The organism is Pseudomonas sp. R-28-1W-6 (genome assembly GCF_009799925.1).
Lineage (GTDB): Bacteria > Pseudomonadota > Gammaproteobacteria > Pseudomonadales > Pseudomonadaceae > Aquipseudomonas.
Map to the genome: position 1 here is coordinate 55,654 of NZ_WELK01000001.1, position 110,921 is coordinate 166,574.

General features: G+C 67.8%; 104 protein-coding genes and 1 other RNA gene (2 of these 105 only partly in view). 48 read left to right on the plus strand and 57 right to left on the minus strand.

The genetic code is table 11. The features are described 5' to 3' along the window. Nucleotides 1-1,978 carry the 5' portion of a transketolase gene (gene tkt / locus F3I62_RS00260; RefSeq protein WP_160487697.1) on the minus strand. 23 nt of this gene lie to the left of the window's left edge, so the window shows 1,978 of its 2,001 coding nt (coding positions 1-1,978); its start codon is at nucleotides 1,976-1,978; its stop codon lies beyond the left edge, outside the window. A gap of 190 nt (nucleotides 1,979-2,168) precedes the next feature. Between tkt and F3I62_RS00265 the strand changes: the two genes are divergently transcribed. Both F3I62_RS00265 and metK read left to right on the plus strand, forming a co-directional pair. Continuing rightward, on the plus strand, nucleotides 2,169-3,176 hold the full coding sequence (locus F3I62_RS00265) for a metalloregulator ArsR/SmtB family transcription factor (protein ID WP_160487698.1): 1,008 nt from the start codon (nucleotides 2,169-2,171) through the stop codon (nucleotides 3,174-3,176). Nucleotides 3,177-3,185: 9 nt separating this feature from the next. Next, a complete protein-coding gene (gene metK, locus F3I62_RS00270) occupies nucleotides 3,186-4,376 on the plus strand; it encodes a methionine adenosyltransferase (RefSeq protein WP_160078050.1) in 1,191 nt (396 codons plus the stop codon). A 144-nt stretch (nucleotides 4,377-4,520) separates the two neighbouring features. Here metK and F3I62_RS00275 read toward each other — a convergent pair whose 3' ends face one another. Together F3I62_RS00275 and ompR are read right to left on the minus strand one after the other, a co-directional pair. Then, complete coding sequence (locus F3I62_RS00275; RefSeq protein WP_160487699.1) at nucleotides 4,521-5,834, minus strand: ATP-binding protein; 1,314 nt, start codon at nucleotides 5,832-5,834, stop codon at nucleotides 4,521-4,523. Between the two features lie 151 nt (nucleotides 5,835-5,985). Further along, complete coding sequence (gene ompR, locus F3I62_RS00280) at nucleotides 5,986-6,717, minus strand: two-component system response regulator OmpR (RefSeq protein ID WP_160487700.1); 732 nt, start codon at nucleotides 6,715-6,717, stop codon at nucleotides 5,986-5,988. A 182-nt stretch (nucleotides 6,718-6,899) separates the two neighbouring features. Here ompR and F3I62_RS00285 point away from each other — a divergent pair, with 182 nt between their 5' ends. From F3I62_RS00285 to rmf, 4 genes are all read left to right on the plus strand, one after another. Further along, nucleotides 6,900-9,233, plus strand: a complete 2,334-nt coding sequence (locus tag F3I62_RS00285) for a Tex family protein (protein WP_160487701.1) — start codon at nucleotides 6,900-6,902, stop codon at nucleotides 9,231-9,233. A gap of 3 nt (nucleotides 9,234-9,236) precedes the next feature. Beyond that, nucleotides 9,237-9,617, plus strand: a complete 381-nt coding sequence (locus tag F3I62_RS00290; RefSeq protein WP_160487702.1) for a PaaI family thioesterase — start codon at nucleotides 9,237-9,239, stop codon at nucleotides 9,615-9,617. A 167-nt stretch (nucleotides 9,618-9,784) separates the two neighbouring features. Beyond that, nucleotides 9,785-11,371 carry a glutamate--cysteine ligase gene (gene gshA, locus F3I62_RS00295; RefSeq protein ID WP_160487703.1) on the plus strand — a complete coding sequence of 529 codons (1,587 nt, stop codon included), beginning with the start codon at nucleotides 9,785-9,787 and terminating at the stop codon, nucleotides 11,369-11,371. A gap of 145 nt (nucleotides 11,372-11,516) precedes the next feature. Continuing rightward, on the plus strand, nucleotides 11,517-11,726 hold the full coding sequence (rmf, locus tag F3I62_RS00300) for a ribosome modulation factor (protein WP_160487704.1): 210 nt from the start codon (nucleotides 11,517-11,519) through the stop codon (nucleotides 11,724-11,726). A 64-nt stretch (nucleotides 11,727-11,790) separates the two neighbouring features. Here the strand turns inward: rmf and argA are convergent, their stop codons facing one another. Beyond that, nucleotides 11,791-13,089 carry an amino-acid N-acetyltransferase gene (argA, locus tag F3I62_RS00305; RefSeq protein WP_160487705.1) on the minus strand — a complete coding sequence of 433 codons (1,299 nt, stop codon included), beginning with the start codon at nucleotides 13,087-13,089 and terminating at the stop codon, nucleotides 11,791-11,793. A 109-nt stretch (nucleotides 13,090-13,198) separates the two neighbouring features. After that, a complete protein-coding gene (gene argE / locus F3I62_RS00310) occupies nucleotides 13,199-14,347 on the minus strand; it encodes an acetylornithine deacetylase (RefSeq protein WP_160487706.1) in 1,149 nt (382 codons plus the stop codon). Nucleotides 14,348-14,495: 148 nt separating this feature from the next. Here argE and F3I62_RS00315 point away from each other — a divergent pair, with 148 nt between their 5' ends. From F3I62_RS00315 to F3I62_RS00325, 3 genes are all read left to right on the plus strand, one after another. Continuing rightward, a complete protein-coding gene (locus F3I62_RS00315; RefSeq protein ID WP_160487707.1) occupies nucleotides 14,496-15,968 on the plus strand; it encodes an inorganic phosphate transporter in 1,473 nt (490 codons plus the stop codon). A gap of 81 nt (nucleotides 15,969-16,049) precedes the next feature. Then, nucleotides 16,050-17,414, plus strand: a complete 1,365-nt coding sequence (locus F3I62_RS00320) for an inorganic triphosphatase (RefSeq protein ID WP_160487708.1) — start codon at nucleotides 16,050-16,052, stop codon at nucleotides 17,412-17,414. A gap of 36 nt (nucleotides 17,415-17,450) precedes the next feature. Beyond that, nucleotides 17,451-19,235, plus strand: coding sequence for a GspE/PulE family protein (locus tag F3I62_RS00325; RefSeq protein WP_160487709.1), 1,785 nt, complete (start codon nucleotides 17,451-17,453; stop codon nucleotides 19,233-19,235). 12 nt (nucleotides 19,236-19,247) lie between these two features. On the opposite strand, the gene F3I62_RS00330 is transcribed toward F3I62_RS00325, so the two are convergent. Then, nucleotides 19,248-19,964, minus strand: coding sequence for a murein L,D-transpeptidase catalytic domain family protein (locus F3I62_RS00330; RefSeq protein WP_160487710.1), 717 nt, complete (start codon nucleotides 19,962-19,964; stop codon nucleotides 19,248-19,250). Between the two features lie 168 nt (nucleotides 19,965-20,132). Between F3I62_RS00330 and F3I62_RS00335 the strand changes: the two genes are divergently transcribed. The 4 genes from F3I62_RS00335 to F3I62_RS00350 all read left to right on the plus strand — a co-directional run bounded on the left by F3I62_RS00335 (nucleotide 20,133) and on the right by F3I62_RS00350 (nucleotide 24,390). Continuing rightward, nucleotides 20,133-21,650, plus strand: coding sequence for a murein L,D-transpeptidase (locus F3I62_RS00335; protein WP_256667575.1), 1,518 nt, complete (start codon nucleotides 20,133-20,135; stop codon nucleotides 21,648-21,650). 65 nt (nucleotides 21,651-21,715) lie between these two features. Continuing rightward, nucleotides 21,716-22,651 (plus strand): SPFH domain-containing protein, encoded by a 936-nt coding sequence (locus F3I62_RS00340; protein WP_160487711.1) that lies wholly within the window; start codon nucleotides 21,716-21,718, stop codon nucleotides 22,649-22,651. Beyond that, the gene (locus F3I62_RS00345; protein ID WP_160487712.1) at nucleotides 22,648-23,103 is read left to right on the plus strand and encodes an NfeD family protein; all 456 of its coding nucleotides are present in this window, start codon (nucleotides 22,648-22,650) and stop codon (nucleotides 23,101-23,103) included. Before F3I62_RS00340 ends, F3I62_RS00345 begins: the two co-directional genes overlap by 4 nt. Nucleotides 23,104-23,115: 12 nt before the next feature. Further along, nucleotides 23,116-24,390, plus strand: a complete 1,275-nt coding sequence (locus F3I62_RS00350; protein WP_160487713.1) for an alpha/beta fold hydrolase — start codon at nucleotides 23,116-23,118, stop codon at nucleotides 24,388-24,390. A gap of 47 nt (nucleotides 24,391-24,437) precedes the next feature. On the opposite strand, the gene F3I62_RS00355 is transcribed toward F3I62_RS00350, so the two are convergent. From F3I62_RS00355 to F3I62_RS00410, 12 genes are all read right to left on the minus strand, one after another. Then, the gene (locus F3I62_RS00355; RefSeq protein WP_160487714.1) at nucleotides 24,438-25,343 is read right to left on the minus strand and encodes an amino acid ABC transporter substrate-binding protein; all 906 of its coding nucleotides are present in this window, start codon (nucleotides 25,341-25,343) and stop codon (nucleotides 24,438-24,440) included. A gap of 35 nt (nucleotides 25,344-25,378) precedes the next feature. Then, entirely contained in the window at nucleotides 25,379-26,719 is a 1,341-nt protein-coding gene (gene potE / locus F3I62_RS00360) for a putrescine-ornithine antiporter (protein ID WP_160487715.1), read from the minus strand. Nucleotides 26,720-27,082: 363 nt separating this feature from the next. After that, nucleotides 27,083-29,959: an aminomethyl-transferring glycine dehydrogenase gene (gene gcvP / locus F3I62_RS00365; protein ID WP_160487716.1), complete on the minus strand. Its 2,877-nt coding sequence runs from the start codon at nucleotides 29,957-29,959 to the stop codon at nucleotides 27,083-27,085. A 270-nt stretch (nucleotides 29,960-30,229) separates the two neighbouring features. After that, nucleotides 30,230-30,619: a glycine cleavage system protein GcvH gene (gene gcvH / locus F3I62_RS00370; RefSeq protein WP_160487717.1), complete on the minus strand. Its 390-nt coding sequence runs from the start codon at nucleotides 30,617-30,619 to the stop codon at nucleotides 30,230-30,232. A gap of 52 nt (nucleotides 30,620-30,671) precedes the next feature. After that, nucleotides 30,672-31,754 carry a glycine cleavage system aminomethyltransferase GcvT gene (gene gcvT, locus F3I62_RS00375; RefSeq protein ID WP_160487718.1) on the minus strand — a complete coding sequence of 361 codons (1,083 nt, stop codon included), beginning with the start codon at nucleotides 31,752-31,754 and terminating at the stop codon, nucleotides 30,672-30,674. Nucleotides 31,755-31,938: 184 nt separating this feature from the next. Next, entirely contained in the window at nucleotides 31,939-33,558 is a 1,620-nt protein-coding gene (locus tag F3I62_RS00380; protein ID WP_160487719.1) for an iron ABC transporter permease, read from the minus strand. A 192-nt stretch (nucleotides 33,559-33,750) separates the two neighbouring features. Then, entirely contained in the window at nucleotides 33,751-34,752 is a 1,002-nt protein-coding gene (locus F3I62_RS00385) for an extracellular solute-binding protein (RefSeq protein WP_160487720.1), read from the minus strand. A 115-nt stretch (nucleotides 34,753-34,867) separates the two neighbouring features. Beyond that, nucleotides 34,868-36,085, minus strand: coding sequence for a 2-octaprenyl-3-methyl-6-methoxy-1,4-benzoquinol hydroxylase (locus F3I62_RS00390; RefSeq protein WP_160487721.1), 1,218 nt, complete (start codon nucleotides 36,083-36,085; stop codon nucleotides 34,868-34,870). Nucleotides 36,086-36,217: 132 nt separating this feature from the next. Further along, entirely contained in the window at nucleotides 36,218-36,700 is a 483-nt protein-coding gene (locus F3I62_RS00395) for a DUF4442 domain-containing protein (RefSeq protein ID WP_160487722.1), read from the minus strand. Between the two features lie 7 nt (nucleotides 36,701-36,707). Then, on the minus strand, nucleotides 36,708-37,892 hold the full coding sequence (gene ubiH, locus F3I62_RS00400; RefSeq protein WP_160487723.1) for a 2-octaprenyl-6-methoxyphenyl hydroxylase: 1,185 nt from the start codon (nucleotides 37,890-37,892) through the stop codon (nucleotides 36,708-36,710). 182 nt (nucleotides 37,893-38,074) lie between these two features. Next, entirely contained in the window at nucleotides 38,075-39,409 is a 1,335-nt protein-coding gene (gene pepP, locus F3I62_RS00405; protein ID WP_160487724.1) for a Xaa-Pro aminopeptidase, read from the minus strand. 14 nt (nucleotides 39,410-39,423) lie between these two features. Continuing rightward, the gene (locus F3I62_RS00410) at nucleotides 39,424-39,981 is read right to left on the minus strand and encodes a YecA family protein (protein WP_160487725.1); all 558 of its coding nucleotides are present in this window, start codon (nucleotides 39,979-39,981) and stop codon (nucleotides 39,424-39,426) included. Nucleotides 39,982-40,171: 190 nt separating this feature from the next. Here F3I62_RS00410 and F3I62_RS00415 point away from each other — a divergent pair, with 190 nt between their 5' ends. The 4 genes from F3I62_RS00415 to F3I62_RS00430 all read left to right on the plus strand — a co-directional run bounded on the left by F3I62_RS00415 (nucleotide 40,172) and on the right by F3I62_RS00430 (nucleotide 41,511). Then, complete coding sequence (locus tag F3I62_RS00415) at nucleotides 40,172-40,381, plus strand: TIGR02449 family protein (RefSeq protein ID WP_160487726.1); 210 nt, start codon at nucleotides 40,172-40,174, stop codon at nucleotides 40,379-40,381. Then, a complete protein-coding gene (locus F3I62_RS00420) occupies nucleotides 40,378-40,692 on the plus strand; it encodes a cell division protein ZapA (RefSeq protein ID WP_160077990.1) in 315 nt (104 codons plus the stop codon). The genes F3I62_RS00415 and F3I62_RS00420 overlap by 4 nt, the downstream gene beginning before the upstream one ends. A 33-nt stretch (nucleotides 40,693-40,725) precedes the next feature. Then, a non-coding RNA gene (gene ssrS / locus F3I62_RS00425) (6S RNA) lies at nucleotides 40,726-40,904 on the plus strand. Between the two features lie 7 nt (nucleotides 40,905-40,911). Further along, complete coding sequence (locus tag F3I62_RS00430; protein ID WP_160487727.1) at nucleotides 40,912-41,511, plus strand: 5-formyltetrahydrofolate cyclo-ligase; 600 nt, start codon at nucleotides 40,912-40,914, stop codon at nucleotides 41,509-41,511. A 54-nt stretch (nucleotides 41,512-41,565) separates the two neighbouring features. Here the strand turns inward: F3I62_RS00430 and F3I62_RS20260 are convergent, their stop codons facing one another. Further along, nucleotides 41,566-41,697, minus strand: coding sequence for a hypothetical protein (locus F3I62_RS20260; RefSeq protein WP_256667576.1), 132 nt, complete (start codon nucleotides 41,695-41,697; stop codon nucleotides 41,566-41,568). A 201-nt stretch (nucleotides 41,698-41,898) separates the two neighbouring features. Here F3I62_RS20260 and F3I62_RS00435 point away from each other — a divergent pair, with 201 nt between their 5' ends. The 5 genes from F3I62_RS00435 to F3I62_RS00455 all read left to right on the plus strand — a co-directional run bounded on the left by F3I62_RS00435 (nucleotide 41,899) and on the right by F3I62_RS00455 (nucleotide 49,296). Beyond that, nucleotides 41,899-42,348: an EVE domain-containing protein gene (locus F3I62_RS00435; protein ID WP_160487728.1), complete on the plus strand. Its 450-nt coding sequence runs from the start codon at nucleotides 41,899-41,901 to the stop codon at nucleotides 42,346-42,348. A gap of 50 nt (nucleotides 42,349-42,398) precedes the next feature. After that, nucleotides 42,399-44,264, plus strand: a complete 1,866-nt coding sequence (locus F3I62_RS00440; protein WP_160487729.1) for a diguanylate cyclase domain-containing protein — start codon at nucleotides 42,399-42,401, stop codon at nucleotides 44,262-44,264. A gap of 106 nt (nucleotides 44,265-44,370) precedes the next feature. Beyond that, a complete protein-coding gene (locus F3I62_RS00445; RefSeq protein WP_160487730.1) occupies nucleotides 44,371-45,441 on the plus strand; it encodes an HlyD family secretion protein in 1,071 nt (356 codons plus the stop codon). Then, complete coding sequence (rbbA, locus tag F3I62_RS00450) at nucleotides 45,438-48,170, plus strand: ribosome-associated ATPase/putative transporter RbbA (RefSeq protein ID WP_160487731.1); 2,733 nt, start codon at nucleotides 45,438-45,440, stop codon at nucleotides 48,168-48,170. The genes F3I62_RS00445 and rbbA overlap by 4 nt, the downstream gene beginning before the upstream one ends. 1 nt (nucleotide 48,171) lies before the next feature. Next, complete coding sequence (locus F3I62_RS00455) at nucleotides 48,172-49,296, plus strand: ABC transporter permease (RefSeq protein ID WP_160487732.1); 1,125 nt, start codon at nucleotides 48,172-48,174, stop codon at nucleotides 49,294-49,296. A 95-nt stretch (nucleotides 49,297-49,391) separates the two neighbouring features. Here F3I62_RS00455 and F3I62_RS00460 read toward each other — a convergent pair whose 3' ends face one another. After that, on the minus strand, nucleotides 49,392-49,808 hold the full coding sequence (locus tag F3I62_RS00460) for a flagellar basal body-associated protein FliL (RefSeq protein ID WP_160077976.1): 417 nt from the start codon (nucleotides 49,806-49,808) through the stop codon (nucleotides 49,392-49,394). 160 nt (nucleotides 49,809-49,968) lie between these two features. Here F3I62_RS00460 and F3I62_RS00465 point away from each other — a divergent pair, with 160 nt between their 5' ends. Further along, the gene (locus F3I62_RS00465; protein ID WP_160487733.1) at nucleotides 49,969-50,946 is read left to right on the plus strand and encodes an NADPH:quinone oxidoreductase family protein; all 978 of its coding nucleotides are present in this window, start codon (nucleotides 49,969-49,971) and stop codon (nucleotides 50,944-50,946) included. 60 nt (nucleotides 50,947-51,006) lie between these two features. On the opposite strand, the gene F3I62_RS00470 is transcribed toward F3I62_RS00465, so the two are convergent. The 4 genes from F3I62_RS00470 to trxA form a co-directional block, all read right to left on the minus strand. Beyond that, entirely contained in the window at nucleotides 51,007-51,978 is a 972-nt protein-coding gene (locus tag F3I62_RS00470; protein WP_160487734.1) for a CDP-6-deoxy-delta-3,4-glucoseen reductase, read from the minus strand. Next, complete coding sequence (gene ubiD, locus F3I62_RS00475; protein WP_160487735.1) at nucleotides 51,978-53,444, minus strand: 4-hydroxy-3-polyprenylbenzoate decarboxylase; 1,467 nt, start codon at nucleotides 53,442-53,444, stop codon at nucleotides 51,978-51,980. The genes F3I62_RS00470 and ubiD overlap by 1 nt, the downstream gene beginning before the upstream one ends. A 121-nt stretch (nucleotides 53,445-53,565) precedes the next feature. Continuing rightward, complete coding sequence (gene rho, locus F3I62_RS00480) at nucleotides 53,566-54,825, minus strand: transcription termination factor Rho (protein WP_160487736.1); 1,260 nt, start codon at nucleotides 54,823-54,825, stop codon at nucleotides 53,566-53,568. Nucleotides 54,826-55,078: 253 nt separating this feature from the next. Further along, a complete protein-coding gene (trxA, locus tag F3I62_RS00485) occupies nucleotides 55,079-55,405 on the minus strand; it encodes a thioredoxin TrxA (RefSeq protein ID WP_160077966.1) in 327 nt (108 codons plus the stop codon). Nucleotides 55,406-55,620: 215 nt separating this feature from the next. Between trxA and ppx the strand changes: the two genes are divergently transcribed. Next, nucleotides 55,621-57,123 carry an exopolyphosphatase gene (gene ppx / locus F3I62_RS00490; RefSeq protein WP_160487737.1) on the plus strand — a complete coding sequence of 501 codons (1,503 nt, stop codon included), beginning with the start codon at nucleotides 55,621-55,623 and terminating at the stop codon, nucleotides 57,121-57,123. 92 nt (nucleotides 57,124-57,215) lie between these two features. Here ppx and ppk1 read toward each other — a convergent pair whose 3' ends face one another. From ppk1 to F3I62_RS00505, 3 genes are all read right to left on the minus strand, one after another. Continuing rightward, nucleotides 57,216-59,435, minus strand: coding sequence for a polyphosphate kinase 1 (gene ppk1, locus F3I62_RS00495; RefSeq protein WP_160487738.1), 2,220 nt, complete (start codon nucleotides 59,433-59,435; stop codon nucleotides 57,216-57,218). 19 nt (nucleotides 59,436-59,454) lie between these two features. Beyond that, the gene (gene hemB, locus F3I62_RS00500; RefSeq protein WP_160487739.1) at nucleotides 59,455-60,468 is read right to left on the minus strand and encodes a porphobilinogen synthase; all 1,014 of its coding nucleotides are present in this window, start codon (nucleotides 60,466-60,468) and stop codon (nucleotides 59,455-59,457) included. Between the two features lie 99 nt (nucleotides 60,469-60,567). Next, nucleotides 60,568-61,809 (minus strand): sterol desaturase family protein, encoded by a 1,242-nt coding sequence (locus F3I62_RS00505; protein WP_160487740.1) that lies wholly within the window; start codon nucleotides 61,807-61,809, stop codon nucleotides 60,568-60,570. Nucleotides 61,810-61,959: 150 nt separating this feature from the next. Here F3I62_RS00505 and elbB point away from each other — a divergent pair, with 150 nt between their 5' ends. Together elbB and F3I62_RS00515 are read left to right on the plus strand one after the other, a co-directional pair. Further along, on the plus strand, nucleotides 61,960-62,625 hold the full coding sequence (gene elbB, locus F3I62_RS00510; protein ID WP_160487741.1) for an isoprenoid biosynthesis glyoxalase ElbB: 666 nt from the start codon (nucleotides 61,960-61,962) through the stop codon (nucleotides 62,623-62,625). Nucleotides 62,626-62,830: 205 nt separating this feature from the next. Beyond that, nucleotides 62,831-63,301 carry a thioesterase family protein gene (locus F3I62_RS00515; protein WP_160487742.1) on the plus strand — a complete coding sequence of 157 codons (471 nt, stop codon included), beginning with the start codon at nucleotides 62,831-62,833 and terminating at the stop codon, nucleotides 63,299-63,301. A 46-nt stretch (nucleotides 63,302-63,347) separates the two neighbouring features. Here the strand turns inward: F3I62_RS00515 and F3I62_RS00520 are convergent, their stop codons facing one another. Both F3I62_RS00520 and F3I62_RS00525 read right to left on the minus strand, forming a co-directional pair. Next, nucleotides 63,348-63,800: a YaiI/YqxD family protein gene (locus F3I62_RS00520; protein WP_160487743.1), complete on the minus strand. Its 453-nt coding sequence runs from the start codon at nucleotides 63,798-63,800 to the stop codon at nucleotides 63,348-63,350. A 63-nt stretch (nucleotides 63,801-63,863) separates the two neighbouring features. Further along, nucleotides 63,864-65,756, minus strand: coding sequence for a cytochrome c/FTR1 family iron permease (locus F3I62_RS00525; protein WP_160487744.1), 1,893 nt, complete (start codon nucleotides 65,754-65,756; stop codon nucleotides 63,864-63,866). Nucleotides 65,757-65,845: 89 nt separating this feature from the next. Between F3I62_RS00525 and F3I62_RS00530 the strand changes: the two genes are divergently transcribed. After that, a complete protein-coding gene (locus F3I62_RS00530) occupies nucleotides 65,846-66,619 on the plus strand; it encodes an SDR family NAD(P)-dependent oxidoreductase (RefSeq protein ID WP_160487745.1) in 774 nt (257 codons plus the stop codon). A gap of 1 nt (nucleotide 66,620) precedes the next feature. Here F3I62_RS00530 and F3I62_RS00535 read toward each other — a convergent pair whose 3' ends face one another. The 3 genes from F3I62_RS00535 to F3I62_RS00545 form a co-directional block, all read right to left on the minus strand. Beyond that, complete coding sequence (locus F3I62_RS00535; protein WP_160487746.1) at nucleotides 66,621-67,253, minus strand: LysE family transporter; 633 nt, start codon at nucleotides 67,251-67,253, stop codon at nucleotides 66,621-66,623. 76 nt (nucleotides 67,254-67,329) lie between these two features. Further along, nucleotides 67,330-68,082: a TerC family protein gene (locus tag F3I62_RS00540; protein WP_160487747.1), complete on the minus strand. Its 753-nt coding sequence runs from the start codon at nucleotides 68,080-68,082 to the stop codon at nucleotides 67,330-67,332. A 230-nt stretch (nucleotides 68,083-68,312) separates the two neighbouring features. Then, the gene (locus tag F3I62_RS00545) at nucleotides 68,313-70,226 is read right to left on the minus strand and encodes an ATP-binding cassette domain-containing protein (protein ID WP_160488410.1); all 1,914 of its coding nucleotides are present in this window, start codon (nucleotides 70,224-70,226) and stop codon (nucleotides 68,313-68,315) included. A gap of 50 nt (nucleotides 70,227-70,276) precedes the next feature. Here F3I62_RS00545 and F3I62_RS00550 point away from each other — a divergent pair, with 50 nt between their 5' ends. Further along, on the plus strand, nucleotides 70,277-70,738 hold the full coding sequence (locus tag F3I62_RS00550; RefSeq protein WP_160487748.1) for a TIGR02444 family protein: 462 nt from the start codon (nucleotides 70,277-70,279) through the stop codon (nucleotides 70,736-70,738). A gap of 1 nt (nucleotide 70,739) precedes the next feature. Here the strand turns inward: F3I62_RS00550 and F3I62_RS00555 are convergent, their stop codons facing one another. After that, on the minus strand, nucleotides 70,740-71,732 hold the full coding sequence (locus tag F3I62_RS00555; protein ID WP_160487749.1) for an AlgP family protein: 993 nt from the start codon (nucleotides 71,730-71,732) through the stop codon (nucleotides 70,740-70,742). 126 nt (nucleotides 71,733-71,858) lie between these two features. Between F3I62_RS00555 and F3I62_RS00560 the strand changes: the two genes are divergently transcribed. Next, a complete protein-coding gene (locus F3I62_RS00560) occupies nucleotides 71,859-72,509 on the plus strand; it encodes an FKBP-type peptidyl-prolyl cis-trans isomerase (RefSeq protein WP_160487750.1) in 651 nt (216 codons plus the stop codon). Nucleotides 72,510-72,522: 13 nt separating this feature from the next. Here F3I62_RS00560 and rsd read toward each other — a convergent pair whose 3' ends face one another. From rsd to F3I62_RS00605, 9 genes are all read right to left on the minus strand, one after another. Next, a complete protein-coding gene (gene rsd, locus F3I62_RS00565) occupies nucleotides 72,523-72,996 on the minus strand; it encodes a sigma D regulator (RefSeq protein WP_160487751.1) in 474 nt (157 codons plus the stop codon). A 184-nt stretch (nucleotides 72,997-73,180) separates the two neighbouring features. After that, nucleotides 73,181-73,708 (minus strand): DUF3833 domain-containing protein, encoded by a 528-nt coding sequence (locus tag F3I62_RS00570; protein WP_160487752.1) that lies wholly within the window; start codon nucleotides 73,706-73,708, stop codon nucleotides 73,181-73,183. An 88-nt stretch (nucleotides 73,709-73,796) separates the two neighbouring features. Then, nucleotides 73,797-74,288, minus strand: coding sequence for a disulfide bond formation protein B (locus F3I62_RS00575; protein WP_160487753.1), 492 nt, complete (start codon nucleotides 74,286-74,288; stop codon nucleotides 73,797-73,799). Nucleotides 74,289-74,403: 115 nt separating this feature from the next. Beyond that, nucleotides 74,404-75,639, minus strand: coding sequence for a heme biosynthesis HemY N-terminal domain-containing protein (locus F3I62_RS00580; protein WP_160487754.1), 1,236 nt, complete (start codon nucleotides 75,637-75,639; stop codon nucleotides 74,404-74,406). Beyond that, on the minus strand, nucleotides 75,636-76,745 hold the full coding sequence (locus F3I62_RS20460; protein WP_372240062.1) for a uroporphyrinogen-III C-methyltransferase: 1,110 nt from the start codon (nucleotides 76,743-76,745) through the stop codon (nucleotides 75,636-75,638). Before F3I62_RS20460 ends, F3I62_RS00580 begins: the two co-directional genes overlap by 4 nt. A 16-nt stretch (nucleotides 76,746-76,761) precedes the next feature. Then, entirely contained in the window at nucleotides 76,762-77,544 is a 783-nt protein-coding gene (locus tag F3I62_RS00590) for a uroporphyrinogen-III synthase (RefSeq protein ID WP_160487755.1), read from the minus strand. Then, nucleotides 77,541-78,482, minus strand: a complete 942-nt coding sequence (gene hemC / locus F3I62_RS00595) for a hydroxymethylbilane synthase (RefSeq protein ID WP_160488412.1) — start codon at nucleotides 78,480-78,482, stop codon at nucleotides 77,541-77,543. Before hemC ends, F3I62_RS00590 begins: the two co-directional genes overlap by 4 nt. An 87-nt stretch (nucleotides 78,483-78,569) precedes the next feature. Then, on the minus strand, nucleotides 78,570-79,316 hold the full coding sequence (locus tag F3I62_RS00600; RefSeq protein WP_160487756.1) for a LytTR family DNA-binding domain-containing protein: 747 nt from the start codon (nucleotides 79,314-79,316) through the stop codon (nucleotides 78,570-78,572). Next, complete coding sequence (locus F3I62_RS00605) at nucleotides 79,313-80,395, minus strand: sensor histidine kinase (protein ID WP_160487757.1); 1,083 nt, start codon at nucleotides 80,393-80,395, stop codon at nucleotides 79,313-79,315. The genes F3I62_RS00600 and F3I62_RS00605 overlap by 4 nt, the downstream gene beginning before the upstream one ends. Before the next feature lie 358 nt (nucleotides 80,396-80,753). Here F3I62_RS00605 and argH point away from each other — a divergent pair, with 358 nt between their 5' ends. The 6 genes from argH (at nucleotide 80,754) to F3I62_RS00635 (ending at nucleotide 87,098) form a co-directional block, all read left to right on the plus strand. Continuing rightward, complete coding sequence (gene argH / locus F3I62_RS00610; protein ID WP_160487758.1) at nucleotides 80,754-82,148, plus strand: argininosuccinate lyase; 1,395 nt, start codon at nucleotides 80,754-80,756, stop codon at nucleotides 82,146-82,148. A gap of 58 nt (nucleotides 82,149-82,206) precedes the next feature. Then, nucleotides 82,207-82,686, plus strand: a complete 480-nt coding sequence (locus F3I62_RS00615; RefSeq protein ID WP_160487759.1) for a GNAT family N-acetyltransferase — start codon at nucleotides 82,207-82,209, stop codon at nucleotides 82,684-82,686. A gap of 20 nt (nucleotides 82,687-82,706) precedes the next feature. Then, entirely contained in the window at nucleotides 82,707-82,982 is a 276-nt protein-coding gene (locus F3I62_RS00620; protein ID WP_160487760.1) for a hypothetical protein, read from the plus strand. A 163-nt stretch (nucleotides 82,983-83,145) separates the two neighbouring features. Continuing rightward, the gene (locus F3I62_RS00625) at nucleotides 83,146-83,388 is read left to right on the plus strand and encodes a TIGR02647 family protein (protein ID WP_160487761.1); all 243 of its coding nucleotides are present in this window, start codon (nucleotides 83,146-83,148) and stop codon (nucleotides 83,386-83,388) included. A gap of 146 nt (nucleotides 83,389-83,534) precedes the next feature. Next, the gene (locus F3I62_RS00630) at nucleotides 83,535-86,387 is read left to right on the plus strand and encodes a class I adenylate cyclase (protein ID WP_160487762.1); all 2,853 of its coding nucleotides are present in this window, start codon (nucleotides 83,535-83,537) and stop codon (nucleotides 86,385-86,387) included. A gap of 18 nt (nucleotides 86,388-86,405) precedes the next feature. Next, a complete protein-coding gene (locus F3I62_RS00635) occupies nucleotides 86,406-87,098 on the plus strand; it encodes a hypothetical protein (protein WP_160487763.1) in 693 nt (230 codons plus the stop codon). 18 nt (nucleotides 87,099-87,116) lie between these two features. Here the strand turns inward: F3I62_RS00635 and F3I62_RS00640 are convergent, their stop codons facing one another. Next, nucleotides 87,117-87,917 carry a lipase family protein gene (locus tag F3I62_RS00640; protein ID WP_160487764.1) on the minus strand — a complete coding sequence of 267 codons (801 nt, stop codon included), beginning with the start codon at nucleotides 87,915-87,917 and terminating at the stop codon, nucleotides 87,117-87,119. Between the two features lie 185 nt (nucleotides 87,918-88,102). On the opposite strand from F3I62_RS00640, the gene F3I62_RS00645 reads away from it, so the two are divergent. Then, nucleotides 88,103-88,288 carry a hypothetical protein gene (locus F3I62_RS00645; RefSeq protein ID WP_160487765.1) on the plus strand — a complete coding sequence of 62 codons (186 nt, stop codon included), beginning with the start codon at nucleotides 88,103-88,105 and terminating at the stop codon, nucleotides 88,286-88,288. A 6-nt stretch (nucleotides 88,289-88,294) separates the two neighbouring features. Continuing rightward, nucleotides 88,295-88,546, plus strand: coding sequence for a hypothetical protein (locus tag F3I62_RS00650; protein WP_160487766.1), 252 nt, complete (start codon nucleotides 88,295-88,297; stop codon nucleotides 88,544-88,546). Nucleotide 88,547: 1 nt separating this feature from the next. Here the strand turns inward: F3I62_RS00650 and rnk are convergent, their stop codons facing one another. The 4 genes from rnk to F3I62_RS00670 all read right to left on the minus strand — a co-directional run bounded on the left by rnk (nucleotide 88,548) and on the right by F3I62_RS00670 (nucleotide 90,667). Then, nucleotides 88,548-88,955, minus strand: a complete 408-nt coding sequence (gene rnk, locus F3I62_RS00655; RefSeq protein WP_160487767.1) for a nucleoside diphosphate kinase regulator — start codon at nucleotides 88,953-88,955, stop codon at nucleotides 88,548-88,550. A 114-nt stretch (nucleotides 88,956-89,069) separates the two neighbouring features. Then, nucleotides 89,070-89,303, minus strand: coding sequence for a DUF1289 domain-containing protein (locus F3I62_RS00660; RefSeq protein ID WP_218572704.1), 234 nt, complete (start codon nucleotides 89,301-89,303; stop codon nucleotides 89,070-89,072). Further along, nucleotides 89,272-89,604: an iron donor protein CyaY gene (cyaY, locus tag F3I62_RS00665; RefSeq protein ID WP_160487769.1), complete on the minus strand. Its 333-nt coding sequence runs from the start codon at nucleotides 89,602-89,604 to the stop codon at nucleotides 89,272-89,274. Before cyaY ends, F3I62_RS00660 begins: the two co-directional genes overlap by 32 nt. Before the next feature lie 10 nt (nucleotides 89,605-89,614). Further along, the gene (locus F3I62_RS00670; RefSeq protein WP_160487770.1) at nucleotides 89,615-90,667 is read right to left on the minus strand and encodes an AraC family transcriptional regulator; all 1,053 of its coding nucleotides are present in this window, start codon (nucleotides 90,665-90,667) and stop codon (nucleotides 89,615-89,617) included. A 171-nt stretch (nucleotides 90,668-90,838) separates the two neighbouring features. Here F3I62_RS00670 and F3I62_RS00675 point away from each other — a divergent pair, with 171 nt between their 5' ends. From F3I62_RS00675 to F3I62_RS00700, 6 genes are all read left to right on the plus strand, one after another. Next, entirely contained in the window at nucleotides 90,839-90,976 is a 138-nt protein-coding gene (locus tag F3I62_RS00675; protein WP_160487771.1) for a lipoprotein, read from the plus strand. Between the two features lie 9 nt (nucleotides 90,977-90,985). Further along, nucleotides 90,986-92,233, plus strand: a complete 1,248-nt coding sequence (gene lysA, locus F3I62_RS00680) for a diaminopimelate decarboxylase (protein ID WP_160487772.1) — start codon at nucleotides 90,986-90,988, stop codon at nucleotides 92,231-92,233. 10 nt (nucleotides 92,234-92,243) lie between these two features. Further along, entirely contained in the window at nucleotides 92,244-93,074 is an 831-nt protein-coding gene (gene dapF, locus F3I62_RS00685) for a diaminopimelate epimerase (RefSeq protein ID WP_160487773.1), read from the plus strand. Further along, nucleotides 93,071-93,769, plus strand: a complete 699-nt coding sequence (locus F3I62_RS00690; protein ID WP_160487774.1) for a DUF484 family protein — start codon at nucleotides 93,071-93,073, stop codon at nucleotides 93,767-93,769. Before dapF ends, F3I62_RS00690 begins: the two co-directional genes overlap by 4 nt. 80 nt (nucleotides 93,770-93,849) lie before the next feature. Then, nucleotides 93,850-94,800 carry a tyrosine recombinase XerC gene (xerC, locus tag F3I62_RS00695; protein WP_160487775.1) on the plus strand — a complete coding sequence of 317 codons (951 nt, stop codon included), beginning with the start codon at nucleotides 93,850-93,852 and terminating at the stop codon, nucleotides 94,798-94,800. Then, nucleotides 94,797-95,489, plus strand: a complete 693-nt coding sequence (locus F3I62_RS00700; RefSeq protein WP_160487776.1) for an HAD family hydrolase — start codon at nucleotides 94,797-94,799, stop codon at nucleotides 95,487-95,489. The genes xerC and F3I62_RS00700 overlap by 4 nt, the downstream gene beginning before the upstream one ends. 119 nt (nucleotides 95,490-95,608) lie before the next feature. On the opposite strand, the gene sutA is transcribed toward F3I62_RS00700, so the two are convergent. The 5 genes from sutA to glnK all read right to left on the minus strand — a co-directional run bounded on the left by sutA (nucleotide 95,609) and on the right by glnK (nucleotide 99,606). Further along, on the minus strand, nucleotides 95,609-95,938 hold the full coding sequence (gene sutA / locus F3I62_RS00705) for a transcriptional regulator SutA (RefSeq protein WP_160487777.1): 330 nt from the start codon (nucleotides 95,936-95,938) through the stop codon (nucleotides 95,609-95,611). A gap of 110 nt (nucleotides 95,939-96,048) precedes the next feature. Then, nucleotides 96,049-96,474 carry a secondary thiamine-phosphate synthase enzyme YjbQ gene (locus tag F3I62_RS00710; RefSeq protein ID WP_160487778.1) on the minus strand — a complete coding sequence of 142 codons (426 nt, stop codon included), beginning with the start codon at nucleotides 96,472-96,474 and terminating at the stop codon, nucleotides 96,049-96,051. A 98-nt stretch (nucleotides 96,475-96,572) separates the two neighbouring features. Continuing rightward, nucleotides 96,573-97,823 (minus strand): ammonium transporter, encoded by a 1,251-nt coding sequence (locus F3I62_RS00715; RefSeq protein WP_160487779.1) that lies wholly within the window; start codon nucleotides 97,821-97,823, stop codon nucleotides 96,573-96,575. A 92-nt stretch (nucleotides 97,824-97,915) separates the two neighbouring features. After that, nucleotides 97,916-99,232, minus strand: a complete 1,317-nt coding sequence (locus F3I62_RS00720; protein WP_160487780.1) for an ammonium transporter — start codon at nucleotides 99,230-99,232, stop codon at nucleotides 97,916-97,918. 35 nt (nucleotides 99,233-99,267) lie between these two features. Then, nucleotides 99,268-99,606 carry a P-II family nitrogen regulator gene (gene glnK, locus F3I62_RS00725; protein ID WP_021700071.1) on the minus strand — a complete coding sequence of 113 codons (339 nt, stop codon included), beginning with the start codon at nucleotides 99,604-99,606 and terminating at the stop codon, nucleotides 99,268-99,270. A 413-nt stretch (nucleotides 99,607-100,019) separates the two neighbouring features. Here glnK and F3I62_RS00730 point away from each other — a divergent pair, with 413 nt between their 5' ends. After that, complete coding sequence (locus F3I62_RS00730) at nucleotides 100,020-100,280, plus strand: accessory factor UbiK family protein (protein WP_160487781.1); 261 nt, start codon at nucleotides 100,020-100,022, stop codon at nucleotides 100,278-100,280. Between the two features lie 39 nt (nucleotides 100,281-100,319). Then, a complete protein-coding gene (locus F3I62_RS00735) occupies nucleotides 100,320-101,813 on the plus strand; it encodes a YifB family Mg chelatase-like AAA ATPase (protein WP_160487782.1) in 1,494 nt (497 codons plus the stop codon). A 105-nt stretch (nucleotides 101,814-101,918) separates the two neighbouring features. Here F3I62_RS00735 and F3I62_RS00740 read toward each other — a convergent pair whose 3' ends face one another. Next, nucleotides 101,919-102,848 (minus strand): LysR substrate-binding domain-containing protein, encoded by a 930-nt coding sequence (locus tag F3I62_RS00740; protein WP_160487783.1) that lies wholly within the window; start codon nucleotides 102,846-102,848, stop codon nucleotides 101,919-101,921. A 135-nt stretch (nucleotides 102,849-102,983) separates the two neighbouring features. Between F3I62_RS00740 and F3I62_RS00745 the strand changes: the two genes are divergently transcribed. Beyond that, the gene (locus F3I62_RS00745) at nucleotides 102,984-104,369 is read left to right on the plus strand and encodes a NorM family multidrug efflux MATE transporter (RefSeq protein WP_160487784.1); all 1,386 of its coding nucleotides are present in this window, start codon (nucleotides 102,984-102,986) and stop codon (nucleotides 104,367-104,369) included. Between the two features lie 109 nt (nucleotides 104,370-104,478). Here F3I62_RS00745 and F3I62_RS00750 read toward each other — a convergent pair whose 3' ends face one another. After that, on the minus strand, nucleotides 104,479-106,152 hold the full coding sequence (locus F3I62_RS00750) for a bifunctional diguanylate cyclase/phosphodiesterase (RefSeq protein WP_160487785.1): 1,674 nt from the start codon (nucleotides 106,150-106,152) through the stop codon (nucleotides 104,479-104,481). Between the two features lie 297 nt (nucleotides 106,153-106,449). Between F3I62_RS00750 and rep the strand changes: the two genes are divergently transcribed. Next, nucleotides 106,450-108,459 carry a DNA helicase Rep gene (gene rep / locus F3I62_RS00755; RefSeq protein WP_160487786.1) on the plus strand — a complete coding sequence of 670 codons (2,010 nt, stop codon included), beginning with the start codon at nucleotides 106,450-106,452 and terminating at the stop codon, nucleotides 108,457-108,459. 97 nt (nucleotides 108,460-108,556) lie between these two features. After that, nucleotides 108,557-109,129: a xanthine phosphoribosyltransferase gene (locus tag F3I62_RS00760; RefSeq protein ID WP_160487787.1), complete on the plus strand. Its 573-nt coding sequence runs from the start codon at nucleotides 108,557-108,559 to the stop codon at nucleotides 109,127-109,129. A gap of 101 nt (nucleotides 109,130-109,230) precedes the next feature. Here F3I62_RS00760 and F3I62_RS00765 read toward each other — a convergent pair whose 3' ends face one another. From F3I62_RS00765 to alr, 3 genes are all read right to left on the minus strand, one after another. Next, nucleotides 109,231-109,653, minus strand: a complete 423-nt coding sequence (locus F3I62_RS00765; RefSeq protein WP_160487788.1) for a c-type cytochrome — start codon at nucleotides 109,651-109,653, stop codon at nucleotides 109,231-109,233. A 154-nt stretch (nucleotides 109,654-109,807) separates the two neighbouring features. Further along, the gene (locus F3I62_RS00770) at nucleotides 109,808-110,356 is read right to left on the minus strand and encodes a cupin domain-containing protein (protein ID WP_160487789.1); all 549 of its coding nucleotides are present in this window, start codon (nucleotides 110,354-110,356) and stop codon (nucleotides 109,808-109,810) included. Nucleotides 110,357-110,461: 105 nt separating this feature from the next. Next, nucleotides 110,462-110,921, minus strand: partial view of an alanine racemase gene (gene alr, locus F3I62_RS00775; RefSeq protein WP_160487790.1) — the end only. 614 nt of this gene lie beyond the right edge of the window; only the last 460 of its 1,074 coding nucleotides appear in the window; its start codon lies off the right edge, out of view; it ends in the stop codon at nucleotides 110,462-110,464.

The following is a 110,921-nucleotide window of genomic DNA, read 5'->3' on the forward strand; positions in this document are numbered from 1 at the left end:
CGGTTTCCAGGATATTGTCGACGGTGAAGCCGAACTCCTCGAACAGCGCCGGGGCCGGGGCGGACTCACCGAAGGTGGTCATGCCGATGATGCGCCCTTCCAGGCCCACGTACTTGTACCAGTAGTCCGCGTGCGAGGCCTCGATGGCAATGCGCGCGCCGACCTGCAGCGGCAACACGGCCTGCTTGTAGGCGGCGTCCTGCTGGTCGAACACGGAGGTGGACGGCATGGACACCACGCGCACCTTGCGGCCCTGCTCGGTCAGCTTGGCGTAGGCCTGCACGGCCAGACCGACTTCCGAACCGGTGGCGATCAGGATCAGTTCCGGCTCGCCGACGCAGTCCTTGAGCACGTAGGCGCCGCGGGCCACGTCTGCCAGCTGCTGGGCATCGCGGCTCTGGTGCGGCAGGTTCTGCCGGCTGAAGATCAGCGCGGACGGGCCGTCGGCGCGCTCGATGGCGTACTTCCAGGCCACCGCGGATTCCACCGCGTCGGCCGGACGCCAGGTGTCGAGGTTCGGCGTGCCACGCAGGCTGGCCAGCTGCTCGATCGGCTGGTGGGTCGGACCGTCTTCACCGAGGCCGATGGAGTCGTGAGTGAACACGTACAGCACGCGCTGCTTCATCAGGGCGGACATGCGCACGGCGTTACGGGCGTATTCCATGAAGATCAGGAAGGTCGCGCCGTAGGGGATGAAACCACCGTGCAGGGCCACGCCGTTCATGATCGCGCTCATGCCGAACTCGCGCACGCCGTAGAACATGTAGTTGCCGGAAGCGTCTTCAGCGGACACGCCCTTGCAGCCCTTCCACAGGGTCAGGTTGGAGCCGGCCAGGTCGGCCGAGCCGCCGAGGAATTCCGGCAGCAGCGGGCCGAAGGCGTTCAGCGCGTTCTGGCTGGCCTTGCGGCTGGCGATGGTTTCGCCCTTCTCGGCGACATCCTTGATATAGGCGGCGGCCTTCTCGGCGAAGTCGGCCGGCAGCTCACCGGCAACCCGGCGCTTGAACTCGGCAGCCAGCTCCGGATGGGCGGCGGCGTAGGCGGCGAACTTGTCGTTCCACGCGGCTTCGCGGGCAGCGCCGGCTTCCTTCGCGTCCCACTCGGCGTAGATGTCCGCCGGGATCTCGAACGGGCCGTGAGTCCAGCCCAGCTGGGCGCGGGTGGCGGCGATCTCGTCATTGCCCAGCGGCGCGCCGTGGCACTCTTCCTTGCCGCCTTTGTTCGGCGAACCGAAGCCGATCACGGTCTTGCAGCAGATCAGGGTCGGACGGTCAGTGGACTTGCGCGCGGTCTCGATGGCGATCTTGATCTCTTCGGCATCGTGGCCGTCGACATTGCGGATCACCTGCCAGCCGTAGGCTTCGAAGCGCGCCGGGGTGTCGTCGGTGAACCAGCCGTGCACTTCGCCGTCGATGGAGATGCCGTTGTCGTCGTAGAAGGCGACCAGCTTGCCCAGGCCCAGGGTGCCGGCCAGCGAGCAGACTTCATGGCTGATGCCTTCCATCATGCAGCCGTCGCCGAGGAAGGCGTAGGTGAAGTGGTCGACGATGGCGTGGCCGTCACGGTTGAACTGCGCACCCAGCACTTTCTCGGCGAGGGCGAAACCGACGGCGTTGGCGATGCCCTGGCCGAGCGGGCCGGTGGTGGTCTCGACGCCCGGGGTGTAGCCGTATTCCGGGTGGCCCGGGGTGCGACTGTGCAGCTGGCGGAACTGCTTGAGGTCGTCTAGCCCTAAGTCGTAGCCGGTCAGGTGCAGCAGCGAGTAGATCAGCATCGAGCCGTGGCCGTTGGACAGCACGAAGCGGTCGCGGTCGGCCCAGTTCGGGTTCTGCGGGTTGTGCTGCAGGTAGTCGCGCCACAGCACTTCGGCGATGTCCGCCATGCCCATGGGGGCACCCGGGTGGCCGCTGTTGGCTTTCTGCACAGCATCCATGCTGAGGGCACGAATGGCATTGGCACGCTCACGACGGCTGGGCATCGCTGAATCTCCTGGACGGACTGTTGCTTAATGAAAGGGCGGAAAAAGGCGCGCATTTTCGCCCAGCCAGGCGCTGCGGGGCAATGAAAGATCGACGAAAGCTGCCGGCCGACCCGCCCACACCTCAATATCAAAAAGTTTTGATATTGATATTGCTGGATGAAAAGTGACCGACTAGACTGCCGCCCCTATGAATATGCGCGTGCCCCAGATCCGTTTCGAGCCAGCCGACGAGCTCGCCGCCCTGTGCAAGGCCGGCGGCGACCCGCTGCGCCTGAACGTGCTGCGCGCGCTGGCCAACGACTCGTTCGGCGTGCTGGAGCTGGCGCAGATCTTCGCCATCGGCCAGTCGGGCATGAGCCACCACCTCAAGGTGCTGGCCCAGGCCGGCCTGGTGGCCAGCCGCCGCGAGGGCAATGCGATCTTCTACCGCCGCGCCCTGCCGCACGGCGAGCTGCTCGGCGGCACCCTGCACGCCGCGCTACTGACGGAAGTCGACGAACTGCAACTGCCGGCCGAGGTGCAGGCGCGTATCGCCGCCGTGCACGCCCAGCGTGCGGCGGCCAGCCGCGACTTCTTCGCCAAGACCGCGGACAAGTTCCAGGCCCAGCAGGACCTGATCGCCGGCCTGCCGCAGTACCGCGACAGCGTGCTGGCCCTGCTCGATGCGCTGGGCTTCGCGCACCAAGCCACGGCCCTGGAAGTCGGCCCCGGCGACGGCGGCTTTCTGCCCGAGCTGGCACGGCGCTTTGCCAGGGTCACCGCGCTGGACAACAGCGCGGCGATGCTCGAGCTGGCGCGCCAGCGCTGCGCGCAAGAACAACTGGGCAATGTCGAGCTGCAGCTCGCCGATGCCCTGAACGACGAGATCGGCGCCGCCGACTGCGTGGTGGTGAACATGGTGCTGCACCATTTCGCCGCCCCGGCCGAGGCGCTCAAGCAGCTGGCACGCCTGGTCAAACCGGCCGGCAGCCTGCTGATCACCGAGTTGTGCAGCCATGACCAGAGTTGGGCCAGGACGGCCTGCGGCGATCTCTGGCTCGGCTTCGACCAGGAAGATCTGGCCCGCTGGGCCGATGCCGCGGGGCTCACGCCCGGCGAGAGCCTCTATGTGGGCCTCAAGAACGGCTTTCAGATTCAGGTACGGCACTTCGCCAAGCCGGATGCGAAGCAAACCCGCCAAACCAGGTATGAATAGGATTTTGAAATGAGCGAATACGCCCTGTTTACCTCCGAGTCCGTGTCCGAAGGCCATCCGGACAAGATCGCCGACCAGATTTCCGATGCCGTCCTCGACGCCATCATCGCCCAGGACAAACACGCCCGCGTGGCCGTGGAAACCCTGGTCAAGACCGGCGTGGCCATCGTCGCCGGCGAAGTCACCACCAGCGCCTGGGTCGACCTGGAACAGATCGTCCGCGACGTCATCTGCGACATCGGCTACACCAACTCCGACGTCGGCTTCGACGGCGCCACCTGCGGCGTGCTGAACATCATTGGCAAGCAGTCCCCGGACATCAACCAGGGCGTCGACCGCGCCAAGCCGGAAGACCAGGGTGCCGGCGACCAGGGCCTGATGTTCGGCTACGCCAGCAACGAAACCGACGTGCTGATGCCGGCGCCGATCCGCCTGTCCCACGCCCTGGTCGAGCGCCAGGCCGAAGCGCGCAAGTCCGGCCTGCTGCCGTGGCTGCGCCCGGACGCCAAGAGCCAGGTCACCTGCCAGTACGAGAACGGCAAGGTGGTCGGTATCGACGCCGTGGTGCTGTCCACCCAGCACAACCCGGAGGTCAGCCTGAGCGACCTGCGCGAGGCGGTGATGGAACTGATCATCAAGCACACCCTGCCGGCCGAGCTGCTGCACAAGGGCACCCAGTTCCACATCAACCCGACCGGCAACTTCGTGATCGGCGGCCCGGTGGGCGACTGCGGCCTGACCGGACGCAAGATCATCGTCGACTCCTACGGCGGCATGGCCCGTCACGGCGGCGGCGCGTTCTCCGGCAAGGACCCATCCAAGGTTGACCGCTCGGCCGCCTACGCCGGCCGCTACGTGGCCAAGAACATCGTCGCCGCCGGCCTGGCCGACCGCTGCGAGATCCAGGTTTCCTACGCCATCGGCGTGGCCCAGCCGACCTCGATCTCGATCAACACCTTCGGCACCCACAAGATCGCCGAAGACAAGATCATCCAGCTGGTGCGCGAAGTGTTCGACCTGCGTCCGTACGCCATCACCAAGATGCTCGACCTGCTGCACCCGATGTACCGTGCCACCGCGGCCTACGGCCACTTCGGCCGCACCCCGGAGGAAGTGACCGTGGCTGGCGACAGCTTCACCACCTTCACCTGGGAAAAGACCGACAAGGTTGCCGACCTGCGCGCCGCCGCCGGCCTGTAAGCCTTGCCGCCATGCAAAAAGCCCCGCCTAGTGCGGGGCTTTTTGTTGGCGCGGCGTGGGGCGATGCATTCGCGCAGGGCGCGCCGTGCGCACCAGAAAGAGGGGCGGGCTACCCGCGCGGCGCACCCTACGGGAGACCAGGCATCAGGCCGCATCGCGCGGCAAGAGCAGCCCCAGCGGCAGGCAGATGCGCGCCTCCAGGCCGCCACCGGAGCGGTTGCGCAGTTCGACGCTGCCGCCATGCAGGGCGGCGATGCGCTTGACGATGGCCAGGCCGAGGCCGCTGCCCTTGCCGCCACGGGCGCGGTCGCCGCGGATGAAGGGGTTGAACAATTCGCCACGCTCGGCCGGGTCGATGCCCGGGCCGCGGTCCAGCACGCTGAGCACCACGTAAGGCGCGCCGTGGTCGCCGGAGACATAGGCGGCCACTTCGACCCCGTGGCCGCCATAGCGCAGGGCGTTCTCCAGCAGGTTGACCAGCAGGCGCTTGATCGAGATGCGCCGCAGCGGGAACGGCGGCACCGGTTCCAGGCACAGGCGCACCCGCTCCTGCTGCTGGTTGTAGGGCGCCACCACCTCGCGGATCAGCTCGCCGAGGTCGGTCGCCTCCAGCTTCTCGTCGCGGCCGTCGCGGATGAAGGCGAGGAACTGGTCGAGAATGGCGTCCATGTCCTCGATGTCGCGGACCATGTCCTCGGTCAGCTCCGAGTCGCTGTCGAGCAGCTCCAGGGACAGGCGCAGGCGGGTCAGCGGGGTGCGCAGGTCATGGGAGACCCCGGCCAGCATCAGCTCGCGCTCGCGGGCGGCCTGCTCGACGCCCTCGGCCATCTGGTTGAAGGCACGGTAGACCTCGGTCATCTCGCTCGGCGTGTCGCTCACCGGCAGGCGCACGCTGCGCCCCTGGCCGAGCTGGCGGGCGGCGAACACCAGGCGCTTGAGCGGCGCGTTGAGCTGGCGCACGAAGATCCACGCCGCCGCCGTGGACAGCAGGCCGATGCCGAGGAACCAGCCCAGCACGCTCCAGATCTTCTGCCCGCGCAGCGGGTGCGGGTACAGCGGCACCTTGGTCCAGCCGTCGCCCAGGCTCGGCGCGCGCACCCACAGCGCCGGCGGGCTCTTGACCCGTACCCGCACCTCGGTGTCCGGGCCCAGCTCGGCCTGCATCTGCCGCAGGAAGATTTCCGAGTAGGGCCAGTGCTGCTCGGTCGGCGGCACCTGCTCGGCGGCCACCTGCTCCAGGGTCGCCGCCGCGGCGATATGCGCGCGCTCGGCTGGGGTCGCCGCCCAGTAGGCGCGCAGGGTCAGCGCCGCGCCGTGGCTGTACTGGCGGTCGACCAGCACGTCCTCGTTCATCATCAGGTAGACCAGGGTCAGCGCCTTGGAAAACAGCACGACCACCAGCACCAGCCAGAGGGTGCGGGCGAAGAAGCTTTGCGGGAACCACAGCGGGGTTTTCATGGGAGCTCGATGTAGGTTGGGTTGAGCGCAGCGAAGCCCAACATGACGAGGCCTGGTGATGGGCGAAAAGGCCGTCGTAGGGTGGATCGCGCCCGATCGATCCACCCAGCGGGTTTTTCGCGGATGAACAAGGCGTCATCCACCCTACGGGCTACTTGCTGCCATCCGGCACAAACACGTAGCCCACTCCCCACACCGTCTGGATATAGCGCGGCTTGGACGGGTCCGGCTCGATCAGCCGGCGCAGGCGGGAGATCTGCACGTCGATGGAGCGCTCCAGGGCGTCCCATTCGCGGCCGCGGGCCAGGTTCATCAGCTTGTCGCGGGTCAGCGGCTCGCGGGCATGCTGGACCAGGGCCTTGAGCACGGCGAACTCGCCGGTGGTGAGCATGTGCACCTCCTCGCCCTTCTTCAGCTCGCGGGTGGCCAGGGACAGCTCGTACTCGCCGAAGCTGACGCTGGCGTCCTCGCTGCCCGGTGCGCCCGGCACCACGGGCACCTGGCGGCGCAGCACGGCCTTGATCCGCGCCAGCAGCTCGCGCGGGTTGAACGGCTTGGCCAGGTAATCGTCGGCGCCCTGCTCCAGACCCTGGATGCGGCTGGCCTCGTCGCCCTTGGCGGTGAGCATGATGATCGGCAGCTGGTTGTTCGCCGCGCGCAGGCGGCCGCAGGCGGACAGGCCGTCCTCGCCGGGCAGCATGAGGTCGAGCACCAGCAGCTGGAACAGCTCGCGGGACAGCAGGCGGTCCATCTGCTCGACGTTTTCCACCGCGCGCACGCGGTAACCCTGCTCGCTGAGGAAGCGCTCCAGCAGGCGACGCAGGCCGGGATCGTCGTCGACGATCAGGATCTTTTCGCCTTCCGGCGCAGCAGCAGTGCTCATGGCAACTCCCCAGTAAACAGTGGCGGCATTATGGCGCAAGCGCGGCGCGCGCCGCTTCGACCATTGTTAGCAGATTTTTCCCGACCGGCTGCCCATGCCGGCAAAACTCGGTGGTTATAATGCGCCGCTTTGCGGTCGGCTCGGCCGGCTGCCGTTACCGCGCAGTTTTGTCAGGTAGGTGTATGGACAGCATTAACAAGCGTATCGCCGCAGAACTCGGCGTTCTCCCGCAACAGGTCGCCGCCGCCGTGGCGCTGCTCGACGAAGGCTCCACCGTGCCCTTCATCGCCCGCTACCGGAAAGAGGTCACCGGCAGCCTGGACGACACCCAGCTGCGCAACCTGGAAGAACGTCTGCGCTACCTGCGCGAACTGGACGAGCGCCGCACGGCGATCCTCGCCAGCATCGAGGAACAGGGCAAGCTGACCCCCGAACTGACCCGCGAGATCAACCTGGCCGACACCAAGACGCGCCTGGAAGACCTCTACCTGCCGTACAAGCAGAAGCGCCGCACCAAGGGCCAGATCGCCCTGGAAGCCGGCCTCGGCGAACTGGCCGACGGCCTGTTCGCCGACCCGACGCTGAACCCGGAAGAACAGGCCGCGCGCTTCATCGACGCCGAGAAGGGCTTCGCCGATGTGAAGGCCGTGCTGGAAGGCGCCAAGTACATCCTCATGGAACGCTTCGCCGAGGACGCCACCCTGCTCGAGCGCCTGCGCGGCTTCCTCAAGGACAACGCCACCCTCAGCGCCCGCGTGGTCGCCGGCAAGGAGGCCGAAGGCGCCAAGTTCAGCGACTACTTCGAGCACGACGAGCCGCTGAAGAGCATGCCGTCGCACCGCGCCCTGGCGATCTTCCGCGGGCGCAACGAGGGCATCCTCGGCGCCAGCCTCAAGGTCGGCGACGAAGCACCGGGCAGCATGCACCCGTGCGAGGCGATGATCGGCGAGCGCTTCGGCATCGACAACCGCGGCCGCGCCGCCGACAAGTGGCTGGGCGAGGTGGTGCGCTGGACCTGGAAGGTCAAGCTCTACACCCACCTGGAAACCGACCTGTTCGGCGAGCTGCGCGAGAAGTCCGAAGACGACGCCATCGGCGTGTTCGCCCGCAACCTGCACGACCTGCTGCTCGCCGCCCCGGCCGGCCCGCGCGCCACCCTGGGCCTGGACCCGGGCCTGCGCACCGGCTGCAAGGTCGCCGTGGTCGACGCCACCGGCAAGCTGCTGGATACCGCCACCGTCTACCCGCACGTGCCGCACAACCGCTGGGACGAGACCCTGGCGATCCTCGGCAAGCTGTGCGCCAAGCACAACGTCGACCTGATCGCCATCGGCAACGGCACCGCCAGCCGCGAGACCGACAAGCTGGCCATCGAGCTGATCAAGCTGCTGCCGACCCTGCAGATGACCAAGATCATGGTCAGCGAGGCCGGCGCCTCGGTGTATTCGGCCTCGGAGCTGGCGGCCAGGGAATTCCCCGAGCTCGACGTCTCCCTGCGCGGCGCCGTGAGCATCGCCCGCCGCCTGCAGGACCCGCTGGCCGAGCTGGTGAAGATCGACCCGAAGTCCATCGGCGTCGGCCAGTACCAGCACGACGTGTCCCAGCTCAAGCTGGCGCGCAGCCTGGACGCCGTGGTGGAAGACTGCGTGAACGCCGTCGGCGTGGACGTCAACACCGCCTCCGCCGCCCTGCTGGCGCGCATTTCCGGGCTCAACGCGACCCTGGCGCAGAATATCGTCGCCCACCGCGACGCCCACGGCGCGTTCAAGACCCGCGACGCCCTCAAGCAGGTGCCGCGTCTGGGCGAGAAGACCTACGTGCTGGCCGCCGGCTTCCTCCGCGTGATGAACGGCGACAACCCGCTGGACGCCTCCGCCGTGCACCCGGAAACCTACCCGCTGGTGCAGCGCATCGCCCAGGCCACCTCCCGCGATATCCGTTCGCTGATCGGCGACTCGGCCTTCCTGCGCCGCCTCGACCCGGCTAAATTCACCGACGAACAGTTCGGCCTGCCGACCGTCAGCGACATCCTCAAGGAACTCGACAAGCCCGGCCGCGACCCGCGCCCGGAATTCAAGACCGCCGAGTTCCAGGAAGGCGTCGAGACCCTCAAGGATCTCAAGCCGGGCATGGTGCTGGAAGGCGTGGTGACCAACGTCACCAACTTCGGCGCCTTCGTCGACATCGGCGTGCACCAGGACGGCCTGGTGCACATCAGCGCGCTGTCGGAGAAGTTCGTCAAGGACCCGTACGAGGTGGTCAAGGCCGGCGACATCGTCAAGGTCAAGGTCATGGAAGTGGACATCCCGCGCGCCCGCGTCGGCCTGTCCATGCGCATGAGCGACACCCCCGGCGAGAAGGTCGACGGCCCGCGTGGCGGGCGCCCCGGCAACGGCGGGCAGAGCCGCGGCGGCAACCCGCCGCGCAGCGAACGCCACTCCAGCCAGGACAAGCCGGCCCCGGCCAATGCCGGCATGGCCGCGCTGTTCGCCAACGCCAAGAACTTGAGGAAATAACCCATGAGCAGCCCCGTCGGCCAGGACAGCAACTTCAGCAAGTTGCTCGGCATGACCATCGACAAGGCCGAAAACGGCGAAGCGCAAGTCCGCATGAGCATGCAGGAGCACCTGCTCAACCTGCACGGGCGCATGCACGGCGGCGCGCTGTTCTCGCTGATCGACACCGCCCTCGGCCAGGCCAGCCACAGCCTGTTCGGCGGCGAAGCCGGCAGCATGACCCTGGAATGCAAGGTCAACTACATCCGCGCGGTCGAGCAGGGCGAGATCGTCTGCACCGCCCGCGTGCTGAATGCCGGGCGCAAGGTGCACGTGCTGGAAGCGCGGGTGCAGCAGGGCGACAAGCTGGTCGCCAGCGCCCAGGCCACCTTCATCTGCAAGTAAGCCGTCAGCCCCCGGTGGCCGCGTGCCCGCACGCGCCGCCGGCCCCACGCCGAACGACTGTGCCAACTGCCCGGCCATCCGCGCAGACAGTCGTCGCGCCTCCCCCCTTGTAGAGTGCGCAGTCCACCCCCATATTTGGGCGACTCACGCGTGAAGGAACCCCGAACTTGAGCGATCTCCTCTCCCGCCGCCTGGCCCTGCTTGGCGACGCCGCAGTCCTGCCCCTGCTGACCCAGTGTCTGCACGGCATCGAGCGCGAATGCCTGCGCGTCACGGCCAGCGGCGAACTGGCCCAGAGCGGCCACCCGCGCGCACTAGGTTCGGCCCTGACCCACCCGCAGATCACCACCGACTATTCCGAGGCCCTGCTGGAGTTCATCACCCCGGCCGAGCCCGACCCGGCGACCACCCTGGCCGACCTCGAACAGATCCACCGCTTCGCCTACAGCAAGCTGACCGACGAATACCTGTGGAGCCCGTCGATGCCCGGCCTGCTGCCGGACGAGGCACACATCCCGATCGCCCGCTACGGCAGCTCCAACATCGGCCGCCTCAAGTACGTCTACCGCCAGGGCCTGGCCCTGCGCTACGGCAAGACCATGCAGTGCATCGCCGGCATCCACTACAACTTCAGCCTGCCGGAACGGCTCTGGCCGCTGCTGCAGCAACTGGATGGCGACAGCGACGCACTGCGCGATTACCAGTCGGCGCGCTACATCGCCCTGATCCGCAACTTCCGCCGCTACAGCTGGCTGCTGATGTACCTGTTCGGCGCCTCGCCGGCGCTCGACCGCAGCTTCCTGCGCGAACGTCCGCACCAGCTGCAGCAGCTCGACGAGCAGACCCTCTACCTGCCCTACGCCACCAGCCTGCGCATGAGCGACCTGGGCTACCAGAGCAGCGCCCAGGCCGGCCTGACCCCCTGCTACAACGACCTCGCCAGCTACACCGAGAGCCTGCGCTCGGCGGTGGCCACGCCCTATCCGGCCTACGCCGAGCTGGGCACCAAGAACGCCGCCGGCGAGTGGCAGCAGCTCAACACCAACATCATCCAGATCGAGAACGAGTACTACTCGAGCATCCGCCCCAAGCGCGTGACCTACTCCGGCGAGCGGCCGATCCAGGCGCTGATCGCCCGCGGCGTGCAGTACGTGGAAGTGCGCTGCCTGGACATCAACCCCTACCTGCCGCTGGGCATCGACCTGGACGAGGCGCGCTTCCTCGACGCCTTCATCCTGTTCTGCGCCCTGCAGGACAGCCCGCTGCTGGAGGGCGGCGAATGCCGCAGCTGCACCGAGAACTTCCTCAAGACGGTCAAGGAAGGCCGCCGCCCCGGCCTGCACCTGCAGCGCCAGGGCCAGCCGGTGGAGCTCAAGGCCTGGGCCACGGAGCTGCTGCAGAGCTTCGCACCGATCAGCCGGCTGCTCGACCAGGCCCATGGCGGCGAGCATTACCAGCTGGCCCTGCAACGGCAACAGGCCAAGGTCGACGACTGCAGCCTGACGCCTTCGGCCCGGGTGCTGGCCGAGCTGCGCGAGCGCGGCGAGAGCTTCCGCGCCTTTGCCCTGCGCCACAGCCAGGAACATGCGCAGGCCTTGCGCGCCCAACCGCTGAGTGCGGCCCAGGTGGCGAGCTTCGAGGCCATGGCCGCCCAGTCGCTGGCCGAGCAGGCCGAACTGGAAGGCGCCGAGGCCGGCGATTTCGACACCTTTGTCGCCGCCTACCAGGCCAGCATTCTCGGCCTCAGCGTCTGAAATCAACGACCTGGGTGACGGGCTGGGCCGATTAGCGGCAGCCCGTCACAAATCCGCCATTTGCCGCGCAAACGGGTGATCCAGTTCCTTCCGCCCGGGGCGCCAGCCGACTAGCCTTGTGGGACATCCGCATTGGCCACGCCCGATGACGTCCCCCGAAGACCGCAACAACGCAGATCGCCACTGGAGCCTGGAAAGCCTGAACAAGGCTTATCAGCAAGGCTACATGGCCGGCCTCACCGGCCAGCCGCTGCACCAGCAACCCTACCCCGCCGAGGTCCTGGCCGCGGCCTGGGAAGCCGGCTGGGACGATGGCAACGAGCAGTTCGAACAGCACAAGCGCCGCAGCGCCTGATTCGCCCCCGCCACACAGCCAAAGGGCCGCCATTGCGGCCCTTTGGCATTGCGCCCGCCCCGGCCTACAGGGTCTTCTCGAAGATCTTCGAATTGCGCTGATAGTTGTACAGCGAGGCCCGCGCCGCCGGCAGGCGCTCGACGCTGCTGGGCTTGAAGCCGCGCTCCTGGAACCAGTGCGCGGTGCGCGTGGTGAGCACGAACAGGGTCTTCAGGCCCTGGGCGCGGGCGCGCTCCTCGATGCGCTCGAGCAGCTCGTCGCCGCGACCGCCATGGCGGTAGTCGGGATTCACCGCCAGACAGGCCAGCTCGCCGGCGTCCGCGTCGGCGATCTGGTATAGCGCGGCGCAGGCGATGATCAGGCCGTCGCGCTCGACGATGCTGAACTGCTCGATCTCGCGCTCCAGCACCTCGCGCGAGCGGCGCACCAGGATGCCCTGATCCTCCAGCGGGGTGATCAGGTCGATCAGCCCGCCGACGTCCTCGATGGTCGCCTCGCGCAGCGACTCGAACTGCTCCTGGTCGACCAGGGTGCCGCCGCCGTCGCGGGTGAACAGCTCGGTGAGCAGCGCCCCGTTGTCCATGTAGCTGACGATATGGCTGCGCTTGACCCCGCCGCGGCAGGCCTCGGCGGCAGCATCCAGCAGTTCGGCCTGGTAGCAGGCGCCGAGCCGCGCCAGGTGCTGCGGCACCTGCTGCGGGCGCAGCTCGCGGACCAGCTTGCCGCTCTCGTCGAGCAGGCCGCGCTCGGCGCTGAACAGCAGCAGCTTGTCGGCCTGCAGATCGATGGCGGCGCGGGTGGCAACGTCCTCGCAGGCCAGGTTGAAGATCTCCCCGGTGGGCGAATAACCGAGCGACGACAGCAGGACGATGCTGCGCTCGTCGAGCTGGCGGCCGATACCCTTGCGGTCGACCCGGCGCACTTCGCCGGTGTGGTGGTAGTCGACGCCATCGAGCACGCCGATCGGCCGCGCGGTGACGAAGTTGCCGCCGGTGACGCGCAGGCGCGAGCCCTGCATCGGTGAGGCAGCCATGTCCATCGACAGGCGCGCCTCGATGGCGATGCGCAGCTGGCCGACGGCGTCGATCACGCATTCCAGGGTCGGCCCGTCGGTGATGCGCAGGTCGCGGTGAAAGCGCGGGGTCAGCCCGCGGTCGGCCAGGCGCGCCTCGATCTGCGGGCGCGAGCCGTGCACCAGGACCAGGCGCACGCCGAGGCTGTGCAGCAGCACCAGGTCGTGGACGATATTGCCGAAATTCGGGTGGGCAACGCCCTCACCGGGCAGCATGACCACGAAGGTGCAGTCGCGGTGGGCATTGATATAGGGCGAAGCGTGGCGCAGCCAGTTGACGTAGTCGTGCATGAAGGAGCCTGTGAGCGGTGACGAAACGAGCGATGGTTAGCCTTCCCCGCGCGGGGGAAGAAAGAGTCGACTTAACGTCGTCGCAGCAGCATCAGGGCTCCCCTCTGGTTCAGGCAGGTTGCAGGCAGTAGTGCTGGATCAGGCCGCGCAACAGCTGCACCGTCGGCTGGATCCGTGACAGTTCGAGGAACTCGCCGGGCTGGTGGGCACAACTGATGTCGCCGGGGCCCAGCACGATGGTCTCGCAACCGAGCTGCTGAAGATAAGGCGCTTCGGTGCCGAATGCCACCGCCTCGGCCGCATGCCCGGTGAGGCGCTCGGCCAGGCGCACCAGCTCGCAGTCGGCGCTCTGCTCGAAGGGCGGCACATTGGCGAACAGCGGGGCGAAGTCGATCCTTACCTGATGCCGCTCGGCCAGCGGCTGCAGGCGCGTACGGATCGCCGCGCGCAGCTGCTCCGGGTCCATCCCCGGCAGCGGGCGCAGGTCGAACTCCAGCGAGCACTGGCCGCAGATGCGGTTGGGGTTGTCGCCGCCGTGGATGCAGCCGAGGTTGAGGGTCGGCTGCGGCACGCCGAACTGCGGGTTGCGGAATTCCCGCTGCCACTGGGCGCGCAGGGCACGCAGCTCGCCCATGGCGTCCTGCATGGCCTCCAGGGCGCTGTGGCCGAGGCTGGGGTCGGAGGAGTGGCCGCTCTGGCCGAGGATGTCGATGCGCTCCATCATCACCCCCTTGTGCAGGCGGATCGGCTTGAGGCCCGTCGGCTCGCCGATCACCGCGGCGCGCCCCAGCGGCTTGCCGGCGGCGGCCAGGGCGCGGGCACCGGACATCGAGCTTTCCTCGTCGCAGGTGGCCAGCACCAGCAGCGGCTGGCGAAACGGCTGGTCGAGCAGGCCGCGCACCGCCTCGATCACCAGCGGGAAGAAGCCCTTCATGTCGCACACGCCGAGGCCGATCCAGCGGTCACCCTGCTCGGTCAGCTGCAACGGATCGCTGTGCCATAACGCCGCATCGAAGGGCACCGTGTCGCTGTGCCCGGCCAGCACCAGGCCACCGGGGCCGCTGCCGTAGCTGGCCAGCAGGTTGGCCTTGCCGGGCGCCACCGCCTGGATCTCGCAGGTGAACCCGAGATCGCCGAGCCAGGCCGCCAGCAGCTCGATCACCGCGCGGTTGGACTGGTCCCAGCGCGGCTGGGTGCAGCTCACCGATGGCGCGGCAATCAGCGCCGCGAACTGGTCTTTGAGGCTTGGCAGGGGCATCGGCTATCTCCTTCAGCGTGGCTTCATCATATAGCAGTCTGCCCCGGCGGCTAGCCGGCCGGGTGTTGGTCGTCCGAATCCGCTGAGCAGACCAAGCGACCTTCTGGCATAATCCGCGCCCCAAATCTCGAACAGTCACAAAACTGCCATGTTTGATCTCTTCAGCGGACTCGATGCCTGGGTTGTCATCAGCCTGGCTCTTGCCTTGATCTTCGTGTTGTCCTTCGAATTCATCAACGGTTTCCATGACACCGCCAACGCGGTGGCCACGGTGATCTACACCAAGGCGATGCCGCCCCATGTCGCGGTGGTCTTCTCCGGGATCTTCAACTTCCTCGGGGTGCTGCTCGGCGGCGTCGGCGTGGCCTATGCCATCGTCCACCTGCTGCCGGTGGAGCTGCTGATCAACGTCAACACCGCCTATGGCCTGGTCATGGTGTTCTCCCTGCTGGGGGCCGCCATCGCCTGGAACCTCGGCACCTGGTATTTCGGCATTCCGGCATCCAGCTCGCACACCCTGATCGGCTCGATCCTCGGGGTCGGCCTGGCCAATGCCCTGATCGCCGACATCTCCCTGGCGGAGGGGGTCAACTGGCAGAAAGCCATCGACATCGGCCTGTCCCTGCTGCTCTCGCCGCTGGCCGGTTTCACCGTGGCCGCGCTGATCCTGCTGGTGCTCAAGCGCATGTGGGGCGGCTCGAAGATGCACGAGTCCCCCGAGACCCGCATGGAGGTCAAGGGCAAGAAGAAACCGCCGTTCTGGAACCGCGTGGTGCTGATCGCCTCGGCCATGGGCGTGAGCTTCGTGCATGGCTCCAACGACGGGCAGAAGGGTATCGGCCTGATCATGCTGGTGCTGATCGGTATCGTCCCGGCCAAGTTCGTCCTCGACCTCAACAGCACCACCTACCAGATCGAGCGCACCCGCGACGCGGCCGTGCACCTGAGCCAGTTCTACGAGCGCAACCATGACACGCTGAGCGAGTACCTGGCCCTGGGCAAGAACGGCCGCAGCGAGCTGCCGAAGAAATTCCGCTGCGACGTGCAGCTCACCGAGCCGACCATCAGCGCCCTGCTGACCGCCCTCGAGGGCGTCACCGACTACCGGCAGATGCCGATCGAGCAGCGCACCCAGGTCCGCCGCTACCTGCTGTGCCTGGACGACACGGCGAAGAAGGTGAGCAAGCTGAAAGAGCTGCCCAAGCGCGAGAAGGCCGACCTCGACAAGCTGCGCAAGGACCTCACCGCCACCACCGAATACGCCCCGCTGTGGGTGATCTTCGCCGTGGCCCTGGCCCTCGGCATCGGCACCATGGTCGGCTGGAAGCGCGTGGTACTCACCGTCGGCGAGAAGATCGGCCGCACCGGCATGACCTACGCCCAGGGCATGAGTGCGCAGATCACCGCCTCCATCGCCATCGGCCTGGCCAACATCTACAGCCTGCCGGTCTCCACCACCCACGTGCTGTCGTCTGGCGTGGCCGGCACCATGGTCGCCAACAAGAGCGGCCTGCAACTGGGCACCGTGCGCAACATCCTGCTGGCCTGGCTGTTCACCCTGCCGGCCACCATCGCCCTGTCCGCCGGTTTGTTCTGGCTGGGCGTGAAGCTGTTCGTCTAAGCTCGACGTCTGTCCGCTTGCACAAGGCCGCCTCAGGGCGGCCTTGTCGCTCCCGGCGCCATCATTTCGCGAGAGTCCATCATGCAGAAAGAAACCGAAATCAAGCTGCGCGCCAGTCGCGAAACCCTGGCCGCCCTGCGTGACCACCCGCTGCTGAAGAAGCGCAACAAGAGCGGCTGGGAGACCCGTGAACTGTTCAACCAGTATTTCGATACCCCCACCCGCGACCTGGCCGAGGCCAGGGTCGCCCTGCGCCTGCGCCGCGACGGCGAGCAGTTCATCCAGACCCTGAAGACCCGAGGGCAGAGCGTGGCCGGGCTGTCCGAGCGCAACGAGTGGGACTGGTACCTGAGCAAGGCCAAGCTGGACACCAAGAAACTCGACGACCAGTGCTGGCCGGCCAGCCTGGCCGAGCTGGACAAGAAGCAGCTGAAACCGATCTTCACCACCGACTTCGTCCGGCAGAAAGCCGAGATCGCCTGGGGCCGCGGCAAGGCCAAGGTGGTCATCGAGGCGGCGTTGGACCTGGGCAAGGTGATCGCCGGCGAAGGCGAAGAGGAAATCTGCGAGCTGGAGCTGGAGCTGCGCGAAGGCGATCCGGCCGCCCTGCTGGAGCTGGCCGCCGAGCTGGCCGCCGACCTGCCGCTGATGCCCTGCGATATCAGCAAGGCCGAGCGCGGCTACCGCCTGTTCGACTCGGCCAGCTACAGCCTGAGCCTGCCGGCGCCGGAGCTGAACGCCGAACAGAGCCTGGACGACGCCTTCTGCGCCCTGGCCTGGTACCTGCTGGGCAGCAGCCAGCGCCTGGCCGAGCAGTACCGCTTCAACGGCCACTGGAAGCTGCTGGCGCAATGGCTGGAGAAACTGGTGGAGCTGCGCGCGCTGCTCGGCAGCCTCGGCCAGGCCGCCCCGCGCGCCTCCAGCAGCGCCCTGCGCGAAGCCCTGGATGGCCTGCTCGATGACTGGCGCCCGCGCCTGCTGGCCGGCCAGAGCGACGACAGCCTGCGCAAGAACGCCCCGGCGCTGTTCGCCGCCGAACTGCAGGGCAACCGCTGGGGCCTGTTCTCGCTGAACCTGTCGCGCTGGCTGCTGGCGCGCAGCTGGACGGTCGAGCGCAACAACCGCGGCAATCGCCAGGGCGCCGCGGTGCTGGGCAACTGGCTGCCGCATCTGCTGGCCGAGGAAGGTGCGGCGCTGCAGCTCAAGCGCTACCAGCAGCAGCCGGAAGACCTCGCCGAGCAGCTGCCGCGCATCGAACGCATCCAGGCCTGGCTGCACCTGGCCCGGCAGATTCTCGAGGTGGCGGAAGTCGACCGCCTGTACGGCGAGCTGAGCAAACTGCACGAGCTGGCCCTGCAGCCACTGGCTGCCGAGGTGTTGGCCGCGCGGGTGGCGCAGGCTCATACTGTGGCCACGCTCAAACCCTGGAAGCTGCTGGTGCAATAAGCTGGCAAGCTGGCAGATCACCACAAAGGGAACCGCATGTCCGCTTTAGCCCCGTCGACCCAGGATCGCTGGCTGGACCTCAACGACATCCTGCGCGAGCTGATGGCCCAGGGCCGCGTGTCGCAGGAACAGGCCGAGCAGTGCCTGATGCTGCGCCGCGGGGCGGAAAACGCCAAGCTGCACCCCCTGGAGTTCCTCGCCGCCCAGCAGCTCGACGACCTGCAACGACCCGGCAAGAAGCACGACCTGGAAGGGCTGACCATCTGGCTGGCGCAGCTGGCCGGCCAGCCCTACATGCGCATCGACCCGCTGAAGATCAACGTCGCCGCGGTCACCCCGCTGATGTCCTATGCCTTCGCCCAGCGCCACAAGATCCTCGCCGTGGCGGTGGACAGCGAAGCGGTGACCATCGCCAGCGCCCAGCCCTTCGTGCATGGCTGGGAAGCCAACCTGGTGCATGTGCTGAAGCGGCCGATCAAGCGCGTGGTGGTCAACCCCGCCGACCTGCAGCGCTTCACCACCGAGTTCTACCGCCTGGCCCGCTCGGTCAGCGGCGCCACCGCGGTCGACCAGAAGATCAGCGGCATCGGCAACTTCGAACAGCTGCTCAGCCTCGGCGCCAGCGACCAGGAGCCGGACGCCAACGACGCGCATATCGTCAATATCGTCGACTGGCTGTTCCAGTACGCCTACCAGCAGCGCGCCAGCGACATCCATATCGAGCCGCGCCGCGAAGCCGGCACCGTGCGCTTTCGCATCGACGGCGTGCTGCACAACGTCTACCAGTTCCCGCCCCAGGTGACCATGGCCATCGTCAGCCGCCTGAAGAGCCTCGGGCGGATGAACGTGGCGGAGAAGCGCAAGCCCCAGGACGGCCGGATCAAGACCAAGACCCCGGACGGCGGCGAAGTGGAACTGCGCCTGTCGACCCTGCCCACCGCCTTCGGCGAGAAGATGGTGATGCGCATCTTCGACCCCGAGGTGCTGCTCAAGAGCCCGGACCAGCTGGGCTTCTCCCCGGACGACCTGCGTCGCTGGGAGAGCATGACCAGCCAGCCCAACGGCATCATCCTGGTCACCGGGCCCACCGGCTCGGGCAAGACCACCACGCTGTACACCACCCTCAAGCAGCTGGCCACCGAGGAGGTGAACGTCTGCACCATCGAGGACCCGATCGAGATGATCGAGGGCGCCTTCAACCAGATGCAGGTGCAGCACAACATCGACCTGACCTTCGCCAGCGGCGTGCGCGCGCTGATGCGCCAGGACCCGGACATCATCATGGTCGGCGAGATCCGCGACCTGGAGACCGCCGAGATGGCGATCCAGGCGGCGCTCACCGGCCACCTGGTGCTCTCCACCCTGCACACCAACGACGCCCCCAGCGCCATCAGCCGCCTGCTCGAACTGGGCGTGCCGCACTACCTGCTCAAGGCCACCATCCTCGGCGTCATGGCCCAGCGCCTGGTGCGCACCCTGTGCCCGCACTGCAAGGAGCCGGTGCAGCTCAGCGAAGCCGACTGGCAAAGCCTGACCACGCCATGGAGCGCACCGCTGCCTACCGGCGCGCACCGCGCGGTGGGCTGTGCGGAATGCCGCGAGACCGGCTATCGCGGCCGCGCCGGGGTGTACGAGATCATGCTGCTCAACGATGCGATCAAGCCGCTGATCAGCGCCGACACCGACCTTGTGGCCCTGCGCCGGCACGCCTTCAAGGACGGCATGCGCAGCCTGCGCCTGTCCGGCGCGCAGAAGGTCGCCGCCGGCCAGACCACCATCGAGGAAGTGCTGCGGGTCACCCCGCAGAGCGAACAGAAGTAGCGCGCCCTACGCTCAGCTTTCTGGCAGACCCTTGCGGGCCAGGATGCTGGCCACCCGTTGCGGCTTGCAGTCCAGGTAGGCGGAATTGCGCAGCCAGCGCCGATCGGAGTGCCAGGCAAAGAGGAATTGCCCGCCCTTGAGCTTGTCGACCACCATGCGCGCCACCTGCGGGCGCACCGCCGGGCAACCCAGGCTGCGGCCGATGCGCCCCTGGCTGCGGGCCAGGCGCGGGTCGACGTAGCTGGCACCGTGGATGACGATGGCCCGCTCGCGGGCCTGATCGTTCAGCCCCGGTTCCAGACCATCCATGCGCAGCGAGTAGCCGTGCTTGCCACGGTAACTCTCGGCCGTGCGGAACAGGCCGAGGCTGCTCTGGAAACTGCCCTCTCGGTTGGAAAAGCTCTGCGCGAAATTCTCTCCGGAGCGGCGGCCATGGGCCACATAGTCACTCAGCAGCAGGCGCTTGCGCTGCAGATCGAAGATCCACAGGCGGCGCGCCGTGGACGGCTGCGAATAGTCGATCACCGCCAGCCGGCTGGCCGCTGCGGCGCCGTGGTTGACCGCGCACTGCATGGCCGCCACGGCATGCCGCAGGGCCTGCTGGTCGAGGCCAGGCGCCACCTTGGCGAGGTCCTCGACCAGCTTGTCATTCGCCGTGGGAGCCGCCAGCAGCGGTGCACAAAGCAGCCAGAGCCCCGCCAGGCCCAGCCGGCCAATTCGTCCGAACATGCGCGCAATACCTCAAAAACTTCTGCGCCCGTCGAGCCCTGTAACATGGAGTCGAGGCCAATCCACTTATACTGATCGGCAGCCCCCGCCATTTGCGCCGGGGCACCCTGAACCATGGATTGGAGCAGTATGTTGTTCAAAAAGTGTGCATCTTACTCGAGCATGCTCATGCTCACCCTGCCACTGGTCGCCAACGCCATGGAAGCTCCCGACGCCCAGCTGGCCGACCTGCGCCCGCTGCTGGTCCAACCCGCCAGCCCCTGCACGGCCATACTGGCAAGCCTAGACGATGCCACGACGACTCTGCTGGGCAACTTCTATGCGCAACGCGACGGCCGACCGGCCTGGCGCACTGCGGCGCAGCGCCAGCAGCTGCAAGAACAGCTCGCCCAGCTGGCGGACGACGGCCTGAACCCCGCCGATTACCCGCTGCCGCCGGCCATGGATGCCTGCGGCGACCTGCAGGCCAGCAGCAGCTACCTGCGCGCCCTGCTCGACCTGCGCCGCGGCCGTCTGGACCAACAGCAGCTGGAACCGCTGTGGCGCGACCCGCAACAGCCGCGCCCGGATCCGCAGCTGGCGACCCTGTCCATCGCCCTGCTGCAACTGGATGAGCCGGCCGCCGCATTCGCCGCCGCCCGCCCCGCGCTGCCGCAGTACCAGCGCCTGCGTGCGGTCTATGCGAATGAACGCTTGCAGCCTGTGCCCAACTGGCCGGCGCTGCCGCCAGGCCCGTTGCTGCAGCCGGGCAAGCAGGATGCGCGGGTGCCGCTGCTACGCGCCCGCCTCAGCCTGCCGGCGCCCGAAGCCGCCCTGGGCGAACTCTACGACCCGCTCACCGTCAGCGCCCTGGCAAGCTTCCAGGCCCGCCACGGCCTGCAGGCCGACGGCATCCTCGGCCCGGCCAGCCTGAACGAGCTGAACCTCGACGCCCTGACCCGCCGCGCGCAGCTGCGCATCAACCTGGAGCGCCTGCGCTGGCTGGCCGACGACCTCGGCCAGGTCCGGGTGGCGATCAACGTCGCCGCCGCCGAACTGCTGGTGCTGCGCCAGGGCGAGGAACTCTGGCGCACCCGCACCCAGGTCGGTCGCATCGAGCGGCAGACCCCGCTGCTGGCCTCGCAGATCAACCGGCTGACCCTCAACCCGACCTGGACCGTGCCGCCGACCATCCTGCGTGAAGACAAGCTGCCGGCCATCCGTGCCGACCTCGGCTACCTGGCCGAGCACGAGATGAGCGTGTACGACCACGACGGCAATCCGCTCGACCCCGCCCAGATCGACTGGGACAACCCCGGCGCCATCCTCCTGCGCCAGGCCGCCGGGGCACGCAACCCGCTGGGGCAGATGGCCCTGCGCTTTCGCAACCCGTTCTCGGTCTACCTGCACGACACCCCCAGCCAGGCCCTGTTCGACAAGGCGCCACGCCTGTTCAGCTCCGGCTGTGTGCGGATCGAGGCGGTCGACAACCTGCTGGCCTGGCTGCTGCCGCAAGCGGAGCTGGCCAGCGTGAAAACCCGCATCGCCAGTGGCAAGACCCAGCAGTACCGCCTGCAGCAACCGGCGCCGCTGCTGATCGCCTACTGGACGGTGGAAGTGACCGCCGACGGGCAAGTACGCTACGCCCCCGACACTTACCAGCGTGACGCCCGGCTGATCCGGGCCCTGCTCGCCGCCGGCAGCTGAACGCGGCGCTGGCGCGCCGACTGTGCTTAGATGCGTTAAACCCATGTACATGACAGGAGAAAAATATGGAAATTGGTGGCGTACTGCTGCTCTTCGTCGGCCTCGCCGTGGCCGTGGTGTTCATGGGCTTCAAGGTCGTGCCGCAGGGCTTCGAGTGGACGGTGGAGCGCTTTGGGCGCTACACCAACACGCTCAAGCCGGGCCTCAACATCATCGTGCCGGTGATGGACCGCATCGGCCGCAAGCTCAACGTCATGGAAAGCGTGCTGGATATCCCGCCGCAGGAAGTGATCACCGCCGACAACGCCACCGTGCAGATCGACGCCATCTGCTTCTTCCAGATCATCAACTCGGCGCAGGCGGCCTATGAGGTCAACAACCTCGAACACGCCATCCGCAACCTGGTGATGACCAACATCCGTACCGTGCTCGGCTCCATGGAGCTGGACGCCATGCTCGGCCAGCGCGATGCGATCAACGAGCGCCTGCTCAAGACCGTGGACGAAGCCACCGCGCCCTGGGGCATCAAGATCACCCGCATCGAGATCAAGGACATCAGCCCGCCCGCCGACCTGATGGCGGCCATGTCCGGGCAGATGAAGGCCGAACGCATCAAGCGCGCGCAGATCCTCGAGGCCGAGGGCCTGCGCGCCGCCGCCATCCTCACCGCCGAAGGGCAGAAGCAGGGCGACATCCTCAAGGCCGAAGGCCAGCGCCAGGCCGCCTTCCTCGAGGCCGAGGCGCGCGAGCGCGCGGCCCAGGCCGAAGCCGAGGCCACCCGCATGGTGTCCGAGGCGATCGCCAGCGGCAACGTGCAGGCGGTCAACTACTTCGTCGCGCAGAAGTACATCGAGGCCCTGGGCAACCTGGCCTCGGCCTCCAACAGCAAGGTGATCCTCATGCCGCTGGAGGCCAGCCAGGTGATCGGCGCGGTCGGCGGCATCGGCGAGATCGTCAAGGCCACCTTCGGTGGAAACTCCTCGGGTGACCCGCGCGCATGATGGACTTCCTGCACCACCTGACCTTCTGGGACTGGCTGGCCTTCGGCACCCTGCTGCTGATCCTCGAGATCTTCGGGGCCGGCGGCTACCTGCTGTGGATCGGCATCGCCGCGGCCTGCGTCGGGGTACTCAGCTACCTGTTCCCGGAGCTGCCCTGGGCCTGGCAGTTCTTCCTGTTCGCCATACTCTCGGTGCTCACCGCGGTGTTCTGGTGGCAGCGCCAGCGCAGCGCCGGCAAGCCCTCCGCGCAGCCGGGCCTGAACCGGCGCGGCAGCGAACTGATCGGCCGCAGCTTCGTCCTGCACGAGGCCATAATCGGCGGCCGCGGCAAGATCAAGGCCGGCGACAGCCTGTGGCTGGTCAGCGGACCGGACCTGCCTGCCGGCACGCCGATCCGCGTGGTCGGCCAGGATGGCGTGCTGCTGCGCGTCGAGGCCGACTCGAGCAACTAGCAGGGAACCAGGATGGCCAGACTGCACATGGCGCTGCTGGCACTGCCCCTGCTCTGCAGCGGCTGCCAGCTGCTGGAGATGGACCGCCAGGTGAAGCAGGTCCAGCAGGAACTGCTGCTGGTCGCCGGCCAGCTGGATGCGGCCAGCCCGTCGACCGCCCTGGTCGCCCTGCTCGATGGGCAGGGCAAGGCGCTCAGCTACCGCATCGTCGCCCCGGGCAACGACTTCTACTTCACCGTGCCCCACGGGACCTACCAGTTGCTGGCCTTCGCCGATGACAACGGCAACTTCCGCCTGGATCCAGACGAAACCCGACACTGGCTGGCGCCGGCTCGCAGCGTGGCGCTCAGCCTGCAGCCCGATGACGCCACCCGCGCCACCCTGCTGCGCAGCAACCGCCTGCTACTGGGCGGCACGGCAGCGGCCGCCGACGCGCCGGACGTCGATCTGAGCCTGGACAAGCTGTACGAGAACCGGCCGCGTCTGCGCAGCAACTACCTGCAACAGGTCGCCCTCGACGACCCGCGTTTCGACCCGCAGCGGATCAGCCAGGGCGCCTGGGAGCCGCTCGACTATCTGCGTGAGGTCGGCTACGGCCTGTACCTGCTGGAGCCCTGGAGCGACGACAAGGAGCCGGTGTTCCTGGTGCACGGCATCAACGATTCGCCGCGCACCTGGCAGGCGTTGCTCGACGGCCTGGATCGGCAGCGCTTTCAAGCGGTGCTGTTCCACTACCCCGGCAGCCTGCCGCTGGGTAACAGCGCCTACCTGCTCAGCGAGGCCATTCAGGATGTGCAGCTGCGCCACGGCGTGCGCCGCTTCCATATCGTCGCCCACAGCATGGGCGGCCTGGTCGCCCGGCGCGCCGTGCAGCTGCTCGAGGCCAATGCCGGCAGCCAGAACCTGTGCCTGTTCCTCACCCTGGCCACGCCCTGGGACGGCCATCCGGCGGCGGCCACAGGCCTCAAGCAGGCGCCGGTCGTGGTGCCGACCTGGCGCGATCTGGCGCCGGGCAGCCCCTACCTGCAGGCGCTGTTCGCCGGCCCGCTGCCCGCGCATGTGCGCCAGTGGCTGCTGGTCAGCTACGGCGGCAACAGCCGCCTGCTGGCGCAGCCCAACGATGGCGTCGTGCCGCTGGCCAGCCAGCTGCGCGGCCCCGCCCAGGACGAGGCCGAGCACCTCTACCTGCTCGAAGAGAGCCACACCAGCATCCTCCACAGCGAGCGCAGCAAGGCGCTGCTCGCGCGGGCCATGGACAGCCTGCCCGCCAGCGGCTGCGCCCCCTGAAACGCCGACGGCGCCCTGCGGCGCCGTCGTGCGGACCACCCCGGCGGTCACGGCAAGGCGTAGACCTTGAACAGCTTCTGGGTGGTCTCATCGGGCGCGCCGAGATAGCGGGCGTAGACCTGCGCCAGTTCGTCGGAACGGTACAGCTCGCTGAGCGCGGTATCCACCAGCAGGCGGAAGTCCTCGTCGCCGCGCTCCAGCGCCATGGCCACCGGGGCATAGTCGAAGATGCGCTCCAGCACCCTCAAGCGCTCGCGGTACTGGCTCTTCAGCCGATAGTGCTGCAGCACCGTGCGCGCGGCAAAGAAGGCGTCGGCCTTGCCCTCGGCCACCAGGCGCACCCCGGCGTCGAAGTCATCGACCGTCACCAGGCTGGCAACCACGCCCAGCAGGCGCTGGCGCTGACGAATCCAGTCTTCGGTCACGCCGCCGGCGATGGTCACGTAGGTATGCCGGGCCAGGCCCTGGTTGAGCGTCGCGCGCCAGGTCGGCCCGCTGTGCGCCGCCTCGCCGTTGAGCACCTTGACCAGGCTCGCCGGCGCATCCTCGCGCACCATCACCGCCAGGCCGGCGGTGTAGACCGGCACCGAAAAGCTCACCGTCTTGCGTGCCACCAGCGACTCCGGGCTCGGCGAGCAGAGGATATCGACCCGGCCCGAGCTGACCGCGGCGAATTTATCCGCCTCGCCGAGCGGCTGGTAGCGCACCTGCAGATCGGGCAGCGCGAGGCTGGTCTTGAGCCTGTCGACGACCTTCAGGCACAGGTCGATGGCATAGCCGCTGATCTGGTCGCCCTCCTGGCTGCTGAACGGCGCGGCATCCGGCAGGAAGCCGAGGGTGATGCTGTTGCTGCTGCGCACCCGCTCCAGGGTGCTGGCAGCGGCCAGCAGCGGCAGCGCGGCCAGCACGCAGGCCAGCAAGCGGATGATCGACTTGAGTGGTGGTTGCTTCATGTCCTGTTCCCCGAATACTGGTGTCTGTTGCATGCCTAAGGCTTCCTGGGCGCGACCGGGCTGGCCAGCGGCAGCTCGACGAAGCGCTTGGTGATGAAGCCGTAGAGCAGGTAGCCGATGACCAGGACGATCGCCGCGCCGAACACCGCATCCTTGCCCGAGGCGTACAGGGCGTAGTAGCAATAGAACATCGCCACCAGCAGCACCACCACGTTGCGGGCAAAGATCGCCGTGCCGACCTGGGCCTTGTACATGATCACCAGCAGCCCGGAGAGCGCCGTGACATAGGGGATCAGGTTGGTCACCGCGGCCAGGTTGACCAACTTGCCGAACTGCTCGCTGGCGTTCGGCGAGATGGTCGACAGGGCCAGCAGGGTCTGCAGCACGGCGCAGGCGATCATGCCGATGATCGGCGCCTCCAGCTTGCTGACGCGGGCGAACAGCTTGGGGAACATGCCCTCCTCGGCGGTGACCTTGGCGGTCTGGCCGAGGGTGAACTGCCAGCCCAGCAACGAGCCGATGCAGGCCATCACCGCCAGGATCATGATGATGTTGCCGATCAGCGGGTTGAACATCTGCGCATAGACGTAGGCGAACGGCGCGCTGGAGCTGGCCAGCTCGGCGTTGGGGACGATGCCCTGGATCACCGTGGTCGACAGGATGTACACCACCGCCGCGCCGAGGGTGCCGAGCAGACAGGCCAGCGGCACGTTGCGCTTGGGGTTGTCCACCGCCGCGGAGTTCTGCGCCGCCGACTCCATGCCGAGGAAGGCCCACAGGGTCAGCGGAATGCTCTGGGCGATGGCATCGCTGGTGGCCAGGTTGTTCGGGTTCCAGGCGGCGGCGAACACGCCGCCATCGAACCAGAACCAGCCGATCACGCTGAGCCCCGCCACCGGGATGATCACCCCCCAGACGGTGATCGAACCGATCTTGCCGGTGATGCTCGGGCCGCCGAAGTTGGCGACCGTGGTCAGCCAGATTAGCCCGACCGTGCCGATGAACAGCGGAATGGCACCGCTGCCCAGCCAGGGGAAGAACGGCGTCAGGTAGCCCACCGCGGAGATGCCGATGGCCACGTTGCCGATGGCCAGCGACAGGAAGTAGAGGAACGAGCAGAGGAAGAACGCCGACTTGCCGTGCGCCTCCTCGCTGTACGCCGACATGCCGCCGGAGCGCGGGCAGTAGATGCCGCACTGGGCGAAGCAGTAGGCGATGGCCATGGAGCCGATGGCGGTGATGATCCATGACAGCAGCGACACCGCCCCCAGCTGCGCCATGCTCGACGGCAGCATGATGATGCCGGAGCCCATCATGTTCACCGCCACCAGGGTGGTGAGCCCCATCAGGCTCATTTTCTTGCTTGGTTCAGCCATCGAAGACTCCCTGATCGATTTGCCACACGCAGCGGGCTCCGGCACCTCGGGAGCCGGCAGCAGGCAACGCGCAGATGAATAAGCAGATATGCAGCGGCCCAACTCCGGCGATGCCGGTCGCCCCCGCCGCATCCGCCCTGCCCGCCACTCTGGAGCACTATGACTGCAGGAAGATTAACTGCCCTGCCCCAGATCAAGAGCGTAGCAAAGCCCTGAGCGAACTCCGGTTCTTCTCCGCCCTTGGCCCATCCGCAGCCGTGGCAGGCAATTCGCGGAGCGGCGGTTCGCCGCGGCCACGCCTGGGGGAAAACGCGAGCATGAAAAAGCCGCCCGCAGGCGGCTTTTCCTCAGGCCAGGCCAGACTTAGCCGCGGTAGTCGTCCATCGGCACGCAGGCGCAGAACAGGTTGCGGTCGCCGAACACGTTGTCGACGCGGTTCACCGCCGGCCAGTACTTGTGCGCGCGGGTGTGCGCGGACGGGGTCACCGCCTCCTCGATGCTGTACGGCCGCTCCCACACGCCGGTGACGTCGGCCAGAGTGTGCGGGGCGTTCTTCAGCGGGTTGTTCTCGGCCGGCCAGTCGCCGTTGGCCACCTTGGCGATCTCGGCGCGGATGCTGAGCATGGCGCCGATGAAGCGATCCAGCTCTTCCTTGGACTCGCTCTCGGTCGGCTCGATCATCAGCGTGCCCGGCACCGGGAAGCTCATGGTCGGCGCGTGGAAGCCGTAGTCCATCAGGCGCTTGGCCACGTCTTCCTCGCTGATCCCGGTTTCCGCCTTGAGCGGGCGCAGATCGAGGATGCACTCGTGGGCGACGCGGTCGTTGCGCCCGCTGTACAGCACCGGGAAGGCGCCGGTCAGCTGGCTGGCCAGGTAGTTGGCGTTAAGGATCGCCACTTCGGTGGCGTCGGCCAGTTGCGGGCCCATCATGGCGATGTACATCCAGCTGATCGGCAGGATGCTCGCGCTGCCCCAGGGCGCGGCGCTGACCGCGGTGTTCTGCGGGTTGGGCCCCTGCAGCTCGACCACCGGGTGGTTGGCGACGAACGGCGCCAGGTGCGCGCGCACGCCGATCGGGCCCATGCCCGGGCCTCCACCGCCGTGGGGGATGCAGAAGGTCTTGTGCAGGTTCATGTGCGACACGTCGGCGCCGATATCGGCCGGCCGCGCCAGGCCGACCTGGGCGTTGAGGTTGGCGCCGTCCATGTACACCTGGCCGCCGGCGGCATGCACCACGTCGCAGATGTCGCGGATGCCTTCCTCGTACACGCCGTGGGTCGAGGGGTAGGTGATCATCAGGCAAGACAGCTTGTCGCCTGCCTCGGCCACCTTGAGCTTGAGGTCGTCCATATCGACGTTGCCGGCGGCGTCGCAGTCCACCACCACCACGCGCATGCTCAGCATCTGCGCCGAGGCCGGGTTGGTGCCGTGGGCCGAGGCCGGGATCAGGCAGATGTCGCGGTGGCCATCGCCACGGCTCTGGTGGTACTTGCGGATCGCCAGCAGGCCGGCGTATTCGCCCTGGGCGCCGGAGTTGGGCTGGGTGCAGATGGCGTCGAAGCCGGTGATGGCGCGCAGCCACTCTTCCAGCTCGTCGATCATCAGCTTGTAGCCCTGGGCCTGCTCGGCCGGCACGAAGGGGTGCAGGCTGGCGAATTCCGGCCAGGTGATCGGGATCATCTCGCTGGTGGCGTTGAGCTTCATGGTGCAGGAGCCCAACGGGATCATCGACTGGTTGAGCGCCAGGTCCTTGTTCTCCAGGCGCTTGAGGTAGCGCAGCATGGCGGTTTCGCTGTGGTGCGTGTTGAACACCGGGTGGCTCAGGTAGGCCGAGGTGCGCAGCAGCTCGGCCGGGATGCCTTGCGGCAGCTCGCCGGCGTCCAGCGCCTCGACCGACAGGCCGTGGTCGGCGCCGAGGAAGATGGCGAACAGCTGCTCGACGGTCTGCGCGCTGCAGGTCTCGTCCAGGCTGACGCCCAGCTTGCCGCGGCCGAGGATGCGCAGGTTGATCCGCGCCGCCCTGGCCGACTCGAGGATGGCGGTCTGCATGCCGCCGACTTCCAGGGTCAGGGTGTCGAAGAAGTGCTGGTTGTCGCGCTGCACGCCCTTCTGCTGCAGGCCGGCGGCGAGGATGGCGGTCAGCCGGTGCACGCGCTGGGCGATCTGCTTGAGCCCCTGCGGGCCGTGGTAGACGGCGTAGCAGCTGGCGATGTTGGCCAGCAGCACCTGCGAGGTGCAGATGTTGGAGTTGGCCTTCTCGCGGCGGATATGCTGCTCGCGGGTCTGCAGGGCCATGCGCAGCGCGGTGTTGCCGCGGGCGTCCTTGGACACGCCGATGATCCGCCCGGGCATGGCGCGCTTGTAGGCGTCGCTGGTGGCGAAGAACGCCGCGTGCGGGCCGCCATAGCCCATCGGCACGCCGAAGCGCTGGGCCGAACCGAACACCACGTCGGCGCCCAGCTCGCCCGGCGGGGTCAGCAGCAGCAGCGACAGCAGGTCGGCGGAGACGCAGGCCAGGGCCTGCTGGGCATGCAGCTGGGCGATGATCGGGCGCAGGTCGCGGATCTCGCCGTGGGTGTCCGGGTACTGCAGCAGGGCGCCGAACACCTGGTGCTGGCTCAGCTCGTCGAGGCTGCCGACCCGCACTTCCAGGCCGAAGCCTTCGGCGCGGGTCTGCACCACGGAGATGGTCTGCGGGTGGCAGTTCTGGTCGACGAAGAACAGGTTGCTCTTCGACTTGGCCACGCGCTTGGCCAGGGCCATGGCTTCGCCGGCGGCGGTGGCCTCATCCAGCAGCGAGGCGCTGGCCAGGTCGAGGCCGGTGAGGTCGATGGTCAGCTGCTGAAAGTTCAGCAGCGCCTCCAGGCGACCCTGGGCGATTTCCGGCTGGTAGGGCGTATAGGCAGTGTACCAGCCCGGGTTCTCCAGCACGTTGCGCAGGATCACGGTCGGGGTCAGGGTGCCGTGGTAGCCCATGCCGATCAGGCTGGTCCACTGCTGGTTCTGCTGGGCATAACCCTTGAGCTTGGCCAGGGCGGCCTGCTCGTCCAGTGCCGCCGGCAGGGCCAGCGGGCCATTCAGGCGGATGGCCGGTGGCACCGTCTGCACGATCAGTTCGTCGCGGTCGGCCACGCCGAGGGCGGACAGCATGGCCTGCTGCTCGCCGGCATCGGGGCCGAGGTGACGACGGAGGAAGGCATCGGGCTGGTGCAACTGGGCGAGACGGGGCGTCTGGGACATGGCGTGGCTCTCGGGAAATGACAGAGCCTCGACGAATCGAGGCTCGACAACGAATTTGACCTGTGGCGGTGATCGTAGAAGCGGACCAGGATCTCGCGAGCTAGAGCCAGACTAGGCGGAAGTGGCCGAGGGAGCGGAATTTACGTGCTGTAAATGAGCACGACTCGTTTCACTCGCCCTTCGGGCCGCGCTAAAGCGCGTTAGCGGCAAGCCGCTTTCCGAAGCCTTCCAACGTCGTCTGGCCGACGCGCAGCAGATCGTGGCCGCTTCTCAGGCGTCGGCGTCGCAGGCGGCTTTATAGCCGGCAGCATCCAGCAGGCTGTCGAGGTCGGCGGCATTGCTCGGCTTCAGCTTGAAGAACCAGGCGGCGTAGGGTTCGCCGTTGACCTGCTCGGGGCTGTCGCTGAGGGCTTCGTTGACCGCGATGACTTCACCGGCGATTGGCGCATAGATGTCGGAAGCGGCTTTCACCGACTCCACCACCCCGGCTTCCTGACCGGCGGCCAGCTGCTTGCCGACTTCCGGCAGTTCGACGTAGACCACGTCGCCCAGGGCTTCCTGAGCGTGGTCGGAAATGCCCACGGTGACGGTGCCATCCGCTTCGAGGCGGGCCCACTCGTGGCTGGCGGCGTAACGCAGATCGGCGGGGATAGTGCTCATCAGGATGTCCTCAGGATCAGGTGGCGGGTAGCCCGCCCGGAAAAGTTAGCAGTTAGATGACGGCTTTGCCGTTACGCACGAAATTCGCTTTGACCACGCGCACCGGGTACCACTTGCCGCGGATCTCCACTTCGGCGCGCTCGCCGGTGGCTGCCGGCACGCGGGCCAGGGCGATGGACTTGCCGAGGGTCGGCGAGAAGCTGCCGCTGGTGATCTCGCCCTCGCCGACGCCCTCGATGCGCACCACCTGGTGGGCGCGCAGCACGCCGCGCTCCTCCAGCACCAGGCCGACCAGCTTGGCCTGGTCGCCGGCGGCGCGCTGGCTTTCCAGGGCGCTGCGGCCGACGAAGTTGCGCTCGACCGGCTCCCAGGCGATGGTCCAGGCCATGTTGGCGGCCAGCGGCGAGACGTCGTCGGTCATGTCCTGGCCGTACAGGTTCATGCCGGCTTCCAGGCGCAGGGTGTCGCGCGCGCCGAGGCCGATCGGGGCGATGCCGGCGCCGACCAGTTCGCTGAGGAAGGCGGCGGCCTGCTCGGCCGGCAGCATGATTTCCAGGCCGTCTTCACCGGTGTAGCCGGTGCGGGCGATGAACCAGTCGCCTTCCGGCAGGCCCTGGAACACCTTGAGTTCGTTGATCAGCGCGGCGCGCGCGGGGCTGACCAGCTCGGCGGTCTTGGCGCGGGCGTTGGGGCCCTGGACGGCGAGCATGGCCAGCTCGGCACGCTCGTTCAGGGTGACGTCGAAGCCGGCGGTGTGCGCCTGCATCCAGGCCAGGTCCTTGTCGCGGGTGGCGGCGTTGACCACCACGCGGTAGCCCCAGTCGGTGAGGTAGACGATCAGGTCGTCGACCACGCCGCCGCGCTCGTTGAGCATGCCGCTGTAGAGGGCCTTGCCCGGCGTCTTCAGGCGCGCCACGTCGTTGGCCAGCAGGTATTGCAGCCAGGCCTGGGCCTGGGGCCCGGTGACATCGACCACGGTCATGTGGGAAACGTCGAACACACCGCAGTCGCGACGCACCTGATGGTGCTCCTCGACCTGCGAGCCGTAGTGCAGCGGCATGTCCCAGCCACCGAAATCGACCATCTTGGCGCCGAGCGCCAGATGCTGTTCGTACAGAGGGGTACGCTGTCCCATGGGTAACTCCTTGCGCTAGACGCCCGCCCGCGCCGGCCGGGGCCTGCAGCGGATGCGGGGTTCATGGTCGGGCTGCGTCAGCAGGCGCGCATTGTAGCCCCGCAAAGGCGTCTGGTCATCTCGCAAAGTGACCGAGCAGTCACCACCCGACAAGCCGGAGACGGGCAAGGCCCAGCGGCCGCGGCTAGTGCCCCGGCTGGTGCGCCGAGCGGCGGATCAGGCCGATCACCGGCAGCAGGCCGACCAGCACCAGGCTCAGTGCCGGCAGTGCGGCGCGCGCCCACTCGCCCTCGCTGGTCATCTCGAACACCCGCACCGACAGGGTGTCCCAGCCGAAGGGGCGCATCAGCAGGGTGGCCGGCATCTCCTTGAGCACATCGACGAACACCAGCAGGCCGGCGCTCAACGCGCCGGGCACCAGCAGCGGCAGATAGACCCGCAAGAACAGGCGCGGCCCGCCCACGCCGAGGCTGCGCGAAGCCTCCGGCAGCGACGGGCGGATGCGCGCCAGGCTGTGCTCCAGCGGGCCATGGGCCACCGCCATGAAGCGCACCAGGTAGGCCAGCAGCAGCGCGCCCAGGCTACCCAGCAGCAGCGGCTTGCCGGCGCCACCCAGCCAGGCGGACAGGGGGATGACCAGCTGATTGTCCAGGTAACTGAATGCCAGCATGATCGCCACCGCCAGCACCGAGCCCGGCAGGGCATAGCCGAGGTTGGCCAGGCCCACCGCCGAGCGCATCAGCCGGGTCGGCGCCTGGCGCCGGGCGAAGGCCAGCAGCAGAGCCACCCCGACCGTGACCAGGGCCGCCAGCCCGCCCAGGTAGAGGGTGTGCAGGATCAGCCCGACATAGCGCTCGTCGAGGTCGAAACGCCCGCGCTGCCAGAACCAGACCAGCAACTGCAGCAGTGGCACGACGAAGGCACAGACGAACACCAGGCCGCACCAGGCGCTGGCCAGCGCCGCCTTCCAGCCGCGCAGGTGGTACAGCGGCTTGCCCCGCGGCCGCTCGCTGGCCGGGCGGCTGGCACCACGGGCGCGGCGCTCGCCATACAGCACCAGCATCACCGCCAGCAGCAGCAGGCTGGCCAGCTGGGTGGCGCTGGACAGGCTGTAGAAGCTGTACCAGGTCTTGTAGATGGCGGTGGTGAAGGTGTCGAAGTTGAACACCGAGACCGCGCCGAAGTCGGCCAGGGTCTCCATGATCGCCAGGGCCAGGCCGGCGCCGATGGCCGGGCGCGCCATCGGCAGGGCCACCCGCCAGAACGCCTGCCAGGGCGACTGGCCAAGCACCCGCGCCGCCTCCATCAGGCCCTTGCCCTGGGCCAGGAAAGCGCCGCGGGCGAGCAGGTAGACGTAGGGGTAGAACACCAGCACCAGGACGATGATCACCCCGCCGCTGGAGCGCACCCGCGGCAAGCGCAGGCCGCTGCCGAACCAGTCGCGGGCCAGGCTCTGCAACGGCCCGGCGAAATCCAGCAGGCCGACGAAGACGAAGGCCAGGACATAGGCGGGAATGGCGAACGGCAGCATCAGCGCCCAGTCCAGCCAGCGCCGCCCGGGGAACTCGCAGAGGCTGGTCAGCCAGGCCAGGCTGACGCCCAGCAGGACCACGCCAAAGCCGACGCCGACCACCAGCAGCAGGGTGTTGCCGAGCAGGCGCGGCAGCTGGGTGGCCCACAGGTGCGCCCAGATCTCGCCATCCACCTCATGCCAGGACAGCAGCAGGACCGACAGCGGCAGCAGCACCAGGCTGGCGATGGCGAAGGCGATGGGATACCAGCGGCGCTGGGCGGGATGGGCCACGCGAGTTCCTCGACGAGAAAAACAGAACGCCCCGGACTGGCCGGGGCGTCGAGTATAACGGGGTCAGCGCGCGATTGAGCGAGCTAGAGCCAGACAAGGCGGAAAGGGCCGAGGGCGCGGAGTTTACAGTCAGTAAATGAGCAGCCCGAGGCCGTTTCCAACGCAGTATGGCCGACGCGCAGCCAATCGCGATCAGTTCCAGCCGGCGCGGTCCATCAGCTTGGTCGCTTCGGCCTGGCGCTTGCCGGCCACTTCCATCGGCACGCTGTCGGCCTTGAAGCTGCCCCAGGCAGCCACTTCGGCGGACGGCTTGACCGTCGGGTTGGCCGGGTACTCCTGGTTGACGTCGGCGAACAGGCTCTGCGCTTCGGCGCTGGTCATCCACTCCAGCAGCTTTTGCGCCTCGGCGGCATGCGGCGCGTGCAGGGTCACGCCGGCACCGGACAGGTTGACGTGCACGCCACGGTCGGCCTGGTTCGGCCAGAACGGCTTCACTTTCAGCGACGGCTGCTGCTTGTGCAGGCGGCCGTAGTAGTAGGTGTTGGCCATGCCCACGTCGCACTGGCCGGCGTCGATGGCCTGCAGCAGAGCGGTGTCGTCGGCGAATACGTCGGTGGCCAGGTTGTTGATCCAGCCCTTGACGATCGCTTCGGCCTTGGCCGCGCCATGGGTCTCGATCAGGGTAGCGGTCAGCGACTGATTGTAGACCTTCTTGCTGGTGCGCAGGCACAGGCGGCCTTCCCAGTTGCTGTCGGCCAGGGCTTCGTAGGTCGACAGTTCTTCCGGCTTGACCCGCTCGGTGGAGTAGAAGATGGTCCGCGCGCGCAGCGACAGGCCGGTCCAGGCGCCGGTGCTGGAGCGGTACTGGGACGGGATGTTGGCCTCGATCACGGCCGACTTGAGCGGCTTGAGCACGCCCTCCTGCTCGGCCTGCCAGAGGTTGCCGGCGTCCACGGTGATCAGCAGGTCGGCCGGGGTGTTCGCCCCTTCGGCCTTGAGGCGGGCCAGCAGCGGCGCTTCCTTGTCGGTGATGAACTTCACCGGCACGCCGGTCTTGGCGGTGTAGGCGTCGAACACCGGCTTGATCAGCTCGTCGATGCGCGCGGAGTAGACCACCACCTCATCGGCGGCCTGGGCGCCGGCTGCCAGCGTGGAAAGAACCAGGGAAGCGAGTAGACTGGTACGAGCCTGCATGGGTGCTGCCTCATGTCGAGAAATAGGAGTCGAATAGTAGTGAATACTATTTAGCTTCTCAACTAGAGCCGCAGGTTGGCTGTTAACGGATATTACCGCGGGCCTGGCGGACGGCTCAGCTGCGCGCCAGCGGCGGCAGGTCGCCGGACAGGCCGAGGGCCTGGCGGACGAACAGGGCCTTGGCATCCGGCAGCTCGTCGACCCAGTTCAGGCCGCTGTTGCGCAGCCAGCGCAGCGGCAGCGGGTCGGCCTGGAACAAGCGCTCGAAGCCCTCCATCGCCGCCATCATCGCCAGGTTGTGCGGCATGCGCCGGCGCTCGTAGCGGCTGAGCACGCGCACGTCGTTGGGCTGCTCGCCGCGCTCAAGGGCATGCAGCAGCACGTCGGCGAGCACCGCGACATCGAGGAAGCCCAGGTTGACCCCCTGCCCGGCCAGCGGGTGGATGCTGTGGGCGGCGTCGCCGACCAGCGCCAGGCCGCTTTCCACGTAGCGCTTGGCATGCCGCTGGCGCAGCGGGATGCACAGGCGCGGATCGACCTGGGTGATTTCGCCCAGGCGCCACTCGAAGGCCTTGCCCAGTTCGTGGCGGAAGGCCGCATCGTCCAGCGCCATCAGCCGTTCGGCTTCGGCCGGCACGGTCGACCAGACGATCGAACACCAGTGCTGGTCGGCGCCACGGCGCAGCGGCAGGAAGGCCAGCGGGCCGTCGTCGGTGAAGCGCTGCCAGGCGGTGGCCTGGTGCGGGCGGGCGCAGCGCACGCTGGTGACGATGGCGTGGTGCAGGTAGTCCCACTCGCGGGTGGCGCAACCGGCCAGGCGGCGCACCGCCGAGTTGGCGCCGTCGGCGGCCACCAGCAGCGCCGAACGCAGCTCGCGGCCATCGGCCAGCTTGAGCAGCCAGCCGTCGCCGGAGCGGCGCAGCTGTTCGACGCGGGCGTTGCCGAGCAAGCCCAGATTGCTGTCGTGCAGGCGTTCGAGCAGGGCGTCCTGGATCACCCGGTTCTCGACGATGTGGCCGAGGGTCTCGGCATGCACGCTGGCCGCGGAAAAATGCACGCTGCCGGTGCCGGAGCCGTCCCACACCTGCATCTCGCCGTAGGGCGAGACGCGCCGCGCGGCGATCCCCGGCCACACGCCGAGGCGTTCGAGGATGCGCTGGCTGGCGGCGGACAGGGCACTGACCCGCGGCTCGAAGGCGGCGTCGGCGGCGAAGGGTTTGATGCTCAGCGGGCTGCCGTCGACGATCAGGATATCCAGGCCGCTGTGCTCCAGGGCCAGGGCCAGGGTGCTGCCGACCATGCCGGCGCCCACGATGATCAGATCCGCTTGCATCTTCCTTCCTTCTAGAAGCTGTTGCCGCAGTCGGCGAGCGATGGCCGGACAAGCTCGAAATGGCTGAGAACGCGCAGTCTACAGGCACTCAACGGGCATGCCGAAGGCATTTTTAGCGCCGCCGGCGCGGGCTCACGCCGCCTGCCGCGCACGGGGCTTGAGGCGCACATAGAGGGTCTTGTGCACGGTGGCCACCAGGTTGCCGGCACCGTCGCGGACCTCCACCTTGAGCTCGGGCAGGTACTTGTCACCCTGCGCGGTATGGCTGCGGATATCGCTGAGCAGGCTCTCGTCGATATGGAAGTCGGCATACACCGGGCCCTTGCCGGGTGCGACGAAGTCGATGTGCGCGGCCTTGTCCCAGACGATGTAATCGCGGCCGAGGTTCTCCATGATCATCAGCATGAAGAACGGGTCGGTCATGGAGTACAGCGAGCCGCCGAACTGGGTGCCGACATAGTTGCGGTTGTACCAGCCCAGGCCCATGCGGATGCGGATCGCGCGCAGATCCGGGGCCATCTTCAGCACGCGGATGCCGGCGCCCAGGTAGGGCGGGTAGAGGTTCATTGCCCAGCGCAGCAAACGCGCCTTGCGGGCCAGTCGGCGGTTACTCATGACGATCCTAGAGGGTGCGGGTACCCAGGCCCATGGCCTGGCGGGCGAACCAGTGCTTGGCCGGCGGCAGCAGGTCGAGGCCGAGCAGGCCGAGGGTGCGCCCGGCCACCAGCAGCGGTTCGTTGCGGCCGAACAGGCGGGTGACCTGGTCGGAGAAGCCGACGGTCAGCGCCTGGTCCTGCTGCTGGCGGCTGCGGTAGCGCTGCAGGGTGGCGAAGTCGCCGAGCGGCGCCGCGCTGGCCAGCAGGCAGTCGGCCAGGGCCAGGGTGTCGCGCAGCGACAGATTGTAGCCCTGCCCCGCCACCGGGTGCAGGCTGTGCGCGGCATTGCCGAGCACCACCAGGTGCGGGCGCACCTGCTCCTGGGCCTCGACCAGCGCCAGCGGGTAGACATGCCGGGCGCCGACCTGGCGCAGGGCGCCGAGGCGATAGCCGAAGGCCTGCTGCAGTTCGGCGAGGAAGGTACGCTCATCCAGCGCCTGCAGGCGCGCGGCATCATGGCCGGGACGAGTCCAGACCAGCGCGCAGCGGTTATCCGCCAGCGGCAGCATGGCCATCGGCCCGTCGTCGGTGAAGCGCTCGAAGGCCTGGCCCTGATGCGCCTCGCCCGGGCTGACGTTGGCGATCAGCGCGCTCTGCCCGTAGGGCGTGTGCCGGACCGCGATGCCCAGTTGCTCGCGCAACCCGGAACGGCCGCCATCGGCCAGCACGGCCAGGTCGCAGTCGAGGATAGCCTCGTCGTTGAGGGTCAGCCGGTAGCCGTCGTCCAGCGCCTGCAGGCGGGTGACTTCGGCCGGGCAGCGCCAGCTCACCACTTCCGGGTCGAGGGCCTGCCACAGGCAGTGGCCGAGCCAGGCGTTCTCCACCACATAGCCGAGGGCCGCCACGCCTTCGTCGGCGGCACTCAGGCGCGCGGCACCAAAGCGGCCGCGGTCGGAGACATGGATCTGGCTGATCGCCTCGGCGCGCGGGCTGATCGCCGACCACAGGCCGAGGCGCTCGTAGATCTGCCGGGTGCCGTAGGACAGCGCGGTGGAGCGCGCATCGTAGCTGGGCTGGTAGCTGTCGCCGGGGGCGAACGGCTCGACCAGCACGATCTGCCAGCCGCGCGCCTTGGCGCCGGCCTGCAGGGCCAGGGCCAGGCTGGCGCCGACCAGGCCGCCGCCGATAATCGCCAGCTGTACCCGCGCCATCAGACCACCTCTGCTAGCAGCGCCGGCGTCAGGCTGGCACCGAGCCGGACAATACCGCCACCGCTAATGGCCAACTGTACCCGCGCCATCAGGCCGCTCCCGCCGGCAACGCCAGCATCAGGCCGGTACCGAGCCGATCAATAGCACCGCCGCTAATCGCCAACCGCACACGACTCATGGGTTCAGGCCACCTGACTGCGTGCGGCGGCCATCAGCGCCTCGATCTCGGCGACCGACTTCGGCACGCCGCTGGTGAGGATCTCGCAACCGTACTTGGTCACCACCACGTCGTCCTCGATGCGCACGCCGATGCCGCGCCACTTCTTGGCCACGTTCGGGTTGTCCACGGCGATGTAGATGCCGGGCTCGACGGTCATCGCCATGCCCGGTTCGAGCACGCGCCACTCGCCGCCGACCTTGTATTCGCCGACATCGTGCACGTCCATGCCCAGCCAGTGGCCGGCGCGGTGCATGTAGAAGGGTTTGTAGGCTTCGCTGGCGATCAGCTCGTCGACCTCGCCTTCGAGCAGGCCCAGCTCGACCAGGCCGGCGGTGATCACCCGCACGGTGGCCTCGTGGGCCTCGTTCCAGTGCTTGCCCGGGGCGATGTGCTGGAACGCCTCCTCGTTGGCTTTCAGCACCAGCTCGTAGATGGCCTTCTGCTCGGCCGAGAATTTGCCGCTGACCGGGAAGGTACGGGTGATGTCGCTGGCATAGCAGTCGATCTCGCAGCCGGCGTCGATCAGCACCAGGTCGCCGTCTTTCAGCGGCGCATCGTTCTCGCGGTAATGCAGGATGCAGGCGTTCCTGCCGGCGGCGACGATCGAGCCGTAGGCCGGCATCTTCGCCCCGCCCTTGCGGAACTCGTAGTCCAGCTCGGCTTCCAGGTGGTATTCGGCGAGGCCGGCACGGCTGGCCTGCATGGCGCGGATATGGGCGCGCGCGCTGATCTCGGCGGCTTCCTTCATCACCTTCACTTCATTGGCCGACTTGTACAGGCGCATGTCGTGCAGCACATGGTCGAGGGCGACGAATTCGTTGGGCGGGGTGGCGCCCTGGCGGGCCTTGGAGCGAATCACATTGACCCACTCCATCAGCCGGTGGTCGAACTCCTGGTTGCGGCCGATGCCGTAGTAGACGCGCTCGCGACCTTCGATCAGGCCGGGCAGGATGTCGTCGATGTCGCCGATGGGGAAGGCATCGTCGGCGCCGTAGTTGCTGATCGCGCCGTCCTGGCCGGCACGCAGGCCGTCCCACAACTCACGCAGCGGATCGCGCTCGCGGCAGAACATCACGTATTCGCCATGGGCCCGCCCGGGGATCAGCACCAGCACCGCTTCCGGCTCGGGGAAGCCGCTGAGGTACTGGAAGTCGCTGTCCTGGCGGTAGACATGCTCGACATCGCGGTTGCGGATGTACACCGGCGCCGCCGGCAGGATGGCGATGCTGTTGGGTTCCATCTGCGCCATCAGCGCCTTGCGCCGCCGGGCGTATTCCGACTTGGGGATGCTGACCATGGCGATATCCGACCTTAATGCAGGGAAGGTTTGGCCGCGGCCACCGGCGCCGGCTTGGCGCATTCGGTGAACAGCAGCAACGGGGCGACGCGCAGGTACTCCGTCACTTCCATGTAATCGTTCTCGCCGTCCTCGGATTCTTCCAGGGCGCTCTGCACCTGGGAGATGGCGGACAGGTCCTGCAACACTTCCATGGCCTCGCCGCTCAGCGCGGTGTTGCCGAGGACCATGCCGAAGCCGTCGAGGAAGCCCTGGCACCACTGGCCCAGGGCCTGGGCCCGCTCGACCAGCGGCGCATCGTCGCCGGGCAGCAGCAGGACCACGGTGATGTCGCTGCCGGTCAGCTCACCCTTGACCATCTCCTGCAGGCCGATCAGCGCCTGGCGCACGTTGTCGGCCGGCTCGGCGCCGAGCAGCTCGACGGCATCGGCCAGCCAGGGCTCGACCTCGAAGCCGGCGCCGGCGCAGCTACGTCCGAGCAGCAGGCCGTGCAGCTCGGCGGGGGAAACGGGTTTGCCGCTGCTGGCGAGCAGGGCGGCGAAAGCGGAGTACGGCGAATTCGAAGAGGTCATGGGCAGCTAGGCGCTAGGCAGCGCAATGTCTAGAATGGAGGCTTCGTATCCTAGCACCGGCAGGCGCGGCAAGACCATCGAAGCCCGGCGCCGGCCGCGTGCGGCGAGCGTTCGATAATCGCGACCCGGTCGCCTCGCAGGCCCGACAATCCTTTATAGTTTCGCCACTCATCACCCAGGTAGGGAGCCCATGGAAGACGCCGAACTGCAAGCCCTGACGCGCAAGCTGGAGCTGTTGATCCAGCGCGTGGAGCAGCTCAAGGTGCAGAACCGTGCCCTCCTGGCCAGTGAGAAGGCCTGGCGCGAGGAACGCGCCCATCTGATCGAGAAGAACGAAATGGCCCGGCACAAGGTCGAATCGATGATTTCGCGCCTGAGAGCCCTGGAGCAGGACACATGAGTCAGTCGAACACCGTCACCGTGCACATCCTCGACAAGGAATACTGCATCGCCTGCCCGCCGGATGAGCGCGCCAACCTGGAAAGCGCCGCGCGCTACCTGGACGGCAAGATGCGCGAGATCCGCTCCGGCGGCAAAGTCATCGGCGCCGACCGCATCGCCGTGATGGCCGCGCTGAACATCACCCACGACCTGCTGCACAAGCAGCAGCGCCTGGATCAGGAAGCCAGCCACACCCGCGAACGCGTGCGCGATCTGCTCGAGCGCGTCGACGGTGCCCTGGCCGCCGATCCGGATGGCCTGGGACTCTGATTGCAGAGCCGCCGATTAGGGTATACTCGCGCCAGCTCCCTGGTGTGTTTGCCAGTCGGTGATGTCCCTGAGCCGATACGCACAACCACGGGGGTTGCAAGTGGGGCCGGTGTGCATGTCCGCCTGACGGAAAGCCTTAACGCCTCCTGCAATCTCCACCTTGAACTTTCGGGTTCAAGGGCTAACCCGACAGCGGCATAACCGGGGAGTCCCTTTTCCATGCTCGACGCCGGCACGCTTTCCCGCCCGGCCCTGCGCCGCCAACTCCGCCAGGCGCGCCGCGACCTCTCCGCACTGCAACAGCAACGCGCCGCCCTCGCCCTGTTCCGCCAGCTGGCCCAGCACCCGCTGTTCCGCCGTGCCCGGCATATCGCCCTGTACCTGGCCAACGACGGCGAGATCGACCCGCGTCCGCTGCTGCAGGCCGCCCAGCGCCGCGGCAAGGCCATCTACCTGCCGGTGCTCAGCGCCTGGCCACGCACCAGAATGAACTTCCAGCGCCTGCACCCGCACGATCGGCTGGCAGCCAATCGCTTCCGCATCGACGAACCCCGGAGCAACCGGGCCCGCCAGCGACCGGCCTGGGCCCTCGACCTGGTGCTGCTGCCGCTGGTCGGCTTCGACGAGAATGGCGGGCGCCTGGGCATGGGCGGCGGTTTCTACGACCGCGCACTGGCCTATCGCCATCTGCGCAAAAATTGGCACAAGCCGACGCTATTGGGGCTGGCCCACGAATGTCAGAAAGTCAGCAGGCTGGAGCTGGCCAGTTGGGATGTGCCGCTGAAGGCGGTGGTGACGGATGCCGGCTGGTACGGCTGAAGCGGAGGTGGGAACGATGGCGTCGCGATCCCTGCGACGCTCGTTTGCCTGCGTTTACTGCGGCGACTGGCTGGCCGCCTGATCGCCCTGACGCTCCCAGAGATTCTGGGTGTAACCCGTGGTAACCATGCCCAGACTGAACAGGATCACCAGTACCCACAATAGATCCGGCTTTTTACGCTTCATTGGTTGCCTCCCCCTTTACCAGGCACCCTGCATCGACTGACCGGTGGTGGTGTTGTTATTGGTCATGCAACGGCGTCACGTCCGAGCACCCTGCTCTCTGTGGAGCATTAGGAACCCGCATCCGACTGACGCCAAACGGCTGTCGCGAGCGGAAACGATGGTCACTCCGCCAACGAAGACCGGCAAACAGGAGCAAAGTTCATGCCTAACTGGCTGATGAAATCCGAACCCGAAGAGCTGTCGATCCACGACCTGCAGCGCCTCGGCCGCGCGCGCTGGGACGGCGTGCGCAATTACCAGGCACGCAACTTCCTGCGCAGCATGCAGGAGGGCGAGCTGTTCTTCTTCTACCACTCCAGCTGCCCCGAACCGGGCATCGCCGGGATTGCCCGGATCGTCGGCGCCACCTACCCCGACCCGACGGCTCTGGACCCGAACAGCCATTACTTCGACACCAAGGCCAGCCACGAGAAAAACCCGTGGAGCGCCATCGACGTGGAGTTCGTCGAGGCCTTCCCCCGCGTGCTGCCGCTGGCCCGCCTGAAGGCCGCGGCGGAGCTGGCCGGGCTGGCTCTGGTGCAACGCGGCAGCCGGCTCTCGGTGATGCCGGTGAGTGCCGCCGAGTGGGCCGCGGTCCTCGCCATGCGTTGAGTCTGCTGCGCCGCTGTGCTATCTGAGAGGGGTAGCCTCCGGAGCCGCCCATGCGCACACGTTCCGTCTGGCCGGCACGGCTGGCGCTGGCCTTCCTCTTCCTGGTGCTCTGCGGCGCCAGCCTGCTGCTCTGGCGCCAACTGGAGAGCGATCAGCAGGCACGCCTGGCGGAACGCCTCGACTACCAGGCGCGCACCCTCGCCCGCCAGCTGGAAAGCAACCTGCGCAACGAGGTGCAGAGCCTCGACCGCATCGCCCAGCGCTGGAACAAGCTCGGCCGCCTGCCCCGCGAGCAGTGGGAAGACGAGGTCAACCTGGCCCTGCAGGGCTTCCCCGCCTACCAGTCGATCCAGTGGATCGGTGCCGACCTGCAGATGCGCTGGCTGCTGCCGCTCAAGGGCAACGAGGCCGCCCGCGACTTCCGCCTGCTGGCCAGCCACCCCAACTACCCGATCGCCATGCAGGCCAGGAACAGCGGCGAACAGCGTTTCTCCAACAGTTTCGAACTGGTCCAGGGCGGCCGCGGCTTCGTCCTCTACACCCCGCTGTTCATCCGCGACGCCGCCGGCACGCGGACCTTCGACGGCTTCCTGCAGGGGGTGTTTCGCGTCGAGCCGCTGATGGACGAGCTGCTCTACAGCCTCGACAGCCACGAGTTCAGCGTCGAGCTGCTGGAGAACCGCACCCCGCTGTACCGCCACGACCAGCCGCACAGCCAGACCTCACTGACCCTGCTGGTGCCGCTGCGCCTGCTCAACAACCGCAATTTCAGCCTGCAGCTCAAGCCCAGCGACAGCCTACTGCACAGCCTCAGCCCGGCCTTGCCGCAGATCGTCCTGGGCGCCAGCCTGGCCATCAGCCTGCTGCTGGTCGCCGCCCTGGCCCTGGCCCTGGAGAACGCCCGGCGCGCCCAGGCCCTACAGGTCAGCAACCGCCTGCTGAATATCGAGGCGACGCGCCGCGAGGCGGTCGAGCAACGCCTGCGCGACAGCCGCGAGCGCCTGCAGCTGGTGCTCGACCTGACCGACTCCAGCCACGACAGCCTGTTCATCTTCGACACCCAGAGCCGCGAGCTGCTGCACATGAACCACGCCACCCATGCCAGCCTGGGCTATCGCGCCGAACAGTTCGCCCAGCTCCTGCGGGACGACCCGGAGCAGCTGCTGCCCGGCTTCCATGCCTGGCTGGAGCAGGTGCGCAGCGCCCAGCAGGACGAGCAGACGCGCATCTTCCAGCGCGAGATGCGCCGCCGCGACGGCAGCAGCCAGGCCGCCGAGATCAACACCCAGCTGGTGCAGCTGCACGAGCGCGAGTACCTGATCGCCGTGTCCCGCGACAACAGCGAGCGCCTCGCCCTGGAGGCGCGCCTGCAGCGCCTGTCGCAACTGGACGGCCTCACCGGCCTGTACAACCGGCGCTTCTTCGACCAGCAGCTGCACGCCGAGTGGCGGCGCCTGCGCCGTATCGGCGCGCCGCTGACCCTGCTGATGCTGGATATCGACTACTTCAAGGCCTACAACGATGCCCTCGGCCACCTGGCCGGCGACGATATCCTGCGCAAGGTCGGCGTGGTCCTGCAGGAATGCCTGCAGCGCGAAGGCGATGCGGCCTGCCGCTATGGCGGCGAGGAGTTCGCCATCATCCTCACCCACACCGGCCAGCAGGGCGGCGAGCATGTGGCGGCGCGGATCCACGAACTGATCGCCAACCTGGCCATTGCCCACCCCGCCAGCCCGCAGGGCCGCCTGACCCTGAGCATCGGCCTGGCCGAGGCCGAGCCGCTCAGCGACGAACACCCCGCCAGCCTGGTCGCCCACAGCGACCAGGCGCTGTACCGGGCCAAGCACGGCGGGCGCAATCGCACCTGCATCTGGAACAATAACGGCGTGCCGATCGCGCAGACGCAGAACCTCTAGAACGGGTGCCGGACCCCGCTTGACCTGCATCAACCGCTGCGCCGCACCGCGCAGTACAATGGCCGCCGCAACGCCCCGCCACCCCTGCCACAGAGAAAGGATGCCCATGGCCACGCGCAAAACCTGGACCGCTCGCCTCGCCCTGGCCGCCGCCCTTGTCGCCGGCGCCGGCCTGCTCTGGTATGAACTGCGCCCCGCCGGCCTGGGCGAAGGCTTCGCCAGCGGCAACGGGCGCATCGAGGCCACCGAGGTGGACGTGGCCGCCAAGCTCGGCGGGCGCATCGCCAGCATCGCGGTCGACGAGGGCGACTTCGTCCAGGCCCAGCAGGTCGTCGCGCGCATGGACACCCAGGTGCTCGAAGCCCAGCTGGCCCAGGCCCAGGCGCAGATGCGCCAGGCCGAGAACAGCCAACTGACCGCCAGCGCCCAGGTCAGCCTGCGCCAGAGCGAGAAGGTCACCGCCGAGGCCGTGGTGCGCCAGCGCCAGGCCGAACTCGCCGCCGCGCAGAAGCGCCACGCGCGCACCGCCGTGCTGGTCAAGCGCGACGCCATGGCCCAGCAGCAACTGGACGACGACCTGGCGCGCCTGCAAAGCGCCGAGGCGGCCCTGGCCGCGGCGCGTTCGCAGGTCAACTCGGCGGCCGCCGGCATCGTCGCCGCGCAGTCCCAGGTGATCGAGGCGCAATCGGCGGTGGAAGCAGCCAGGGCCAGCGTCGCCCGCCTGCAGGTGGACATCGACGACAGCCTGCTCAAGGCGCCGCGCGCCGGCCGCGTGCAGTACCGGGTGGCCCAGCCCGGCGAGGTGCTCGGCGCCGGCGGCAAGGTGCTCAACCTGGTCGACCTCGGCGACGTCTACATGACCTTCTTCCTGCCCGAGCGCCAGGCCGGCCTGGTCGCCCTCGGCAGCGAGGCGCGCCTGGTGATCGACGCGGTGCCGCAGTACGTGATTCCGGCCAGGGTCAGCTATGTGGCCAGCGTCGCCCAGTTCACCCCGAAGACCGTGGAAACCGCCAACGAGCGCGAGAAGCTGATGTTCCGCATCAAGGCGCGCATCGATCCCGCGCTGCTGCAGCGCCACCTGGCCCACGTCAAGACCGGCGTGCCTGGCATGGCCTACCTGCGCCTGGACCCGGCCGTCGAGTGGCCTGAACAGCTGGCGGTCAAGGTTCCGCAATGAGCGCCGCCCCGGCGCCGGTGGCCCGGCTGACCGAGGTCAGCCTGCGCTACGGCAAGACCTGCGCGCTGGATACGCTGAGCCTGGAGATCCCGGCGCAGTGCATGGTCGGCCTGATCGGCCCGGACGGCGTCGGCAAGTCCAGCCTGCTGGCGCTGCTGGCCGGCGCGCGCCAGATGCAGAGCGGGCAGATCGAGGTGCTCGGCGGCGACATGGCCAGCCGCGGCCATCGCCGGCGCACCTGCCCGCATATCGCCTACATGCCCCAGGGCCTGGGCAAGAACCTCTACCCGACCCTGTCGGTATTCGAGAACCTCGATTTCTTCGGCCGCCTGTTCGGCCAGGGCCCGGCCGAGCGCGAGCGGCGCATCGACGAACTGCTGCGCAGCACCGGCCTGACGCCCTTCCGCGAGCGTCCGGCAGGCAAGCTGTCCGGCGGCATGAAGCAGAAGCTGGGGCTGTGCTGCGCGCTGATCCACGACCCCGACCTGCTGATCCTCGACGAGCCGACCACCGGGGTCGACCCGCTGTCGCGCAACCAGTTCTGGGAGCTGATCGGCCGCATCCGCGCCCAGCGCCCGCAGATGAGCGTGCTGGTGGCCACCGCCTACATGGAGGAGGCCGAGCGCTTCGACCATCTGGTGGCCATGGATGGCGGGCGCATCCTCGCCACCGGCAGCCCCCAGCAACTGCGCGAACGCACCGCCTGCGCCAGCCTGGAGCAGGCCTTCATCGCCCTGCTGCCGGCAGACCGGCGCAAGGACCATCGCGCCCTGGTCATCCCGCCGCGGGCGCCGGGCCAGCAGGACATCGCCATCGAGGCGCGCGGCCTGAGCATGCGCTTCGGCGATTTCGTCGCGGTCGACCGGGTGGACTTTCGCATCGAGCGCGGCGAGATCTTCGGCTTCCTCGGCTCCAACGGCTGCGGCAAGAGCACCACCATGAAGATGCTCACCGGCCTGCTGCCGGCCAGCGAGGGCGAGGCGCTGCTGTTCGGCCAGCCGATCCAGGCCAAGGACATGGCCACGCGCAAGCGGGTCGGCTACATGTCGCAGTCGTTCTCCCTGTACGGCGAGCTGACGGTGCGGCAGAACCTGGTGCTGCACGCCCAGCTGTTCCACGTGCCGGCCGCGCAGATCGCAGCGCGGGTGGCCGAGATGGCCAGCCGCTTCGCGCTGGATGCTGTCATGGATCTGCTCCCCGAGCGCCTGCCGCTGGGCATTCGCCAGCGCCTGTCGCTGGCCGTGGCGGTGATCCACAAGCCGGAGATCCTGATCCTCGACGAACCCACCTCGGGCGTCGACCCGGTGGCCCGCGACGGCTTCTGGCAGCTGATGCTCGACCTGTCGCGCCAGGACGGGGTGACCATCTTCATCTCCACCCACTTCATGAACGAGGCGCAGCGCTGCGACCGCATCTCGCTGATGCACGCCGGCAAGGTGCTCGACAGCGACACGCCGCAGGGGCTGATGGCCAAGCGCGGCCTGCCGACCCTGGAAGCGACCTTCATCGCCTACCTCGAGGATGCCGTCGGCCAGGGCCAGCCCGGCCCGGCCGAGCCGACGCCGCCGGCCCCGGCCCTGCCGCCGCGCCCGGCGCAGCGCCAGCGCTTCAGCCTGCGCCGGCTGTTCAGCTATGCCCACCGCGAGACCCTGGAGCTGCGCCGCGACCCGATCCGCGGCGGCATGGCGCTGCTCGGCACCGTGCTGCTGCTGTTCATCATCGGCTACGGCATCAGCCTGGACGTGGAAGACCTGACCTTCGCCGTGCTCGACCGCGACCAGACCACCACCAGCCAGGAGTACCACCTGAACCTGGCCGGCTCGCGCTACTTCCTCGAACAGCCGCCACTGCACGACTACGCCGAACTGGAACGCCGCATGCGCAGCGGCGAGATCAGCCTGGCGGTGGAGATCCCGCCGCACTTCGGCCGCGACCTCAAGCGCGGCGACAGCCCGCAGATCGGCATGTGGATCGACGGCGCCATGCCGACCCGCGCGGAAACCATAAAGGGCTACGTGCAGGGCCTGCACCAGGACTACCTGCAGGCCCTGGCACGGCGCTCCGCGCAAACACAGGCCGCCAGCCTGGCCGAGCTGGAGGTGCGCTACCGCTACAACCCGGACGTGGAAAGTCGCCAGGCCATGGTGCCGGCCATGATCCCGCTGCTGCTGATGCTGATCCCGGCCATGCTCACCGCCCTCGGCGTGGTACGCGAGAAGGAGCTGGGCTCGATCATCAACCTCTACGTCACCCCGGTGACCCGCCTGGAATTCCTCCTCGGCAAGCAGCTGCCCTACATCGGCCTGGGCATGCTCAGCTTCACCCTGCTGGTACTCCTGGCGATCAGCGTGTTCGACGTGCCGCTCAAGGGCAGCCCGCTGACCCTGCTGCTCGGCGGCCTGCTCTACCTGGGCTGTTCCACGGCCCTCGGCCTGCTCATGTCGACCTTCACCAAGAGCCAGATCGCCGCGGTGTTCGGCACCGCCATCGCCACCCTGCTGCCGGCCATCCAGTTCTCCGGGCTGATCTACCCGGTGTCCTCGCTGGAAGGCATCGGCGCCTTCATCGGCCAGCTCTATCCGACCTCGCATTTTCTGGTGATCTCGCGCGGGGTGTTCTCCAAGGCGCTCGGCTTCGCCGACCTGTCCGCCTATTTCCTGCCGCTGCTGATCACCATTCCCGTGCTGCTGGGGCTGTGCGTGGCCTTCCTGAAGAAGCAGGAGGTCTGAGATGGAGCGCCTGGCGAACATCTTCCACCTCGGCCTCAAGGAACTGCGCAGCCTGCAGCGCGACATCGCCCTGGTGCTACTGATCGTCTGGGCCTTCAGCCTGGGCATCTACTCGGCGGCCACCAGCATGCCGGAAAGCCTGCACCACGCCTCCATCGCGGTGGTCGACGAAGACCGCTCGCAGCTTTCCGAACGGCTGATCCAGGCCTTCCAGCCGCCCTACTTCCGCACCCCGCAACGCATCGACCTGAGCCAGATGGACCGTGGCATGGATGCCGGGCGCTACACCTTCACCCTGAACATCCCGCCGGACTTCCAGCGCGACGTGCTGGCCGGCCGCAGCCCGGCGATCCAGCTGAACGTGGATGCCACCCAGGTCAGCCAGGCCTTCACCGGCGCCGGCTATATCCAGAACATCGGCAGCAACGAGGTGGCCGAATTCGTCCGCCGCTACCGCGCGGACCTGCCGCAACAGGCCGGGCTGGCCGTGCGGGTGGCATTCAACCCGAATCTGACGCGCACCTGGTTCGGCTCGGTGATGGAGGTGATCAACCAGATCACCATGCTGTCGATCATCCTCACCGGCGCCGCGCTGATCCGCGAGCGCGAGCACGGCACCATCGAACACCTGCTGGTGATGCCGGTGACGCCGCTGGAGATCATGCTGGCCAAGGTCTGGTCGATGGGCCTGGTGGTGCTGGTGGCGACGACCCTGTCGCTGCTGCTGGTGGTCGAGGGCTGGCTGCAGGTGCCGATCCAGGGCTCGCTGGCGCTGTTTCTCGGCGGCGCTGCGATGCACCTGTTCGCCACCACCTCGATGGGCATCTTCTTCGGCACGGTGGCGCGTTCGATGCCGCAGCTGGGCCTGCTGATCATCATCGTGCTGATCCCGCTGGAGATCCTCTCCGGCGGCACCACGCCGCGCGAGAGCATGCCCGAGCTGGTGCAGCGGATCATGCTGGTGGCGCCGACCACCCACTTCGTCGACCTGGCCCAGGCCATCCTCTACCGCGGCGCCGGGCTGTCGATCGTCTGGCCGCAGCTGCTGGCGATAGCCGGGATCGGCACGCTGTTCTTCCTCGGCGCCATGACCCGCTTTCGCAAGGCCCTGGCGCAGATGGCCTGAGCTGGCCGCAGGGTGCGTGGTGCGCACCGAGGCGTTGCGCGGGCGCTCTGGTGCGCGCGGCGCACCCTACGGGCACGGCGCCGTGAAGCGGAGCGTTACTGGATGATCAGGTTGTTGAACAGCAGGTCTTCGACGTAGGGCTTGCCTTCTTCCTGGTTGAGCACGTCCTGCACCTGCTTGAGCGCCTCCAGGCGCAGCTTCTCCTTGGCGTCCTGGCCGCTCATGCTGGCTTCGGTCTGCTGGGAGAACAGCATCACCAGCTGGTTGCGGATCAGCGGTTCGTGGTGCTCGACCTTCTCCTCGGCCTCGCTGCCGGTCACCCGCAGGGCGATATCGGCCTTGTAGAACTTCAGCTTGGGCCCCGGGCCGAAGTTGCCGACCAGCGCCGGCACCAGGCTGTAGTAGGCCACCTTGGGCGCCGCGTTCTCGCCTTCCGCCTCTTCGCCGCCGCTGTTGGCCAGGGCGGTAAGGGGCAGCGACAGGGCCAGCAGCAGAGCGATCCAGGTTTTCACGGCGGCAGTTCCTCACAAAAGTGTGGCGCTAGCATAGCCATTGCCGCCGCCACACCCAAGCCCGATGCTTATACAACGGCATCAGGCCGGGGCATGCTCGTTGACCGGCCAGGCGCGCCACCTACACTGCCAGACCATCAACCCTGGAGGATATCCGCTGATGAAAGCCGTTCTGTGCAAAGCCTTCGGCCCGGCCGAAACCCTGGTGCTGGAGGAAGTTGCCGGCCCCGCGATCAAGAAGAACGAGATCCTCCTCGAGGTGCATGCGGCCGGGGTCAACTTCCCCGACACCCTGATCATCGAAGGCAAGTACCAGTTCAAGCCGCCCTTCCCCTTCTCCCCGGGCGGCGAAGCGGCCGGCGTGGTGCTGGAAGTCGGCGAGAAGGTCGAACACCTCAAGGCCGGCGACCGGGTGATGGCGCTGACCGGCTGGGGCAGCTTCGCCGAGCAGGTGGCGGTGCCCGGCTACAACGTCATGCCGATTCCGCACGGCCTCGACTTCACGGCCGCCGCCGCTTTCGGCATGACCTATGGCACCTCGATGCATGCGCTCAAGCAGCGCGCCAATCTGCAGCCGGGTGAGACCCTGCTGGTGCTCGGCGCCTCCGGCGGGGTCGGCCTGGCCGCGGTGGAGATCGGCAAGGCCATGGGCGCCCGCGTCATCGCCGCCGCCAGTAGCGCGGAGAAGCTGGCCGTGGCCAAGGCCGCCGGCGCCGACGAGCTGATCAACTACAGCGAATCGAGCCTCAAGGAAGAAGTGAAGAAGCTCACCGGCGGCCAGGGCGCCGACGTGATCTACGACCCGGTCGGCGGCGACCTGTTCGACGAGGCCATCCGCAGCATCGCCTGGAACGGCCGCCTGCTGGTGGTCGGCTTCGCCAGCGGACGCATCCCCGAGCTGCCGGTCAACCTCTGCCTGCTCAAGGGCGCGGCGGTGGTCGGGGTGTTCTGGGGCTCGTTCGCCCAGCGCCAGCCGCAGGACAACGCGGCCAACTTCCAGCAGCTGTTTGCCTGGCATGCCGAGGGCAAGCTCAAGCCGCTGGTGTCGCAGACCTTCCCGCTGGAGCAGGCCGCCGAGGCGATCAATGCCCTGGGCCAGCGCAAGGCGGTGGGCAAGGTGGTGGTTAGCGTGCGCTAAGCCCGCTCCCACACTGGAAACGAAAAAGCCGCCCGCGGGCGGCTTTTGCATGGGCGGTGATCAGTCGCGCGGCGCGTAGGCGAACACGTCGGCGCGCATCTGGTGCGCGTCCATGCCGGCCGCGACCAGCGCATCCAGGGTGCCGTAGACCATCGCCGGCGAGCCGCTGGCGTAGACGAACAGCGGCTTGAGGTCGGCAAAGTCCGCGCACACCGCCTCGTGCAGCAGGCCGCAGCGCCCGGACCAGCAGTTGCCCGGCTCGCTGACCACCCGGTGCAGATGCAGGCCGGGCGTCTGTTGCCAGTCGGCCCAGTGCGGCAACTGGTAGAAATCCTCGGCGTGGCGCACGCCCCAGTACAGGTGCACCGGGTGCTGGAAGCCGGCGGCCCGGCAATGCTCGATCAGGCTGTGCATCTGGCCCATGCCGGTACCGGCGGCGATCAGCACCAGCGGCCCGGCCGGCAGCTCGGCCAGGTGGGTGTCGCCGAACGGCAGCTGGACGCGGGCAAAGCCCTGCTGGCGGAGGAAGTCGACCAGCGCCAGGGTGCCTTCGTCGCGCGCCAGGATATGCAGTTCCAGCTCGCGCCCGCCGTGCGGCGCCGAGGCCAGCGAGTAGGCGGCATATTCGCCATCCTGGCGCTGCAGCAGCAGGTATTGCCCGGCGTGGTAACGCGGCGGCTTGCCGGCCGGAGCACGCAGGCGCACGCGGTACACGTCGCCGCCGACCTCCTGGCATTCGATCAGCTGGCAGCTCAGCTCGCGCTGCGGCAGCTCGCTCGGCGCCAGCACGCCGTCCCAGTGCAGCACGCAGTCTTCCAGCGGCTCGGCCAGGCAGGTGAACAGCTCGCCCTGGCTGCGTTCCTCGCCGCCCTGGCGCACGCGTCCCTCGACCAGCAGGGCCGCGCAGACATGGCAGTTGCCGTTGCGGCAGCTCTGCGGGCAGGCATAGCCCAGGCGCCGCGCGGCATCGAGGATGCGCTCGCCGGCCTGGACCTCGAGCTGCGCGCCGGACGGTTGCAGGATGACTTTCATCAATCGATTCCGAGTTGGCTCCACAGCTCATCCACCCGCTGCTTGACCGCCTCGTCCTGGACGATGGCGCGACCCCATTCGCGCGTGGTCTCGCCCGGCCACTTGTGGGTGGCGTCCAGGCCCATCTTCGAGCCCAGGCCGGAGACCGGCGAGGCGAAGTCGAGGTAGTCGATCGGCGTGTTGTCGATCAGCACCGTGTCGCGCTTGGGGTCCATGCGCGTGGTGATGGCCCAGATCACGTCGTTCCAGTCGCGGGCGTTGACATCGTCGTCGGTGACGATGACGAATTTGGTGTACATGAACTGGCGCAGGAAGGACCACACGCCGAGCATCACCCGCTTGGCATGGCCGGGGTACTGCTTCTTGATGGTCACCACCGCCATGCGGTACGAGCAGCCTTCCGGCGGCAGGTAGAAGTCGGTGATCTCCGGGAACTGCTTCTGCAGGATCGGCACGAACACTTCGTTCAGCGCCACGCCGAGGATCGCCGGCTCGTCCGGCGGGCGGCCGGTGTAGGTGCTGTGGTAGATCGGCTCGCGACGGCGAGTGATGCGCTCGACGGTGAACACCGGGAAGCGGTCGACCTCGTTGTAGTAGCCGGTGTGGTCACCGTACGGACCTTCGTCGGCCATCTCGCCGGGATGGATCACCCCTTCGAGGACAATCTCGGCACTGGCCGGCACCTGCAGGTCGCTGCCGCGCGCCTTGACCAGTTCGGTCTTGTGGCCGCGCAGCAGGCCGGCGAAGGCGTATTCGGAGAGGCTGTCCGGCACCGGGGTGACGGCGCCGAGTATGGTCGCCGGGTCGGCACCCAGGGCCACGGCCACCGGATAGGGCTGGCCGGGAAACTTCTCGCACCAGTCGCGGTAGTCCAGGGCACCGCCGCGGTGGCTGAGCCAGCGCATGATGACCTTGTTGCGGCCGATCACCTGCTGGCGGTAGATGCCGAGGTTCTGCCGTTCCTTGTGCGGGCCCTTGGTGATAGTCAGGCCCCAGGTGATCAGCGGGCCGACATCGCCGGGCCAGCAGGTCTGCACCGGCAGCTGGGTCAGGTCGACGTCGTCGCCCTCCTCGATCACTTCCTGGCACGGCGCGTCCTTGAGCACCTTGGGCGCCATGCTCAGGACCTTCTTGAAGATCGGCAGCTTGCTCCAGGCGTCCTTCAGGCCTTTCGGCGGTTCCGGCTCCTTCAAAAACGCCAGCAGCTTGCCGATCTCGCGCAGCTCGCCGACTTCCTCGGCGCCCATCCCCAGGGCCACGCGCTTGGGCGTGCCGAACAGGTTGCCGAGCACCGGCATGGCGAAACCCCTGGGGTTCTCGAACAGCAGCGCCGGGCCGCCCTTGCGCAGGGTTCGGTCACAGATTTCGGTCATCTCCAGCACGGGAGAAACCGGGGTCTGGATGCGCTTGAGTTCGCCGCGCTGTTCCAGGCCGCGGATAAAGTCGCGCAGGTCGCGATACTGCATGCGTGAGCCTCGTGTGTGGGGCGTGCAGGTGGGGCGCAAAGTTTAGCGCCGAAGTCGGCTATTCAGAAGGGCGCACAAACGCAAAGGCCGGGTTTCCCCGGCCTTTGCGGCAACGCCTGAATTACTTCCGCTTCATCGACAGGAAGAATTCATCGTTGGTCTTGCTGTCTTTCAGCTTGTCGAGGAGGAACTCGATGGCAGCGATCTCGTCCATCGGGTGCAGCAGCTTGCGCAGGATCCACATGCGCGACAGCTCTTCCTCGCCGGTCAGCAACTCTTCGCGGCGGGTACCGGAGCGGTTGATGTTGATGGCCGGGAACACGCGCTTCTCGGCGATGCGACGGTCCAGTTGCAGTTCCAGGTTACCGGTGCCCTTGAACTCTTCGTAGATCACTTCGTCCATCTTCGAGCCGGTTTCCACCAGCGCGGTGGCGAGGATGGTCAGCGAACCGCCTTCCTCGATGTTGCGCGCGGCACCGAAGAAACGCTTGGGCTTCTCCAGGGCATGGGCGTCGACACCACCGGTCAGCACCTTGCCGGAACTCGGGATCACGGTGTTGTAGGCCCGCGCCAGGCGGGTGATGGAGTCGAGCAGGATGACCACGTCCTTCTTGTGCTCGACCAGGCGCTTGGCCTTCTCGATCACCATCTCGGCGACCTGCACGTGGCGGGTCGGCGGTTCGTCGAAGGTCGAGGCGACCACTTCGCCGCGCACGGTGCGCTGCATCTCGGTCACTTCTTCCGGGCGCTCGTCGATCAGCAGGACGATCAGGTGGCACTCGGGGTTGTTGCGGGTGATGTTGGCCGCGATGTTCTGCAGCATGATGGTCTTGCCCGCTTTCGGCGGGGCGACGATCAGGCCGCGCTGGCCCTTGCCGATCGGCGCGCACAGGTCGATCACCCGCGCGGTCAGGTCTTCCTTGGAGCCGTTGCCGGCTTCCATGGTCAGGCGCTTGGTCGGGAACAGCGGCGTGAGGTTCTCGAACAGGATCTTGTTCTTGGCGTTTTCCGGGCGGTCGAAGTTGATCGAGTCGACCTTGAGCAGGGCGAAGTAACGCTCGCCTTCTTTCGGCGGGCGGATCTTGCCGATGATGGTGTCACCGGTACGCAGGTTGAAGCGGCGGATCTGGCTGGGCGAAACGTAGATGTCGTCCGGGCCGGCCAGGTACGAGGAGTCCGCGGAGCGCAGGAAGCCGAAGCCGTCCTGGAGGATCTCCAGCACGCCGTCACCGGAGATCTCTTCGCCGCTTTTAGCGTGCTTTTTCAGCAGGGCGAAGATGATGTCCTGCTTGCGCGAACGGGCCATGTTCTCCAGGCCCATCTGTTCGGACATTTCCAGCAGTTCGGCAATCGGCTTTTGCTTGAGTTCGGTCAGATTCATAGGAATGACGTAGCTTTGAGGAAGGGGGGTGAAAGCACAGGGCTTTGGAAGCCGCGCCGCGAAGAAGGCGACGGGATCGCGCGATTTTATCGTGTAGGTATGCGTCGGCGACGGCTTGAAGGGCAACGGAGGAACCGTTGCCTGGCCGAATGTAACACCGGCCAGGCGGTGCGTCCAGCCCGCAGAAAGCAAAAAGCCCCGCATGATGCGGGGCCTTTGGCACAGCTGAGAGCGGCGGCAGGGCCGCGCGCAATCAGATGTTGGCGTCGAGGAAGGCCGCCAGTTGCGACTTCGACAGGGCACCGACCTTGGTCGCCTCGACGTTGCCGTTCTTGAACAGCATCAGGGTCGGGATGCCGCGTACGCCGTACTTCGGCGGGGTGTCCTGGTTTTCGTCGATGTTCAGCTTGCAGACCTTCAGCTTGCCCTGGTAGGTCTGGGCGATCTCGTCGAGCACCGGGGCGATCATCTTGCACGGGCCGCACCATTCGGCCCAGTAATCGACCAGGACCGGACCTTCGGCCTTGATCACGTCGTCTTCGAAACTGGCGTCGCTGACGTTGGTGATGAAATCGCTCATGGATAGTCTCCGTGGTCGGAAGCAGAAAAGTGGCGCCATGATAGCCCGCCTTGCCCTGCACCGAAAGTCGCAGGCCATTGTGCTTGCCTATCGCCTCCCCTGGAAAAGCTGATGAAAGAATACGGCAGGACGGCCGCGGGAGGTTAACATGCAGGGCATTGGACCGACCGCTCCAGTGCGGCCGGCTGCCTCTGTTCAGTTTCGAGACCTTGACCATGCCGCAAGCTGCCCCCAAGTCGTTTTCCCTGATTGCCGCCATCGACCTTGGCTCCAACAGCTTCCACATGGTGCTGGCCAAGGCCGAGCATGGCGAAGTGCGGATTCTCGAACGCCTGGGGGAAAAGGTGCAGCTGGCCGCCGGCATCGACGAACAGCGCCTGCTCAGCGAGGAAGCCATGCAGCGCGGCCTCGACTGCCTGAGCCGCTTCGGCCAGCTGATCCAGGGCCTGCCCCAGGGCGCGGTGCGCATCGTCGGCACCAACGCCCTGCGCGAGGCACGCAACCGCGCCGAGTTCATCCGCCGCGCCGAAGCCCTCCTCGGCCACCAGGTGGACGTCATCTCCGGCCGCGAGGAAGCGCGCCTGATCTACCTCGGCGTATCCCACAGCATGCCGGACAACCCCGGCAAGCGCCTGGTCGCCGACATCGGCGGCGGCAGTACCGAATTCATCGTCGGCCAGCGCTTCGAGCCGCTGCTGCGTGAGAGCCTGCAGATGGGCTGCGTCAGCTACACCCAGCGCTACTTCAGGGACGGCAAGATCACCGCTGCACGCTACGCCCAGGCCTATACCGCCGCGCGCCTGGAACTGATGACCATCGAGCAGGGCCTGCAGCGCCTCGGCTGGCAGGAAGCGGTGGGCGCCTCCGGCACCATCCGCGCCGTGGGCCTGGCGATCCAGGCCGGCGGCCTGGGCAGCGGCGAGATCAACCCCGAGGGCCTGGCCTGGCTCAAGCGCAAGGTGCTCAAGCTCGGCGACGTGGACAAGCTGGACCTCGACGGCATTAAGCCGGACCGCCGGCAGATCTTTCCCGCCGGCCTGGCCATCGCCGAGGCGATCTTCGACGCCCTCGACCTGCAGCGCATGGACCACTCCGAAGGCGCCCTGCGCGAAGGCGTGCTGTACGACCTGCTCGGCCGCCATCACCACGAGGACGTGCGCGAACGCACCCTCGGCGCGCTGATGGAGCGCTACCACGTCGACCTGCAGCAGGCCGCCCGGGTCGAGGCCAAGGCCATGTCGGCACTGGAGCAGGTCAGCGAGGCCTGGCAGCTGGACGACGACTGGCACCGCGACCTGCTGCAGTGGGCCGCGCGGGTGCACGAGATCGGCCTGGACATCGCCCACTACCACTACCACAAGCACGGCGCCTACCTGATCGAGCACTCCGACCTGCCCGGCTTCTCCCGTCAGGACCAGCTGATGCTGGCCCTGCTGGTGCGCGGCCACCGGCGCAACATCCCCAAGGAACGCTTCGCCGAGTTCGGCGAGGAAGGCATCAAGCTCCTGCGCCTGTGCGTGCTGCTGCGCTTCGCCATCCTCTTCCACCATATCCGCGGCACCCAGGAAATGCCCCGCCTGAAGCTGCAGGCCGGGCCGCAGAGCCTCGACCTGACCTTCCCCGAAGGCTGGCTGGACGCCAACCCGCTGACCCAGGCCGACTTCGCCCTGGAGGCCGAGTGGCTGACGCGGATCGGCTTCGTCCTGACCATGCGCTGAGCGCCGCCGCAACGAAAAAGCCCCGCAATGCGGGGCTTTTTTCTTGATGCCAGGCGGCCTTCCCAGGTGCGAAGGCGCCCGTAGCCGCGGGCTCAGCGCGCCGCGGGGCTGGTCAGCTTCTCCAGCAGGCTGGCCTGGGCACTGCGCAGGTTGGCGTTGCCGCTCGGGGTGATGCGCACGTAGCGCCCATCCGGTTGCAGTGCCCAGGCCTGGGTGTTGTCGGTCAGGTAGGCTTCCAGTTCCTTCTTCACCCGCACGATCAGCTTGCGCCCCTCCACCGGGAAACAGGTCTCCACGCGCTTGTCGAGATTGCGCTCCATCCAGTCGGCGCTGGACAGGTAGATCTTCTCCTCGCCGCCGTTGAGGAAGTAGAACACCCGGGTGTGTTCGAGGAAGCGGCCGATGATCGAGCGCACCTGGATGTTGTGCGACACCCCGGGAATGCCCGGACGCAGGCAGCACATGCCGCGCACCACCAGGTCGATCTTCACCCCGGTCTGGCTGGCCTTGTACAGCGCGCGGATGATCTTCGCGTCGGTCAGCGAGTTGAACTTGGCGATGATGTGCGCCGGCTTGCCCTCGCTGGCCTGCTGGGTCTCGAAGGCGATCAGGTCGAGCAGGGTCTTCTTCAGGGTGAACGGCGCGTGCAGCAGCTTCTTCATGCGCAGGGTCTTGCCCATGCCGATCAGCTGGCTGAACAGCTTGGCCACGTCCTCGCCGAGAGCCACGTCGGCGGTGAGCAGGCTGTAGTCGGTGTACAGGCGGGCGTTGCCGGCGTGGTAGTTGCCGGTGCCGAGGTGGGCGTAGCGGACGATCTCGCCGTTCTCGCGGCGCAGGATCAGCATCATCTTGGCGTGGGTCTTGAAGCCGACCACGCCGTAGATCACCACCGCGCCGGCGGCCTGCAGGCGGCTGGCCAGCTGCAGGTTGGATTCCTCGTCGAAGCGCGCGCGCAGCTCGATCACCGCGGTGACTTCCTTGCCGTTGCGCGCCGCTTCCACCAGCGCGTCGACGATCTCCGAGTTGGCCCCGGAACGGTACAGGGTCTGCTTGATGGCCAGCACGTTGGGGTCCTTCGCCGCCTGGCGCAGCAGGTCGACCACCGGGGTGAACGACTCGAAGGGGTGCAGCAGGAGGATGTCCTGCTTGCTCACCACGCTGAAGATGTTCTCGCTGTTCTGCAGCAGCTTGGGAATCACCGGGGTGAACGGCGCGTATTGCAGCTCCGGGTGGCTGGCCAGACCGGTGATGGCGAACAGGCGGGTCAGGTTGACCGGGCCGTTGACCCGGTACAGCTCGCTGTCGCTCAGGTTGAACTGCTTGAGCAGGTAGTCCGAGAGCTGCTGCGGGCAGGTGTCGGCCACTTCCAGGCGCACCGCGTCGCCGTAGCGACGGCTGAACAGCTCGCCGCGCAGGGCGCGGGCCAGGTCCTCGACGTCCTCGGTGTCCACCGACAGGTCGGCGTTGCGGGTCAGGCGGAACTGGTAGCAGCCCTTGACCTTCATGCCCTGGAACAGGTCGTCGGCGTGGGCGTGGATCATCGAGGAGAGGAACACGTAGTTGTCCCCCGCCCCGCCGACCTCTTCCGGCACCTTGATGATGCGTGGCAGCAGGCGCGGCGCCGGGATGATCGCCAGGCCCGAGTCGCGGCCGAAGGCATCGATGCCCTCCAGCTCGACGATGAAGTTCAGGCTCTTGTTCACCAGCAGCGGGAACGGGTGGGTCGGGTCGAGGCCGATCGGGGTGATGATCGGCGCGATCTCGTCGCGGAAATAGCGGCGCACCCAGGCCTTGAGCTTCACCGTCCAGTGCCGGCGGCGGATGAAGTTGACCTGGTGCTTGGCTAGCTCCGGCAGGAGGATGTCGTTGAGGATGGCGTACTGGCGGCCGACCTGCTCGTGCACCAGCTCGGAAATCCGCGCCAGCGCCTGATGCGGCTGCAGGCCGTCGGCGCCGGCCTGCTCGCGGGCGAAGTTGATCTGCTTCTTCAGCCCGGCCACGCGGATCTCGAAGAACTCGTCGAGGTTGCTGGAAAAGATCAGCAGGAACTTCAGCCGTTCGAGCAGCGGATAGGACTCGTCCAGCGCCTGTTCCAGCACGCGGATATTGAACTTCAGCTGGGACAGTTCGCGGTGAATGTACAGGCTGCTGTCGTCCAGCCCCGGCACCACCGGGGCCGGCGCGGCCACGGGGGCGGCCACCACCGCTTCGACGACTGGCGCTACTTCGGCCACGCTCACTTCCTCCAGGATCGGCGCAGCAATCGGCTGACCATCCACTACATCGTTCTCGCTGAGTCCCTCGGTATTCATCGCTTGTTCCCTGGGGGCGTCAGTGCCCCGCTTTGATCAGTTCTGCCGCCCGTTTGGCGAAGTAGGTCAGGATGCCATCGGCGCCGGCGCGTTTGAAGGCGGTGAGCGATTCGAGGATCACCGCCTCGCTGAGCCAGCCGTTCTGGATGGCCGCCATGTGCATCGCGTACTCGCCACTGACCTGATAGACAAAGGTCGGCACGCGGAATTCCTCTTTGACCCGCCAGAGGATGTCGAGATAGGGCATGCCCGGCTTGACCATGACCATGTCGGCGCCTTCGGCCAGGTCCGCCGCCACCTCGTGCAGCGCCTCGTTGCCGTTGGCCGGGTCCATCTGGTAGGTGTTCTTGCTGCCCTTGCCCAGGTTGGCGGCCGAGCCCACCGCATCGCGGAACGGGCCGTAGTAGGCGCTGGCGTACTTGGCCGAGTAGGCCATGATGCGCACGTTGCTGTGATCGGCCAGCTCCAGTGCCTCGCGGATCGCCTGCACGCGCCCATCCATCATGTCCGACGGCGCCACTACCTGGGCACCGGCCGCCGCATGGGACAGCGCCTGCTTGACCAGGGCATCGACGGTGACGTCGTTCTGCACATAGCCGTTGTCGTCGAGAATGCCGTCCTGGCCGTGCGTGGTAAAGGGGTCGAGGGCCACGTCGCTGATTACCCCCAGATCCGGGAAACGCGCACGCAGGGCACGGATGGCGCGCTGGGCGATGCCGTCCGGGTTCCAGGCTTCCTCGCCGAGCAGGGACTTCTTCTCCAGCGGCGTCACCGGGAACAGCGCCAGCGCCGGAATGCCCAGGGCCACCCACGCCTCCGCCTCCTTGAGCAACAGGTCGATGGACAGGCGCTCGACGCCCGGCATCGACGGAATCGCTTCGCGGCGGTTTTCCCCGTCGAGGACGAACACCGGCAGGATCAGGTCGTCGACCGTCAGCACATTCTCGCGCACCAGGCGGCGGGAGAAGTCATCGCGACGGTTGCGACGCAGGCGGGTGGCGGGGAACAGGCGATTGGCGGGGGTAAAGCTCACGGCAGACTCCGGGGCCCACGCGCGCGGGCTCAGTGTGACGGTTATAAGCTGCCATTATGACCAATTGATGACGCCTGCGGCATCGCCACGACAAACTAATCAGGCACGCAGCGGCGCGACCCATTGCCGCTGCAGCAGCCCCAGCGCCAGCAGGCTCAGGCCGCTGTAGCCCAGCAGCAGCGGCCAGGCCAGATCCGCCGCCGCGCCGAGCAGGCCCTGCTGCTCGGCCAGCCACAGCAGCGGCGGATTGAGCGCCAGGCGCAGCAGCTCCAGCCACAGCACGAACGCCCGGTTCTCCAGCCAGGCGCCGAGGGCATACAGGCCGTAGGCCATCCAGACGCAGGCAAGCAGCTGCGCCGGCGCCGGCCACTGCTCGCCGAGCGCCAGCAGGCCGCTGCCGAGCAACAGGCAGACGCCGAACTGCAACAAGGCGTAGACCTGCCGTGGCCGCCACAGCGGCACGCCGAACTTCTCGAAACGGTCCAGGTCCGGCTTGCTGCGCGGATCGCGCGCCGCGACATCGGCCGGACGCCAGCCGGTGCGCATGAACCAGATGCGCAGCTTGTCCCACCAGGACTCGGCGCGCACGGCGTCGCGCCACAGCAGCACATAGAACTGCAGGTTGGCCCACAGCGGGTTCCAGCTGGCCAGCGGGGTGGTCACGCCGAACACCACCGGCTCGTCGTCGCGCTCTTCCTGAAAGGTGCCGAACAGGCGGTCCCAGAGGATGAACACGCCGCCGTAGTTGCGATCCATGTACAGCGCGTTCTGCGCATGGTGCACGCGGTGGTTGGACGGACTGACGAAGAACCATTCGAACCAGCCGAGCTTGGGGATGTGCCGGGTATGCACCCAGAACTGGTACAGCAGGTTCATCGCCGCCACGCCGAGAAACACCAGCGGCGGCACCCCGGCGATGGCCAGCGGCAGGTAGAAGAGCCAGCCGAAGATAAAGCCGGTGCTGGTCTGGCGCAGGGCGGTGGAGAGGTTGTACTCCTCGCTCTGGTGGTGCACCGAATGGGCGGCCCAGAGGATGTTGCGCTCGTGGCCCAGGCGGTGCAGCCAGTAGTAGCAGAAGTCGTAGCCGACGAACGCCAGCAGCCACACGCGCCAATCCTCGGCAGCCAGCTCGAACAACCCCAGCTGCTGCCAGGTGAGGCTGTAGCTGAGCACGCCGACGCCCTTGGTCAGCAGGTTCAGCGAGGTCGACAGCACGCCCGCGCTGAGGCTGTTCAGCGCGTCGGCCAGGCGATAGGTGCGCACGCCGCGCCAGCGGTCGGCGAGCAGCTCCAGGCCGATCAGCAGGAAGAACACGGGCACGGCGTAGAGGATGTAATTCACGGTTCACCCATATCGTTACAGCGGTTCGCGGGCTAGCATTGCGGTATTGGTCGTCATGCTAAGCCAGCCGCGCAGTGCCACCGAGTACCGGGCATGCCAGGCCGGGCGGCATTTGGCGACACCCGCTGTATTCCCGATCAGGAGCAAGCCATGAGCAAGAAAGTAGCCGTCATCCTCTCCGGCTGCGGCGTCTATGACGGTGCGGAAATCCACGAAAGCGTGATCACCCTGCTGCGCCTCGACCAGCGCGGCGCCCAGGTGCAGTGCTTCGCGCCGAACGTTACGCAGATGCACGTGATCAACCACCTGACCGGCGAGGAAATGGCGGGCAGCCGCAATGTCCTGGTCGAGTCCGCGCGCATCGCCCGCGGCAATGTCGAGGATGTGCGCGAGCTGAAGGTCGAGCACTTCGACGCGCTGATCCTGCCGGGCGGCTTCGGCGTGGCCAAGAACCTCTCCGACTTCGCCGTGCAGGGCGCCGACTGCAGCGTGCAGGCCGACGTGCTGGCCGCCGCCCAGGCCTTCGCCAAGGCCGGCAAGCCGATCGGCCTGATCTGCATCGCCCCGGCCCTGGCAACCAAGATCTTCGGTGCCGGCGTCACCTGCACCCTGGGCAGCGCCGAAGACCCGGCCGCCGCGGCGCTGCAGGCCATGGGCGGCAGCCACCAGGAGTGCACGGTGGAAGACATAGTCGAGGACAGCGCGCACAAGCTGGTCAGCACCCCGGCCTACATGCTCGCCCAGTCGATCGCCGAGGCGGCCAGCGGGATCAACAAGCTGGTCGATCGGGTGCTGGAACTGGCCCACCCGCACTGAACAACCTGACGTAGGGTGCGCCATGCGCACCGGGGCAATGCGCCGGGCCTGCGGTGCGCCCGGCGCACCCTACGCAGGAAGACCTCCAGCACCATCAGCGGGGCAAAAGAGCCATTCCACGCCGCACCTCTGCCGCACCACTGGTCAAGCGGGCGCAACTGCGGCAGCGTGGGGGCCTCAGCCCTTTGCGCAGACCTAACCGCCCATGAGCCAGCCCGTCTTCGAACTGTCCAGCGAACAACGCGACGCTGTGCAGGCCTTCTTCCAGCGCATCCCGTTCAACCAGGTGCTGGGCATCCAGCTGGTCGAGCTGTCCCTCGACAAGGTGGTGATGGGGTTGCCGATGAAGCCCGAGCTGATCGGCAACTTCGTCCACGGCATCCTGCATGGCGGGGTGATTTCCTCGCTGCTCGACGTGGCCGGCGGCGCCATGGCGCTGATCGGCGCCTTCGACAAGCACCAGCACCTGTCCAGCAGCGAACGCATGGCGCGCCTGTCCAAGCTCGGCACCATCGACCTGCGTGTCGACTACCTGCGCCCCGGCCGCGGCCAGCTGTTCACCGCCACGGCGGTGCTGCTGCGCTCCGGCAACAAGGTGGCGGTGGTGCGCAGCGAGCTGCACAGCGACGACGGCACGCTGGTGGCGGTCGGCACCGGCACCTACCTGTGCGGCTGAGCGCCATCACGAGCCTGCCACACGGCGCACCCGCGGCATCACCCGACTACGCGCGCATCAACCGGGTGAGGATGCGGTCCAGCGCATTGGCGAAGGCCTGGCGGTCCTTCTCGCCGTAGGCGGCCTGGCCGCCGCCCATCTGGCCCTGCTCGCGCAGATCGGCGAACAGGTTACGGGTGGCCAGCTTGTCGCCCATGTTGCGCTCGTCGAACTCGCGGCCGCGCGGGTCGAGGGCGCTGACGCCCTTCTTCACCAGGCGATCGGCCAGCGGCACATCGCTGCAGATCACCAGCTCGCCGGGCACCGCATGCTCGACCAGGTGATCGTCCGCCGCATCCGGGCCGCTCGGCACCACGATCAGCCGCACGCAGGTGAAACCCGGCCGCGCCACCGGCTGGCCGGCCACCAGCACCACCTCGAAGCCGCGCTTGAGGGCGAACTTCACCACCTGATCCCGCGCCGGCCGGGGGCAGGCATCGGCATCGATCCAGACACGCATCGCGCATGCTCTCCAAGAATGACCCGGCCGGCATGGTAAGCCATCCGCCAGCCGGGTGGCGGCCTATCCGGCCGTCTGCGCGCGGCGACGCTCGCCCAACCAGCTGCGCCCGTACAGCACCACGATGCCGGCCAGCGCCAGGCCCTGGGCCGAGAGGCTCCAGGCATCGGCGTGGATGCCCAGCCAGTCGAACTCGAAGAACGCCACCGGCCACGTGCCGAGCACCCCGGCCTCCTGCAGCGCCGCCACGCCGTGGCCGGCGAACACCACCGACAGGGCGCAGAGCAGCACCGCGTTGGCACTGAAGAAGGTCGCCAGCGGCAGCTTGCGCGAGCCGCGCAGAATCACCCAGGCCAGGCCGAGCAACAGCACCAGCGCCGCGCCGGCACCGGCCAGGACCATGCCATGCCCGGCCGGGCCGGCCTGCAGCCAGAGGGTTTCGTAGAACAGGATGACTTCGAACAGCTCGCGGTAGACCGAGAAGAATGCCAGCACGGCGAAGCCGAAGCGCCCGCCGCCACCGACCAGGCTGCTCTTGATGTAGTCCTGCCAGGCCGCGGCATGCCGGCGGTCGTGCATCCACACGCCGAGCCACAGCACCATGACGCTGGCGAACAGCGCGGTGAGGCCTTCCAGCAGCTCGCGCTGGGCGCCGCTGACATCGATCAGGTAGGCCGCCAGGGCCCAGGTGGCGACGCCGGCCAGCAGCGCCAGGCCCCAGCCGATGTGCACGCTGCGCACCGCCTGCGGCTGCCCGGTGTTGCGCAGGAAGGCGAGGATCGCCGCCAGCACCAGGATCGCCTCCAGGCCCTCGCGCAGCAGGATCAGCAGGCTGGAGAAGAAGCTCAGCGAAGCATTCATCGCGCCGCCGGCGAGCAGTTCGGCGGCCTTGGCCAACTGCACCTTGGCCGCCTCCAGCGCCTGGGCCGCCTGGGCCACGCTGGCGCCATCCTGCAGCGCCTGGCGGTAGGCCATCAGGCTCTTCTCGGTGCTCTTGCGTTGCAGCGCATCGAGGTTGTCGAGGGCGCCTTCGACCAGCTCGAAGCCTTCCAGGTAGGCCGCCACGGACAGGTCGTAGGCCTGCTCGCGGTCACCACGGCGATAGGCCTGCAGGCTCTGCTCCAGGGTGCTGCGGGTATGCCCGATCAGCTCCTGCGGGCCGCGCTGCTGTTGCGGCGGCTGCGCGCGCTGGGCGCGGAAGGCGGCACTGTCGCCACCGCTGGCGGCGACCTCGCCCGGCGTCTGCCCGGCCAGCGCGGCCAGGCTGAAAGGCTTGCCGCCTGCCGCGCCGGGCTCGGCGGTGAAGCCGGCGATATAGCTGGCCAGGTCCCAGCGCTGGCGCTCGTCGAGCTGATCGGCGAAGGCCGGCATGTCGGTGCCCTCGATACCCAGACCGAGGGTATTGAACAGGTCGTACAGGCTCAGGCGGTCCAGCCGCGCACGGTCGCGCAGGTTGGCCGGCGGCGGCTCCAGGCCGATGCCGGCGGGGCCGTCGCCGGCGCCCTGGGCGCCGTGGCAGACCGCGCAATGCTGGGCGTACAGCGGCGCGCCGCGGGCCGGGTCGGGAGTGATCGCCGGCACCTGGTGCACCTGATACAGCTCGGCCAGCCGCGCAGCCAGGCGCCGCGCCTCGCTGGCAACCTGCTCGCCGCCCTGGCGCTGGCTCACCGCCTGGCGCAGCCCGGCGACGCCCTGTTCCAGCTCCGCACGCTCGGCCTTGGCCGGCAGGGCGACGATCAGCCCCTGCAGCACACCGAGAAATTCCAGTTGCTCGCGGTACTCGCCCTCATCGACGATCTCGCCGGCGGCCACCGTCGCCGGATAGTCGGCACCGATATAGCCGAGCAGGTGCAGGGCCTGAGCCGCCCCTTCGGTGGTTGCGGCCCCGGCAGCTAGGCTGAACAGGGACAGGACAGGCAGCAAGAGCATCAGCCAGAAACGGCTAGAGCGAGACATGGGCAGATCCATAAATGAGAATGCTTAAGATTAAATTGTTACCTTGCTAACAATTTTTCTCAAGCCCCACGCGATGAGGAGCACCCCACATGTCCTGGTGGCAGCAGCACTCCCAACCGATCGAAGTGCTGGTCTGCGGCGCCAGCCGCGGCATCGGCCTGGCCCTCTGCGCCGCCCTGCTGGCCAAGCCGCAGGTGGCGCGGGTCTGGGCCGTGGCGCGCCAGGCCGGGCAGTCCGCCGAACTGCAGCGCCTGGCCGGCCAGCACCCCGGGCGCCTGTGCTGGCGCGATCTGGATATCGCCGACGAAGCGGCGCTGCAGGCGTTCGCCGCCGAACTGCGCGACGTCATGCCGCACCTGCATCTGCTGCTCAATTGCGTGGGCGTGCTGCAGGAAGGCCCGGTGCACGCGGAGAAGAGCCTGGCCCAGGTCGACCTGGCCGGACTGCAGGCCAGCTTCCTGCGCAACGCCTTCGCCCCGGTGCTGCTGCTCAAGCACCTGCTGCCGCTGCTGCGCGGCCGCCACCCGTGCCAGGTGGCGATGCTCTCGGCGCGGGTCGGCTCGATTGCCGACAACCGCCTGGGCGGCTGGTACAGCTACCGCGCCAGCAAGGCCGCGCTGAACCAGTTGCTGCGCACCGCCAGCATCGAGCTGGCGCGCCTCAACCCGAATGCCTGCGTGCTCAGCCTGCATCCCGGCACCACCGATACCGAGCTGTCGCGCCCGTTCCAGGCCAATGTGCCGAACGAGCAGCTATTCAGCCCGGCATTCGTCGCCGCACGCCTGCTGGCCGTGCTGGCCAGCAAGACGCCCGCGGACAGCGGCAGCTTCCGGGCCTGGGACGACCAGCCGATCCCCTGGTGACTCAGGCCGCCGCGCGGCGCACGGTGGCCAGCAATGCGGCGGCGGCGATGAACAGGCCGCCGAAGGTGCGATTGAGCAGGCGCTGCTGGTGCGGCTCGCGCAGGGTGCGCAGCGCCCGGGCGGCCAGCCCGGTGTAGCCGGCCATCACCACCAGGTCGACCGCGACCATGGTCGCCGCCATCACCACATACTGGATCAGCAGCGACTGCTTGGGGTCGAGGAACTGCGGCAGGACGGCGAGGATGAAGATGATCGCCTTGGGGTTGCTGGCGTTGACCAGGAAGCCGCGCAGCACCAGGCTCAGCGGCCGACCGAGCGGCCGCTCGCCGGTGCCGGTGACGATCTCGCCGGGCAGTGCCACCCACTGCTTCCAGCCCAGGTAGACCAGGTAGGCCACGCCGAACCACTTGATCAGGCCGAAGGCCAGCTCCGAGGTGGCCAGCAACGCGCCGATACCGGCGGCGACCACGGCAATCTGCATCAGCAGCGCCAGCTGCAGGCCGATGGCGTTCCAGTAGCCGCGCCAGAACCCGTACTGCAGGCCGCTGGACATCGAGGCGATGGCCCCGGCGCCCGGCGACAGGCTGATCACCCAGCAGGCGACGAAGAAAGCGAGCCAGGTTTCCAGAGCCATGGCGGATACCTCAAAAGCAAAAAGGGGCAGGCCGTACAGCCTACCCCTCTGCTTTATGCCTGCCCAGCCCTGCGGATCAGTCCGGCAGGTCCTTGCGCAGGTGCACCGGCTCGACCTGCTTCTTCTGCTTGCTGCGCAGGCGGATGTTGACCGCCTCCACCGCCAGGGAGAAGGCCATGGCGAAGTAGACGTAGCCCTTCGGCACATGCACTTCGAAGGCTTCGCCGATCAGCACCACGCCGACCACGATGAGGAAGGACAGCGCCAGCATCTTCAGCGACGGGTGCTTGTCGATGAAGTCGCTGATGGTGCCGGCCGACAGCATCATCACCAGCACGGAGATGACGATGGCCGCGACCATCACCGGCACATTCTGCACCAGGCCGACGGCGGTGATCACCGAGTCCAGGCTGAAGACGATGTCGATGATCGCGATCTGCACGATGATGCCCATGAAGCCGTAGGTCTTGCCACCGCCCTGCTGCTGTTCCTCGGCGCCTTCCAGGCTGTGGAAGATTTCCATGGTGCTCTTGAACAGCAGGAACAGGCCGCCGAAGAACAGGATCAGGTCGCGCCCGGAGATGCCGTGGCCGGCGACGCTGAACAGGTCGTTGGTCAGGCGCATGACCCAGGTAATCGACAGCAGCAGCAGGATCCGCGTGCCCATGGCCAGGGCCAGGCCGAAGAAGCGCGCCTTCGGTTGCTGGGCGGCCGGCAGGCGGCTGACCAGGATCGAGATGAAGATGATGTTGTCGATGCCGAGGACGATCTCCAGGGCGGTCAGGGTGAGAAAGGCGACCCAGATTTCCGGGCTCATCAGCCATTCCATTGTTTTTGCCTCAGTGGTTTAGTGAATGTGTGTAGAACCTGTTTACGATTTCGCGAGCTAGAGTCAGGCAAGGCAAAAAGAGGCGAGGAAGCGCAGTTTACGAATAGTAAATGAGCATTACTCGTTTCACTCACTCTTCGGGCCGCGCTAACGCGCGTTAGCGGCAAGCCACTCTCCGAGCCTGTTTTTAACGCCACATGACCGACGCGCAGCAAATCGTCAACAGGTTCTCAGTCGGCCGCTTGGGCCAGCTGTTGTTCCAGGCTTTCCAGGTGCTCCAGGGCGGCCATCCAGTGTTCTTCCAGCTCGCCTTCGCGGCTTTTCAGACGCGCCTGTTCGGCCAGCAATTCGCGCAGCTCGTCCTTGCGTGCGGCCTCGTAAATGCCGCTGTCGCCCAGCCGCTGTTCGACTCCGGCCAGCTGCTCGTGCAGCTTGCCCAGTTCCTTCTCCAGCTTGTCCGCCTCGCGCTTGTGCGGTGCCAGCTGCTGACGCAGGGCGGCGGCGGCCTGGCGCTGGGCGCGCTTGTCGGTCTTGTCGCCGGCCGGCGTTGCGCTGGTTTGCGGCTGCTGGCGGGCACGGAAGTCGACCAGCCAGCGCGCGTAGTCTTCGAGGTCGCCATCGAAGGGCTGCACGCGGCCATCGGCGACCAGGAGGAATTCGTCGGTGGTGCTTTTCAGCAGGTGGCGATCGTGGGACACCACCAGCACCGCGCCGGCGAATTCCTGCAGGGCCATGGTCAGGGCCAGGCGCATTTCCAGATCGAGGTGGTTGGTCGGTTCGTCGAGCAGCAGCAGGTTGGGCTTGCCCCAGGCGATCAGCGCCAGGGCCAGGCGCGCCTTCTCGCCACCGGAGAAGTTCTGCACGGCTTCGTCGCAGCGCGGGCCGCGGAAGTCGAAGCCGCCGAGGAAGTCGCGCAGGGTCTGCTCGCGCTCGCCCGGGGCGATGCGCTGCAGGTGCAGCAGCGGGCTGGCCTTGGCATCCAGCGAATCGAGCTGATGCTGGGCGAAGTAGCCGATCGACAGGTTCTCGCCACGCGCCAGGCGCCCGGCCAGCGGCGTGAGCTCGCCGGACAGGGTCTTGATCAGGGTCGACTTGCCGGCGCCGTTGGGGCCGAGCAGGCCGATGCGCGCCCCCGGCACCAGTTGCAACTTAACCTGTTGCAGCACCACCTTGTCGCCATAGCCGAGCTGCGCGTCGGCCATGTCCAGCAACGGGCTGGAGATCTTGTCGGCCTCGCGGAAGACAAAGTCGAACGGCGAGTCGACATGCGCCGGCGCCAGTTCCTCCAGGCGCTCCAGGGCCTTGATCCGGCTCTGCGCCTGGCGCGCCTTGGTCGCCTGGGCCTTGAAGCGGGCGATGTACTTCTCCATGTGCTCGCGCTGCGCCTGCTGCTTCTCGTAGGCCTGCTGCTGCTGGGCCAGGCGTTCGGCGCGGGTGCGCTCGAAGGCCGAGTAGCCGCCGCGGTAGAGGGTCAGCTTCTGCTGTTCGAGGTGCGCCACATGGTCGACCACGGCATCGAGGAAGTCGCGGTCGTGGGAGATCAGCAGCAGGGTGCCGGGGTAGCTCTTCAGCCAGTCTTCCAGCCAGAGGATGGCGTCGAGGTCGAGGTGGTTGGTCGGTTCGTCGAGCAACAGCAGGTCGGACGGGCACATCAGCGCCTGGGCCAGGTTCAGGCGCATGCGCCAGCCACCGGAGAAGTCGCCGACGCGCTTGTCCATCTGCTCGTTGCTGAAGCCGAGACCGGCCAGCAGCTTGCGCGCGCGGGCATCGGCGGTGTAGCCGTCGGCGTTGTCCAGCTCGCTGTGCAGACGGGCGATGGCGCTGCCGTCGTGGGCCGCTTCGGCGGCGGCCAGGTCGCGCTGCACCTGGCGCAGATGGCTGTCACCATCCAGCACATAGTCCACCGCCAGGCGTTCGAGGTCGTCGACCTCCTGGCGCATGTGGGCGATGCGCCAGTCCGGCGGCAGGTTGCAGTCGCCCGCATCGGGGCCGAGCTCGCCGCGCAGCAGAGCGAACAGGCTGGATTTGCCGGCGCCGTTGGCGCCGATCAGGCCGGCTTTATGGCCGGCGTGCAGGGTCAGCTCGGCGCCTTCGAGCAGGCGTTGCGGACCACGCTGTAGAGTGAGGTTCTGGAGTCGGATCATAATGGCCGCGGAGTCTACCAGCTTCATTCCGCCATCGCCCGGAGAGCCGCATGCCGTCTGACCTGTGGAGTTTTGCCAGTTGTTGCTACGCGCGCCCCGGCGTCGAGGCGGCCTGCCTGCGCCTGCAGGCGGCGGGAGCGGACGTATGCCTGCTGCTGTGCGGGCTGTGGCTGGAGCAACACGGCGTGCCGTGCAACGACGAGCGCCTGGCAGCCCTCCGCGCACTGAGCGAACCCTGGCAGCGCCAAGTGGTGCAGCCATTGCGCGAACTACGGCAGAGCTGGCGCGCGACTGCGGCCACGGATGAGGTACAGCAACGCCTGCGGGCGCAGGTCAAGGCACTCGAACTGGAGGCCGAGCGCGAGCTGTTGGCCCGACTGGAAGCAGAGGTGAACGGCTGGCCGCACGCCGAACAGCCTGGTGCGGCGCAGTGGCTGGAAGCCTTGGCGGGGAGCGCAGCGGAGTGTCGCGACGCGCTGCAGGTGCTGCGCGCCGCGACGGCTCAGGCCTGACTCAGGCGCCGGTTGGCGGCGTGCTGCCGTTGCCGGCGGTCGGGGTAACCGGAGCGGCAGCTGGCGCCGCGGCCGGAGCGGCCGGAGCGGCGGGCTTGGCCGCAACGGGCTTGGCGGCCGGCTTCTTCGCAGCTGGTTTGGCGGCCGGCTTGGCGACAGCCGGTTTGGCTACCGGTTTGGCGGCAGGCTTGGCGGCGGTCGGCGCAGCCTTGGCCGCTGGTTTGGCCGCGGCCTTTACCGGCGCCTTGGCCGGAGCTTTGGCCGCTGCCGGTTTGGCAGCCGTCGCGGCAGGTTTGGTGGCAGGTTTTGCCGCGGGCTTGGCTACCGGCTTCGCGGCCACCGGCTTGGCCGCGACGGCTCTGGTTGCTGCGGGCTTGGCCGTGCTCTTCACCGCAGCCTTGACCGGGGCCTTGGCCGCAGCAGGCTTGGCGGCAGTCGCTGCGGGCTTGGCCGCCGACCTGGCCGCTGCCGGACGCGCTACCGCCGGCTTGGCCGCAGTTTTCACCGCAGCCTTGGCCACCGCGGGCTTGCTGGCGGCAGGCTTCTTCGCTGCCGGCTTGGCGGCGGCACCAGCCGCCGGTGCGGCCGTCGCGCGCAGGTGCAGCGCCTTGGCTGCGGCTTCCTTGACCTTGCCGATTCCCTGGGCCAGCTTCAGGCTTTCCTGGGCATCGCGCTTGAGGTGCAAGATGTAATTGCGGGTTTCGGTCTGCCGCGTCTTGAGGTTATCGAGTACCTCTTCCAGTTCGGCGATCAGCTTGCTGGCCTTGTTCTGGGCCTTGGCCTTGCCGGCCTTGGCGGCGTCCTGCAGCTTGCTGCGGGCTTCGTGGAGTTTTTCCTGGGCCTTGCCGCGCTGTTTTTCCAGCTTGGTCAGCAACTCTTCGGCTTCGACCAGCGCCTGCGAGCAGGCACTTTCGAGATGCTCCAGCAGGCTATGGGAAAGCTGCTGAAGAAGGTGCAGCGGGGTGGTAACGGGCTTCTTATTGTTGGTCGGCATGGCGTGCCTCCTAACGGACGTGGGTGCCCCCATACTAGACGGCAGATGCGCGGGTCGCTAGCCACTGATTGTCGCGCTGCGCGGCACTGGCATAATCGGCCGCACCTCCCTCCCGAGATCGCCCCGATGTCGCGCTGCTCCGTGCTTCTGCTCTGCCTGTTCCCGACGCTGTTGGCGGCAGCACCGCAAGCGGATGATCTGGCCTACAGCCTGGGTGCCCGCCTGGGCGAAAGATTGCGCAGCGAAGTGCCCGACCTGCCGCTGGCGGCGCTGCTCGACGGCCTGCGCCAGGCCTATCGTGGCGAGCCCCTGCGCCTGCCCGCGGAACGTATCGACAACCTGCTGGACCAGCACGAAGCCCAGTTGCAGCTGCACAGCACGGCCGCGCGCCATGAGCAGGCGCAAGCCGCGGAGCGACACTTTCTGGCGGCGGAAAAAACCAAGACCGGGGTGCGTGAACTGGAGGGCGGCGTGCTGGTGCAGGAGCTGCGTGCCGGGACGGGCGGCAGCCCGCACAGGAACGGCCGGGTGCAGGTGCACTACCGCGGCGAGCTGGCCGATGGCAGCCTGTTCGACCAGAGCGAAGGCGCCCAGTGGTTTCGCCTCGACAGCCTGATTCGCGGCTGGCAGACGGCTCTGCTGGCCATGCCGGTGGGCGCCAAATGGCGGGTGGTGATCCCCGCCGAGCAGGCCTATGGCCAGGCCGGCGCCGGCGATCTGATACCGCCGGATGCGCCGCTGGTCTTCGAGCTGGAACTGCTCGACGTCGCCGACTGAAGCCGAACGCCCCTCAGACCGGGGCGGCAGCCTGCTGCTGATGGGCGTTGTGCAGCACTTCGATCAGGCAGTCTTCCAGCTCGAAACGCTCGTGCAGCAACTGCCCCAGGCGTTTCAGCTCGGCGGTCAGCGACGCGGTATCGCGGCAGTCGCCATTGTCGCAGCGGTCATTGAACGCCAGCGCGACTTCGGTGATCGCCTCGATGCGCGGGTAGATCTGCTTGGCCAGGTCCAGGCCGCGCTGATCGCCGAAGGCCTTGGCCTCGCCGGTCAGCTGCTCATAGACCTCGAAGTGCCCGGCCGACACGTAGTCGACGAGGATTTCGCAGAAGCGCAGCAGATCCTGGGCGTTGGCCGCGGGAGCCTGGGGTTTATCACTGAGGGCGCCATAGGCATTAACCAACTCATGGCGTTCTTGCAGCCAGCGGTCGATCAGCTGGTGTACTCCACCCCATCGTTCCTGGGCGTTCTGGCAGCTCTCGAGCATGATGTTCTCACTTCCCTACTAGTGAATGCTGGTGTACTGCAGCCCCGAGCCGGTTATTTGGCATCTTGGGCAGCCTCGGGGAATGACTCGGCGCAGTGCCGGATTAATGACGAGGCGTGGAGCCAGAGTATGCCCGCCAGCCCCCGCCATCAAGTCACCTTGATCAGGAAGTTTCTTCGCACCGTCATTTTGCCGGCTTGTGGAAGCTCAGCGTGACCTCGCCCAGGTCGACGCCCCACTTGGACATGCGGGCACGATTGAGCATCACGCGCCCGTCCATGAGGAACATCCAGTCATCGAAATCGACCACGTACTGCTCACCATCGACCTTGAGCAGCAACTGATAGCGCCAGTGCAAGGCGTTGCCGGACACCTCGCCAACGGCCTCGCCGAGTACATCCGCGGCAGTGCCGCGCCAGCTGCCATCGGCCTGGCGACGCAGGGTCCAGACGCGCCGCTCGGTGCTGCCGTCGCTGTAGGTGAAGCGTTCGTCGAGGGTGCCGACATCGCCCTGCCAGGTCCCCGTGAGGGCGACATGGAAGCGCTTGACCACCGCCCCGGAACGGTTCTGAAACATGCCCCAGGCCTCCAGGTCACCGTTCAGGTAATCGGACAACTCCAGGGCGGGCTGCTGCGCGGCATAGTCGCGGATGTCCGGGCCACTGCAGCCGGCGATCGACAGGAGCAGAAGCAGGCCGAGAAAGAAGCGCATGAGCAAATCCCCGTAATCGTGCAAGAACGGGGACTATGCAAGGGAGAAGGAGCAGCGGCAAACGCGGAGCGTTACCGGCTATTGCCGATCAGCGGCGACGCAGCAGCTGGAACAGCCCGAACAGGATCATGCCGATGAAGGCCAGCAGGCTCCATTCCGGCACGCTCAGGCCGAACAGGGTCCAGGTCACTTCCGCGCAATCGGCGGTGCCATGGAACACCAGACGCACGATTTCCTGCAGCGGCAGGGCATCGAGCATGAACTCCAGGCTCGGCAGGCAGGCCTCCAGCTGGTCGGGCGGCACGCTCTGCAGCCAGATCTGGCGCCCGGCCGTAGCCGCACCGACCAGGGCGAACAGCAGCGCCAGCCCGGCGTACAGGCGCTGGCCCAGACGTGCCGGGCCATGGATCGCGGCGACCAGACAGACCAGGGCGAAGAGGATCACGCAGACCCGCTGGACGATGCACATCGGGCAAGGCTCGAGGCCGACCACATGTTCCAGATACAGCGCGCCGCCCATCAGGCCAAGGCAGCCGAGGAATGCGAGGAGAAACAGGTTACGCGGGGCGGCCAGGGCCATGGGGACTCCGAAGCAGGCGGGAAAGGCGGTTACGGCAGAGGAAAGCCGACCAGGCTTTCAAGGCAGCGCGCGGCACCTCGTCCGTGACCAGGTGCCGCACGTCCAGCCGCACCGCTCAGCCGTGGGCGGGCTGGGGCAGCTGCGGCAACGCCTGGGCGAGCAGGCCGAGGCTTTCCTGCAGCAGCCGGTTGCTCTGCTGCAGATCGCCCTGGTGCGCCAGCAGCCGCGCCAGCTCGGCACAGGTTTCCGCGCTGCGGGAGAACTCCAGGCTGATCTCGAAATACTCGCGCGCCTTGCCCCACAGATTGTTCTGCAGGCACAGACGGCCCAGGCTGAGCAGCAGCACCGGATCCTGCGGGTGCTGCTTGAGCAGCCCTTCGGCGGTCTGCAGCTGGCGCAGCGGATCGCGCCCGCGGAGCATGCCGTAGCGACGCACCAGGCGGCTGTCGTAGCCCTGCTTGAGCGCCTTGCGCAGCACCTCCTCGGCTTCTTCCTGGGCGCCCAGGGCATGCAGCTGAAGGGCATAGGCGAGAACCAGCTCAGGCTCGCCACGCTGCGCCGAAGACAGCTGTTGCCAGGCACTGCTCAGCGGCTGCAGGGCCGTCTCGCCCTGGTTCAACCCGGCCTCGCCGGCGGCCTGCAGGCGCCCGCACCAGACCCGGCGTTCCAGCTCGGCCAGCTGCTCGCTCGGCAGGACCTTGCCCTTGCGCAGTTCGGGCAGCAGGTCGAGCAGCGCCGACCAGTCCTCCCGCGCCAGCAACAGGCTCTGCAGCTGGCGCAGGACCTGACGGTGCTGCGGATGGCGCTGGCGCATCACCTGCAGGGTTTCCAGGGCGGCAGCCGCCTCGCCACGGGCCTGTTGCAGCTCGGCATGGGTCAGGGCGATCGCCAGTTCGGCCTGCGGCTGGCGCTGCAGGGCACGTTCGAGGAACGCGTCGCTCTGCTCGTGGTCGCCCAGCTGCTGCGCCGCGCGGGCCGCGCCGAGGTAATACATCAACGGCTGCGGCTCGCCCTCGGCGGCCCGCTGCAGGTGGCGCACCGCGCGCTCCCAGCGGCCTTCGGCGAGGTCCAGCAGGCCCTTGTCGGCCGCCAGCTGCTGACGCTTGCCGTGGTTGCGCCGCGACCAGGGATTGAGCAGGCCGCCGGAGACATTGAGCAGGCGCCACAGCCAGCGCAGTCCGCGCACCAGCAGCCAGGCCAGCAGCACCAGCAGGAGGAACACCCACAGGCTGGACTCGTAGCGGAAGTTCTTCCAGGCGATCAGCACGTAGCCGCTGTGCTCGACGATCGCCAGGCCTAGCAGGGTGGCGCCGGTCACCGCCAGGAGCAGCAGGAGAATGGCGCGGATCATTGCCCGGCCTCCTCGGCATCCACCGCTTCCGGCAGCAGCTCACGGGCCTCGCGCTGCTTGAGGTAGGCCTGCAGGGTGTTCAGCGCGCCATCCAGGCTGGGCAACTGGCTGACCACCGGCAGTTCGCTCAGCTCGCCGATGCGCTGCTGCATGGCCTTGACCGCCTGGTTGTCGCGGTCGAAATAGTTGCCTAGCACGTTTTCGGCGGAGGCCAGCGCCTGCTTGTAGACGTCCGCCTGGCCATTCAGTGCGCCCCACTGCGCCTGCTCCAGGGTCAGGGCCAGGGTCAGCCGCACCTGGGCCAGGCTCTGCCCGGCCAGCAGCGGACGCACGTCCTGGTCGGCCTGCAGGTCGAGGCGCACATAGCGCGACAGCTGCGCCCACAGGTCGGCCCAGCGGCTGCTGTCGCTGGCACTTGCCGCCGTCGGTACCTCGACCGGCAGGATGTATTCGGGGGCCAGCATCTGCAGCTGGTCGACCTGGCCGCGCAAGGCCGCTAGTTGCAGGAACAGGCCGCTGCGATCGACCTGCGGCAGGCTGCGCAGGGCTTCCAGCACCTTGATCAGTTCGCCGCGGGCGGCGAAGGCCTGCGGATCGTCCTGGGCCTGGAGGATGGTGTCGGCGCCCTGCACCAGCGCCGTGGCGCTGTTGACGTCCTGCAGCGCGGTGAGGCGCAGCATGGCCAGGCGCAGCAGGTGCTCGGCCTCGGCCAGGCGCCAGTCTTCGCGGCTCTTGCCGAGCAGGCCGGCGAGGTTGCGCGCCAGGCGCTGCTGGTCGCCCTGCAGGCTGACCAGCAGATCGCGCTGGGTCGCCAGCTGGTCTGCCGTGGGCAGGCCCTGCAGGCGCCTGGCCACGTCCGCCTGGCTCTGTTCCAGCTGCAGGCGGGTCGCCTCGCCGACCTGCTGCAGCTGGGTCAGCTGCTGCGCGGCCTGGTCCCGTTGCAGGTACAGCTGCCAGCTGCTCCAGCCGCCGGCGGCCAGGCCGGCGGCGCCGACCAGCAAGGCCAGTGCGGCCAGGCCGCGGCCCCTCGGTTTGGCAGCCACGGATGCCGGCTGACGGGAAACGTCCGGGGTGGGTTCGCTGATCTGCGGGGCTGTTTCGCTCACATGTCCATCCTTTGCATCAGAGGGTCGGCGCCGGGCTTGCGCGCAAGGCCGCCAGAACAGCCGCAGCACTGGCGCCGCGACAATCGATAGGGTGCAGGGCGCCGGCCGCGCGGGCCAGGGCGGCCACTCGCGGGCTGGGCACCAGCAAGGGTAGCCGAGCCAGCTCCGGCCAGGCAGCCCCGGCCAGTTGCTGCAGGTGTTCGAGGCTCTGCGCACTGCTGACCAGCAGGGCGTTCAACCGTTCCCCGCGCACCCGCTGCAGCAGGCTGCCGGCCGGGTAGGACGGCAGCACGCGGCGATACAGCTGCAGATAGTCGACGCGCGCGCCGCGGCCACGCAAGGTCTCGGCCAGCAGTTCGCGCCCGCCTTCGCCACGCAGGATCAGCACCCGCGGGTTCGGCACGGCCAGCGCCCGTTCGAGGTCGGCCAGGGCCAGCAGGGCCTCGCTGTCATCGCCCGTAGCCGGGTAAGTGGCACGCAGGCCGTGGGGCGCCAGGTAATCATCGAGGATCTGCGCGGTGGCCGCGCCGACGCTGAACCAGCGCGGGCCGGCCGGCGGCCTGGGCCAGTCACCCCGGAGCCGTTCCAGGCCCAGGCGGGCGGCCGGCTTGCTGACGACGATCACCGCGCAGTAGCCGTCCAGTTCGCGCAGCAGGGTGCGCTGCTCGGCGGTTTCTTCCAGGGCCTCGATCTCCAGCAGCGGCAGGCTGCTGCTGTACACGCCGGCGGCGCCCAGCGTTGCCGCCAGGGCCGCATTCTCGGCGGCCGGGCGGGTCAGCAGCAGGCGCCAGCCCGTCACTCGGCCGCGGCCTCGCCGTACACCGCCTTGAGGATCTCGGCGGCACCCTGCGCCAGCAGCTGCTCGGCCACCTGCACGCCGAGCAGCTCGGCCTGGGCCCGCGGCGCACGGGCCTCGGCACGCAGCAGCTGGCCGCCGTCGGGCTGGCCGACCAGGCCGCGCAGCCACAGCTGATCGCCTTCGAGCAGGGCGTAGCAGGCGATCGGCACCTGGCAACCGCCATTCAGGTGCTTGTTCAGCGCCCGCTCGGCAGTCACCCGGTCGGCGCTATCGACATGGTGCAGGGGCGCCAGCAGCGCCTGCACGTCGCTGTCGGCACTGCGGCACTCGATGCCCACGGCGCCCTGACCGCCGGCCGGCAGGCTGTCCTCGGCACTGATCGAGGAACGGATGCGCGCCGCGAAACCGAGGCGGATCAGCCCGGCGGCGGCGAGGATGATGGCGTCGTACTCGCCGGCATCCAGCTTGGCCAGGCGGGTGTTGACGTTGCCACGCAGGAACTGGATCTTCAGGTCCGGGCGGCGCGCCAGCAGCTGGGCCTGGCGGCGCAGGCTGGAGGTGCCGACCACGCTGCCGGGCGGCAGCGCGTCGAGGCTGGCGAAGCGGTTGGAGACGAAGGCATCGCGCGGGTCTTCCCGTTCGCAGATGCAGAACAGGCCGAGGCCGGCGGGGAAGTCCATCGGCACATCCTTCATCGAATGCACGGCGATGTCCGCCTCGTTCTCCAGCAGGGCGGTTTCCAGTTCCTTGACGAACAGGCCCTTGCCGCCGATTTTCGCCAGCGGTGCATCGAGCAGCTTGTCGCCGCGACTGACCATCGGCACCAGGCTGACCCTGAGGCCGGGATGCGCCTGTTCCAGGCGCGCCTTGACGTATTCGGCCTGCCACAGGGCCAGGGCACTCTTGCGGGTAGCAATGCGGATTTCGCGGGACATGATCACTTCCGGAAACTGAACTGCCGGGAATGATAACAGGCTGCGCCGGCTCTGGCCGGCGCCGGATTGCCGCGCCCGGGCAATCCGCTGCTAGAGGTTGTGCATCAGCTTGCGCACGCCGGCGACATGCCGGCGGCTGACGGTCAGGGCTTCGCCGCCCATGCCCTTGAGGAACAGCTGGAAATGCCCCAGCGGCGTGCGCTGCAGGCGCTCGATGCGCTCGCGCGAGACCAGGGCATTGCGGTGGATGCGCACGAAGCGCTCGCCGAACTCGTCTTCCAGCGCCTTCAGCGGCTCGTCCAGCAGCACTTCGCCACCCTCGTGGCGCAGGGTCACGTACTTGTGGTCGGCGATGAAGAAGATCACGTGCTCCAGCGGAATCAGCTCGATGCCCTTGCGCGTGCGCGCACTGATATGGCTGCGCGGGCCGGCGCCATTGGCGCCGGCCGGGCGGGTCAGCGCGGCGAGCTGCACCCGGTTGGGCCGCTCGGCCTTCTTCAGCGCGGCCGCCAGGGCCTCGGGGCGCACCGGCTTGACCAGGTAGCCGACGGCGCTGACGTCGAAGGCCTCCAGGGCGAATTCGTCGTGGGCGGTACAGAAGATCACCGCCGGCGGGGCCTCGCGCTCGCACAGCTTGGCGGCCACCTGCAGGCCATCGAGGCCGGGCATGCGGATGTCCAGCAGCACCACGTCGGGCTTCAGGCTGTCGATCAGGGCCAAGGCCTCTTCGCCATTGCTGGCCGCGGGTTCGAGGACACGATAACCCTCGAGTTCGCCAACCAGTCGGCTGAGGCGCTCGCGGGCAAGGGGTTCGTCATCGACAATCAGCACATTCATATTGCTCTGGCTTCCTGCGTGAGTCTCGCACAAGGATAGCGTAGACAGGTGAAGTGGCGCCCGTCACGGCGATCCACGCTAAGACTTGCGCGCGGCCCGAAAAGTGCCGCCAGACGCGCGTCTATATTCACCAACGCCTGCTGGGTGCCGCGCGACGGTTGTCGCTCGGCGCCCTCGTCATAGGGGTTGCTCACACAGAGCTGGAACACCCCGTCTTCATACTGCGCCTCTACCCGCACCAGGCCACCTTCGATGCGCGGCTGGATGCCATAGATCAGGGCATTTTCCAGCAGCGGCTGCAAGGTCAATTGCGGAATCGGCAAATCATCCGGTACTGCGTCCACCTGCCAATCCAACTGTAGCCGGTCGCCGAGCCGGTATTGCTCGATCGACAAATATCTTCGCGCCAGCTCCAGCTCCTCGCGCCAGGGCACCAGGGTGCCGGGCTTGGCCAGGCTGGCGCGGAACAGGTCGGAAAGGTCGAGCACCGCCTGCTCGGCCTTGAACGGATCGACCACCACCAGGCTGGCGATGCTGTTCAGGCTGTTGAACAGGAAGTGCGGGCGGATCCGCGCCTGCAGAGCCTCGATCCGTGCGCGCAGCTCGGCCTGCTGTTGCCTGCGCCACTGGCTCTGTAAGTAAAAGTAGCGCAACAACAGGGCCGACATGATCAGGCTGATCAAGGCATGGCGCAGATACAGGTTGACCTCGCCATTGCGCGGCAGCGGTCCGCCCAGCTCGAAGTAGTCCGCCACCGCGGTGCAGGCCAGGGCCAGGCCGACCACGATGGCGCAGCACAGGGTGCCGGCCACGGCCGCGCGCAGGCTGGCCAGCAGCGGGCGCAGGCGACACAGCAGGCCGGCCGAGAGCAGCACGATCCACTGCACGAACAGCGAGGTCATGGCCAGGCGCACCCAGTTGAAGCCCGGCTGCATGGGCTCGGACAGCACCAGCACCAGCACCAGCAGCTCGGCAAGCAGCACCATGCTCAGCAGTGCCTCGGGCAGGCACAGCTCCGGCAGGAAAAAATCGTCGTCCGCGGCCAGGGTACGGCCCTTGTTGAACCAGTTGATTTGCATCCCGGCAGTTTCCTTGTCCGCCCGCCAACCGGCAAGCCAGAGCGCTGCGGGCGAACGAAATTAGGGGTCCAAGTGGCTTGCCGAGTGCAAAACTGTGAGCCCGGCGACATTTTCCTAGAACCTGTTTACGATCTTTTGAGCTAGAGCCAGGCAAGGCGAGATTGGGCGAGGGCGCGGAGTTTACGAGCTGTAAATGAGCAACCCGAGCCCGATTTCAACGCAGCATGGCCGACGATCAAGAGATCGTAGACAGGTTCTCCGAGCAGGGTAGAGCCTCGGCTTTCCTAGCAAGGCTGTTATTATCGGCACACTTTACCGTTCCGCAGGCAACGCGCCTGCCTTTCCCGCGAGTTCCGCCATGAGCACCGAGAAAACCAACCAGTCCTGGGGCGGCCGCTTCAGCGAGCCGGTCGATGCCTTCGTCGCCCGTTTCACCGCCTCCGTCGAGTTCGACAAGCGTCTGTATCGCCACGACATCATGGGCTCGATCGCCCACGCCACCATGCTGGCCAAGGTCGGCGTGCTGACCCTGGAGGAGCGCGACGCCATCGAGGCCGGTCTCAAGCAGATCCAGGCGGAGATCGAAGCCGGCCAGTTCGACTGGCGCGTCGACCTGGAAGACGTGCACATGAACATCGAGGCGCGCCTGACCGACCGCATCGGCGTCACCGGCAAGAAGCTGCACACCGGGCGTAGCCGCAACGATCAGGTGGCCACCGACATCCGCCTGTGGCTGCGCGACGAGATCGACCTGATCCTGGCCGAAGTCACCCGCCTGCAGCAGGGCCTGCTCGGCCTGGCCGCGGCCGAAGCCGACACCATCATGCCCGGCTTCACCCACCTGCAGACCGCCCAGCCGGTGACCTTCGGCCATCACCTGCTGGCCTGGTTCGAGATGCTCAGCCGCGACTACGAGCGCCTGGTCGACTGCCGCAAGCGGGTCAACCGCATGCCGCTGGGCTCGGCCGCCCTGGCCGGCACCACCTACCCGATCGCCCGCGAGATCACCGCCGAGCTGCTGGGCTTCGACGCCGTGGGCGGCAACTCGCTGGACGGCGTGTCCGATCGCGACTTCGCCATCGAATTCTGCGCCGCCGCCTCGCTGGCGATGATGCACCTGTCGCGCTTCTCCGAAGAGCTGGTGCTGTGGACCTCCGCGCAGTTCCAGTTCATCGACCTGCCGGACCGCTTCTGCACCGGTTCCTCGATCATGCCGCAGAAGAAGAACCCGGACGTGCCGGAGCTGGTACGCGGCAAGACCGGCCGCGTGTTCGGCGCCCTGACTGGCCTGCTGACCCTGATGAAGGGCCAGCCGCTGGCGTACAACAAGGACAACCAGGAAGACAAGGAACCGCTGTTCGACGCCGCCGACACCCTGCGCGACTCGCTGCGCGCCTTCGCCGACATGGTCCCGGCGATCAAGCCCAAGCGCGAGATCATGCGCGAGGCGGCACGCCGCGGCTTCTCCACCGCCACCGACCTGGCCGACTACCTAGTGCGCAAGGGCCTGCCGTTCCGCGACTGCCACGAGATCGTCGGCCACGCGGTGAAATACGGCGTCGACAGCGGCAAGGACCTGGCCGAGATGAGCCTGGACGAGCTGCGCCAGTTCAGCGACAAGATCGAAGGCGACGTGTTCGCCGTGCTGACCCTGGAAGGCTCGGTCAACGCCCGCGACCATATCGGCGGCACCGCGCCGAACCAGGTGCGCGCCGCCGTGGCCCGCGGCCAGCAACTGCTGGCCGGCCGCTGAGCCCACGGCCTGCGGGGGCGCCGAACGGCGCAGCCGCAGGCCCCGAATGGAACGCCAGATGCCCCTGCATATCCGCCCCGCCACCAGCGACGACGCCGCACTGATCCTGCGCCTGATCACCGACCTGGCCATCTACGAGAAGGCCGAGCACGAAGTCAAAACCGACGTCGCCGGCATCCAGGCCAGCCTGTTCGGTGCCGGCAGCACTGCCCATGCGCTGATCTGCGAGCGCGATGGCCAGCCGATCGGCTACGCCGTGTACTTCTTCAACTACTCGACCTGGCTGGGCCAGCACGGCCTGTACCTGGAAGACCTGTACATCAGCCCCGAACAGCGTGGCGGCGGTGCCGGCAAGGCGCTGCTGCGGCACCTGGCGCAACTCGCCGTGAGCCGAGGCTGCGGCCGCTTCGAATGGGCGGTGCTGGACTGGAACCAGCCGGCCATCGACTTCTACCTATCGTTCGGCGCCAAGCCGCAGGACGAGTGGACCACCTACCGCCTGACCGGCCAGGCCCTGCGGGACTTCGCCGCCGGCTGAGCGGCCCAGAGGGAATCACCATGAGCGAGCACGACGAGCACGACGAAGAAGCCTTCGCCGAACAGACCCTGATCCAGGCCATCGAGAACCAGCTGGAGGCAGACAACCCGCCCGCGGCCAAGGCCACCCTGAACAAGCTGACCCTGGTCGGCTACGAGCGCGAGGAGATCCTCCAGCTCATGGCCCTGGTGCTGGCCCACGAGATCGACGCCATGCTGCGCGACGACCGCCCGTTCGATAGCGCCTGGTACGAACAGGCCCTGCGCGCCCTGCCGGAGCTGCCGGGCGAGGACTGAAACCGGCCTGGATGCCCAGCAGGTTTCGACCGGGGCATGCGCCAGATCAAGCGCAATCGCCTCTATCGGCAGATACTCACTCGGTGGCAGCATGAGCAGACGGCAGACTGAAACCTGCCCGCTACACTGCACATTGGCCCCCTCACAAGACCCCGGAGTCCTTATGGCCTACACCCCCGATTTGGTTGCCGAGCTGGAAATCCTCGCGCTGTACAACCTGGACAACGTGCAAGAAGGCATCAAGGTGCACAACACCGCCACCCCGAAAGCCCAGGCGGCGATCACCCGCCTGCACCAGAAAGGCCTGGTGACCCAGGCCGACGGCGGCTACCTGACCAGCCTCGGCCTGGATGCCGCGGAACATGCCCAGGCCCTGCTGACCATCCTCCACCCGCAAACCGCCTGACCCGCCTGCGTCGGCGGGTCGCCACGCGCACCCGCCGCCACCCGCCCCTACAGCCCCCCAGCCGACTGCCGATACAGCGAGCAAGGCCCCTGCCGCACGACCGCGCCGGCTGGTAGGCTTGCCTTCTCCACCGCTTCGAGCAGTACATGACGCGCACCCAGGAAATCCGCCCGGACATCAATGACGGCATCGACCGCAAGGTGCTGGCGCAGCTGCGTGCGCGCTTCCTGAAGATCAACGACGGGCGCCTGGCGCGGGCCATGCAGGCGCTGTCCACGCGCCAGCAGCTGGTACTCCGGCTGCTGCCGCTGCTGCTGCACGTGAACCACCCGCTGCTCCCCGGCTATGTGTCCGGCACCACCCCGGCCGGGCTGTGCGGCTTCGAGCCGAGCGACGAACTGCTCGCCGAGGCCACTCGCCTGACCCGCTCCTTCACCTACAAGCCGCGCCGCGGCAAGCCGGCGCTGCCGATCCACGGCCTGTTCCTGATGGGCAGCCTGGGCACCGTGGCCCAGGCCGAGCAGAGCGACATGGACCTGTGGCTGTGCCACGCGCCGGACCTGGACGCCCAGGCCCTGCACGAGCTGCGCAAGAAGTGCGACCTGCTGGAAGCCTGGGCCGCCACCCTGGGCGCCGAGGCGCACTTCTTCCTGGTCGACCCGGCACGCTTCACCGCCGGCGACCGCGAAGACGCCCAGCTGACCTCCGACGACTGCGGCACCACCCAGCACTACCTGCTGCTCGACGAGTTCTACCGCACGGCGATCTGGCTCGGCGGGCGCACACCGCTGTGGTGGCTGGTGCCGGTGTACGAGGAGGCCAACTACGCGGCCTACACCCACGCCCTGCTGAACAAGCGCTTCATCCGCGCCGACGAGGTGCTCGACCTCGGCCACCTGGCGCGCATCCCGCCGGGCGAGTTCATCGGCGCCGGCATGTGGCAGCTGTTCAAGGGCATCGAGTCGCCCTACAAGTCGGTGCTCAAGCTGCTGCTCACCGAGGTCTACGCCAGCGAGCACCCGCGGGTGGAATGCCTGAGCCTGCGCTTCAAGCAGGCGGTGTTCGCCAACCGTCTCGACCTCGACGAGCTGGATGCCTACATCATGGTCTACCGGCGCCTGGAGGAGTACCTCACCGGCCGCGGCGAGCTGGAACGCCTGGAGCTGATCCGCCGCTGCCTGTACCTCAAGGTCAACAAGAAGCTCAGCAGCCCGCCGCGCAACCGCGCCAAGAGCTGGCAGCGCCTGCTGTTCGAGCGCCTGACCGGCGAATGGCGCTGGAGCCAGCGCGAACTGGCGATGCTCGACAGCCGCAGCCAGTGGAAGGTGCGCCAGGTCAGCGCCGAACGCCGCGCGCTGGTCAACGAGCTGACCTACAGCTACCGCTTTCTCTCCCAGTTCGCCCGCAGCGAGCAGACCGGCAACCCGCTCAACAGCCGCGACCTCGGCGTGCTCGGCCGGCGCCTGTACGCCGCCTTCGAACGCAAGGCCGGCAAGATCGAGTTCATCAACCCGGGGATAGCCCCCGACCTGGCCGAAGACACCCTGACCCTGGTCCACAGCAGCGGCGCCGAGAGCGGCGGGGAAACCCAGTGGGCGCTGTACAACGGCAGCCTGACCGGCCAGGAATGGCCGGACTTCGCCCCGCTGAAACGCGCCCGCGAGCTGATCGAACTGCTCGCCTGGTGCCACCGCAACGGCGTGATCGACAGCAGCACGCGCCTGTCGCTGCACCCCGGCAGCAGCGACCTGAGCGAATTCGAGCTGTCCAACCTGCTCGCCAGCCTGCAACAGAGTCTGCCGCTACCGCTGCCGCCGGTGGCCGAAGCGGCCCTGCTGCGTGGCGCCGAGCCGGCCGAGGTGCTGCTGCTGATCAACGTCGGCCTCGACCCACTGAAGGCGCACAGCCAGCTCAACGTGCACATGACCAGCGGGCGCACCGACTCGCTGGGCTACTCGGGGGTGCGCGACAACCTGGTGCTGACCCTCGACCAGGTCAGCCTGAACAGCTGGAACGAGCTGCTGGTCAGCCGCTACGACGGCCCCAACGCCCTGCTCGACTGCCTGCGCGACTACCTCAACGCCCTGCCGGCCGACGGCCGCCGGCCGCGCCTGCGGGTCCGCTGCTTCTGTCGCAACCGCGCCAACGCCATTGCCCAGCGCGTCGAGGAGCTGTTCCAGGATGTCCTGGCCAGCCTCGCCAGCCATCGCCACAGCCGCTATCTGCTGCAGGTGCAGCAGCGTTACCACGTGCTCGAGCTGCAGCCGGGCCAGGTCAGCCACGCCGCCCTGAGCGACCTGCCGATGCTGGTCGAGCACCTCGGCGAGGAGCAGGCCGACTACAGCCCGCTGCAGGTCGACCGCTATGCCCTGGAAGGCGAGGACCTGGCGCTGATCCTGGCGCAGGGCCGGCCGGCGTGCATCCAGGTGTTCTACCGCCTGGACGGTGCGCAGGCCGAACTCAGCGTGCTCGACGAACACAATGCGCTGTGGCGCCAGCGCCTGCCGTACCGCGACGAGCAGAGCCTGCTCACCCCGCTGCAGCGCTTCCTGCAGTCGGTGCTGTACCGGCGCAACGCCCTGCTGCCACTGGACGACCCGCTGCCGCCGGACGCCCTGGACGTGCTCTATTACGAGGTGCTGCCGGCAGCGCCGCAGCGCGCCCGTCAGCTCGAGCGCCGGGCGCCGCCGCAGGCGCCGGTGAGCCACCCGTTCTACGACGTGCAGGCCATCGTCGAGCCGACCGAGCCGGCCCGCGTGCACGTCACCCTGTACTGCAACCACCGCGAGTTTTCCGAACTGGAATACGGCGCCGACCTGTTCGCCGCGGTGGCCCGGCATATCCTCGCCCAGCGCCGCGAGGCCGAGCGCTATCCCTGCTACATCACCGACCTGGACCTGTCGCGCATTCTCGGCGAAGGCCAGGCGCAGACCATCCACTACCTGCGCTATAAAGCCGAACTGGAAAGCGCGCTGAACCGCGCCCTGCAAAACGCCTGACACGGCAAGGATGCCCCGATGACTGTCACCACCACCCAATTCGGCGCGGCCGCCCTCGGCGGCGGCTACTGGCTGTGGCGCAAGCTGCGCGGCCGGCAACGCGACGAATTCATCGCCGCCTTCGAGTTTCCAGAGCGCCTGCGCAGCAGGCTGCTGGAGCGCTACCCGCACCTCACCCCGACGCAGACCGGCCAGGTGCTGCGCGGCCTGCGCGAATACTTCCAGCTGTGCCGCCTGGCCGAGCGGCGCATGGTCGCCATGCCCTCGCAGGCGGTGGATGTGGCCTGGCACGAGTTCATCCTCTACACCCGCCAGTACCGGGCGTTCTGCCGCAAGGGCCTGGGACGCTTCCTGCACCATGTGCCCAACGACGCCATGCCCAACGCCCGCGCCGCCAGCGACGGCATTCGCCGGGCCTGGCGCCTGGCCTGCCTGCGCGAAGGGCTGGCGCCGCAAGCCCCGGCCAAGCTGCCCATGCTGTTCGCCCTGGATGCCGAGCTGGGGATCGCCGATGGCTTTCACTACCGCCTGAACTGCGGCGCCACGCCCGGCAGCTACCAGGCTGGCGATGCCTACTGCGCCAGCCATATCGGCTGCGGCTCGGGTTGTGCCGGGGGCGGTGGCGGCGACTCCGCTTCCTCCTCCAGTGCGGAGGGCGGCGGCAGTGACGGTGGCGGCTGTGGCGGGGGTTGCGGCGGGGGCGGCGACTGAAACGCCGCGCCCGGCACTTCAGCTGCTCATCGGCGCCTGCGGGTGCTGCAGGGCATACAGGTAGCTGCCCGGCAGGCTGTGATTGGCCGCCACGCTGGCATAGCTGGCGGTAAAGCTCACCGCCAGTCCCAGGTGCTGGTACAGCCAGTCGCCGGTCACCGCCGGCGGCACTTCGGGCACCAGGTCGCTGTCGTTGACCACGCGGAAGGTCGCGATGCCCAGGTCATTGTAGCGGGCGGCGAAATCCGGCGCCGCCAGGCGCGGGCTGGCGAAGTTGTAGTGTTGCAGGGGCTGGTCGGGCCAGCGCTCGTGCAGGTCGAGCACCGCCATGCTGCTCAGGGCGCAACCCAGGCTGTGCCCGCAGACCCACAGCGGCCCCCGCGGCTGCAGGCTGTCGAGGGCCGCCAGGGCCAGGTCGCGCAGCGAGCCGTAGAGCTTGAGGAAACCGTCGTGCACCTTGCCGCGGCCGTCCTGCCAGGGCCAGTCGCGCTGGTCGGCATCCAGGTCATCCAGCCAGTCGTGCAGCGACTCGGTGCCGCGCAGCACCAGGTAGGTCTCGCCCTGGTCGTTGCTGGCGGCAAAGCCGAACGGCTCCGATTCGTTGATGAACGCCAGCTCGCTGAGGATGCTCCACACCGGCGCGGAGAAGTGCCAGCCCGGCATGCGCGGCGGACTCCAGTGGAAATCCTGCGGCCGATGCGGCTGGCCCTGGGCCTGCCACTGCTGGTACTGGGCATAGGCCTGCTCGACCAGGTTGGCGCAGAGCACGGCGCGCTCGAGGGAAAACGCGGTGGGAAAGTACAGGGGTAGGCTGGACATGCTGGGCCTCCTTGCCGGCGGGATGCTTTCAGACTCTAGTCCAGAGACCGGCTAATGGGCGGAGAGTTCGGCCGGCCCGGACGAACAATCGATACTACTGATATCTACTACGCAGATTCGGCATTATTCAATCGATTCGTTTTGAGTGAACCTGTCGCCATTCACCCCGGCGCAGGAATCCAGCCATGCCCCACTCCCTCGCACAGCACACCAGCAGCGGCCTCCTGGCCGGCCTGGGGCTCTGCGCCATAGGCGCCAGCGTCGTGCTGGCCCTGGGCCTGAACCTCGACCACGCCCTGCCCGCAAGCAACACCGCAGGCCTGCCGGAGCTGGCGCGCGGCCTGCTCGCCAGCATCCGCATCGGGGGCTAGGCGAACATGCACCTTTCGACCAGACGAACCCTCCTGCTGGCGGCCCTGCTGGCCCTCAGCAACGCGCCGGCGCTGGCCGGCAAAGGCGCGGTGGTCGGCGGCGGCGTGGCCCGCACCATCGAGTGCAACCAGAGCCTGGCGCGCCAGCTGCAGCTCGACGAACGCCTCAAGCGCCTGCCGGGCAACCCGCCGGACCGCGGCCGGCAGCACTTCGCCGCGCTCTTCGACCTGCGCAGCCTGAACTGCCCGTGCGCCTGACTCAGCGGCTGTATTCGCCCGCAGCCTCCGGCTGGTACTCGACGGCCAGCAGGGTCAGCTTGAGCGTCTTGCCGCTGGGTGCCGGCCAATCGATATGCTGGCCGACCGTCAGGCCGAGCAGCGCACAGCCGACCGGGGCGAGGATCGACACCGTGCCTTCGCCACCGGCGTCCTGCGGGTAGACCAGGGTCAGGTGGTAGTCCTTGCCGCTGCTCTCCTCGCGGCAATGCACCCGCGAGTTCATCGTCACCACGCCGGCCGGCACCTCCGCGTGACCGACGACCTGCGCTCGCGCCAGCTCTGTTTCCAGCGCCTGGGCCGTCGGGCCGAAGTCCTCCAGACTGTCGAGCAGGCGCTCCAGGCGCTGCAGGTCGAGACGGGTAATGGTGATGGCTGGGGTGCTGCTCATGGCGCTGGGCTATCTCCTGCTGGGGCCAGAAAAGCAAAACCCCGCCCGAAGGCAGGGTTTTGCGAAGTAGGCAACGACCGTAACACAGGCAGCTAAATAAGCAAGACCGTGCGGTCACCAGGCCAGCGGCGGGCGCAGGCGCTGCTGCGCGGCCTGGCAGATCTGCCGGCGGCGCTGGCCATCGGCCTTGCCCCACTCGAGGATCTCGGCCAGGCTGCGGCCGCAGCCCAGGCACTGGTCGTGGTCGTCCAGGCAGCACTGCCGGCGGCAGGGCGACTCGACCGAGGCCGCACCCTGCGAGTCCGGGCTGTGCGGATCAGAGCTCTTCGAACTCGAGCTGTTCACCAGCCTGCTCCAGGGTCACGCGGGCCAGCAACTCGCCCAGCGGTTCTTCGCTGGTATCGCAGATCCACAGGCCCTGCGCCTCGTCGTAGTCGAAGTGGAAACCGCCGGAGCGCGCCGCCACCCACAGCTGGCGGATCGCCTCCTGGCGGCTGAGGATCAGCTGGGTGCCGTTCTCGAAGCGCACGGTCAGCACCCCGGCGGAGTTTTCCAGATCGATGTCCATGTCGCTGTCGTCGAAAATATCTTCCACCGCCTCCTGGGCAGCATCGACCAGATCATGGAAACGGGCTTCGCTCAAACTCATTACAACGTCCTCAGGGCAGGGATGCGGGGTCGGCCAGGGTCAGCCGGTAGGCGCCGGGGCTTTGCCCGGTCCAGCGACGGAAGGCGCGGGCCAGGGAGCCGGCCTCGCTGAAACCGACGAGGAAGGCGATTTCCGCCAGTTCCAGCGCCGGGTCGCGCAGATAATGCAGCACCAGTTGCTCACGCGTCTCGTCGAGCAGCTGGCTAAAGGATAACCCGGCCTCGCGCAAACGCCGCTGCAAAGTGCGCGGACTGAGTTGCAGGGTCTGCGCCAGCAGTTCCAGGTCGGCACCCTGCTCCGGCAGCTGGCGGGCCAGTTCGTGGCGGGCGCGGTCGAGCACGCCGTGGCCCTGGCGCAGCTCGCCGAGCAGGCGGTCGGCATGCGCGTCGAGTAGCTGGCGCAGCTGCGCATCGGCCTGGCCCAGCGGCGCGGCGAGCAGGCGGCGGGGGAAGACCAGGGCATTGTCGGCCTGATCGAACAGCACCGGGCAGGCGAAGATGCGCTGGTACTCGCTCAGGTCGGCCGGCGCCGGAAACTGGAAGCGCACCTCGGTGGGCGGAATCTTCAGGCCGCTGATCCAGTGGCCGAAGGTCAGCCAGCCGGCCAGGGTCTCCTCGGCATGCAGGCGCTGGTGCTGGGTCAGCATGGGGTGCCAGCGGTGCGCCACCTGCGGCTCCAGGCCCTCGCGCGGCGGCTCGTCGTCCAGCTCGACGCGCCCCAGGTTGCCGACCAGGCTGGCATAGCGCGCCTGGCGGTGCAGAGCGTCGGACAGGGTCGCGCAACTCATGATCAGGTAGCCGAGCACGCCGTAATAGCCGGGGCGGATCGCCTCGCCCAAGTGCAGGCCGAGCTGCTCGTCGCCGGTCAGGCGCACGCCCTCGGCGAGCAGCTCCAGGTAGGCGCTGGCCGCCACCCGCTGGTCGCGCTGGCCGAGAATCGCCGGATTGAGCTGCACCCTGGCCAGCAACTCGCCGCTGTCGATGCCCTGGCGGGCGAGGTAATCCAGCAGGCCTTGCAGGTAGGCCACCGAGACAGAACTGGCAAGGGGGGCAGGGCTTTCCATCACGACTCCGTTTTTAGTCGCATGCTAGCCGCAAAAGCGGTTATACAGGCAAGCTGCGCGCGCCAGCGCAGGGGATCGCAGAGCCCGCCGGACGGGAATTCCGGCGCATAGGCAAGCTGCTGGGGGGTCGGTATACTCCAGCCCATTCATGATTTTGCAAAGGAATTCACCATGAAGCGCCTGCTGCTGCCCTTCATCGCGCTTGTCGTAGTTACCGCCGCCCTGACCGGTTGTGGCCAGAAAGGCCCGCTGTACCATCCGGACGACCAGAAAACCACGCAAGATCGCGACAAAGACGTCTTCCTCTAAGGGGGTTCCATGCAAGCCTTTACCAACCGCGACGGGCAACTGTTCGCGGAGGGCGTGGCCCTGTCCGCCATTGCCGAGCGCTTCGGCACGCCGACCTACGTCTACTCCCGCGCCCATATCGAGGCGCAGTACCGCGCCTATGCCGATGCCCTGGCGGGCATGCCGCATCTGGTCTGTTTCGCCGTCAAGGCCAACTCCAACCTCGGCGTGCTGAACGTCCTGGCGCGCCTCGGCGCCGGCTTCGACATCGTCTCCCGCGGTGAGCTGGAGCGCGTGCTGGCCGCCGGTGGCGATGCCGCCAAGATCGTCTTCTCCGGCGTCGGCAAGAGCCGCGACGACATGCGCCGCGCCCTGGAAGTCGGCGTGCACTGCTTCAACGTCGAGTCGGTGGACGAGCTGGAACGCCTGCAGGTGGTCGCCGCCGAGCTGGGCAAGACCGCGGCGATCTCGCTGCGGGTCAACCCGGACGTGGATGCCGGCACCCATCCGTACATCTCCACCGGCCTCAAGGAGAACAAGTTCGGCATCGACATCGAGCAGGCGCCGGCCGTCTATGCCCGCGCCGCCGCCCTGCCGAACCTCGACGTGGTCGGCGTCGACTGCCACATCGGTTCGCAGCTGACCAGCCTGCCGCCCTTCCTCGACGCCCTCGAGCGCCTGCTGGCGCTGGTCGACCAGCTGGCCGCGCAAGGCATCCGGATCAAGCACCTGGACCTCGGCGGCGGCCTCGGCGTGCAGTACCGCGACGAGCAGCCACCGCTGGCCGGCGACTATATCGCCGCCGTGCGCGAGCGCATCGCCGGCCGCGACCTGGCCCTGGTGTTCGAGCCGGGCCGCTCCCTGGTGGCCAACGCCGGCGTGCTGCTGACCCGCGTGGAATACCTCAAGCACACCGCGCACAAGGACTTCGCCATCGTCGATGCGGCAATGAACGACCTGATCCGCCCGGCGCTTTACCAGGCCTGGATGGACGTCACCGCGGTGCAGCCGCGCACCGGTGAGGCCCGCAACTACGACCTGGTCGGGCCGATCTGCGAGACCGGCGACTTCCTGGCCAAGAACCGCGAACTGGTGCTGGCCGAAGGCGACCTGCTGGCCGTGCGCTCGGCCGGTGCCTACGGCTTCGTCATGAGTTCCAATTACAACACCCGCGGCCGCGCCGCCGAGGTGCTGGTGGATGGCGAACAGGCCTTCGAAGTGCGTCGTCGCGAAACCCTGGCCGAACTCTATGCCGGCGAAAGCCTGCTGCCACAGTGAGGGCGCAGACATGCTTTTGCGCTTCACCAAGATGCACGGCCTCGGCAACGACTTCATGGTCCTCGACCTGATCAGCCAGCACGCGCATATCCAGCCCAAGCACGCCAAGGCCTGGGGCGACCGGCATACCGGCGTCGGCTTCGACCAGCTGCTGCTGGTCGAGGCGCCGAGCAACCCGGACGTCGACTTCCGCTACCGCATCTTCAATGCCGATGGCTCGGAAGTGGAGCAGTGCGGCAACGGCGCGCGCTGCTTCGCCCGCTTCGTCATCGACAAGCGCCTGACGGTGAAGAAGCAGATCCGCGTCGAGACCAAGGGTGGCATCATCGAGCTGAACCTGCGCCCGGACGGCCAGGTCACCGTCGACATGGGCCCGCCGCGTCTCGATCCCAAGGTCATCCCGTTCCAGGCCGAAGCCGAGGCGCTGAGCTACCCGGTCGAGGTGGACGGGCAGACCGTCGAGCTGGCTGCCGTGTCCATGGGCAACCCGCATGCGGTGCTGCGCGTCGCCGACCTCGACAACGCCCCGGTACACAGCCTCGGGCCGAAGCTGGAACATCACCCTCGCTTCCCGCAGCGGGTCAATGTCGGTTTCCTCCAGGTGGTCGACCGCCAGCATGCGCGCCTGCGCGTGTGGGAACGCGGCGCCGGCGAGACCCAGGCCTGCGGCACCGGCGCCTGCGCCGCGGCCGTGGCGGCGATCCGCCAGGGCTGGATGGATTCGCCGCTGCAGCTGGAGCTGCCCGGCGGCAAGCTGTGCATCGAGTGGGCAGGCCCCGGCCAGCCGGTTATGATGACCGGACCCGCCGTTCGCGTGTACGAAGGACAAGTCCGCCTATGAGTGACAGCCAGGATTCGCCCGTTCCGCTCGACTCGGATGCCGTCGCCGCCTACCTGCGCCTGCACCCGGAGTTCTTCGTCGACCACGACGAGCTGATCCCCGAGCTGCGCATTCCGCACCTGCCGGGCGAAGCGGTGTCGCTGGTGGAGCGCCAGGTCAAGCTGCTGCGCGAGCGCAACATCGAGATGCGCCATCGCCTGTCGCAACTGATGGACGTGGCCCGCGACAACGACCGCCTGTTCGACAAGACCCGCCGCCTGATCCTCGCCCTGCTCGATGCCGGCAGCCTGGAGGAAGTGGTCGGCGCGGTGGAAGACAGCCTGCGCCACGAGTTCCAGGTGCCCTTCGTCGGCCTGATCCTGTTCAGCGAGTTCCCCCTGGGCGTCGGCCGCACGGTGACCAGCGCCGAAGCGCACCAGGCCATCGGCAGCCTGCTGGCCGGCGGCAAGACCACCTGCGGCGTGCTGCGCCCCGGCGAGCTGGAGTTCCTGTTCGGCGCCGCCGAGCAGGGCCAGGTCGGCTCCGCCGCCGTGGTCCCGCTCAGCTACCAGGGCCTGCACGGCGTGCTGGCCATCGGCAGCCCGGACCCGCAGCACTACAAGAGCAGCCTCGGCACCCTGTTCCTCAGCTACGTCGCCGAAGTGCTGTCGCGCGTGCTGCCGCGCTTCGCCGCGCCGCTGCGCTCGGTCAGGTAAGCGCCACCAGGGCTGGCAAGCACGCAGGCTGGGCTGAACGCAGCGAACCCCATCATCCGCGTGCGCCTGCGGGAGTCGCCATGCACGAGCAACTGGACGCCTACCTCGAACACCTGCGCCGCGAGCGCCAGGTCTCGACGCACACCCTCGACGGCTACCGGCGCGATCTGCTGAAGGTGCTCGCCCTCTGCGAGAAGAACGCCCTCACCCACTGGAGCGAGCTCGACGGCCGCAGCCTGCGCAGCTTGGTTGCCCGCCTGCACGCCCAGGGCCTCGGCAGCCGCTCGCTGGCGCGCCTGCTGTCGGCGGTGCGCGGGCTCTACCAGTACCTCAACCGCGAAGGCCTGTGCCGGCACGACCCGGCCAGCGGCATCGCGCCGCCCAAGGGCGAGCGCCGCCTGCCGCGCACCCTGGATGCCGACCGCGCCCTGCAACTGCTGGAGGGCGCGCTGGAGGACGACTTCATCGCCCGCCGCGACCAGGCCATGCTCGAACTGTTCTACTCCTCCGGCCTGCGCCTGTCCGAGCTGGTCGGCCTGGATCTGCCCGCGCTCGACCTGGCCGCCGGCCTGGTGCGGGTACAGGGCAAGGGCAACAAGGTGCGCGAGCTGCCGGTCGGCAGCAAGGCCCGCGAGGCCCTGCACGCCTGGCTGGAACTGCGCCTGCTGAGCAACCCGGGCGATGGCGCGGTGTTCGTCAGCCAGCAGGGCCGCCGCCTCGGCGCCCGCGCGGTGCAGCTGCGCGTGCGCCAGGCCGGCGTGCGCGAGCTGGGCCAGCACCTGCACCCGCACATGCTGCGCCACAGCTTCGCCAGCCATATGCTGGAGTCATCCCAGGACCTGCGCGCGGTGCAGGAACTGCTCGGCCACGCCGATATCGCCACCACGCAGATCTACACCCACCTGGATTTCCAGCACCTGGCGACGGTCTACGACCAGGCCCACCCACGGGCCAGACGCAGCACGGAAAGCGCCCCGGCCCTGGGCACCGGGGCGGCGCCCAGCGAACGCAGTACGGGAGACGACGAATGAGCCTGCGCCTGATCACCTTCGACCTCGACGACACCCTGTGGGATGTCGCCCCGGTGATGCATGGCGCCGAGGCCAGCCTGCGCGACTGGCTGGCCGTGCAGGCGCCACGCCTGGGCCCGGTGCCGATCGAGCACCTGTGGGCGATCCGCAGCCGCCTGCTGGGTGGCGACCCGGACCTCCGCCATCGCCTCAGCGAGCTGCGCCGGCGCATCCTGCTGCACGCCCTGATCGACGCCGGCTACGCCCAGGCCGAGTCGCGCGAACTGGCCGAACGGGGATTCCAGGTCTTCCTCGAGGCCCGGCATCGGGTCGAGCTGTTTCCCGACGTGCACCAGACCCTGGAGCGCCTGGCCCTGCGCTACCCCCTGGCGGTGATCACCAACGGCAATGCCGACGTGCGCCGCCTGGGCCTGGCCGACTACTTCCAGTTCGCCCTGTGCGCGGAAGAGCTGGGCATCGGCAAGCCCGACCCGCTGCCCTTCCACACCGCCCTGCAACGCGCCGGGGTTGCTGCCTCGCAGGCCGTGCATATCGGCGACCATCCCGGCGACGACATCGCCGGGGCCCGCGCGGCGGGCATGCAGGCGATCTGGTTCAACCCGCAGGGCAAGCCCTGGACCGGCGAGCCGGAGCCGCCGGTGCAGATCTCCAGCCTGGCCGAGCTGCCGCTGCTGCTGGAACGCTGGTAGCGCGGATTCGAGGACAAGGGGCATTCGCAGCCGAAGCCGCTCCTGCGGCAGCCAGCCCGGCGCCGGCCGAACATGAAAAAGCCCGCCGAGTGGCGGGCTTTTTCATCACGGAACCGACCTCAGATGGGGCGGCTGCCGTACTTGCTGTCCGGCTTCTTGGGTGGGTCGGCAACCACGTTGGCTTCCACTTCCTGCACCTTGCCGCCGCGCGAGAGGAATTCCTCCATGGCCTTGGCCAGGGCATCACGCTCCTTCTGCTTGGCTTCGATGCTCGGCAGCTCCTCGACGTCGACCGCCGCCTTGACCTTCTTGCCAGGCTTGGCGCTGGGGACATCCGAGCCACTGTCTTCGTCGTCATCGGCAACGCCGTCGTCGGCGGCTTCCAGCTCCTCGCCTTCGTCCTCGTCGCCAGCTTCCAGTTCGTCTTGTTCCAGTTCTTCGTCGCTCATGTTCTACCTCATGACTTGCGCAAAGCAGGTTAGTTATAGCCCAGCCGCGTGCAATGCAAAACGCCGCCGGAAAAAATTCATGGCCAGGTGCCAGGCCGCCTCGCGGCGCCTCAGCCGATCTCGCCCTGGAGGGTCGCCAGCACGCGGCGTGGCCCTGCCCGATCCCGGTGTTCACCGAGGTAAATCCCTTGCCAGGTGCCCAGCGCCAGGCGCCCCGCCGTTATCGGCAGGCTCAGCTGGCAGCCCAGCAAACTGGACTTGAAGTGCGCCGGCAGGTCGTCCGATCCTTCGTCGTCGTGCTCGTAGTCGCTGGCGCCCTGCGGCACAAGACGATTGAAGAAGCGCTCGAAGTCACGTCGCACCGCGCCATCGGCATTTTCGTTGATGGTCAGCGAAGCCGAGGTGTGTTGCAGCCACAGATGCAAGATGCCGACCCGATAGCCGCGCAACTCCGGCAAGGCGGCGACGATTTCGTCGCTCACCAGGTGAAAACCGCGCGCCTTGGCGCGCAGCTCGATCAGCCGTTGTTGCCACATGCTCCGCACCTGCAGCATCCCGTTGGGGGCGCATTCTAGCGTGGCCACAGAAAAAGCAAAGGGCGCCGCGGCGCCCTTTGCTCGAGTCTTTGGTCGAACTATTTGCGGGTGAACTCCGGATAGGCCTCCATGCCGCATTCGACGATGTCGACCCCCTCGTATTCGTCCTCCTCGCTGACTCGCAGACCCATGCTCAGCTTGATCAGGCCCCAGACGATCAGACTGGCGACAAACACCCAGGCGAAGATGCAGGCCGCGCCCATCAACTGGGCGGTCAGGCTGGCCCCGCTGTTGGTCAGCGGCACCGCCAGCAGCCCCCACAGGCCGCCGGCGCCGTGCACCGAGATGGCACCTACCGGGTCATCGATGCGCAGCTTGTCCAGCAGCAGGATGCTGAACACCACCAGCACGCCGCCCACCGCACCGATCAGCGCGGCCTGTACCGCGGTCGGCGTGGCCGGCTCGGCGGTGATCGCCACCAGGCCGGCCAGGGCGCCGTTGAGGATCATGGTCAGGTCGGCCTTGCCGAACAGCACGCGGGCCACCACCAGCGCTGCCAGCAGGCCACCGGCGGCGGCCAGGTTGGTGTTGACGAACACCGACGCCACCGCGTTGGCATCGGCGATGGTGCTCAGCTTCAGCTGCGAGCCGCCGTTGAAGCCGAACCAGCCGAACCAAAGGATGAAGGTGCCAAGGGTCGCCAGCGGCAGGTTGGCACCGGGGATCGCGTTGATCTGCCCCTGGCTGCCGTACTTGCCCTTGCGCGCGCCGAGCAGGATCACTCCGGCCAGCGCGGCGGTGGCGCCGGCCAGGTGGACGATGCCAGAACCGGCGAAGTCCTTGAAACCGGCCTGCTTGAGGAAACCGCCGCCCCAGGTCCAGTAGCCTTCCACCGGATAGATGATCGAGCACATGACCAGGGCGAACGCCAGGAAGGCCCACAGCTTCATGCGCTCGGCCACCGCGCCGGAGACGATCGACATGGCCGTGGCGACGAACACCACCTGGAAGAAGAAGTCGGCACGCTTGGCGTAATAGGGCGCACCCTCGCCACCGGCGGCGACGGTCTCGAGCGCATGCTCGCTGCCGATCAGGAAACCGAAATTGGGAATCGCGCCGCCTGCGGCGCCGCCATACATCAGGTAGTAGCCCACCAGCAGGTACATCACGCAGGCCAGGGCATACAGCACGATGTTCTTGGTGAGGATTTCCGCGGTGTTCTTCGCGCGGACCAGGCCGGATTCGAGCATGGCGAAGCCTGCCGCCATCCACATCACCAGGGCCCCGCAAATCAGCAGGTAGAAAGTGTCGAGCGCATACTGCAGGGGAATCAGTGCCGTGCTTTCCATGAAGTACTCCGTTGTACCGTTGCACAGTGCGCCGCCGTTGGCGCAGACAGAAAAACGCCCGGCGGACCGGGCGTTTTGCACATCGTCAGGGCTTATAGGTTGTAGCCGCGCTCGTTGTGCTCGGAGAGGTCGAGACCGACGGTCTCGGCTTCTTCGCTGACCCGCAGGCCCATCACCAGGTCCAGCACTTTCAGGATCACGAAGGTGACCACGGCGGTGTAGATCACGGTGAAGGCAACACCCTTGAACTGGATGAACAGCTGCGCGCCGATGTCTTCCACGGTGCCGAAGCCGCCCAGGGCCGGCGCCGCGAACACGCCGGTCAGCAGGGCGCCGACGATGCCGCCGATGCCATGCACGCCGAAGGCGTCCAGGGAGTCGTCGTAGCCCAGCTTGCGCTTGAGGCTGGTGGCACAGAAGAAGCAGATCACGCCAGCGGACAGACCGATCACGATGGCACCCATCGGGCCGGCGGTGCCGGCAGCCGGGGTGATGGCAACCAGACCGGCAACCACACCGGAAGCGATGCCCAGGGCGCTCGGCTTACCGTGGGTGATCCACTCGGCGCCCATCCAGCCCAGGGCGGCGGCAGCGGTGGCGATCTGGGTGACCAGCATGGCCATGCCGGCGGTGCCGTTGGCGGCGATGGCGGAGCCGGCGTTGAAGCCGAACCAGCCGACCCACAGCATTGCCGCGCCGACCAGGGTGTAGCCCAGGTTGTGCGGAGCCATGGCGGTGGTCGGGAAGCCCTTGCGCTTGCCCAGCACCAGGCAGGCCACCAGGCCGGCGATACCGGCGTTGATGTGCACCACGGTGCCGCCGGCGAAGTCCAGCACGCCCCAGTCCCACATCAGGCCGCCGTTGCCGGACCAGACCATGTGCGCGATCGGTGCATAGACCAGGGTGAACCATACGGCCATGAAGATCAGCATCGCGGAGAACTTCATGCGCTCGGCGAAGGCACCGACGATCAGGGCCGGGGTGATGATGGCGAAGGTCATCTGGAAGAAGATGAACACGCTTTCCGGGAAGGCGCCGATCAGGCTGCTCGGGCTCAGGCCGCTGAGGAAGGCCTTGGACAGACCGCCGACGAAGGAGTTGAAGTTGACAACGCCCTGCTCCATGCCGGTGGTGTCGAACGCGATGCTGTAGCCGTAGACGACCCACAGGATGCTGATCAGACCGGTGATGGCGAAGCACTGCATCATCACCGAGAGGACGTTCTTCGAACGGACCATGCCGGCGTAGAACAGCGCCAGCCCCGGGATGGTCATGAGCAGCACCAGAATACTGGCGGTCATCATCCAGGCGGTGTCGCCGGAGTTGAGGACAACCTCGTCAGCCATGGCCAGACCTGGGCTTACGAGAGACAAAAGGGCTCCTAGCCCTGCGATCTTACGCAGAGTCATGTGTTTTTCTCCTGGGGCGTGTTGGGTTCGGAGGCTTAAACTGCGTCGGTGCCGGTTTCGCCGGTACGGATGCGGATGGCCTGTTCCAGATTGACGACGAAGATCTTGCCGTCACCGATCTTGCCGGTGTTGGCCGCCTTGGTGATCGCCTCGATGACCCGATCCAGCTGATCGTCGGCAATCGCCACGTCGATCTTCACCTTGGGCAGGAAATCCACCACGTATTCCGCGCCACGGTACAGCTCGGTGTGGCCCTTCTGCCGACCGAAGCCTTTGACTTCGGTGACGGTGATGCCCTGCACGCCGATCTCCGACAGCGACTCGCGCACGTCGTCCAGCTTGAACGGCTTGATGATGGCAGTGACTAGCTTCATTAAACTCTCTCCCGTATTTGGTGGACTTGCCCCAGGAAGAACAAACCCGGCTCAAGTCTAAGCGCAGTACCTGGCTTTTGAAACGAATCAGCCACTTCAGTCGCAACCCGGCCGATACCAACCAACCGCATGCAGTGAAGCATTTCCCCCGCTTCACTCTGCGCACCGGTACTGCATCGGTGCACGCGTCACCTGTCACTAAGCAGAAAGCTTGCCAGCTCTTATAAACGCCTGTTTTTCATGCAGTTACCCCGCAATTCGGGGTTTTCCGGCAATCTGACCAACGGGTCATTGCACAACAACGGTGCAGCGTGCGCCCCGCGCATGGTCAATAACCGTGCACTGCAGTGCGACAATAAGCGGCAACGGCCTGCGTGCTACACTGCCGGCCATCTGCAACCGGAACTTTCGCCATGCTGCCGCCCAAAGCCCTGCTCGACGCCCTGACCAGCCATGCTTCCCGCCTGTTCAACGGCGACAGCCCGTTGCCCCGCAGCGAGTTCGAAGCGCAGTTCAAGGTCCTGCTGCAGAGCGCGTTCAGCAAGCTGGACCTGGTCAGCCGCGACGAGTTCGACAGCCAGATGGTCGTCCTGGCGCGCACCCGCGCCCGCCTGGAAGCGCTGGAGGCCAAGGTGGCCGCGCTGGAGTCGCAGCAAACCCCGCCCGCCGACTGATCGCCGATCAGCGGCCGGCGACCTGATCAAGGAGCGATCATGTCCCTGGCCATCGTCCACAGCCGCGCCCAGGTCGGCGTCGAAGCGCCACCGGTTACCGTCGAGACCCACCTGGCCAACGGCCTGCCGAGCATGGCCCTGGTCGGCCTGCCGGAAACCGCGGTGAAGGAAAGCAAGGACCGCGTGCGCAGCGCCATCCTCAATTCCGGCTTCGACTTCCCGCCGCGGCGCATCACCCTCAACCTGGCACCGGCCGACCTGCCCAAGGATGGCGGGCGTTTCGACCTGGCCATCGCCCTCGGCGTGCTCGCCGCCAGCGCGCAGATTCCCGCCGCCAGCCTGGACCACCTGGAATGCCTCGGCGAACTGGCGCTGTCCGGCGCCGTGCGCCCGGTTCAGGGCGTGCTGCCCGCCGCCCTGGCCGCCCGCGCCGCCGGACGCACCTTGGTGGTGCCAAGCGCCAATGCCGAGGAAGCCAGCCTGGCCTCCGGCCTCAGCGTGCTGGCGGTCGACCACCTGCTGCAGCTCGCCGCCCACCTCAACGGTCACACCCCGCTGGCGCCCTACCAGGCCGACGGCCTGCTGCGTACCAGCCAGCCCTACCCGGATCTGGCCGAGGTGCAGGGCCAGATGGCCGCCAAGCGCGCCCTGCTGATCGCCGCCAGCGGCGGGCACAACCTGCTGTTCACCGGCCCGCCCGGCACCGGCAAGACCCTGCTGGCCAGCCGCCTGCCCGGCCTGCTGCCGCCGCTGGACGAGCAGGAAGCCCTGGAAGTCGCCGCCATCCACTCGGTGGCCAGCCAGACGCCACTGACCTGCTGGCCGCAACGACCGTTCCGCCAGCCCCATCACAGCGCCTCCGGTCCGGCCCTGGTCGGCGGCGGCAGTCGCCCGCAGCCAGGGGAGATCACCCTGGCCCATCAGGGCGTGTTGTTTCTGGACGAACTGCCGGAGTTCGACCGCAAGGTCCTGGAGGTACTGCGCGAACCCCTGGAAAGCGGACAGATCGTGATCGCCAGGGCCCGCGACCGGGTGCGCTTCCCCGCGCGCTTCCAGCTGGTGGCGGCGATGAACCCCTGCCCCTGCGGTTACCTGGGCGACCCGGCCGGACGCTGCCGCTGCACCCCGGAGCAGATCCAGCGCTACCGCGGCAAGCTGTCCGGGCCGCTGCTCGACCGCATCGACCTGCACCTGACCGTGGCCCGCGAAAGCACCGTGCTGCATGCCAGTGGCGAAGCCGGCCAGGACAGCGCCAGCGTCGCCGCCGAAGTCGCCCGCGCGCGCCAGCGGCAGATGCGCCGCCAGGGCTGCGCCAACGCCTTTCTCGACCTGCCGGGCCTGCGCCGGCATTGCCCACTGCAGACCGACGACCAGCGCTGGCTGGAAGGCGCCTGCGAGCGCCTCAACCTGTCGCTACGCGCCGCTCACCGCCTGCTCAAGGTGGCGCGCACCCTGGCCGATCTGCAGGAAGTCGAACAGATCAGCCGCGCGCACCTGGCCGAAGCCCTGCAATACCGACCGGCCGCAGGCTAGGAGTCCGCCTGCGGTGCCGCGCAGGGTGCGCCGTGTGCACCTGAGGCCTGTGCGTGGCTGGCGGTGCGCACGGCGCACCCTACAGAGCCGCTGCCCCGCCAGGCTCTACGCGGGCATGATCCACGCCACCGGCGGCAGCTGCATCGCCGCCACCTCGGCCAGCAGGAAGTCGCGCAGCCGGCGCAGGCGCTCCTCGCCGCGGCGCCCGCGCGGCCACACCAGGTAGTAGCTGCAACCGCTGGGCACCGCGCTGGGCCAGGGCAGGCCGAGGCGGCCCTGAGCGACGTCCTCGGCGATCATCACCAGGTCGCCGATCGACACGCCATAGCCGCGCGCCGCGGCGACCATGCCCAGCTCCAGGGTGTCGAACACCTGGCCGCCCTTGAGCGGCACCTGCTCGGCCAGGCCCATGGCCTGCAGCCACTGGCGCCAGTCGCGGCGATCCGGGGTCGGGTGCAACAGCTCGCTGGCCTGCAGCCGCGCCAGGTCCCAGGGTTGCTCGCCGAGGGCATCCACCGCGCACACCGGGATCAGCCATTCGGCGAACAGCTCGACCGCCTCCCACTCCGCCGGGAAGGCCGCACCACTGTTGAGCAGCACGGCGCAGTCGAACGGTTCCTGGTGGAAATCGACCTTGTCCACGTCCATCCAGGCGCTGGTCAGCTGTACCTCGATGTCGGCGTTGAGCAGGCGAAAACGCGACAGCCGCGCCAGCAGCCAGCGCATGGTCAGGGTCGAGGGAGCCTTCAGGCGCAGGGTGGCGTCGTCGGCGCGCAGGGCGGTGCAGGCCCGCTCCAGCGCGTCGAAGCCGTCACGCACACCGGGCAGCAGGGTGCGCCCGGTCTCGCTGAGCTGCAGGTGGCGGCCCTGGCGCTCGAACAGGCGGCAGGCGAAGTGCTCCTCCAGGGTACGGACATGCCGGCTCACCGCGCTCTGGGTAATGGCCAGCTCCTCGGCGGCGCGGGTGAAGGAGGCATGCCGCGCCGCCGCCTCGAAGGCGCGCAGGGCATAGAGCGGCGGCAGACGCCGGCTCATGGCTGCAATTCATGAGTTTTAATCATGTAAAGCATCTGCTTTTTCATTTTGTGCCACCGCCGCAGACTCTGGAGAATGGCGACATTCTCTGCCGCGCGGGACACCCCCGGCAAGCCATCCACCTGAGTCAGAATCATGCCTTCCGCCGTCCGCCTGGAACTCCTCGCCCTCGTCCGCCTGGCCGGCCCGCTGATCGCCGCGCAGCTGGCGCACGTGCTGATGGTATTCACCGACACCCTGATGATGGGCCGGCTCGGCCCGGCCGAACTGGCCGCCGGCGGCCTCGGCGCGGCCAGCTACTCGTTCGTCTCGATCTTCTGCGTCGGCGTGCTGGCCGCGGTCGGCAACCTGGTCGCGATTCGCCATGGCGCCGAGGACAACCCCGGCGTCACCCGCCTGACCCAAACCGGCCTGTGGCTGGCCTGGGGCCTGGCCCTGGCTGCCGGCCTGCTACTGTGGAACCTCGGCCCGCTATTGCAGCGTTTCGGCCAGGAGCCACACAACATCGCCGGCGCCCAACAGTTCCTCTCCACCCTGGTATTCGCCCTGCCCGGCTACCTCAGCTTCATGGCCCTGCGCGGCTTCACCGCGGCCATCGGTCGGCCGGGCCCGGTGATGGCCATCAGCATAGGCGGCGCGCTGGCCAACTTCGTCCTCAACTGGGCGCTGATCCACGGCTGGTTCGGCCTGCCGCCACTGGGCCTGGCCGGCATCGGCCTGGTCACCGCGCTGGTCAGCAGCGCCATGGCCCTGCTGCTGGCCTGGCACCTCACCGGGCATGCGGCCTACGCTGCCTACCCGCTGCGCCGCGGCCTGCTCAAGCCGTGCCTGGCCGAGTTCAAGGAGCTGCTGCGCCTGGGCCTGCCGATCGGCGGCACCTACGCGGTGGAGTCCGGCCTGTTCGCCTTCGCCGCCCTGAGCATGGGCGCCATCGGCAGCCAGGCGCTGGCCGCGCACCAGGTGGCGATCATGTCAGTGTACGTGGCCTTCATGGTGCCAGTGGGGATTTCCTACGCCACCACCTTCCGCATCGGCCAGCATTTCGGCGCCGGCCGCCTGCACGACGCCCGCCGTGCCGGGCGCCTGGGCGTAACCCTGGGCGCCGGCTGCATGCTCGGCTTCGCCCTGCTGTTCTGGCTGGCGCCGCAGTGGGTGGTGGGCCTGTTCCTCGACCTCGGCGACCCGGCCTTCGCCGAGATCGCCGCCCTGGCCGTCAGCCTGCTGGCCGTGGCGGCCTGGTTCGAGCTGTTCGACGGCATCCAGACCATCGCCATGGGCGCCATCCGCGGCCTCAAGGACGGCCACACCACCTTCTGGGTCGGCCTCGGTTGCTACTGGGCGATTGGCGTGCCGCTGGCCTGGGCGCTGGCCTTTCCCCTGGGCTGGGGCGCCCAGGGCGTGTGGTGGGGCCTGGCCGGTGGCCTGGCCTGCGCGGCGATTGGCCTGAGCCTGGGCTTCGAGTGGAAGATCGCGCGCCTGCTGCGCCCGCAACCGGCACAGGACGCTACCTGCCTGTCGTAGGTTGGGTTGAGGTGCGCAGCACCGCAGCCCAACAAGCCGAGCATCGGGCATGACGAGGGTGGTGGTTGGGCTTCGCTGCGCTCAACCGCAGCCTACCCGGGGCGCGCCGTCAGGAGGGTAAACCGGACAGCAGCGGCTGGCGTGCGCCGAACACCAGAAAGCGCGCCAGCTCGGCCAGCGGCAGGGCCTTGCTGATCAGGTAGCCCTGCACCTGATCGCAGCCGAACTGGCGCAGCAGGGCCAGCTGCTCGGCGTTCTCCACCCCTTCGGCGACCACCTCCAGATGGAGGTTGTGCGCCAGGTTGATCATCGCCCGCACCAGCTGGCGATTTTCCGCGCGCTCGCCCATGCCGGCGACGAAGCTCTTGTCGATCTTCAGCAAGGCGATCGGCAGGTTGTTCAGGTGCACGAAGGAGGAGAAGCCGGTGCCGAAGTCGTCCAGGGAGAAGCGCACGCCGAGCCGGCCGAGGGCCTGCATGGTCTGCTGCACCTGGTCGCTGCGGCGCATCACCGCGGTCTCGGTCAGCTCGAATTCGAGCCACCGGGCATCCACCCCGCGCTCCTCGATCAGCCGTTGCAGGGTGCCCAGCAGCTGGCTGTCCTGGAACTGGCGGAACGACAGGTTGATGGCCATGTGCAGCGCCGGCAGGCCGCGCCCGCGCAGCCACTGCATGTCGCGCAGGGCGCGGCTGATCACCCAGTAACCGAGGGGGATGATCAGCCCGCTCTCCTCGGCCAGCGGCACGAACTCGTCCGGGCCGAGCAGGCCGCGCTCGCCATGGCGCCAGCGCACCAGCGCCTCCAGGCCGAGGATGCGGCCGCTCTGCAGGCACAGCCGCGGCTGGTAATGCAGCTCCAGCTCGTCGCGGCGCAGGGCCCGGCGCAGCTCGCTTTCCAGGTCGGCCAGGCTGCGCGCGCCGCGGTTGATGCGCTCGTCGAAGACATGGAAGGTGCAGCCCTGGGCAGCCTTGGCCTGCTGCATGGCGATGTGCGCGTGCCACATCAGCGGATCGGCGCCGGCGTCCGCGCGGGCATGGGCGATCCCCAGGCTGCAGCCGATCAGCAGGCTCTCACCGTCGACCCAGTAGGGTTCGGCGAGGGCCTCGGTGATGCGTTCGGCAATCTTTTCCGCTCGCTGCGGATCGCGGCGGGTGTCGATGAGCAGGGCGAATTCGTCGCTGCCCAGGCGCGCCACCCGGTCGCAGGCGTCCAGCTGGCCCTTGAGGCGCGCCACCACCTGCAGGATCAGGCGGTCGCCGCCCTGATGGCCGAGGGCATCGTTGGCGTGGCGGAAGTTGTCCAGGTCGAGATGGCCGAGGGCCAGGCCGCGGCCACGGTATTCGGCCAGATGGGCGGCCAGCAGGGTGTGGAAGCCCAGGCGGTTGGCGATGCCGGTCAGCGGGTCCTGCTCGGCCAGGCGCTGCAGGGTGCCCTGCAACTGGCTGCGCTCGCGGGCGTAGCGCAGGCAGCGGCGCAGCATGTCGACGCTGAGCTGCTCGCGCACCAGCCAGTCGTAGACGTCTTCCGGGGCCTGCTCGGGCTCGGCGTCGAGCAGCAGCACGGTGGGCAGCGGGCAGCGTCCGGGCTCGGGCTGGCAGGCGGGGGTGGTCAGCAGCAGGCCGGCGTAGGGGTCGTCGAACAGGCTGCAGGCGGCTTCCCAGGTGGGCGCGGTGATCAGCGGATAAACGCCGTCCAACGCCTCCAGCCGGGTGCGCAGCAGTACGGCCCATTCCGGCTCTTCGGCCAGCAGGACCAGGCGCAATGGTTCGACAAGCGCGGACAAACGACCTCCCCAGGGTCAGAAGACAGACTTATCGCGTCTGCGTGCACCGTAATCGGCGTCTCTTGCCTGCCTGTCCCTGTGCAGATTCCTGCGCATCCTGAGGGAAAGGCATAGCAGGGGCAACCGGGGCCAATCGGAACAAACGTACTTGATCATTGAAAATAGCGACTTAGTGCACACTACTGAAGCTTTTTATCGAGAACCAACCCCCGCGCGGCGGGTCATCAGGCGGCGGCCCGCCGCCCGGCTCGGCCTGCTAGAATGCGCGCCTCGTTTTCCCCTCATTGATACCTTCGCATGTCCCGACTCAATCCCCGGCAGCAAGAAGCCGTGAACTACGTCGGCGGTCCCCTTCTGGTGCTCGCCGGCGCCGGCTCCGGCAAGACCAGCGTGATCACCCGCAAGATCGCCCACCTGGTACAGAAATGTGGCATCCAGGCCCGCCACATCGTCGCCATGACCTTCACCAACAAGGCCGCGCGCGAGATGAAGGAGCGCGTCGGCACCCTGCTCAAGGGCGCCGAGGCGCGCGGCCTGACCGTGTCGACCTTCCACAACCTGGGCATGAACATCATCCGCAAGGAATACGCGGCGCTGGGCTACAAGCCGGGTTTCTCGATCTTCGACGACGGCGACATCAAGGCCCTGCTGACCGACATCATGCAGAAGGAGTACGCCGGCGATGACGGCGCCGACGAGGTCAAGAACTACATCGACAGCTGGAAGAACGACCTGATCCTGCCCGAGGAGGCCCTGGCCAACGCGCGCAATCCCAAGGAGCAGACCGCCGCCATCGTCTACCTGCACTACCAGCGCACGCTCAAGGCGTACAACGCGGTGGACTTCAACGACCTGATCCTGCTGCCGGTGAAGCTGTTCCAGGAGCACAAGGACATCCTGGAGAAGTGGCAGAACCGCATCCGCTATCTGCTGGTCGACGAATACCAGGACACCAACTCCAGCCAGTACCTGCTGGTGAAGCTGCTGGTCGGCATGCGCAACCAGATCACCGTGGTCGGCGACGACGACCAGTCGATCTACGCCTGGCGCGGCGCGCGCCCGGAAAACCTGATGCTGCTGAAGGAGGACTACCCCTCGCTGAAGGTGGTGATGCTGGAGCAGAACTACCGCTCCACCAGCCGCATCCTCAAGTGTGCCAACACCCTCATCGCCAACAACCCGCACGCCTTCGAGAAGCAGCTGTGGAGCGAGATGGGCATGGGCGACGAGATCCGCGTGATCCGCACCCGCAACGAAGACGCCGAGTGCGAGCGGGTGGCCCTGGAAATCCTCACCGAGCACCTGCGCACTCAGCGCCCGTACAGCGACTTCGCCATCCTCTACCGCGGCAACTACCAGGCCAAGCTGATGGAGCTGAAGCTGCAGCACCACCAGATTCCCTATCGCCTCTCCGGCGGCACCAGCTTCTTCGCCCGCCAGGAGGTGAAGGACCTGATGAGCTACTTCCGCCTGCTGGTCAACCCGGACGACGACAACGCCTTCCTGCGGGTGATCAACGTGCCGCGCCGCGAGATCGGCTCCACGACCCTGGAAAAGCTCGGCAACTACGCCACCGAACGCAAGATCAGCATGTACGCCGCCAGCGACGAGATCGGTCTGGCCGAGCACCTGGACAGCCGCTACACCGAGCGCCTGGCGCGCTTCAAGCGCTACATGGACAAGGTGCGCCAGCAGTGCGCGCAGAACGACCCGATCGCCGCCATCCGCAGCATGGTGATGGACATCGACTACGAGAACTGGCTCAAGCAGAACGCCTCCAGCGACAAGGTCGCCGAGGCGCGCATGGGCAACGTCTGGTTCCTCGTCGATGCGCTGAAGAACACCCTGGACAAGGACGAAGACGGCGACATGACCGTCGAGGACGCCATCGGCAAGCTGGTCCTGCGCGACATGCTGGAGCGCCAGCAGGAAGAGGAAGAAGGTGCCGAGGGCGTGCAGATGATGACCATGCACGCCTCCAAGGGCCTGGAATTCCCCTCGGTGTACATCATCGGCTTCGAGGAGGAGATCCTCCCGCACCGCTCCAGCATCGAGTCCGACACCATCGAAGAAGAGCGGCGCCTGGCCTACGTCGGCATCACCCGCGCCAAGCGCAACCTGGCGCTGACCTTCGCCGCCAAGCGCAAGCAGTACGGTGAGGTCATCGACTGCACGCCGAGCCGCTTCCTCGACGAGTTGCCGGCCGAAGACCTGGTCTGGGAAGGCCAGGAAGACGCACCGGTGGAGGTCAAGGCGGCGCGCGGCAACGACGCCCTGGCCAACATGCGCGCGATGCTGAAAAAATGACCGGGAGTCATTTTTAACGTCGCGTAGCGACGGCCCGCAGAGTGGCCGCCAGGGATGGCAGGCCATACAAAATAACCGACCATTCGAGGACTGCTGCGTGGAAGCACTGAAACAGAAGATTCGCGAACAAGGCACGGTGCTGTCCGACCAGGTGCTCAAGGTCGATGCCTTCCTCAACCACCAGATCGACCCGCGGCTGATGCAGCAGATCGGCCACGAGTTCGCCCAGCGCTTCGCCGGCCAGGGTATCAGCAAGATCGTCACCATCGAGGCCTCCGGCATCGCCCCGGCGGTGATGGCCGGCCTGGAGCTGGGCGTGCCGGTGATCTTCGCCCGCAAGTACCAGTCGCTGACGCTCAGGGACCACCTCTACACCTCCACGGTATTCTCCTTCACCAAGCAGACCGAGAGCACCCTGGCCATCTCCGCCAAGCACCTGGGCGCCGACGACCACGTGCTGCTGATCGACGACTTCCTCGCCAACGGCCACGCCGCCCGCGCCCTGATCGACCTGATCGGCCAGGCCGGGGCGAGCATCGCCGGCATCGGCGTGGTCATCGAGAAGTCCTTCCAGCGCGGCCGCGCCGAGCTGGACGAGCAGGGTTACCGGGTCGAGTCGCTGGCGCGCATCGCCTCGCTGCAGGGCGGTGAAGTCCGCTTTCTCGACTGAGCAGGACTGCCCGTCGGCCCCCCCACCTCCTGCCCCAAGCGACAAATCGCAGACATAAAAAAACCGCCCGGTGGGCGGTTTTTTCGGCGATGTCGGGGCTGTTACAGGCCGGACATCTTCTTGATGGCGCTCTTCAGCTCGTCATCCGAGCAGGTGGCGCAGGTGCCTTTCGGCGGCATGGCGTTGATGCCGGCGATGGCCGACTTCAGCAGGCCGTCGACACCGCCCTTGGCGTCGGCACGGGTCTTCCACGCGGCGCCGTCGCCAACTTTCGGCGCACCCAGCACGCCGGCGGTGTGGCAGGCGCCGCAATGGGCAGCGATCACGTCGTCAGCGGACTTGGCGCCGCCACCGGTAGCCGCTGCGACAGCGCCTACGCCTTTGCACTCTTGGCCTTGCACGCAGACTTCACCCACCGGCTTGATGCGCTCGGCGATCTCGTCGTTGGTCGCAGCCTGAGCGCTCACAGCCCACAGGGCCAATACGGCAGCTTGTGCCACCAGCATCTTCTTGATCAGGTTCACGGTACACCCTCATTGTGGCTAGTCACGCTCGCGGCCACGGTTTCGCGAGCGGGCGCAGTATAACGGTTAGGCCTGCCGGCCGGAACAACCCAAGTTGTCGCAGGGATATTGGACTTTGGGCCCGGGCCGAAAGTCCACTTGCGCCAGCCGCACCTTAGAAGTTGGCCGGCGTGGTGGCGCTGATCAACCGCGCCGGCTGGTCGAACGGATTGCGGAAGCGGTGCGGTTTGCTGCTCTCGAAGTAGTAGCTGTCGCCTGGCTCGAGGACGAACACGTCGGCGCCCACGGTCAGTTCCAGACGCCCTTCCACCAGCATGCCGGCCTCTTCACCGTCATGGGTGAGCATCTCGTCGCCGGTATCGGCCGCCGGCGGATAGGTTTCGTCGAGGAAGGTAATGGCCCGGCTGGGATGCGCCTTGCCGATCAGCTTCATGGTCACGGCGCCGCTGGAAAGGTCGGTGAGTTCGTCGGCCCGGTAGACCACCTGGGTCTGGTTATCCTGCTCCATGTCGAGGGAGAAGAATTCCACCAGCGACATGGGAATGCCGCCGAGCACCTTTTTCAACGAGCTGATCGAGGGGCTCACGCTGTTTTTCTCGATCATCGAAATGGTGCTGTTGGTGACCCCCGCCCGCTTGGCGAGTTCACGCTGGGAAAGGCCTTTGAGTTTGCGAATGGATTGCAGTCGAACACCGACGTCCAATGCTGGAGTCCTCCTTGAGGAGCAGATACGGAAAGTTGGCCGTATCATGGCAACAGTGTTCAGTATTTACAACAGGGTGTTTGCAAATCCTTCTCGCGCCGGCAACTAGCCCCCGGAATAGAGCCTCGGCACCCGTTTCAGGTTGCAGAACAGCTGGTAGGGAATGCTGCCCGCGGCCTGGGCCACGTCGCTGGCCAGCACGTTGCGCCCCCACAGTTCGACCCGGCTGCCGAGCCCGGCCTGGGGCAAATCGGTGAGGTCGACGGTGAGCATGTCCATGGACACCCGGCCGATCAGGCGGGTCGGCTGGCCATCGACCAGCACCGGGGTGCCGGTCGGCGCATGCCGCGGATAACCGTCGGCATAGCCCATGGCGACCACGCCGACGCGGGTCGGCCGTTCGCTGATGAAGCGCGCGCCATAGCCCACCGGCTCGCCGGCCGGCAGTTCGCGCACGCTGATGATCTGCGACTCCAGGGTCATCACCGGCTGCAGGCGCGCGGCCAGTTCCTGCGGCTGCTCGAACGGGGTGGCGCCATACAGCATGATGCCGGGGCGCACCCAA

What these genes read in the sequence shown, in the direction of transcription:
- F3I62_RS00265 (WP_160487698.1), top strand. Translation starts at nt 2,169, where the DNA reads ATGAATATGCGCGTGCCCCAGATCCGTTTCGAGCCAGCCGACGAGCTC.
- metK (WP_160078050.1), top strand. Translation starts at nt 3,186, where the DNA reads ATGAGCGAATACGCCCTGTTTACCTCCGAGTCCGTGTCCGAAGGCCAT.
- F3I62_RS00275 (WP_160487699.1), bottom strand. Translation starts at nt 5,834, where the DNA reads ATGAAAACCCCGCTGTGGTTCCCGCAAAGCTTCTTCGCCCGCACCCTC.
- ompR (WP_160487700.1), bottom strand. Translation starts at nt 6,717, where the DNA reads ATGAGCACTGCTGCTGCGCCGGAAGGCGAAAAGATCCTGATCGTCGAC.
- F3I62_RS00285 (WP_160487701.1), top strand. Translation starts at nt 6,900, where the DNA reads ATGGACAGCATTAACAAGCGTATCGCCGCAGAACTCGGCGTTCTCCCG.
- F3I62_RS00290 (WP_160487702.1), top strand. Translation starts at nt 9,237, where the DNA reads ATGAGCAGCCCCGTCGGCCAGGACAGCAACTTCAGCAAGTTGCTCGGC.
- rmf (WP_160487704.1), top strand. Translation starts at nt 11,517, where the DNA reads ATGACGTCCCCCGAAGACCGCAACAACGCAGATCGCCACTGGAGCCTG.
- argA (WP_160487705.1), bottom strand. Translation starts at nt 13,089, where the DNA reads ATGCACGACTACGTCAACTGGCTGCGCCACGCTTCGCCCTATATCAAT.
- argE (WP_160487706.1), bottom strand. Translation starts at nt 14,347, where the DNA reads ATGCCCCTGCCAAGCCTCAAAGACCAGTTCGCGGCGCTGATTGCCGCG.
- F3I62_RS00315 (WP_160487707.1), top strand. Translation starts at nt 14,496, where the DNA reads ATGTTTGATCTCTTCAGCGGACTCGATGCCTGGGTTGTCATCAGCCTG.
- F3I62_RS00320 (WP_160487708.1), top strand. Translation starts at nt 16,050, where the DNA reads ATGCAGAAAGAAACCGAAATCAAGCTGCGCGCCAGTCGCGAAACCCTG.
- F3I62_RS00325 (WP_160487709.1), top strand. Translation starts at nt 17,451, where the DNA reads ATGTCCGCTTTAGCCCCGTCGACCCAGGATCGCTGGCTGGACCTCAAC.
- F3I62_RS00330 (WP_160487710.1), bottom strand. Translation starts at nt 19,964, where the DNA reads ATGTTCGGACGAATTGGCCGGCTGGGCCTGGCGGGGCTCTGGCTGCTT.
- F3I62_RS00335 (WP_256667575.1), top strand. Translation starts at nt 20,133, where the DNA reads ATGCTCACCCTGCCACTGGTCGCCAACGCCATGGAAGCTCCCGACGCC.
- F3I62_RS00340 (WP_160487711.1), top strand. Translation starts at nt 21,716, where the DNA reads ATGGAAATTGGTGGCGTACTGCTGCTCTTCGTCGGCCTCGCCGTGGCC.
- F3I62_RS00345 (WP_160487712.1), top strand. Translation starts at nt 22,648, where the DNA reads ATGATGGACTTCCTGCACCACCTGACCTTCTGGGACTGGCTGGCCTTC.
- F3I62_RS00350 (WP_160487713.1), top strand. Translation starts at nt 23,116, where the DNA reads ATGGCCAGACTGCACATGGCGCTGCTGGCACTGCCCCTGCTCTGCAGC.
- F3I62_RS00355 (WP_160487714.1), bottom strand. Translation starts at nt 25,343, where the DNA reads ATGAAGCAACCACCACTCAAGTCGATCATCCGCTTGCTGGCCTGCGTG.
- potE (WP_160487715.1), bottom strand. Translation starts at nt 26,719, where the DNA reads ATGGCTGAACCAAGCAAGAAAATGAGCCTGATGGGGCTCACCACCCTG.
- gcvP (WP_160487716.1), bottom strand. Translation starts at nt 29,959, where the DNA reads ATGTCCCAGACGCCCCGTCTCGCCCAGTTGCACCAGCCCGATGCCTTC.
- gcvH (WP_160487717.1), bottom strand. Translation starts at nt 30,619, where the DNA reads ATGAGCACTATCCCCGCCGATCTGCGTTACGCCGCCAGCCACGAGTGG.
- gcvT (WP_160487718.1), bottom strand. Translation starts at nt 31,754, where the DNA reads ATGGGACAGCGTACCCCTCTGTACGAACAGCATCTGGCGCTCGGCGCC.
- F3I62_RS00385 (WP_160487720.1), bottom strand. Translation starts at nt 34,752, where the DNA reads ATGCAGGCTCGTACCAGTCTACTCGCTTCCCTGGTTCTTTCCACGCTG.
- F3I62_RS00390 (WP_160487721.1), bottom strand. Translation starts at nt 36,085, where the DNA reads ATGCAAGCGGATCTGATCATCGTGGGCGCCGGCATGGTCGGCAGCACC.
- F3I62_RS00395 (WP_160487722.1), bottom strand. Translation starts at nt 36,700, where the DNA reads ATGAGTAACCGCCGACTGGCCCGCAAGGCGCGTTTGCTGCGCTGGGCA.
- ubiH (WP_160487723.1), bottom strand. Translation starts at nt 37,892, where the DNA reads ATGGCGCGGGTACAGCTGGCGATTATCGGCGGCGGCCTGGTCGGCGCC.
- pepP (WP_160487724.1), bottom strand. Translation starts at nt 39,409, where the DNA reads ATGGTCAGCATCCCCAAGTCGGAATACGCCCGGCGGCGCAAGGCGCTG.
- F3I62_RS00410 (WP_160487725.1), bottom strand. Translation starts at nt 39,981, where the DNA reads ATGACCTCTTCGAATTCGCCGTACTCCGCTTTCGCCGCCCTGCTCGCC.
- F3I62_RS00415 (WP_160487726.1), top strand. Translation starts at nt 40,172, where the DNA reads ATGGAAGACGCCGAACTGCAAGCCCTGACGCGCAAGCTGGAGCTGTTG.
- F3I62_RS00420 (WP_160077990.1), top strand. Translation starts at nt 40,378, where the DNA reads ATGAGTCAGTCGAACACCGTCACCGTGCACATCCTCGACAAGGAATAC.
- F3I62_RS00430 (WP_160487727.1), top strand. Translation starts at nt 40,912, where the DNA reads ATGCTCGACGCCGGCACGCTTTCCCGCCCGGCCCTGCGCCGCCAACTC.
- F3I62_RS20260 (WP_256667576.1), bottom strand. Translation starts at nt 41,697, where the DNA reads ATGAAGCGTAAAAAGCCGGATCTATTGTGGGTACTGGTGATCCTGTTC.
- F3I62_RS00435 (WP_160487728.1), top strand. Translation starts at nt 41,899, where the DNA reads ATGCCTAACTGGCTGATGAAATCCGAACCCGAAGAGCTGTCGATCCAC.
- F3I62_RS00440 (WP_160487729.1), top strand. Translation starts at nt 42,399, where the DNA reads ATGCGCACACGTTCCGTCTGGCCGGCACGGCTGGCGCTGGCCTTCCTC.
- F3I62_RS00445 (WP_160487730.1), top strand. Translation starts at nt 44,371, where the DNA reads ATGGCCACGCGCAAAACCTGGACCGCTCGCCTCGCCCTGGCCGCCGCC.
- rbbA (WP_160487731.1), top strand. Translation starts at nt 45,438, where the DNA reads ATGAGCGCCGCCCCGGCGCCGGTGGCCCGGCTGACCGAGGTCAGCCTG.
- F3I62_RS00455 (WP_160487732.1), top strand. Translation starts at nt 48,172, where the DNA reads ATGGAGCGCCTGGCGAACATCTTCCACCTCGGCCTCAAGGAACTGCGC.
- F3I62_RS00465 (WP_160487733.1), top strand. Translation starts at nt 49,969, where the DNA reads ATGAAAGCCGTTCTGTGCAAAGCCTTCGGCCCGGCCGAAACCCTGGTG.
- F3I62_RS00470 (WP_160487734.1), bottom strand. Translation starts at nt 51,978, where the DNA reads ATGAAAGTCATCCTGCAACCGTCCGGCGCGCAGCTCGAGGTCCAGGCC.
- ubiD (WP_160487735.1), bottom strand. Translation starts at nt 53,444, where the DNA reads ATGCAGTATCGCGACCTGCGCGACTTTATCCGCGGCCTGGAACAGCGC.
- rho (WP_160487736.1), bottom strand. Translation starts at nt 54,825, where the DNA reads ATGAATCTGACCGAACTCAAGCAAAAGCCGATTGCCGAACTGCTGGAA.
- trxA (WP_160077966.1), bottom strand. Translation starts at nt 55,405, where the DNA reads ATGAGCGATTTCATCACCAACGTCAGCGACGCCAGTTTCGAAGACGAC.
- ppx (WP_160487737.1), top strand. Translation starts at nt 55,621, where the DNA reads ATGCCGCAAGCTGCCCCCAAGTCGTTTTCCCTGATTGCCGCCATCGAC.
- ppk1 (WP_160487738.1), bottom strand. Translation starts at nt 59,435, where the DNA reads ATGAATACCGAGGGACTCAGCGAGAACGATGTAGTGGATGGTCAGCCG.
- elbB (WP_160487741.1), top strand. Translation starts at nt 61,960, where the DNA reads ATGAGCAAGAAAGTAGCCGTCATCCTCTCCGGCTGCGGCGTCTATGAC.
- F3I62_RS00515 (WP_160487742.1), top strand. Translation starts at nt 62,831, where the DNA reads ATGAGCCAGCCCGTCTTCGAACTGTCCAGCGAACAACGCGACGCTGTG.
- F3I62_RS00520 (WP_160487743.1), bottom strand. Translation starts at nt 63,800, where the DNA reads ATGCGTGTCTGGATCGATGCCGATGCCTGCCCCCGGCCGGCGCGGGAT.
- F3I62_RS00525 (WP_160487744.1), bottom strand. Translation starts at nt 65,756, where the DNA reads ATGTCTCGCTCTAGCCGTTTCTGGCTGATGCTCTTGCTGCCTGTCCTG.
- F3I62_RS00530 (WP_160487745.1), top strand. Translation starts at nt 65,846, where the DNA reads ATGTCCTGGTGGCAGCAGCACTCCCAACCGATCGAAGTGCTGGTCTGC.
- F3I62_RS00535 (WP_160487746.1), bottom strand. Translation starts at nt 67,253, where the DNA reads ATGGCTCTGGAAACCTGGCTCGCTTTCTTCGTCGCCTGCTGGGTGATC.
- F3I62_RS00540 (WP_160487747.1), bottom strand. Translation starts at nt 68,082, where the DNA reads ATGGAATGGCTGATGAGCCCGGAAATCTGGGTCGCCTTTCTCACCCTG.
- F3I62_RS00545 (WP_160488410.1), bottom strand. Translation starts at nt 70,226, where the DNA reads ATGATCCGACTCCAGAACCTCACTCTACAGCGTGGTCCGCAACGCCTG.
- F3I62_RS00550 (WP_160487748.1), top strand. Translation starts at nt 70,277, where the DNA reads ATGCCGTCTGACCTGTGGAGTTTTGCCAGTTGTTGCTACGCGCGCCCC.
- F3I62_RS00555 (WP_160487749.1), bottom strand. Translation starts at nt 71,732, where the DNA reads ATGCCGACCAACAATAAGAAGCCCGTTACCACCCCGCTGCACCTTCTT.
- F3I62_RS00560 (WP_160487750.1), top strand. Translation starts at nt 71,859, where the DNA reads ATGTCGCGCTGCTCCGTGCTTCTGCTCTGCCTGTTCCCGACGCTGTTG.
- rsd (WP_160487751.1), bottom strand. Translation starts at nt 72,996, where the DNA reads ATGCTCGAGAGCTGCCAGAACGCCCAGGAACGATGGGGTGGAGTACAC.
- F3I62_RS00570 (WP_160487752.1), bottom strand. Translation starts at nt 73,708, where the DNA reads ATGCGCTTCTTTCTCGGCCTGCTTCTGCTCCTGTCGATCGCCGGCTGC.
- F3I62_RS00575 (WP_160487753.1), bottom strand. Translation starts at nt 74,288, where the DNA reads ATGGCCCTGGCCGCCCCGCGTAACCTGTTTCTCCTCGCATTCCTCGGC.
- F3I62_RS00580 (WP_160487754.1), bottom strand. Translation starts at nt 75,639, where the DNA reads ATGATCCGCGCCATTCTCCTGCTGCTCCTGGCGGTGACCGGCGCCACC.
- F3I62_RS00600 (WP_160487756.1), bottom strand. Translation starts at nt 79,316, where the DNA reads ATGAATGTGCTGATTGTCGATGACGAACCCCTTGCCCGCGAGCGCCTC.
- F3I62_RS00605 (WP_160487757.1), bottom strand. Translation starts at nt 80,395, where the DNA reads ATGCAAATCAACTGGTTCAACAAGGGCCGTACCCTGGCCGCGGACGAC.
- argH (WP_160487758.1), top strand. Translation starts at nt 80,754, where the DNA reads ATGAGCACCGAGAAAACCAACCAGTCCTGGGGCGGCCGCTTCAGCGAG.
- F3I62_RS00615 (WP_160487759.1), top strand. Translation starts at nt 82,207, where the DNA reads ATGCCCCTGCATATCCGCCCCGCCACCAGCGACGACGCCGCACTGATC.
- F3I62_RS00620 (WP_160487760.1), top strand. Translation starts at nt 82,707, where the DNA reads ATGAGCGAGCACGACGAGCACGACGAAGAAGCCTTCGCCGAACAGACC.
- F3I62_RS00625 (WP_160487761.1), top strand. Translation starts at nt 83,146, where the DNA reads ATGGCCTACACCCCCGATTTGGTTGCCGAGCTGGAAATCCTCGCGCTG.
- F3I62_RS00630 (WP_160487762.1), top strand. Translation starts at nt 83,535, where the DNA reads ATGACGCGCACCCAGGAAATCCGCCCGGACATCAATGACGGCATCGAC.
- F3I62_RS00635 (WP_160487763.1), top strand. Translation starts at nt 86,406, where the DNA reads ATGACTGTCACCACCACCCAATTCGGCGCGGCCGCCCTCGGCGGCGGC.
- F3I62_RS00640 (WP_160487764.1), bottom strand. Translation starts at nt 87,917, where the DNA reads ATGTCCAGCCTACCCCTGTACTTTCCCACCGCGTTTTCCCTCGAGCGC.
- F3I62_RS00645 (WP_160487765.1), top strand. Translation starts at nt 88,103, where the DNA reads ATGCCCCACTCCCTCGCACAGCACACCAGCAGCGGCCTCCTGGCCGGC.
- F3I62_RS00650 (WP_160487766.1), top strand. Translation starts at nt 88,295, where the DNA reads ATGCACCTTTCGACCAGACGAACCCTCCTGCTGGCGGCCCTGCTGGCC.
- rnk (WP_160487767.1), bottom strand. Translation starts at nt 88,955, where the DNA reads ATGAGCAGCACCCCAGCCATCACCATTACCCGTCTCGACCTGCAGCGC.
- cyaY (WP_160487769.1), bottom strand. Translation starts at nt 89,604, where the DNA reads ATGAGTTTGAGCGAAGCCCGTTTCCATGATCTGGTCGATGCTGCCCAG.
- F3I62_RS00670 (WP_160487770.1), bottom strand. Translation starts at nt 90,667, where the DNA reads ATGGAAAGCCCTGCCCCCCTTGCCAGTTCTGTCTCGGTGGCCTACCTG.
- F3I62_RS00675 (WP_160487771.1), top strand. Translation starts at nt 90,839, where the DNA reads ATGAAGCGCCTGCTGCTGCCCTTCATCGCGCTTGTCGTAGTTACCGCC.
- lysA (WP_160487772.1), top strand. Translation starts at nt 90,986, where the DNA reads ATGCAAGCCTTTACCAACCGCGACGGGCAACTGTTCGCGGAGGGCGTG.
- dapF (WP_160487773.1), top strand. Translation starts at nt 92,244, where the DNA reads ATGCTTTTGCGCTTCACCAAGATGCACGGCCTCGGCAACGACTTCATG.
- F3I62_RS00690 (WP_160487774.1), top strand. Translation starts at nt 93,071, where the DNA reads ATGAGTGACAGCCAGGATTCGCCCGTTCCGCTCGACTCGGATGCCGTC.
- xerC (WP_160487775.1), top strand. Translation starts at nt 93,850, where the DNA reads ATGCACGAGCAACTGGACGCCTACCTCGAACACCTGCGCCGCGAGCGC.
- F3I62_RS00700 (WP_160487776.1), top strand. Translation starts at nt 94,797, where the DNA reads ATGAGCCTGCGCCTGATCACCTTCGACCTCGACGACACCCTGTGGGAT.
- sutA (WP_160487777.1), bottom strand. Translation starts at nt 95,938, where the DNA reads ATGAGCGACGAAGAACTGGAACAAGACGAACTGGAAGCTGGCGACGAG.
- F3I62_RS00710 (WP_160487778.1), bottom strand. Translation starts at nt 96,474, where the DNA reads ATGTGGCAACAACGGCTGATCGAGCTGCGCGCCAAGGCGCGCGGTTTT.
- F3I62_RS00715 (WP_160487779.1), bottom strand. Translation starts at nt 97,823, where the DNA reads ATGGAAAGCACGGCACTGATTCCCCTGCAGTATGCGCTCGACACTTTC.
- F3I62_RS00720 (WP_160487780.1), bottom strand. Translation starts at nt 99,232, where the DNA reads ATGACTCTGCGTAAGATCGCAGGGCTAGGAGCCCTTTTGTCTCTCGTA.
- glnK (WP_021700071.1), bottom strand. Translation starts at nt 99,606, where the DNA reads ATGAAGCTAGTCACTGCCATCATCAAGCCGTTCAAGCTGGACGACGTG.
- F3I62_RS00730 (WP_160487781.1), top strand. Translation starts at nt 100,020, where the DNA reads ATGCTGCCGCCCAAAGCCCTGCTCGACGCCCTGACCAGCCATGCTTCC.
- F3I62_RS00735 (WP_160487782.1), top strand. Translation starts at nt 100,320, where the DNA reads ATGTCCCTGGCCATCGTCCACAGCCGCGCCCAGGTCGGCGTCGAAGCG.
- F3I62_RS00740 (WP_160487783.1), bottom strand. Translation starts at nt 102,848, where the DNA reads ATGAGCCGGCGTCTGCCGCCGCTCTATGCCCTGCGCGCCTTCGAGGCG.
- F3I62_RS00745 (WP_160487784.1), top strand. Translation starts at nt 102,984, where the DNA reads ATGCCTTCCGCCGTCCGCCTGGAACTCCTCGCCCTCGTCCGCCTGGCC.
- rep (WP_160487786.1), top strand. Translation starts at nt 106,450, where the DNA reads ATGTCCCGACTCAATCCCCGGCAGCAAGAAGCCGTGAACTACGTCGGC.